The sequence below is a fragment of the Blautia sp. KLE_1732_HM_1032 genome, assembly GCF_025147905.1.
Classification (GTDB): domain Bacteria; phylum Bacillota; class Clostridia; order Lachnospirales; family Lachnospiraceae; genus Blautia_A; species Blautia_A fusiformis.
The window spans coordinates 380,633-493,474 of the sequence record NZ_CP102266.1 but is presented as its reverse complement, the minus strand read 5'-3'; the positions used below and the strand labels follow the sequence as shown (position 1 = coordinate 493,474).

General features: G+C 43.0%; 130 protein-coding genes and 3 pseudogenes (2 of these 133 only partly in view). 43 read left to right on the top strand and 90 right to left on the bottom strand.

Features of this window, described 5'->3' with window-relative positions; all coding sequences use genetic code 11:
- The 35 genes and pseudogenes from NQ489_RS02490 to NQ489_RS02320 form a co-directional block, all read right to left on the bottom strand.
- A protein-coding gene (locus NQ489_RS02490) for a VirB4-like conjugal transfer ATPase, CD1110 family (protein WP_195956097.1) crosses the window boundary here: on the bottom strand, positions 1-1,282 show its 5' portion. Its footprint begins 1,085 nt before the window's first position; only the first 1,282 of its 2,367 coding nucleotides appear in the window; it begins with the start codon at positions 1,280-1,282; its stop codon lies off the left edge, out of view.
- Between the two features lie 130 nt (positions 1,283-1,412).
- Positions 1,413-1,913, bottom strand: a complete 501-nt coding sequence (locus tag NQ489_RS02485) for a PrgI family protein (RefSeq protein ID WP_021651665.1) — start codon at positions 1,911-1,913, stop codon at positions 1,413-1,415.
- Positions 1,914-2,522, bottom strand: a complete 609-nt coding sequence (locus tag NQ489_RS02480; protein WP_021652487.1) for an MT-A70 family methyltransferase — start codon at positions 2,520-2,522, stop codon at positions 1,914-1,916.
- Between the two features lie 56 nt (positions 2,523-2,578).
- Positions 2,579-3,415, bottom strand: coding sequence for a hypothetical protein (locus NQ489_RS02475; RefSeq protein WP_025577460.1), 837 nt, complete (start codon positions 3,413-3,415; stop codon positions 2,579-2,581).
- A 47-nt stretch (positions 3,416-3,462) separates the two neighbouring features.
- Positions 3,463-3,801, bottom strand: coding sequence for a hypothetical protein (locus tag NQ489_RS02470; protein WP_021651237.1), 339 nt, complete (start codon positions 3,799-3,801; stop codon positions 3,463-3,465).
- Positions 3,802-3,912: 111 nt separating this feature from the next.
- Positions 3,913-4,650, bottom strand: a pseudogene (locus NQ489_RS02465) (type IV secretory system conjugative DNA transfer family protein); the annotation flags it as partial.
- Between the two features lie 107 nt (positions 4,651-4,757).
- Complete coding sequence (locus tag NQ489_RS02460) at positions 4,758-6,578, bottom strand: reverse transcriptase/maturase family protein (RefSeq protein ID WP_044960591.1); 1,821 nt, start codon at positions 6,576-6,578, stop codon at positions 4,758-4,760.
- A 582-nt stretch (positions 6,579-7,160) separates the two neighbouring features.
- Positions 7,161-8,504: pseudogene (locus NQ489_RS02455) on the bottom strand (VirD4-like conjugal transfer protein, CD1115 family); the annotation flags it as partial.
- A gap of 42 nt (positions 8,505-8,546) precedes the next feature.
- A complete protein-coding gene (locus NQ489_RS02450; protein ID WP_021650613.1) occupies positions 8,547-9,710 on the bottom strand; it encodes a PcfB family protein in 1,164 nt (387 codons plus the stop codon).
- A 10-nt stretch (positions 9,711-9,720) separates the two neighbouring features.
- Entirely contained in the window at positions 9,721-10,140 is a 420-nt protein-coding gene (locus NQ489_RS02445; RefSeq protein WP_021650614.1) for a hypothetical protein, read from the bottom strand.
- Positions 10,141-11,094: a hypothetical protein gene (locus tag NQ489_RS02440; RefSeq protein WP_072448027.1), complete on the bottom strand. Its 954-nt coding sequence runs from the start codon at positions 11,092-11,094 to the stop codon at positions 10,141-10,143.
- A complete protein-coding gene (locus tag NQ489_RS02435; protein ID WP_072448025.1) occupies positions 11,095-12,510 on the bottom strand; it encodes a relaxase/mobilization nuclease domain-containing protein in 1,416 nt (471 codons plus the stop codon). It lies immediately after the preceding gene.
- A 3-nt stretch (positions 12,511-12,513) separates the two neighbouring features.
- Positions 12,514-12,837 carry a plasmid mobilization protein gene (locus NQ489_RS02430; RefSeq protein WP_072448023.1) on the bottom strand — a complete coding sequence of 108 codons (324 nt, stop codon included), beginning with the start codon at positions 12,835-12,837 and terminating at the stop codon, positions 12,514-12,516.
- Between the two features lie 511 nt (positions 12,838-13,348).
- A complete protein-coding gene (gene dcm, locus NQ489_RS02425) occupies positions 13,349-14,872 on the bottom strand; it encodes a DNA (cytosine-5-)-methyltransferase (protein WP_072448019.1) in 1,524 nt (507 codons plus the stop codon).
- Positions 14,873-15,102: 230 nt separating this feature from the next.
- Positions 15,103-16,020: a DUF5688 family protein gene (locus tag NQ489_RS02420; protein WP_139148846.1), complete on the bottom strand. Its 918-nt coding sequence runs from the start codon at positions 16,018-16,020 to the stop codon at positions 15,103-15,105.
- Complete coding sequence (locus NQ489_RS02415) at positions 16,010-16,258, bottom strand: hypothetical protein (protein WP_072448017.1); 249 nt, start codon at positions 16,256-16,258, stop codon at positions 16,010-16,012. The genes NQ489_RS02420 and NQ489_RS02415 overlap by 11 nt, the downstream gene beginning before the upstream one ends.
- A gap of 12 nt (positions 16,259-16,270) precedes the next feature.
- Positions 16,271-17,332 (bottom strand): DUF3991 domain-containing protein, encoded by a 1,062-nt coding sequence (locus tag NQ489_RS02410; RefSeq protein ID WP_072448015.1) that lies wholly within the window; start codon positions 17,330-17,332, stop codon positions 16,271-16,273.
- Positions 17,313-18,437: a hypothetical protein gene (locus tag NQ489_RS02405; protein ID WP_049947025.1), complete on the bottom strand. Its 1,125-nt coding sequence runs from the start codon at positions 18,435-18,437 to the stop codon at positions 17,313-17,315. Before NQ489_RS02405 ends, NQ489_RS02410 begins: the two co-directional genes overlap by 20 nt.
- A complete protein-coding gene (locus tag NQ489_RS02400) occupies positions 18,434-18,748 on the bottom strand; it encodes a hypothetical protein (protein WP_173900157.1) in 315 nt (104 codons plus the stop codon). The genes NQ489_RS02405 and NQ489_RS02400 overlap by 4 nt, the downstream gene beginning before the upstream one ends.
- A gap of 76 nt (positions 18,749-18,824) precedes the next feature.
- Positions 18,825-24,263, bottom strand: a complete 5,439-nt coding sequence (locus NQ489_RS02395; protein ID WP_227945575.1) for a SpaA isopeptide-forming pilin-related protein — start codon at positions 24,261-24,263, stop codon at positions 18,825-18,827.
- A 130-nt stretch (positions 24,264-24,393) separates the two neighbouring features.
- Positions 24,394-24,546, bottom strand: coding sequence for a hypothetical protein (locus NQ489_RS02390; protein ID WP_155512673.1), 153 nt, complete (start codon positions 24,544-24,546; stop codon positions 24,394-24,396).
- Positions 24,547-24,559: 13 nt separating this feature from the next.
- Positions 24,560-24,976, bottom strand: a complete 417-nt coding sequence (locus tag NQ489_RS02385; RefSeq protein WP_021650339.1) for a hypothetical protein — start codon at positions 24,974-24,976, stop codon at positions 24,560-24,562.
- A 16-nt stretch (positions 24,977-24,992) separates the two neighbouring features.
- A complete protein-coding gene (locus tag NQ489_RS02380; RefSeq protein ID WP_117688059.1) occupies positions 24,993-25,919 on the bottom strand; it encodes a ParM/StbA family protein in 927 nt (308 codons plus the stop codon).
- Between the two features lie 33 nt (positions 25,920-25,952).
- Entirely contained in the window at positions 25,953-26,489 is a 537-nt protein-coding gene (locus tag NQ489_RS02375; protein WP_227945574.1) for a hypothetical protein, read from the bottom strand.
- The gene (locus NQ489_RS17795) at positions 26,486-26,617 is read right to left on the bottom strand and encodes a helix-turn-helix domain-containing protein (RefSeq protein WP_021650209.1); all 132 of its coding nucleotides are present in this window, start codon (positions 26,615-26,617) and stop codon (positions 26,486-26,488) included. Before NQ489_RS17795 ends, NQ489_RS02375 begins: the two co-directional genes overlap by 4 nt.
- 78 nt (positions 26,618-26,695) lie before the next feature.
- The gene (locus NQ489_RS02365) at positions 26,696-27,811 is read right to left on the bottom strand and encodes a DUF6017 domain-containing protein (protein WP_101870313.1); all 1,116 of its coding nucleotides are present in this window, start codon (positions 27,809-27,811) and stop codon (positions 26,696-26,698) included.
- Between the two features lie 4 nt (positions 27,812-27,815).
- On the bottom strand, positions 27,816-27,953 hold the full coding sequence (locus NQ489_RS02360) for a hypothetical protein (RefSeq protein WP_159430634.1): 138 nt from the start codon (positions 27,951-27,953) through the stop codon (positions 27,816-27,818).
- Between the two features lie 299 nt (positions 27,954-28,252).
- The gene (locus tag NQ489_RS02355; RefSeq protein WP_330364160.1) at positions 28,253-28,417 is read right to left on the bottom strand and encodes a hypothetical protein; all 165 of its coding nucleotides are present in this window, start codon (positions 28,415-28,417) and stop codon (positions 28,253-28,255) included.
- 95 nt (positions 28,418-28,512) lie between these two features.
- A complete protein-coding gene (locus NQ489_RS02350) occupies positions 28,513-29,766 on the bottom strand; it encodes a sensor histidine kinase (protein ID WP_005333534.1) in 1,254 nt (417 codons plus the stop codon).
- Entirely contained in the window at positions 29,739-30,413 is a 675-nt protein-coding gene (locus tag NQ489_RS02345) for a response regulator transcription factor (RefSeq protein WP_005333533.1), read from the bottom strand. The genes NQ489_RS02350 and NQ489_RS02345 overlap by 28 nt, the downstream gene beginning before the upstream one ends.
- Positions 30,414-30,638: 225 nt before the next feature.
- Complete coding sequence (locus tag NQ489_RS02340) at positions 30,639-31,022, bottom strand: hypothetical protein (RefSeq protein ID WP_226850873.1); 384 nt, start codon at positions 31,020-31,022, stop codon at positions 30,639-30,641.
- 55 nt (positions 31,023-31,077) lie between these two features.
- Positions 31,078-31,311 carry an LPXTG cell wall anchor domain-containing protein gene (locus NQ489_RS02335; protein ID WP_005333531.1) on the bottom strand — a complete coding sequence of 78 codons (234 nt, stop codon included), beginning with the start codon at positions 31,309-31,311 and terminating at the stop codon, positions 31,078-31,080.
- Between the two features lie 61 nt (positions 31,312-31,372).
- Positions 31,373-31,702 (bottom strand): DUF1648 domain-containing protein, encoded by a 330-nt coding sequence (locus tag NQ489_RS02330; protein WP_022415592.1) that lies wholly within the window; start codon positions 31,700-31,702, stop codon positions 31,373-31,375.
- 85 nt (positions 31,703-31,787) lie between these two features.
- The gene (locus NQ489_RS02325; RefSeq protein WP_005333529.1) at positions 31,788-32,501 is read right to left on the bottom strand and encodes a hypothetical protein; all 714 of its coding nucleotides are present in this window, start codon (positions 32,499-32,501) and stop codon (positions 31,788-31,790) included.
- Between the two features lie 155 nt (positions 32,502-32,656).
- Positions 32,657-32,968, bottom strand: a complete 312-nt coding sequence (locus tag NQ489_RS02320; RefSeq protein WP_179960461.1) for a helix-turn-helix domain-containing protein — start codon at positions 32,966-32,968, stop codon at positions 32,657-32,659.
- A 448-nt stretch (positions 32,969-33,416) separates the two neighbouring features.
- Here NQ489_RS02320 and NQ489_RS02315 point away from each other — a divergent pair, with 448 nt between their 5' ends.
- The 15 genes from NQ489_RS02315 to NQ489_RS02245 all read left to right on the top strand — a co-directional run bounded on the left by NQ489_RS02315 (position 33,417) and on the right by NQ489_RS02245 (position 49,432).
- Positions 33,417-33,794 (top strand): hypothetical protein, encoded by a 378-nt coding sequence (locus NQ489_RS02315; RefSeq protein ID WP_005333524.1) that lies wholly within the window; start codon positions 33,417-33,419, stop codon positions 33,792-33,794.
- Between the two features lie 18 nt (positions 33,795-33,812).
- Positions 33,813-34,523, top strand: a complete 711-nt coding sequence (locus NQ489_RS02310) for a hypothetical protein (RefSeq protein ID WP_005333522.1) — start codon at positions 33,813-33,815, stop codon at positions 34,521-34,523.
- Between the two features lie 15 nt (positions 34,524-34,538).
- On the top strand, positions 34,539-35,447 hold the full coding sequence (locus tag NQ489_RS02305; protein ID WP_005333520.1) for a hypothetical protein: 909 nt from the start codon (positions 34,539-34,541) through the stop codon (positions 35,445-35,447).
- A 1-nt stretch (position 35,448) separates the two neighbouring features.
- Complete coding sequence (locus NQ489_RS02300; protein WP_005333517.1) at positions 35,449-37,140, top strand: lysozyme family protein; 1,692 nt, start codon at positions 35,449-35,451, stop codon at positions 37,138-37,140.
- 10 nt (positions 37,141-37,150) lie between these two features.
- Positions 37,151-37,771 (top strand): DUF5038 domain-containing protein, encoded by a 621-nt coding sequence (locus NQ489_RS02295; RefSeq protein WP_023921583.1) that lies wholly within the window; start codon positions 37,151-37,153, stop codon positions 37,769-37,771.
- Entirely contained in the window at positions 37,768-40,965 is a 3,198-nt protein-coding gene (locus NQ489_RS02290) for a TraG/VirB4 family ATPase (protein ID WP_021651850.1), read from the top strand. Before NQ489_RS02295 ends, NQ489_RS02290 begins: the two co-directional genes overlap by 4 nt.
- Before the next feature lie 56 nt (positions 40,966-41,021).
- The gene (locus NQ489_RS02285; RefSeq protein ID WP_023921579.1) at positions 41,022-44,654 is read left to right on the top strand and encodes a VaFE repeat-containing surface-anchored protein; all 3,633 of its coding nucleotides are present in this window, start codon (positions 41,022-41,024) and stop codon (positions 44,652-44,654) included.
- A 67-nt stretch (positions 44,655-44,721) separates the two neighbouring features.
- Positions 44,722-45,084, top strand: a complete 363-nt coding sequence (locus tag NQ489_RS02280) for a hypothetical protein (RefSeq protein ID WP_040015509.1) — start codon at positions 44,722-44,724, stop codon at positions 45,082-45,084.
- Positions 45,074-45,331 (top strand): hypothetical protein, encoded by a 258-nt coding sequence (locus NQ489_RS02275; protein WP_005333506.1) that lies wholly within the window; start codon positions 45,074-45,076, stop codon positions 45,329-45,331. The genes NQ489_RS02280 and NQ489_RS02275 overlap by 11 nt, the downstream gene beginning before the upstream one ends.
- 251 nt (positions 45,332-45,582) lie before the next feature.
- On the top strand, positions 45,583-46,002 hold the full coding sequence (locus NQ489_RS02270; protein ID WP_005333505.1) for a DUF3268 family zinc-finger domain-containing protein: 420 nt from the start codon (positions 45,583-45,585) through the stop codon (positions 46,000-46,002).
- A 13-nt stretch (positions 46,003-46,015) separates the two neighbouring features.
- Positions 46,016-46,603: a sigma-70 family RNA polymerase sigma factor gene (locus tag NQ489_RS02265; RefSeq protein ID WP_005333504.1), complete on the top strand. Its 588-nt coding sequence runs from the start codon at positions 46,016-46,018 to the stop codon at positions 46,601-46,603.
- A gap of 20 nt (positions 46,604-46,623) precedes the next feature.
- Entirely contained in the window at positions 46,624-47,310 is a 687-nt protein-coding gene (locus NQ489_RS02260; protein WP_005333502.1) for a hypothetical protein, read from the top strand.
- Between the two features lie 13 nt (positions 47,311-47,323).
- Entirely contained in the window at positions 47,324-47,770 is a 447-nt protein-coding gene (locus tag NQ489_RS02255) for a hypothetical protein (RefSeq protein ID WP_005333500.1), read from the top strand.
- Positions 47,771-47,853: 83 nt separating this feature from the next.
- On the top strand, positions 47,854-48,561 hold the full coding sequence (locus NQ489_RS02250; RefSeq protein ID WP_259852636.1) for a helix-turn-helix domain-containing protein: 708 nt from the start codon (positions 47,854-47,856) through the stop codon (positions 48,559-48,561).
- Entirely contained in the window at positions 48,539-49,432 is an 894-nt protein-coding gene (locus tag NQ489_RS02245) for an IS3 family transposase (protein WP_226851847.1), read from the top strand. The genes NQ489_RS02250 and NQ489_RS02245 overlap by 23 nt, the downstream gene beginning before the upstream one ends.
- A 244-nt stretch (positions 49,433-49,676) precedes the next feature.
- On the opposite strand, the gene NQ489_RS02240 is transcribed toward NQ489_RS02245, so the two are convergent.
- The 10 genes from NQ489_RS02240 to NQ489_RS02195 form a co-directional block, all read right to left on the bottom strand.
- Complete coding sequence (locus tag NQ489_RS02240; RefSeq protein ID WP_005333498.1) at positions 49,677-50,009, bottom strand: DUF5301 domain-containing protein; 333 nt, start codon at positions 50,007-50,009, stop codon at positions 49,677-49,679.
- Positions 49,966-50,802: an EcsC family protein gene (locus NQ489_RS02235; protein ID WP_005333496.1), complete on the bottom strand. Its 837-nt coding sequence runs from the start codon at positions 50,800-50,802 to the stop codon at positions 49,966-49,968. The genes NQ489_RS02240 and NQ489_RS02235 overlap by 44 nt, the downstream gene beginning before the upstream one ends.
- Before the next feature lies 1 nt (position 50,803).
- Complete coding sequence (locus NQ489_RS02230; protein WP_005333494.1) at positions 50,804-51,163, bottom strand: YccF domain-containing protein; 360 nt, start codon at positions 51,161-51,163, stop codon at positions 50,804-50,806.
- A 3-nt stretch (positions 51,164-51,166) separates the two neighbouring features.
- Positions 51,167-51,601, bottom strand: a complete 435-nt coding sequence (locus NQ489_RS02225) for a hypothetical protein (RefSeq protein WP_005333491.1) — start codon at positions 51,599-51,601, stop codon at positions 51,167-51,169.
- 229 nt (positions 51,602-51,830) lie between these two features.
- On the bottom strand, positions 51,831-52,163 hold the full coding sequence (locus NQ489_RS02220; protein ID WP_005333489.1) for a hypothetical protein: 333 nt from the start codon (positions 52,161-52,163) through the stop codon (positions 51,831-51,833).
- A 3-nt stretch (positions 52,164-52,166) separates the two neighbouring features.
- Positions 52,167-52,457, bottom strand: a complete 291-nt coding sequence (locus NQ489_RS02215) for a hypothetical protein (protein ID WP_022415108.1) — start codon at positions 52,455-52,457, stop codon at positions 52,167-52,169.
- Between the two features lie 121 nt (positions 52,458-52,578).
- Complete coding sequence (locus NQ489_RS02210; protein ID WP_005333486.1) at positions 52,579-53,475, bottom strand: sensor histidine kinase; 897 nt, start codon at positions 53,473-53,475, stop codon at positions 52,579-52,581.
- A complete protein-coding gene (locus NQ489_RS02205) occupies positions 53,476-54,327 on the bottom strand; it encodes an ABC transporter permease (RefSeq protein ID WP_005333484.1) in 852 nt (283 codons plus the stop codon).
- Positions 54,320-55,246 (bottom strand): ABC transporter ATP-binding protein, encoded by a 927-nt coding sequence (locus NQ489_RS02200; protein ID WP_008373911.1) that lies wholly within the window; start codon positions 55,244-55,246, stop codon positions 54,320-54,322. The genes NQ489_RS02205 and NQ489_RS02200 overlap by 8 nt, the downstream gene beginning before the upstream one ends.
- Before the next feature lie 77 nt (positions 55,247-55,323).
- Positions 55,324-56,022: a response regulator transcription factor gene (locus NQ489_RS02195; protein WP_005333481.1), complete on the bottom strand. Its 699-nt coding sequence runs from the start codon at positions 56,020-56,022 to the stop codon at positions 55,324-55,326.
- 325 nt (positions 56,023-56,347) lie between these two features.
- Here NQ489_RS02195 and NQ489_RS02190 point away from each other — a divergent pair, with 325 nt between their 5' ends.
- The 12 genes from NQ489_RS02190 to NQ489_RS02135 all read left to right on the top strand — a co-directional run bounded on the left by NQ489_RS02190 (position 56,348) and on the right by NQ489_RS02135 (position 65,627).
- Positions 56,348-57,049: a single-stranded DNA-binding protein gene (locus tag NQ489_RS02190; protein ID WP_005333477.1), complete on the top strand. Its 702-nt coding sequence runs from the start codon at positions 56,348-56,350 to the stop codon at positions 57,047-57,049.
- A 141-nt stretch (positions 57,050-57,190) separates the two neighbouring features.
- Complete coding sequence (locus NQ489_RS02185) at positions 57,191-57,967, top strand: hypothetical protein (RefSeq protein WP_022415111.1); 777 nt, start codon at positions 57,191-57,193, stop codon at positions 57,965-57,967.
- Positions 57,968-57,983: 16 nt separating this feature from the next.
- A complete protein-coding gene (locus tag NQ489_RS02180; protein ID WP_005333473.1) occupies positions 57,984-59,795 on the top strand; it encodes an AAA family ATPase in 1,812 nt (603 codons plus the stop codon).
- 9 nt (positions 59,796-59,804) lie between these two features.
- Positions 59,805-60,071 (top strand): helix-turn-helix domain-containing protein, encoded by a 267-nt coding sequence (locus NQ489_RS02175; RefSeq protein WP_005333471.1) that lies wholly within the window; start codon positions 59,805-59,807, stop codon positions 60,069-60,071.
- On the top strand, positions 60,068-62,185 hold the full coding sequence (locus tag NQ489_RS02170) for a vWA domain-containing protein (RefSeq protein WP_005333469.1): 2,118 nt from the start codon (positions 60,068-60,070) through the stop codon (positions 62,183-62,185). The genes NQ489_RS02175 and NQ489_RS02170 overlap by 4 nt, the downstream gene beginning before the upstream one ends.
- Before the next feature lie 16 nt (positions 62,186-62,201).
- Positions 62,202-62,888: a hypothetical protein gene (locus NQ489_RS02165; RefSeq protein ID WP_005333468.1), complete on the top strand. Its 687-nt coding sequence runs from the start codon at positions 62,202-62,204 to the stop codon at positions 62,886-62,888.
- A gap of 62 nt (positions 62,889-62,950) precedes the next feature.
- Complete coding sequence (locus NQ489_RS02160; protein WP_005333466.1) at positions 62,951-63,469, top strand: AbrB/MazE/SpoVT family DNA-binding domain-containing protein; 519 nt, start codon at positions 62,951-62,953, stop codon at positions 63,467-63,469.
- A gap of 19 nt (positions 63,470-63,488) precedes the next feature.
- Complete coding sequence (locus NQ489_RS02155; protein ID WP_005333464.1) at positions 63,489-63,737, top strand: hypothetical protein; 249 nt, start codon at positions 63,489-63,491, stop codon at positions 63,735-63,737.
- 5 nt (positions 63,738-63,742) lie between these two features.
- The gene (locus NQ489_RS02150) at positions 63,743-64,321 is read left to right on the top strand and encodes a hypothetical protein (protein WP_005333462.1); all 579 of its coding nucleotides are present in this window, start codon (positions 63,743-63,745) and stop codon (positions 64,319-64,321) included.
- The gene (locus NQ489_RS02145; RefSeq protein WP_021650933.1) at positions 64,302-64,679 is read left to right on the top strand and encodes a hypothetical protein; all 378 of its coding nucleotides are present in this window, start codon (positions 64,302-64,304) and stop codon (positions 64,677-64,679) included. Before NQ489_RS02150 ends, NQ489_RS02145 begins: the two co-directional genes overlap by 20 nt.
- Positions 64,680-64,744: 65 nt before the next feature.
- Positions 64,745-65,287, top strand: coding sequence for a hypothetical protein (locus tag NQ489_RS02140; protein WP_242827001.1), 543 nt, complete (start codon positions 64,745-64,747; stop codon positions 65,285-65,287).
- A gap of 55 nt (positions 65,288-65,342) precedes the next feature.
- Positions 65,343-65,627 carry a hypothetical protein gene (locus NQ489_RS02135; RefSeq protein ID WP_005333456.1) on the top strand — a complete coding sequence of 95 codons (285 nt, stop codon included), beginning with the start codon at positions 65,343-65,345 and terminating at the stop codon, positions 65,625-65,627.
- A gap of 32 nt (positions 65,628-65,659) precedes the next feature.
- Here NQ489_RS02135 and NQ489_RS02130 read toward each other — a convergent pair whose 3' ends face one another.
- The 8 genes from NQ489_RS02130 to NQ489_RS02095 form a co-directional block, all read right to left on the bottom strand.
- The gene (locus tag NQ489_RS02130; RefSeq protein ID WP_005333454.1) at positions 65,660-66,061 is read right to left on the bottom strand and encodes a winged helix-turn-helix domain-containing protein; all 402 of its coding nucleotides are present in this window, start codon (positions 66,059-66,061) and stop codon (positions 65,660-65,662) included.
- Between the two features lie 62 nt (positions 66,062-66,123).
- Positions 66,124-66,996 (bottom strand): ABC transporter ATP-binding protein, encoded by an 873-nt coding sequence (locus NQ489_RS02125; RefSeq protein ID WP_005333452.1) that lies wholly within the window; start codon positions 66,994-66,996, stop codon positions 66,124-66,126.
- A 4-nt stretch (positions 66,997-67,000) separates the two neighbouring features.
- Entirely contained in the window at positions 67,001-67,657 is a 657-nt protein-coding gene (locus tag NQ489_RS02120; RefSeq protein ID WP_022415113.1) for a hypothetical protein, read from the bottom strand.
- Complete coding sequence (locus tag NQ489_RS02115) at positions 67,654-68,718, bottom strand: ABC transporter permease (protein WP_005333443.1); 1,065 nt, start codon at positions 68,716-68,718, stop codon at positions 67,654-67,656. Before NQ489_RS02115 ends, NQ489_RS02120 begins: the two co-directional genes overlap by 4 nt.
- A 70-nt stretch (positions 68,719-68,788) precedes the next feature.
- Complete coding sequence (locus NQ489_RS02110; protein WP_005333442.1) at positions 68,789-69,991, bottom strand: HAMP domain-containing sensor histidine kinase; 1,203 nt, start codon at positions 69,989-69,991, stop codon at positions 68,789-68,791.
- Positions 69,979-70,653 carry a response regulator transcription factor gene (locus NQ489_RS02105; RefSeq protein ID WP_023921570.1) on the bottom strand — a complete coding sequence of 225 codons (675 nt, stop codon included), beginning with the start codon at positions 70,651-70,653 and terminating at the stop codon, positions 69,979-69,981. Before NQ489_RS02105 ends, NQ489_RS02110 begins: the two co-directional genes overlap by 13 nt.
- Before the next feature lie 94 nt (positions 70,654-70,747).
- Positions 70,748-70,996, bottom strand: coding sequence for a winged helix-turn-helix domain-containing protein (locus NQ489_RS02100; protein WP_005333437.1), 249 nt, complete (start codon positions 70,994-70,996; stop codon positions 70,748-70,750).
- A 73-nt stretch (positions 70,997-71,069) separates the two neighbouring features.
- A complete protein-coding gene (locus NQ489_RS02095) occupies positions 71,070-71,324 on the bottom strand; it encodes a hypothetical protein (protein ID WP_005333435.1) in 255 nt (84 codons plus the stop codon).
- Between the two features lie 277 nt (positions 71,325-71,601).
- Between NQ489_RS02095 and ligA the strand changes: the two genes are divergently transcribed.
- From ligA to NQ489_RS02070, 5 genes are all read left to right on the top strand, one after another.
- Positions 71,602-73,596 (top strand): NAD-dependent DNA ligase LigA, encoded by a 1,995-nt coding sequence (ligA, locus tag NQ489_RS02090; protein WP_040015507.1) that lies wholly within the window; start codon positions 71,602-71,604, stop codon positions 73,594-73,596.
- Positions 73,597-73,673: 77 nt separating this feature from the next.
- Entirely contained in the window at positions 73,674-73,925 is a 252-nt protein-coding gene (locus NQ489_RS02085; RefSeq protein WP_227945573.1) for an NADAR family protein, read from the top strand.
- A 21-nt stretch (positions 73,926-73,946) separates the two neighbouring features.
- On the top strand, positions 73,947-74,177 hold the full coding sequence (locus NQ489_RS02080) for an NADAR family protein (RefSeq protein ID WP_021650055.1): 231 nt from the start codon (positions 73,947-73,949) through the stop codon (positions 74,175-74,177).
- A 21-nt stretch (positions 74,178-74,198) separates the two neighbouring features.
- On the top strand, positions 74,199-74,672 hold the full coding sequence (locus NQ489_RS02075) for an LPD11 domain-containing protein (protein WP_005333427.1): 474 nt from the start codon (positions 74,199-74,201) through the stop codon (positions 74,670-74,672).
- Between the two features lie 89 nt (positions 74,673-74,761).
- The gene (locus tag NQ489_RS02070) at positions 74,762-76,126 is read left to right on the top strand and encodes an ATP-binding protein (RefSeq protein ID WP_005333425.1); all 1,365 of its coding nucleotides are present in this window, start codon (positions 74,762-74,764) and stop codon (positions 76,124-76,126) included.
- 63 nt (positions 76,127-76,189) lie between these two features.
- On the opposite strand, the gene NQ489_RS02065 is transcribed toward NQ489_RS02070, so the two are convergent.
- From NQ489_RS02065 to NQ489_RS02040, 6 genes are all read right to left on the bottom strand, one after another.
- Positions 76,190-76,552: a type II toxin-antitoxin system HicB family antitoxin gene (locus NQ489_RS02065; protein ID WP_005333424.1), complete on the bottom strand. Its 363-nt coding sequence runs from the start codon at positions 76,550-76,552 to the stop codon at positions 76,190-76,192.
- On the bottom strand, positions 76,536-76,793 hold the full coding sequence (locus NQ489_RS02060) for a type II toxin-antitoxin system HicA family toxin (protein WP_005333422.1): 258 nt from the start codon (positions 76,791-76,793) through the stop codon (positions 76,536-76,538). The genes NQ489_RS02065 and NQ489_RS02060 overlap by 17 nt, the downstream gene beginning before the upstream one ends.
- A gap of 2 nt (positions 76,794-76,795) precedes the next feature.
- Positions 76,796-77,152, bottom strand: coding sequence for a hypothetical protein (locus tag NQ489_RS02055; protein ID WP_005333420.1), 357 nt, complete (start codon positions 77,150-77,152; stop codon positions 76,796-76,798).
- Between the two features lie 9 nt (positions 77,153-77,161).
- Positions 77,162-77,383 (bottom strand): DUF5348 domain-containing protein, encoded by a 222-nt coding sequence (locus NQ489_RS02050; protein ID WP_005333419.1) that lies wholly within the window; start codon positions 77,381-77,383, stop codon positions 77,162-77,164.
- A 46-nt stretch (positions 77,384-77,429) separates the two neighbouring features.
- Positions 77,430-78,089 (bottom strand): recombinase family protein, encoded by a 660-nt coding sequence (locus NQ489_RS02045; RefSeq protein ID WP_040015506.1) that lies wholly within the window; start codon positions 78,087-78,089, stop codon positions 77,430-77,432.
- 205 nt (positions 78,090-78,294) lie between these two features.
- Positions 78,295-78,606: a winged helix-turn-helix domain-containing protein gene (locus NQ489_RS02040; RefSeq protein ID WP_023921561.1), complete on the bottom strand. Its 312-nt coding sequence runs from the start codon at positions 78,604-78,606 to the stop codon at positions 78,295-78,297.
- 400 nt (positions 78,607-79,006) lie between these two features.
- Here NQ489_RS02040 and NQ489_RS17790 point away from each other — a divergent pair, with 400 nt between their 5' ends.
- Positions 79,007-79,201 (top strand): winged helix-turn-helix domain-containing protein, encoded by a 195-nt coding sequence (locus NQ489_RS17790; protein ID WP_233417854.1) that lies wholly within the window; start codon positions 79,007-79,009, stop codon positions 79,199-79,201.
- Positions 79,202-79,354: 153 nt separating this feature from the next.
- On the opposite strand, the gene NQ489_RS02030 is transcribed toward NQ489_RS17790, so the two are convergent.
- Positions 79,355-79,879, bottom strand: coding sequence for a PadR family transcriptional regulator (locus NQ489_RS02030; RefSeq protein WP_005333410.1), 525 nt, complete (start codon positions 79,877-79,879; stop codon positions 79,355-79,357).
- Between the two features lie 210 nt (positions 79,880-80,089).
- On the opposite strand from NQ489_RS02030, the gene NQ489_RS02025 reads away from it, so the two are divergent.
- Entirely contained in the window at positions 80,090-81,445 is a 1,356-nt protein-coding gene (locus NQ489_RS02025; RefSeq protein ID WP_005333407.1) for an MATE family efflux transporter, read from the top strand.
- 130 nt (positions 81,446-81,575) lie between these two features.
- On the opposite strand, the gene NQ489_RS02020 is transcribed toward NQ489_RS02025, so the two are convergent.
- Entirely contained in the window at positions 81,576-81,764 is a 189-nt protein-coding gene (locus NQ489_RS02020) for a helix-turn-helix domain-containing protein (protein ID WP_005333406.1), read from the bottom strand.
- A complete protein-coding gene (locus NQ489_RS02015; protein ID WP_023921559.1) occupies positions 81,764-82,204 on the bottom strand; it encodes a sigma factor-like helix-turn-helix DNA-binding protein in 441 nt (146 codons plus the stop codon). Before NQ489_RS02015 ends, NQ489_RS02020 begins: the two co-directional genes overlap by 1 nt.
- A 413-nt stretch (positions 82,205-82,617) precedes the next feature.
- Between NQ489_RS02015 and NQ489_RS02010 the strand changes: the two genes are divergently transcribed.
- Positions 82,618-82,947, top strand: coding sequence for a helix-turn-helix transcriptional regulator (locus NQ489_RS02010; RefSeq protein ID WP_005333402.1), 330 nt, complete (start codon positions 82,618-82,620; stop codon positions 82,945-82,947).
- Positions 82,948-83,097: 150 nt separating this feature from the next.
- On the opposite strand, the gene NQ489_RS02005 is transcribed toward NQ489_RS02010, so the two are convergent.
- Positions 83,098-83,469: a hypothetical protein gene (locus tag NQ489_RS02005; protein WP_005333400.1), complete on the bottom strand. Its 372-nt coding sequence runs from the start codon at positions 83,467-83,469 to the stop codon at positions 83,098-83,100.
- A 4-nt stretch (positions 83,470-83,473) separates the two neighbouring features.
- Positions 83,474-84,412, bottom strand: a complete 939-nt coding sequence (locus NQ489_RS02000) for a ParM/StbA family protein (protein WP_020436706.1) — start codon at positions 84,410-84,412, stop codon at positions 83,474-83,476.
- 217 nt (positions 84,413-84,629) lie between these two features.
- Between NQ489_RS02000 and NQ489_RS01995 the strand changes: the two genes are divergently transcribed.
- The 3 genes from NQ489_RS01995 to NQ489_RS01985 all read left to right on the top strand — a co-directional run bounded on the left by NQ489_RS01995 (position 84,630) and on the right by NQ489_RS01985 (position 86,651).
- Complete coding sequence (locus NQ489_RS01995; protein WP_021650057.1) at positions 84,630-85,130, top strand: hypothetical protein; 501 nt, start codon at positions 84,630-84,632, stop codon at positions 85,128-85,130.
- A gap of 149 nt (positions 85,131-85,279) precedes the next feature.
- Positions 85,280-85,873: an RNA polymerase sigma factor gene (locus NQ489_RS01990; RefSeq protein ID WP_005333389.1), complete on the top strand. Its 594-nt coding sequence runs from the start codon at positions 85,280-85,282 to the stop codon at positions 85,871-85,873.
- Positions 85,845-86,651, top strand: a complete 807-nt coding sequence (locus NQ489_RS01985) for a hypothetical protein (protein WP_021650058.1) — start codon at positions 85,845-85,847, stop codon at positions 86,649-86,651. The genes NQ489_RS01990 and NQ489_RS01985 overlap by 29 nt, the downstream gene beginning before the upstream one ends.
- A gap of 577 nt (positions 86,652-87,228) precedes the next feature.
- Here the strand turns inward: NQ489_RS01985 and NQ489_RS01980 are convergent.
- The 8 genes from NQ489_RS01980 to NQ489_RS01945 all read right to left on the bottom strand — a co-directional run bounded on the left by NQ489_RS01980 (position 87,229) and on the right by NQ489_RS01945 (position 95,860).
- On the bottom strand, positions 87,229-87,645 hold the full coding sequence (locus NQ489_RS01980; protein WP_020436703.1) for a hypothetical protein: 417 nt from the start codon (positions 87,643-87,645) through the stop codon (positions 87,229-87,231).
- Positions 87,646-87,707: 62 nt separating this feature from the next.
- Positions 87,708-88,490 (bottom strand): class B sortase, encoded by a 783-nt coding sequence (gene srtB / locus NQ489_RS01975; RefSeq protein ID WP_005333383.1) that lies wholly within the window; start codon positions 88,488-88,490, stop codon positions 87,708-87,710.
- The gene (locus tag NQ489_RS01970) at positions 88,487-89,707 is read right to left on the bottom strand and encodes a CHC2 zinc finger domain-containing protein (protein ID WP_005333381.1); all 1,221 of its coding nucleotides are present in this window, start codon (positions 89,705-89,707) and stop codon (positions 88,487-88,489) included. Before NQ489_RS01970 ends, srtB begins: the two co-directional genes overlap by 4 nt.
- A 54-nt stretch (positions 89,708-89,761) precedes the next feature.
- Positions 89,762-90,709, bottom strand: coding sequence for a hypothetical protein (locus NQ489_RS01965; RefSeq protein WP_005333375.1), 948 nt, complete (start codon positions 90,707-90,709; stop codon positions 89,762-89,764).
- Positions 90,710-90,792: 83 nt separating this feature from the next.
- A complete protein-coding gene (gene recD2, locus NQ489_RS01960) occupies positions 90,793-93,030 on the bottom strand; it encodes an SF1B family DNA helicase RecD2 (protein ID WP_021650060.1) in 2,238 nt (745 codons plus the stop codon).
- Between the two features lie 51 nt (positions 93,031-93,081).
- On the bottom strand, positions 93,082-94,140 hold the full coding sequence (locus NQ489_RS01955; protein ID WP_005333354.1) for a YqaJ viral recombinase family nuclease: 1,059 nt from the start codon (positions 94,138-94,140) through the stop codon (positions 93,082-93,084).
- Positions 94,134-95,273 (bottom strand): hypothetical protein, encoded by a 1,140-nt coding sequence (locus NQ489_RS01950; RefSeq protein WP_005333353.1) that lies wholly within the window; start codon positions 95,271-95,273, stop codon positions 94,134-94,136. The genes NQ489_RS01955 and NQ489_RS01950 overlap by 7 nt, the downstream gene beginning before the upstream one ends.
- 398 nt (positions 95,274-95,671) lie before the next feature.
- Positions 95,672-95,860 carry a 2-ketoisovalerate ferredoxin oxidoreductase gene (locus NQ489_RS01945; protein ID WP_425458801.1) on the bottom strand — a complete coding sequence of 63 codons (189 nt, stop codon included), beginning with the start codon at positions 95,858-95,860 and terminating at the stop codon, positions 95,672-95,674.
- Positions 95,861-96,052: 192 nt separating this feature from the next.
- Here NQ489_RS01945 and NQ489_RS01940 point away from each other — a divergent pair, with 192 nt between their 5' ends.
- The 3 genes from NQ489_RS01940 to NQ489_RS01930 all read left to right on the top strand — a co-directional run bounded on the left by NQ489_RS01940 (position 96,053) and on the right by NQ489_RS01930 (position 98,162).
- A complete protein-coding gene (locus tag NQ489_RS01940; RefSeq protein ID WP_005333350.1) occupies positions 96,053-96,370 on the top strand; it encodes a helix-turn-helix domain-containing protein in 318 nt (105 codons plus the stop codon).
- 381 nt (positions 96,371-96,751) lie between these two features.
- Positions 96,752-96,946: a DUF3173 domain-containing protein gene (locus NQ489_RS01935; RefSeq protein WP_005333349.1), complete on the top strand. Its 195-nt coding sequence runs from the start codon at positions 96,752-96,754 to the stop codon at positions 96,944-96,946.
- Positions 96,947-96,980: 34 nt separating this feature from the next.
- A complete protein-coding gene (locus tag NQ489_RS01930; RefSeq protein ID WP_005333347.1) occupies positions 96,981-98,162 on the top strand; it encodes a site-specific integrase in 1,182 nt (393 codons plus the stop codon).
- Between the two features lie 244 nt (positions 98,163-98,406).
- Here the strand turns inward: NQ489_RS01930 and NQ489_RS01925 are convergent, their stop codons facing one another.
- Together NQ489_RS01925 and NQ489_RS01920 are read right to left on the bottom strand one after the other, a co-directional pair.
- Complete coding sequence (locus tag NQ489_RS01925) at positions 98,407-98,562, bottom strand: helix-turn-helix domain-containing protein (RefSeq protein ID WP_326929003.1); 156 nt, start codon at positions 98,560-98,562, stop codon at positions 98,407-98,409.
- 155 nt (positions 98,563-98,717) lie between these two features.
- The gene (locus NQ489_RS01920; protein WP_021650062.1) at positions 98,718-98,855 is read right to left on the bottom strand and encodes a hypothetical protein; all 138 of its coding nucleotides are present in this window, start codon (positions 98,853-98,855) and stop codon (positions 98,718-98,720) included.
- A gap of 210 nt (positions 98,856-99,065) precedes the next feature.
- On the opposite strand from NQ489_RS01920, the gene NQ489_RS01915 reads away from it, so the two are divergent.
- Together NQ489_RS01915 and NQ489_RS01910 are read left to right on the top strand one after the other, a co-directional pair.
- Positions 99,066-99,992 carry an amidoligase family protein gene (locus tag NQ489_RS01915; protein ID WP_021650063.1) on the top strand — a complete coding sequence of 309 codons (927 nt, stop codon included), beginning with the start codon at positions 99,066-99,068 and terminating at the stop codon, positions 99,990-99,992.
- 47 nt (positions 99,993-100,039) lie between these two features.
- Positions 100,040-100,483 carry a gamma-glutamylcyclotransferase family protein gene (locus NQ489_RS01910; protein WP_021650064.1) on the top strand — a complete coding sequence of 148 codons (444 nt, stop codon included), beginning with the start codon at positions 100,040-100,042 and terminating at the stop codon, positions 100,481-100,483.
- Positions 100,484-100,527: 44 nt separating this feature from the next.
- Here NQ489_RS01910 and NQ489_RS01905 read toward each other — a convergent pair whose 3' ends face one another.
- The 16 genes and pseudogenes from NQ489_RS01905 to NQ489_RS01830 all read right to left on the bottom strand — a co-directional run.
- On the bottom strand, positions 100,528-100,788 hold the full coding sequence (locus NQ489_RS01905; protein ID WP_021650065.1) for a helix-turn-helix domain-containing protein: 261 nt from the start codon (positions 100,786-100,788) through the stop codon (positions 100,528-100,530).
- Positions 100,789-100,944: 156 nt separating this feature from the next.
- Complete coding sequence (locus tag NQ489_RS17940) at positions 100,945-101,859, bottom strand: peptidoglycan recognition protein family protein (protein ID WP_227945636.1); 915 nt, start codon at positions 101,857-101,859, stop codon at positions 100,945-100,947.
- Positions 101,860-101,892: 33 nt separating this feature from the next.
- Positions 101,893-102,387, bottom strand: a pseudogene (locus tag NQ489_RS17935) (glucosaminidase domain-containing protein); the annotation flags it as partial.
- 32 nt (positions 102,388-102,419) lie between these two features.
- Positions 102,420-102,779: a hypothetical protein gene (locus tag NQ489_RS01890; protein ID WP_021650067.1), complete on the bottom strand. Its 360-nt coding sequence runs from the start codon at positions 102,777-102,779 to the stop codon at positions 102,420-102,422.
- Positions 102,780-102,791: 12 nt separating this feature from the next.
- Positions 102,792-103,115, bottom strand: coding sequence for a hypothetical protein (locus NQ489_RS01885; RefSeq protein ID WP_021650068.1), 324 nt, complete (start codon positions 103,113-103,115; stop codon positions 102,792-102,794).
- Between the two features lie 173 nt (positions 103,116-103,288).
- On the bottom strand, positions 103,289-103,510 hold the full coding sequence (locus NQ489_RS01880) for a hypothetical protein (RefSeq protein WP_021650069.1): 222 nt from the start codon (positions 103,508-103,510) through the stop codon (positions 103,289-103,291).
- 5 nt (positions 103,511-103,515) lie between these two features.
- Positions 103,516-103,941 carry a putative ABC transporter permease gene (locus tag NQ489_RS01875; protein ID WP_021650070.1) on the bottom strand — a complete coding sequence of 142 codons (426 nt, stop codon included), beginning with the start codon at positions 103,939-103,941 and terminating at the stop codon, positions 103,516-103,518.
- Complete coding sequence (locus tag NQ489_RS01870; protein ID WP_021650071.1) at positions 103,938-104,627, bottom strand: hypothetical protein; 690 nt, start codon at positions 104,625-104,627, stop codon at positions 103,938-103,940. The genes NQ489_RS01875 and NQ489_RS01870 overlap by 4 nt, the downstream gene beginning before the upstream one ends.
- A complete protein-coding gene (locus NQ489_RS01865; RefSeq protein ID WP_044960329.1) occupies positions 104,620-105,975 on the bottom strand; it encodes a reverse transcriptase domain-containing protein in 1,356 nt (451 codons plus the stop codon). The genes NQ489_RS01870 and NQ489_RS01865 overlap by 8 nt, the downstream gene beginning before the upstream one ends.
- 402 nt (positions 105,976-106,377) lie before the next feature.
- Positions 106,378-108,054, bottom strand: a complete 1,677-nt coding sequence (locus NQ489_RS01860; protein ID WP_227945572.1) for a hypothetical protein — start codon at positions 108,052-108,054, stop codon at positions 106,378-106,380.
- Positions 108,055-108,122: 68 nt separating this feature from the next.
- Positions 108,123-108,503: a phage tail-collar fiber domain-containing protein gene (locus NQ489_RS01855; protein ID WP_021652461.1), complete on the bottom strand. Its 381-nt coding sequence runs from the start codon at positions 108,501-108,503 to the stop codon at positions 108,123-108,125.
- Positions 108,504-109,712, bottom strand: coding sequence for a putative phage tail protein (locus NQ489_RS01850; RefSeq protein ID WP_021652460.1), 1,209 nt, complete (start codon positions 109,710-109,712; stop codon positions 108,504-108,506).
- The gene (locus NQ489_RS01845; protein ID WP_021652459.1) at positions 109,709-110,848 is read right to left on the bottom strand and encodes a baseplate J/gp47 family protein; all 1,140 of its coding nucleotides are present in this window, start codon (positions 110,846-110,848) and stop codon (positions 109,709-109,711) included. The genes NQ489_RS01850 and NQ489_RS01845 overlap by 4 nt, the downstream gene beginning before the upstream one ends.
- Positions 110,849-110,862: 14 nt before the next feature.
- Positions 110,863-111,324, bottom strand: coding sequence for a DUF2634 domain-containing protein (locus NQ489_RS01840; protein ID WP_021652458.1), 462 nt, complete (start codon positions 111,322-111,324; stop codon positions 110,863-110,865).
- A gap of 8 nt (positions 111,325-111,332) precedes the next feature.
- Positions 111,333-111,692, bottom strand: a complete 360-nt coding sequence (locus NQ489_RS01835) for a hypothetical protein (RefSeq protein WP_044962057.1) — start codon at positions 111,690-111,692, stop codon at positions 111,333-111,335.
- Between the two features lie 13 nt (positions 111,693-111,705).
- On the bottom strand, positions 111,706-112,842 hold the 3' portion of the coding sequence (locus NQ489_RS01830) for an XkdQ/YqbQ family protein (RefSeq protein WP_044962055.1). 120 nt of this gene lie beyond the right edge of the window; the window shows 1,137 of its 1,257 coding nt (coding positions 121-1,257); its start codon lies beyond the right edge, outside the window; the stop codon is at positions 111,706-111,708.

Below are 112,842 nucleotides of genomic sequence, written 5' to 3'. Positions count from 1 at the left end.
AAAGGTTATGAGAAACCTGGTTAATGCCATAGCAGACGCCGGACTTTTCGTTTAATTCCTGTACATTAAAGGGAAGAAGGGCTGCAATATCCCTTGTGAGCATGGTCCGCATTGTGCTGATCTGCCGGTTTCCCACTGGAAGTATGGTATTCATAGCTTCCCTCTGCTGATAATAGTGGGTTTCAATCTGGCACATGCGTCCATTGCCGATATTTTTAATGGTTTCGGTTACACTGTCTAGCTCCTTCTTGTCCTCTGCCATGATCAGGAAATTAACCCCTGTATAAAACAGGTTCTGGTCATTTTCCCGCACGTCGTCCATAAGATTTACAATCTTCTCCTTCTGGACTTTCTTGATATGAGAAATGTCACTGGAAAAGTCGTTATTTTTATTACGGACTCTCTGCTGCTTTAAAATATCATTTTCAATGCCCAGATATTTCTTCTGAAGAACCTTATTTGCCAGTTCTTTTGGTACTGGTACAATGCAGATTGTAGTGATGCTATGAACCGGAAGACTGGTAATCTCATTTAAAAAGGTATCCGATAAAGAAGACGGATATTTTTTAATGAATAATGCCCTGCATTTTTTCCGTTCCGTTTCAAAATAACCTGGGTAAAACTGCATATACCCTGGTGAAATATCATTTTTAGGATCACCGCCCTTTTTTAACGCCTGTCTGAAATCAAAGGAGAATTGTTCTTCTTCCCCTATACGGTAAAAATTGAAAAGCACCCGCAGCCGCTCTTCTGCATTTAATTCTTCAATGCAGGAACCAAGTTCTCCAAAGTTCTGTTTTAAGGTAGCTTCAAAAGTGGCAAAAAATGCTTTTGCCTGTTCGTAGGATTTCCGTTCTACACATACAGTCAGCAGTTTTTCCTGCTCAATCCCCTGCCTTCCATCTACAATGCGCTTTTCAATAATCTGGTTATAACTTCCACGCAGCCAGTTAAAACCATCTCCTTTTTCCTGGAAAAGTACATGCTCCCGGAAATCCTGCATATTTTTATTCCGATTAAAAATGGTAATAAGAAAATATACATCAATGGCATTTACCGTCTTACAATACTGCTTTAAAATCCGCATCTGTTCTTCTGCACCTGCGGTTACATAGTTAATATCCAAAAAACGATATGTCTTGGAATATATCCCCTTCCCTACTTCAAAAATGCCATTTTCTGCAATTCTCCCAATCCCCATGACTTCCTGAAGATATTTCGGGGATTTTACTGCTTTATCTGCTTTTTTTAACTGGTCAAACTTATCTGAAAAAATTGACAATCTCTAATTTCCTCCTTTCAGGCAGATGGGACCACAAACACAGCAGCTTCCATCTGCCGCTACATGTCTGTGTATCCCTCTCCTGAAATGGAGAGCAGGCGCTATTTCACGCCTTGATTGCATATTCTGGTCAACGGTACATCTTATACCACACCGCTGCTGCCGTACCAAGTACAATCATCACTACCGTTACGATCCCCATACGGATTGCCTTCTTTTTCACCACGTTGACATCACCACCTTTCTTCTCTTTTTTCTGTTCCTTTTTCCTTTGCTGTACTTCCCGTTCTTCTTCCTGACGGGTTTCCATATAAATCTGTTTCAGTTCCTGCACCGATTCCGTAGAGCCATACACCAAAGGGCGGTTAAAAAAGGAAAAATAAATCATCTTCCCTGCAAACTGCCAGAATGTCAGCCCATGATAGTTATAAAACCCAGTCAGTGCCAGAGGTACAACAAAAGGGGTTGCCACATAACAGCTCAAAGTAATCCCGATTTTTTCATACAAAAGCAGGACAATCCCAGTTCCTACGCCCAATGCCAATGCCGAAAACAAAAACTGTTTTGCTGTAAGTCCTAGAACCAGGGATTCTTTATAATGCTGTAGGTCCTCACTTAATTCAATCTCCATTTACATGTCCTCCCTTCTTACCGGCTCCTGTCCTTTGCAGATAGAAGCCGTTTCATGCTGCAAAACTTCTGTTCCCGGCGAACACACGACTTCATTCCCCCATACGTCCCAGCCAGGTGCTTCTCTACGCGCAAATAGCTCAACTCGTGGGACATCTCCCATTAACTGTTCAATTCTGTTTCTTGCCTCCTCTGGCTTTTTACTATGTTCTTCGATATGTGTGATAAGGACTTGATGCACACGCCTGGAATAACGCTTTGGGCTTCCTTTTGTTGCAAGAATACAGATTTCAGCATTTGCTCTTGTCCAGTATCCCATGCCCCAAAATAAAGAATCCGCTTTCTTATTCTGCTTAATCCAAACAAATGCTACCGTTTTATAGGTAAATCCCCACGCTTTTACAACTCTCCATATTTCTTTCAAAAGTGGAAATGTAATCCAAAGAAATAATGCACAATTTTCATCTGCCAGTTTCCCTACCGGCAACTTTTCTATTTCTTCCATGCTCATGGTTGGATAATGGCTTTCTGCGGAACGCCCACTGCCCTTTTTACTCCACACCCGGTATGCCCAGGGGGGATCTGCATAGATAACCTGATATTTTTTCATAATCCTCCTTTTTATGAGCTTCTATCTTCCAAACAGAAGCTATTTTTTGCCTTACACTACAATCCCAGTGCCCTGGAAGTCAGGTTCTGCGCCCCTTTTACAGTGCCTACCGTCAGCGCAACCGTAAAGGTCATTTCCCCCAAATAAATCAGGGTTTTGGCCCAGTCCTCATAATCTCCGGTAAAGGTCGGAAGACCGGAAGAAATAAACTGGTTACACAAAAGGATTGCCAGTGCCATCGTGACTGCCTCAAAAACAACACTGATAAAATATTTCATATAGGCTACAAAGGTATTGCTAAGCCCCCGGTTTCCAGCCAGGGTACTGCTGGCAATCGCCCCAAAAGGTACAATTACCATGATTTTCAAAAAGCGGAAATAAACATTGTACAGCAGGAAGAAACCACAGATAATAACGATTAAAGACAGGAAAACAGCAAGTATCAAAAATACGATACTGGTTCCAAATCCCAAATCTTTAATCACTTCTGCCTGCGCCGGGTCAATGGATAACTCCACACTCTGGTTTTGCCCCAAATGCCCCACCAGGTTTCCACAGGAAGTAAACAGGGCTTTCATAATGGTAATGTTATAAGATACCAGCCACTGTGCAATGGCAACCCGGATAAACATACGGAGAATTGCTTCAAACCGGATTTCTTCCCGGATATCTACCGACTCTGCACAAAACCCTATGACGAAAAAAAGGACTACCAGGGCAGAGCCTATCCCAACAAAAAGGGGTTCAATCCCTTCAATGATCCCCCAGGGCCCGCCTCCTTTGAATCCGGTAGGGGACTGTCCTAAAAGTTCAAATACGAGGCTGACCTGGTTATTCCAAAATCCAAACACGATTTCCAAAAGTGCAAGGATCGCCTCTCCTAAATTAAACATCACTTCACCTCTCTTCTTATCTGCTTATCTCAAAAAGAAGAATGGTTTTAGCTAATTCCCAGGAAAGTAAGAACGGAGGAAATGGCTGCCATAATAAGCCCTGCAACAATTCCTTTAATGGCACTGTTCATAGAAGAACTGTCCTGCTGTTGGTAAGCCTGTGCAAATTCCATCACGTTTTTTGCCAGGATAATCACACCCACCGCACCGATAATACTGATCACCAGTGTCTTTAAATTCATAAGCGGCTGTGTTACGTCACTTACCCCGGAAGCCATGACAGTCTGGGGGAACAGGGAAACAGTGGCAGCGCTTACTGCCAGGACTCCCAGTAGAGATTTTTTCAAGCGGTTCTGTTTCTTTCTGATAACCTCTTTGATTTTCATATCTTTTTACTCCTTTTCATGTGATTGATACCGCATTACGCAAAAAGACAGATTTTTAAAAACCTGCCCTGCGTAATGCAAAAACTACAGGTTTCCAAAAATCTGCCTTCTTTAATCCGAGGCTGTTTCTTTTGTAAATTTTTTACGGATTTCCTTCATCTTTTCAGCACTGTTTTTTGTATCTGCCATTTGAAGGATTTTATCATACGAAATTCCAGCACCAATGGCAAGCATGATTTCTCCCAACTGTTCCTCATTATAAACATGGCTTTCCAATAATTCAGAAAGTTTTTCTTCCTCTGTCTGTACCGGTTTTTCCGTTTTCTTCGGCGGCCTCACCTCCTCTACCGTTCTCTTCTTCTGGTTCTCTTTCAGCTCTTCCTCCGAAAAAATCTTCTTAGGAATAGGCTCATAAGAAAAAATTTCATCAAAAGACAGTTCCACAATCTGAACATCTTCTCCCTGTTCCTTTTTCTTCTTATAATAATCCAGGGATTCTTCGTTTAAAATCTGTACCGCCTGTTTTTTTGCAGCCATTCTGTCATGGATATAAGGCGCTGCCCCGCCATCTTCTGTTTCCGAAAATCTGGAGTGTGCAAACGTATTGTATTTCTTATCAATAATGGGATCACAACCCCTGATTAACAAAATACACTCTGAGTTATCCAGCTTTCGGGTTTCGTCCGGTGTCAAAAGCTCACGCCCCAGCACATCATAATTCCGGGAACTGCTCCCCTGCCGGCCTTTGGTTTCCCCACTGCTTTTTTTATCAATGGTTCCTTTTCCCAGGGACTCACTGATATACTTATGCGTGGACTGTTCATTCCCACCAAGATATACCAGGGAATCATGAGGTAAGCTTCAGCTCATCCTTCGAAAAGGACTTGCATCCACTCCCTCCCAAACCGCACGTACACCTCTCGATGTATACGGCTTTCCGCTTATCATTTGCGGTGTTACGAATGAATTAAATTATGGCATTCGGGGCATACCACGAGTGTTTTCCGTCTCCTTTTTCGCATGAGTAATACCCACTCTGTATTTCCCTTTAAATCTTTGAGTTTCTTAACTTGGTGTATTACCAGATTTCTACAGTCTTTTTGGCATAATTCACAAGTATGACGTTCCACTCTCTGTTTGAGAGTGTTAGTTTTGGCATATCTTGAAAACTGCGGAAGCTCGCTTACATTATCAAACTTTGTAGCACATTCCTTCCGTTTATAACCATCCCTGTAGAATGTTGTTGTTTTCATTCCCTGCCTTGTTTCATACGCAACTGTAAATAATTCGTTTCTGCAATATCTCCGCTTAATCTCATGAACATTCGTCTTATACTTGCACGCAAATGTTTTATACATGCTGTATTTCATTACATTGGCAAATCTCCCTATTTTAAAGGAGTCATTCGCTATGGTGTAATAATTATATAGTCCACGGACTTCTGCATTGTATCTTGCGAGAATTTCAATATCGCTCTGGTTTACCAGTTTTCCCCTATGAAGGGCTACAAATCTCTCTTTTCCGTTTTCGTTGATTTTGATTTTCATTGCTTTGTATTCAATTAACTTACCTACCCATTTTTCGCGTGGAACGTACAGTTTAACAACTCCTGTCTGACATCTCTGAACCCTTCCGTTAGAAGCCTTCTGTAGCGTCTGCACTCTTGATACCGTAATGTCGTAACCTAGAAATCTTGCTCTGTCTCCAGTGTGCGTAACCTTTGTCTTAGTGTCTGACATTTCTAATTTCAATGCTTTTTGCAGGAATATTTTCACGTCTTTCTTGATAGCTTCTGCGTCTGCTTTGCTACCAATAACCCCGATGATAAAATCATCCGCATATCTCGTATACTGCACCCTTTTATAATTACTGTCGTTATAGACGTAAGGTGTTGTAGATTTTTCAATCATTTTCAGTTCCTTAAGATTTTTGCATCTGATTTTCTTTTCTTCGTCAGACAGACTATCCCATATCTCTCTGCCCTTTTTCCTATATCTGTATGCCTTACCGACACTGGACTTATATGCAGTAGAAAAATGTTTCTTCTTAGCTTCTGTATTGAAGTTTTCTGCATAATTTCCCATAAATTTGTCCAATTCATGAAGGTAAATATTTGCCAGCACTGGACTGACTCCCGACCCCTGCGACACTCCGCTATAGGTTCTGTTGAATGTCCATTGTTCCATATATCCTGCTTTTAGGAATTTCCATATAAGCTGGATAAACGCTTCGTCATCAATCCTCTTTTTCAAGAGGTCGATAACTACATGGTGGTCGAAACTGTCAAAACAAGCGTGTATATCTCCTTCCACAAACCAGTTCGCACCAGTAAAGGTGTTCTGTATCTGTTTCAGTGCTGTCTGACAGCTTCTGTTTGGTCTGAACCCATGTGATTTATTACTGAACACAGGCTCATAAATACTCTCCAAAATCATCTTAACGACTTCCTGCACGAGTTTATCATCCCCCGACTGAATACCCAGAGGACGTTTTTTACTGCTGTTTTTCTTTGCAATATATTCTCTTCTTGCAGGCTTAGGTTGGTAACTTCGGTCTTTTAAGGATAAAATAATCCTCTCAATTCTCTTGTTACCCATGCCATCAATCGTTGTTCCATCAGCTCCGGCAGTCATACTGCCATCATTTGCGTAGATATTTTTATACACAAGCCAATAAAACTCCGGATTGTACAGATTTCTGTATAATCTCTGAAATCTGTAAGTTTCATTCTTTGACTTTTCCATCAAATTTTTCAATACCTCAGTTGGATTTCTCAATGCCTCTCGCACCTTCCTTCATTTTAGTATTTTCTGATAAGCTGCTCCCCTTCGCCATGTGAACGTCATTAACGTCTCGGACTACTATGGGAGCTGTGTGACCATGCCTGTTACCAGGTTTAGGTCATCCCCAGTTAGTAAATACAGGATTAGCATTCAGTGTTGTCGGCACCGACTTTCGCCATTTATCCGCTGTCTTGCGGTTGCTCTTTCATGAGTATCGCTTGCTTTCATAACTGCGAAATGAAACCAACATGAAAAGCATACGTTTCAATCCTTTTCGTATGCGGGGCACAGGTTCCCCCACTCTGGCTATCGTTTAGGCAGTTTAGCTTTGTACCTCATACACTGATTTTTATTCTTAAATATTCTGACGCATAGGATTAGCGCCTTTCCTATTTACGTTCCAACTGGAACAACAACATGCTACACTCCCCTTCGGGTTTCCCCTCTCGGATAAGTTGTAGAATAATAGGTTGTGATTTTTCATCACCTGATACTTTTACCTACCGCTTGCTAAAGGCGGTATCCTGTAAATACCACGTCGCCAATTTATATTGCGCTGGCGACTTCTGGGCGCACACAATTACCCGGTATGGTTTCCCAGGTTTTCTCAAACAAAGCCTTGATCTGGGCAAGGTTTTGGATAAAAATGGTACATGAAATATTCCTGGAACGCATGGTACTAAGGAGGCTGCAGTAGTCATCTGGCAATGGCACGTTGGCAAATTCGTCCAGCATAAAATTGACGTTAATGGGAAGTTTTCCATTGTAATGGAAGTCTGCCTGGTAATACAATTCCTGGAAAATCTGGGAATAAAGCATACCAATTAAAAAGGCATAACTCTTATCCGAATCCGGCGTTACACAAAAAAGTGCAGTCTTCCGGTTTCTGTCCCCGTCAACACCAAGCCCAATCTCCTCAATCTCCATTTCATCATGATCCAGAATCCGCAAAATTTGTGGGTTCTGTAACAATCCCAGCCTTGCATTTGCGGAAATGATGATACTCCTTACCGTATCTCCGGCACCCCGGATCACTTTATTATACTGGATTAAAGCAGGGTGATTGCTTCCCTTTTTTCTCTCCAGTCTGCGGAAACGCCGGTCTAAATCAGAAGGGGAACCGTCTGCATGGACTTCCGCCTCATTCAAAAGCTGCAGAACCATACGGAAATTCCTTTTCTCCATTTCACACTCCTGCCACACATAAAGAAAAATGGCCTGCAAGTACAAAGACTCGGCTTTCTCCCAGAATGGATCACTGGGCTGTGCGTTTTTCGGTGTGGTATTATTGATCAGGTTGGTAACCAGTTTTACAATATCTGTTTCAGAGCGGATATAGCGGAATGGATTATATCCGTTAGACTGCTCCATTTCCACCAGGTTCAGCACCCGTATCCGGTATCCATGCGCTTTCAGCATACCTCCGCAGCATCTTAAAATCTCCCCTTTGGGATCTGTAATGATCTGGGAAGCCCTGCTTAACTGAAGGAGATTGGGTTTCACCATGAACAAGGTTTTTCCAGCGCCGCTTCCTCCGATTACCAGGACATTTAGGTTTCTCCTGGTCTTTCTGGTATTCATGGACAGCCTGACATTCTGGGATAAGATCAGGTTATTGTGTTCATCTTTATCCGCAAACTGCTTTGCCACTTTTTTCGGATCTGCAAAAACAGCGGTACCAAATTCCTGTCCCGGCATATAGTTTTTCCGGCTGGTGACATACATGACCATACCGATCACATATACAAAAATCCCCAAAATGATTGCTTTTAAGGAAGTTTCGTTCCAATAATTGGCAAACGGGGCTACCATCACCTGATCCAGACGGTTTAAAAAATAATTGATATCCTTTCCGGGCTGATAACACACGTTCAAGAGATAACCTCCATAGCCGGAAGCTATGCCACCAATAAGATACATGCCCCAGGACTGTTTCTTCTTTTTCTGAATTGCTCCGGTTCTCTACCTCCTTCGCCCCTGTATGGTTCTTCTCCCTGCTTCCAGGTTCTGTTGTGCCTTCCTGTAATTCTGCTCCCTTCTTCTGCGTATCTTTTCCTGCTCCTGTCTGGCACGTTCCCTGTGTACCGGGTCATAGCTTTCCCTATATAAATCTTCCCCCGAAGTTTTTCTAAGAAAACGGTCCTCCAGGTCTAAAATTGCATACTCCTTCTTCTTTTCCAATCCTGCAAAAATCGTCTTATGGTCATTAATCCAGCTAATTTCCGATTTATCCAGCCAGATAAATTCATTCTTACGGTACGGAATCCTGGTTTTGATATGATGCTCTGTTTCTTCATATACCAGCTTCTGGTCTATGGTAATGGCATTCACACCTGGATTGTTCCGTTTCTCCTTTTGGATACGCTGAATGACCTGCATCTTTTCTTCTGTTTCCTGGCTGCTTCCAGTGCTGCGTCTTTGGGCTTCCTCTTCCCCAAACAACTGTTTCCACTGCTGGGAATCTACCAATTCTTCCATCTGTTCCGGTGTCCTGGTCAGTGTTACCGTACCTTCCTTCCCTTTCTCCAAAATCCCCTGTTCTTCCATGTAGCAGATAATCGGCCAGATCTGAAGCCAGGTCATATTCAGACGGGAACGGACATCACTGATCTTCTCCACCTGGTTTTTCGCCAGCTCCCGCGCAACCAGTTCACACTCCTTCGGCTCCGGCAGGGCAGGCTTTTTTACTTCTTCTACCAACTGCTCCACCTTATCCGGCTCTGCATTTTCATAGTATTCATCTAACGTCCCAATATTGGAATGTTCAATTTTTGCCATCATGGACTGAATACGGGGTGCTGCCTGGGAATGGAACAAAATTTCACTCATACCGTCCTTCTCATTCAAATCCGGCAAAATGGAATATAAAATCCCATACTTATTTGCCAGGGCTTTTACCCGCTCCAGGTCTTTTGTTTCAAAACGGAAAACCTGTAAATCGCCTCCCATTTTCAGGAGCTTTTGTACAGAAGTTTTCCCTGACAGTTTTTCCTGGTCCAGAACTTTTTTAAATACCGCACAAATATCTTTTACAAACTGCCAGCCTGTATTTCCCATTTTCAGAATGATTTCTGCGCCTTCAAAGGAAACTTTAATGATCTGCGCCGCATCTTGTATTTCACTCATGCTCTCCCTCCTATCCCATTGCCCTGTCCTTTTTTACTGGAACAGCCGCCTTTATTTTTCCTTCTGTAAGCATGGCTTCCAGGTCATACTGGATATTTTCCTGTTTTAAGAGAGCCGCCAGCATGTGGTTTGCTTTTTCCTTTTCATAGGTCATATATTGAAGCTGAAAAATATAATTCTCAATCTGCAAAATATTTTCCGGAACCTGAAAAAACGGTTCAAGGTAATGAGAAAGGATACGCTCTTTTTCTTCCTTTCCTGCATGAGGCGCCTGTAACTGCAAAATAATTTTTTCTACCTCTTCCATAGACTCCTTATGAAAAGCAATACGGTACAAATCCTGTTTCTGCTCCCTGGTAAGAAAGGGCTGTTCCTTTTCGGCAGCTTCCAAAAGGGAAAATGTTTTTACCACATGTTCAAGTTCTGCCATTTACACACCCGCCTTCCGTTTCCGCATCAAAAGGATAATTTCCCTCATTTTTTTCATTCTCTCCGGTGAAGGGCTGTTCTCCATCACCTGAAGGATTTCTGCATCTGCCAGCCCACTTTCTACGCACTGGCGGATTTCTTCCAACTGCTCTGCGGACAGGTTATATTCCAGGATCTTCTCCACAACACTTTTGGGTACTTTTTTCCCAAGCATGGCAATCCCAAGCAGCCGGCGCTTACTTTTTTGCAGCCCTTCTGCTGTTTGTATGCTTTTTTCTTCCAATACCACTTTTGTTTCCCTGGAAACAGCTTCTGTTTTTTCCCTGTATTTTTCTGCTTCTTTTTTCAGATCCTGAATTTCCTGCTCTTTCTTTGCCAGCTTTTCCCTTAATTCCTGTATATTTTTATCTTTGTATTGCAGGTTCTCATACAGGTCTTTAATCTCCTGATTTTTCTCTTCAACAACATGCTCCTTTACCAGAGAGGACAAAGCTGTAAAACGGTCATTGCTTTCCCGGAACTGCTGAATGGATTGTTCCATGATCCCCATAAGATTTTTCATATAAGAACGCATTTCTTCATCTTTCGGAACTTCTTTTTTTACCTTTGACTCTTCCAGTTGTATCCGCATGGTCCGCATACGACTGGCCGGCAGTTCATTTCCGGCATAGGTTTTCACCTCTTCCAGATCCAGCCCGTTTTTTAAGCCTTCTACGATTTCCCGTACCTGGAACTGGTTATAATTTCCTTCACATAAAAAGTCGATTTCCCCAATCCCTTCCATAAGCCCTATGATGATTGCTTTCATCACCGGGGCTTCCTGGTTACTCTTAACTACCTTCTGGATATCCGAAACAGGAAGACCAAAATCCAGCCCCATAGAAACTGCGTCCATCTGTTCTTCTTTTAAAACTTTCCGGCATTCTTCCAGATACCGTTGTCCTTCTACTGTCATTTACCCTCCTTTTCTTCTGCCCCTTGCAGACGTTTCCCTATTCTTTTCCTTCTGTTGTGCTTCCAAGTTTTCTTTTTCTTCTGCTTTTTCACGCAGACGCTCTGCAATCCTTTTTTCTTTTAAGATTTTTTTCCGTTCGATCCGCAAACGCTCCTCTTTCTCAAAGAAATAAGCGTCTGTCTGTTCTGCCTCAGACAAGGAATATCCCATTTCTTTTAACTGCCCAAGAAGGTTTTGGTATGTCTGGTGGTCTTGAAAAAATTCCTGATACCCTTCCTGATAAAGTTCTGCTTCCATCTGTTTTTCCTGCAGCTTATTGAGAAGCAGAAGCATTTCCTCATAAGGAACCATTTCTTTTCGTAGCTGCTTTCTTGCCCTGCTGTTTTCCCAAAGCTGTTCCTTTGTTGCATCAGAAATGGCTTTCAACTGCGCCTTATCCTGTATGCGATAAGCTGCCAGAAAATCAAATTCCTCCTGCAATTTTTTCAATTCATGGATTGCTACCCTGTATTTCCAGGTTTTAGAGTCTGCCATTGGTTTCCCCTGCCGGTACCTGCGAAGAAAACGTTCCTTCTGGTATCTGGTCAAATGCCGCTCCCGGTATGGGATAAACACATACGTCCATTCTATCGGTATCTCCTCTCCGGTCATTTCCGGGATTGGAAGGCGTCCAAAACGCTGCCGAAGCCTTTCCTCTGTATATTCTTCCCCTAGCTGGTCAAGCCGTCTTGCCCTTCCTGCTCCGGGTTCCCGAACAGAAAGGTGCTTTCTCCCCCGCAACTCATATCCCATGCTGGAAAGATTTTCAAGAAATTCCTCATAAGAACCTGCGTCCTGTAATGCCTGGTCCACATCTCTTCTGATCCGCCTGTCCCGTTCAGAAAGAGATTTTTCTTCCTGTCCTTTTTGTTTGCGTTTTTCCTTTACTTCTTCCAGCTCCAGCACAGATAAACCATGCTCCCTGCATATCCGGTTGGTCAGAGGCTGGATACTGTTTTCCCAATCCCCGTTTTTATAATCGTATTTATATCCCGTAGTACAGCGTACTGAATTAAAAATAATGTGCCCATGAATATGGTCCGTATCATTATGGACTGCATAAACCGCTTCAAAATCCTTCCCAAGAAATTCTGCCACAAACTCTCCTACCACTTGGAAGGCTTCTTCTTCCGAAACCTCATCTTCCTCAAACGAAAGAATGAAATGGTAGCCCTGCCTTTTATCCAGCTTTCCAAAATGACGTTTAGTATCTACCATCTGGGATAATGCCTGTTCAGGAATACAGTTATGTCCACAGACATAGCGGCCATGTTCTGTTTTCTCCGGGTTCATAATATAGCGAAGACCGTTTGCCAGATGTTTTGCCGGATAACCCGTTTTTGCCTGTTTCATGTGCAGGCACTTTGTAATTGCCATAACCTACAGCCTTTCCTGCACCTGGCTTACCAGTGTTTTTATCTGCTTCAAAAACACATACAGACGGTGTTTATCTTCCCTGGAATAAAGGGCGCTGTTATTGTTATGGGTAATCTGGTTGATGTTTACACCAATCCGGTTGATTTCCTGGTTCATGCGTTCCAGTTCCTTGCGGATTTCCGGGTAATCCCTGGGGCGGTTGGTAATCAGCATACGAAGATACTGGGAATCAGAAAGCCCCATCTTTTCTGCCTGTTTTTGTAACTCTTCCAGCTCCCACCGATACAGCCGGATTTCTTTTCTACATTTCATTGTTTCTTTTTTCATGCTCCCCCTTTCCTTATCTTTATCACAGATTTCATCTACCGATTTCTACTTCAACGCTATCTGCTGTCAACTCCTAAGACCTGCTATCGGTCACTGTATAACTTCCCGGCGTCCGGACTGGCTATGCCAGTCCTCTGCAAGATACGGATTTTACCGTACAAAATCCCATCTTGTTAGGGGGCACCCCCTAATACCCCGGATAAAATAGATAGCAAAACGCAGATACTGATAGCAGACCTGCGTTCTATATAGAGAAAAACCGATAGCAGTTCTAAACATCTGCTATCGGTTTTTCCGCTTCCTACTTCTGTTTCTGCTAACAAAACCCCAGTTCTGTTAGCAAATCTGTCAGCCTCCTGTGTCTGATGTGACAGCAGTTCTTCCATTCTGCTATCAACGCTTTTGCACAGACTCCCTGCAGGCTGCTTCTTCTTCCGCAATTTCTCTCTTTCCACCAAGTATGGGAAGACTCTCTATGGACCATTTGCCGCTTTGGGTTTCTCTTATGAAATTATTGGTTTACCTGTTCTTCCAAACGCTCCAATGCCTTTTCAAAAGCTCCAATCCCACTGAAAAAGGAAGAAAGCCGGATATTCTCAAACAGATATGGCATGGCTTTGTATAGTTCCAGAAAAATATAGTACAGCACATCAACAACAATGGAATTTCCTGCCTGTTTGTAAAGCTGGCTGTTGCTTATGCCTGCTTCTTTTGCTTTCCAAAAATCCGCATCGGAAAAGCCCATAAGCCGGAAGCACTCTAAAGGTGTCAGCCTCCGGATACGGATCAAAGACTCTAAACGGTGTATTCCATTTGATGTTGTAAGCGTAGGGCAGAGTTCCCCATGCTCCTGTACCCTTCCCCGTTTTTCCACAGACGGATAACTAAGATTTACAACACCATTTTCTAAACATTCCTCATAACCTTTCTGTGTCTTTTGACGTACCAGAATGATATTATCTTTTTGTACAGAAGTAAGGGTATGGCAGACTTCTTTTTCTCCCAGTTCCAAAGTCTGCACAATCCGACCTTCCGAATCATACCTGCCCCGGATTGCTCCAGGGTATTTTTCTACAATCTTTGGCTGGTCATGTCCTGCTAAAACCGCACCGCTGCTTCCTAAAGGGGAATAAATAACCCCGCTTGAACCATAACCGGTATGAATATCTCCTACTTGAAGAATTTTGGGCTGCTGCCCGCCACCACCACAGGCAGTTACCGTAGGGCAGCACCCGTCTGGCAGATAGACCCGTCCAGTCTGTTCAAACACCCCTTTGATATTTCCGGCTCGCTTTACCCGATTTTCCCGAAAAGCCTTCAGGCTTTTTTCGTCCGGCTCAAACAAAAGCGCTTTTCTCTCTTCCATATCTTCAATCAAGCGGCGTACTTTTTCCTGGGATAAGTAGTATCTTTCCTCTACCGTATCCTCCAGAATATCCATAAGGCACTGGAAGGACTCCAGCGGTTCTGGAAACTGGAATGTTCCATTATCCATTTCCTTCTGTATCAAAATCAGATATACCCGTTCCCTGTTCTGGGGTATTCCATAATGCTTTGCATTAAGAACACTCCAATAGGTGTGGTATCCGTATTCATGCAGTTCTTCTTCAAACAACCGGAATGTGGTATCCCGGAATTTTTTTCCTACAATATTTTTCACATTTTCATAAATCCCCCATACTGGTTTTACTCCCCGTATCATACGGAGCCATTCCACCAGAAGGGAAGAACGTGTTTTATCAATATCATGAGAACCACACATGCTGCAGGTGTCCCTTTTAGAATAATGTACCTGCAGAGGGTTATACTCATGCCCGCAGCTTCGGCATTTCCAAACCGCCCCTGCCTGCTTACCTGCCAGGGAAAAATCCTGACAGGGGCTTCCGCCGCAGATCATGTTAAACGGTTCAATCTCCTTTTCGTCCACTTTTGTAATATCTCCCAGATTCAATGTTTCACTTGTACCATGAATCGCACAATAACTCTTTGCTGCATATTTATCAAACTCACAAAAATTCACCAAACTATATTTCATTCCTCATGTTTCATGAGGTGTAGCTACACATTTTACCTAGGATTACTCACTTATTTCCTCCTGTCTCCTAAATTTTTTTATAGTCTTCATGAGAAATCCACAGCTACAAACGAAATATCCATCTGGCATTACCTTACAATCATAGAATCACCCCTTCCCGTATCCAGAGTTTACCCTTCTGTCAAAAATTCTGTTGGTCTGCATCACCTCCTTCACATTCTTCTGTTTTCTTATCTCTTAATAGGCTCCTGCTTTTCAGGATTTTGTATTTCCTTTGTTCTTTGTTCTCCTGCCAATTTTAGTTCTCTTGTATAACTATCATAAACATATACCTCATTTGATAAAAAATCTGCCCCTACCAAATCTGGTTTACTGTTTATATCCCGAACCATTGTTTTAAGTTCTTCAACCGTATACACATGTGTATCTACTGCCAAACACTCATGGATACTAGAAGGAAGGATATAGGTTTTCCCACCAAAAAAATCCGCAACTTCATCCATGATATCCTTATTCAGAATAGAAGCAGCTCCCCAGTTTTTATTTTGGTTTGTAACACAATACATCTCCTGTTCCTTCGGTATCTCTGTATCCCCTGTTTCAAAAAGTCTGCTAATTGAAAATACTTCTGTTTGATCTTTAAAAGAAGGATCATTGATAAGTTCCTCCAAAAATTGTTTCGGTTCTATCTGATGGTGGTTGAAATATTCTTCCGGCAATTTTACGCTATACTCTGTACCAGGGATATTCCATCGAAAGATAATTTCCAGGTTTTCAAATGGAACATGTGCCAACTCAGGTTTAATCTCCAAACTTTCTTTAGGAACAAAAGCAGGTATAATATCTTCTTTCTTTGCCTCAAAAATCTGGATATTTTTTGCAAACTGCATTTCTCCTTTTGCTTCATCAATCATTTCTTTATATCTTTCAATAATAGAAGGAAAACTTATTCCTTCTTTATACATACGATAAAAATCTTCTGCATAAGTAGTGATTCCTACATTACTTCCTTCCGGAAAAAATACAATTCCCTGGTTCTGTTGCCCATTTTTATATACCATCCGAAAATCTATGTTTCCTTCTAATTCTTCTGAGGCGATCTCCAAAATCTGCTTTTTCAATTTTTCATAAAAGATATCAAACTCCATGTTTCCCACCCTTTCTAACCTCTTCTTTCCTGATGTTTGCCAGCACCCTGGACACATACACCTGCCTGGGTATCCCCATGCGGTATCCCTGCCGCTCATAGCTCTCTTCGATAAACGCAACCCGTACACGTCCATGCAGTTTCCTCTTTCCTATCCACTGCACTACTTTTTCCATCTCCGCTTCGCATTCGTCGATCTCCCATTTTTTGAAACATTCCTCATCATAGCTATTTTCCAAAAGAATACCCTCCTATCTTGCCTGTGCTATCTGGTATGGTACTATGTTCCTGTGTCCTACCATTTTTTCTATCTTTTGTATTTTTGTCCCTTTTGTTTCGGTAAGAAGCGCCCTTTCCTTTTCTACCAGGCTGGAAAGCTCCTGGTTTTCCTTTTTATACTGCAAAAAAGCGTTATAGTCTTTTCCCATAGGTGGAAGACGTACAAAAACCTCATAATTCATAAGGGTATATTTTCTTGCCAGTTTTTTTACCGCTTGTCTGCCCGGCGGGTCATTATCCAGACAGAACTGTATATTCCTGATATGGGAATAGTCTTTTAAAAACTTTTCCAAAGGACCATCGGAAAGCATTCCAAGTACCAGGATATTGTTCCGGTAATCTCCCCGCAGTTCCATATCGGACATGGCATCAATCGCCGCCTCATATACATAGAGCGTATCACTGTTTCGGTCTACCAGATTAACTCCATACGTTTTGTCATTCCCAGTAACATCTCCTTTAAAGGGTTTTCCGTATTTATCCAGGGTTCCTCTCTGGCTGGCAAAACGTGGGACACCTTCCGGGTCTTTTCCTACAAAAACCAGATTGTGATATTTTCCGCTTTCATATAAAAGTCCCTTTTTTATCCAGAAGTCGATCACCTGCTTTGACAGTCTCCTCTGCTTCATAAGGTATCCATATAACCGGCGGCTGGTTTCTGATTTTGGAGGCAGCACAAAAGGTTCTTTCGGTATCTCTTTTTTCTTCTTTGTATCTTTTGTCATTCCAATCTGTCTTTCCGGTTGAAATTTTTGCATGGTTTCAGTACGGATATATCCGGCAAACTCCAGCAGATATTTGACTGCCTCCACAAAATCCATATTTCTGAAATATTCCAGAAAATCAATGGTACTACCTCCTACCCCCTGGCTAAACCGGCACCAGGAAGACCGGTTGAAGATCATCACAGAGTCCATACCCACTGCCTGATAAAACCTGCCTTTTCTTTTCAGCGGAATCCCTATCTGCTCCGCCAAATCCACTAGATCCACTGCCTTTGCAATCTGAATTTCTTCAGCCGTAAATTTTCCCATACTGCACCTCTTCATATTTCATATCCAGATAATGCGCCATTTCCGGGTGCAGAGCTCCAAAAGCAGTCAGGTAGCGGAAGCAGGAACTATGCTCCCCCTGTCCGATACAAAATTCCCGCAGGCTCTTTTTTGAATACTGGGCCGGCTGGTTACACCAACGACTTAGGTTGATATACATTCCCTTATAAACCTCCGGTGCCCGTTCCCATGCGGCATAGCGCATCAAGTAAGCCAGGCACTTATACCGCATCAAAATCTCAATCCGTATGAAAACGTCCCGAATATCCTTTGCCCAAAAATCTGCTTTCCAGGTTCCTTCCCAGTCATAGCCGCACAGTACATACAGCTTAATTTTCTGGTAAGGAACTGGGATTACTTCCCGCAAAAGTTCCAGTTTTCTTACAATAAGTTCCTGATCTTTGATATGGTCAAAGGCAAAAATCATGCCATTATCCAATTTTCCTGATGCTAGAAGTTCCATCTGCCTTTTCTGCATAATCCGCAGATCCAACCCTTGCCGGAACTGAAAACGCCTGCCTGTTTCCAGGACACTGGAAAAGATTTTTTCCCACCCTGCACAGGCAAAAAAGTTATCGTCCAGAAAACATAACTTCTTTCTGGACGGATCATAAAATTCTTCCAATGGGCTTGCTGGTGCTGCACCGGTGCTGTTTTTGTTTACACAGAAACTACACTTCCGAAAACACCCCCTGGTGAGGAAGCCAATGGAATAGTCCGTATAAAATTGGAACTCCTTCTTCTTTTTCTCTCCTGCACTGTTTTCTTTTACCATCTGGTCATACAAATGATAGTCCGGTGTATGGTGTTCAACCGCTTCTGGAAGTACCGGTGCTTTATCGTAAAAAAATCCAGTCCCTCCATAAATGGTTGTTTCCCTCGTCAAAATATGTTCCGGCACAAAGGTATCCGTAAACACTTTTGATACATAGAGCCGGTCATATTCTCCAGCCTGGCTGTAATCCAAAAGAAGCTCTGTTTCAAATCCCCGCTCCTTCCAATAAGCGGAGAGTTTCATACATGCCAAGTTGGGAAAACGGTGTCTTTTCCGGTATAAAAGGTCTGCATCTATAATTCCAATCCTCAACGCCTGCTCCTTTCCATACGGATATTTCCGGTTTTCTGTTTCTGGTGGGCGGCTTCCTTTCTTTCTTCCACTTCTTTTTCCCTGCTTCTTGCAGGACAATAGGATTTTCCATTTGCTTCCATGATTTCTGCAAATTCACAAATATGAAACACCCTTGCCCCTACCTGTGTGTGGTATTCATCAATATAGGTACAAACCCGTTCTTCCCTTTTTCCATCTGGATATACAATCTCTATGGAGTCCCCGTCTGCTATGTTGAACAGGGTATGATAATGACTGTCAATAAACCGTATTCTTTTTTTCTCTTCCATGCTTCTCACCTCATATTGCCAAAGAAAGGACAGCCGCAGCCGCCCTTTCCCAAGTTTAAAAACTGATTTTTATTTCCTATGCCTTTTTCTGTCTTTTTCTGTAATAAAGTAAACCTGCTACCATACCTGCGCTTACACCAAGAGCCAGCAAAGGCAGGAACCAGTTTGTATCATCACCGGTTTTTGGTCCCGGTTTGACGGTACCTGGTGCTTCCGGTATTTTTTTATTCTGGATTTCTTTTACCACTTCAATGACTGGTGTTTTATCATTCTGGTAGCTGAATACAATCTCCCACTCTTCTTCTGTCTTCTCATATCCTTCTAAGGCTGCGGTTTCTTTCAGCACATAGGTAATCGGTTCTTTGAAAGTACCATTTTCATAAGTTCCAATCGGAAGCAGGCTGGAAACTGCTTTTCCATCTTTCCCAGTCTTCAGGCGTTCTACTTCTTTACCGGTTTCCTTTTCCATGAGGACAAATTCTACTCCTTCCAGAGCCGCTTTACTGTCTGCATCGGTCTTTACAATAACCAGTTGTCCCATAGCACGCTCATCTTCCATCTTCACCTTCTGAATTTCTCCCGTTTCTTCTACTGTAAACTCCACGTCATTAGCCACAATATATCCATCAACTGCCGCTTCTTCATGCAGAGTATAAGTACCTACCGGAAGGTACTCAATCAGGTGTTCCTCTCCTGTGGTCCAGGACTCTACCACTTCCCCGTCCTGATCCAGAATCTGCAGCTTCGCTCCCTCAATTTCTTTTCCATCTGTAATATCTGTTTTGGAAATCGAAACTTTGGTATGGTCGTCCTCCATTTTCACTTTTTGTACGTCCCCTGTTTCTTCCACAACAAATTTCACATCTTCTGCCCGGACATATCCCTGTTCCGTAGGCGCCTGTTCTTCATGCAGTACATATTCTCCTGGTTCCAGTGCATAGACTACATGAGGTTCTTTCTTAGATACCCACTCTTCTACCACCTTTCCGTCCTGATCTAAAATCTGCATTTTTGCACCTTCAATTTCCTGTCCGCCAGTCAAATCTACTTTTGTAAATTCTGTAATGGTAGGCTGATTAGAAATTTCTTCTGAAAAAGCGAGAAGTTCAAGCGTCTGGTCTGTATAAGACGCATCAAAGGAATACACCTCATCATTTGGCAGGTATCCCGGCTTATGCTCTACTTCCTGAATATAATATTTTCCATGAGGAAGATCTGCCTGAAATACCAGCTTGCCCTCTTCATCTGTTGTTCCCAGTTCAATCAGGGCATCTTTTTCTACAACTACTTCCCCGGCAGCATTTTTGATATCCTCCTGCGCATACATCCCGAATACCACTCCTTCCAGCGGTTTTCCGGTTTCTGCGTCTTTCTTCAGAATACTCAGGGAAACTTTCTGTCGCTGATTGGTAAGTTCCATTGTTACATAATCCACTGCTACTTCCTGTCCCTTATATGCAATTTCAAATTCTTTTGCTTCCGGGTCAAGCACACAGTTCTGACCTGCCTTTTCTTCCACTACATAGTATTTTCCGATAGGAAGATTATTCAGGACTGCCTTTCCTTCTTTATCTGTTACCATACGGGCTACCAGGGCATCTTTTTCATATTTTACAATGCGGTTTCCTGCTTCGTCTTTCTGTCCGTCCGGGGTATAAATGGTTTCCTTTGCATGAATGGCAAATTCTGCACCTTCCATATTCCCTTCTTCATAGTCAAATTTATAACCTTTCTCTTTTTCCATGACTTCTTCCCCGGTGAAGAAACTGCTTACCTGATTTACGAAACCTGCTACACCGTTTTTCATCTTCGTCAGGAACTTTTCTTCTACTTTAGAAGCACCAGAAAGTTTTTCTCCCTTTTTATGGATTGTAAGGCTTCCTACTGCTTCATCATTATACTGTTCAATGACAACAATAAATTTACCGGTTTCCTCTTCTACCTGGTGTACAGTATCAGAATCTACGGTAATAGTGATCGGCGCTTTCTTTGCCTCCTGGTATGTGCCTCCGTCTGCAACTTCATTCAGTGGAACTTCCTTTCCGTCTTTTAAGAGGGCATTTTCAAATCCTACCTGTACATAATTTTCCGGCGCTTCCACTTCTTCAATCCGGTAAGTGCCACATTTTAACTGCTCCGGTGTAATCAGGTATCCCTCTTCGTTGGTCCTGAACACAGATACCACTTCTTTTTTCGGATATCTTACGATCATTTCCACATATTTTTCTGCTTCCACATCATAAATCTTATAAGCTGCACTGTTATCCAGCACCGGCTTCTGCGTCTGGGCATCTTTTTTCACAATCTTGAAGTAATACTGCAAAGGACGGTCATCAAACACACGCCATACCTGGGGTTCCCGGCTGTCTTCTGAAATCTGTACGATAAATGGACGAATCCCTTTTAAATTTTCCGGAACTGTAGACTCAAACACCACATAGGTTCCATAAGGAAGTTCTGGACTCTTTAAATATCCTTTCTTATCTGTAAACAGCTCTGGTACCGTAATCTTTTTACCATTCTCCCAATAAGAAGCGGTTTCGTCTTTGCTGTAATCATAGGTGATAAAATCTTCCGGGGTATAATAAGAACCATTTCCCGGCTTCAAACTTCCATCTTTTACACCAGACAGCTCACTGATGAGGAATACCTTAAATCCAGCTCCTTCTACCAGTTCTGTTTCTGTCTGCTCCCCGTCTTCTGAGATCTTGATAAGCTGAAAGGCCTGTTTCTTTACAGTTTCCTTTACAGTTACTTCCCGGTGTACAATCTGTACCTCCTGTCCTTCATACGAAACCTCTACGGGATACTCTGTTTCATCTAACAGATACCCTTCTGCCGGCTCTATTTCTTTCACGAAATAATTTCCAAGATACAGGTTTTTGAAATCTACAGTTCCTTCACTGGAAATCGTACCCTGCGCTACAAGTTCCCCTTTTTTATGGACAATCCCATCTTTCTTATTGGGGTGTTCAATATCTTCTGCAGCATATAATCCGTATTTTGCCCCTACTAAGGTTGCGTCACCCTGGGAAATAAATCCCTGGGAATCCTGATCAATCTTACTTACATGAACTTCTCCCCGTACTTCCTCATTTTTAAAATCATGAGAAAAAGTATATGTGTAGGTGCTGTCGTCTTTATATTCATAGAAGAAACGATACACCTCATCTGTCATATAATACTTATCCGGTGCCTGGATTTCTTTTACGCTGTAATGGAAATTCAAAGGAATATCCGCATGGAACACAGCCATTCCTTCCCTGTCGGAAACAGCACGTTCCACCAGGCTTCCCTTTTCTACAAGAACCTTTCCGTCTGCCGCTGTCAGGTCTTCTTCTGCATACAATCCAAACGTCGCACCCTCCAGGGTAACGTCATCATGTTTCGATTTTTTCACTACATTTACGGAAATCTCCGGTCTTGCATTGGTAAAAGTGGTTTCCCCCTGGGATAACTCTACATTCTGTCCTGCATAGGACAAGGTTACAAACTGGGTACGTTCCTGTTCTGTTTTTCCAATCACCAGATTTTCCGGTGCTTTCTGTTCTACAACCTTATATTTTCCAAGATACAATTCTTTGGAAACAGCACTTCCATCTTCCCCGGTTGTCAGACTTTCTACCAGATTCCCTGCTTTATGCACCTTCGTCACTTTATCCTGGCTGTAAATATCCTCTGCCGCATAAATGTTATATTCTGCCCCTGCAAAGTCCGCATTTCCATATACAAAAGTCAGGTTCCCCTCTTCTCCGGTTACTCCAGTCAGAACCTCACCTTTTTTACGGATTGTGATTTTTCCTTTCTGTTCCTCATTCGTCACTGCAACAGAAGTTGTTTTTCCTGTTTCCAGCTTCACATTAAAAGACTCTGTATTTAGCTTATAGCCTTCTGGAACAGAAATTTCTTTTAAATATACCGTATCCTGGGTTTTCGGAAGCTCCACCTCAGAAGTACCGTTGCTGTCTGTGGCCGGCATCTGCACAAGAAGATTTTTACATGCACTGTCTGAATAAATACCAAAAACAGCGCCGGACAGATTTACTTTACTGTTCTTATCTTTTTTTGTTACCTTTACCCTTGCCAGGTCCAGCCACTTCACCGTAAATTCCACAGAAGCACTTTCTTCTTCAAAAAATGCCCCATACCCAATGTCCTGGGAACCAGAACCCGTAGACAATACTAAGGTCTTCCACTGGGTTCCCATTTGTCCTTTCAGCTTACCGCTGTTCCATGTACCCGTTACAGTTTTGGGAGCGCTGAAATAGAATGTGGTATTCCCATTGATCTTTACGGTTCCTGTCTGTTTTGTACTTCCACTGTGATAAGTCACATTCTCTGGCATTTTTAAAGTAATATAGTTTCTATGGTCACCTTTTAAAGTAAACTCCCCGGTACGCTGTTCCTTTCCACTTTCATAAGCCTTTGCTTCCTTTGGGGACAACGTGATTGCTGCTGTCGGAGGTGCTTCCAGGCTGTAAATATGCTGGATATATCCCCACACACCGCTTGCCTTAATATCTTCAAAGGTACAGCCATAAAAACCGTCCATGCCACAATAAGAATAAGCGGCAGCTAAATGCGTAAAAATATACTTTGTCTTCCAGTCAAAAGAGGGCATATACTCCCCGGTAATGTCCCCAGGACCGCCATATCCATAATAAAGGACTTTCTGCAATTCCGGGTTGCTTTCAAATTCATTTGCTACATAATCCGAGGTCGGCGGGGAAGCCTTCATAGACTCCAGACAATATGCTACATGGCCATTTACAGTGAAATAGGAAGTAGAATAGTTCCCCACGTTAGAAGGGTATGGGATTTTTTCTCCCTGTACCAGATGTACATTGCTTCCTTTTTGCTGCTCCATTGCTGCCGGAACAACCGATAAGAACATTCCCTTATCCTCTTTTGGTGTCAGATCAATCAACTCTGCCCCTGCATCTGGCATTTCCGGTTCTTCCGTCAGTACCTCCGGTATCTCCGGGTCAGGGTCCGCCTCACCGTCCTCACCGGAGCCATCTTCGGTATGCTGGCTTACTTCTCCCTGGGGTTCCTGTGTACTGTTTTCCCTTGCTTCTACCACAATTCTTCTCATAATCTGATAGGAAGGGTTTCCGCTTAACGGATCAACACGATAAAACGCCTGGTAAGAACCTGGGGTATTGAAATCAAAAGAATTGCCGGAGTCCCCTTCTGCTTTCAGAAACGTCACCTTTACTTTTTCATCATTTTTCTGAAAACCCCTGTAATCTGTTTCCAAGTCAAAGGACTCTCCTGCTTTTATGGTAAGGTCCTCTGCATACACCAGTTCTTCTTCTGTTAGTTGCTCCTTTACCTCTTCCAACTCCGGTAATGTTTCTGAAGCAGCCTCCTCCTGTTTTACTTCCTGTATCTGTGCATGTTCCTCAGACTGTTCAGAAGCCAGTGCGGTGATCCCTGTATTGAGTAACGTAGAACAACTAAGAAGAAGTGCCAGCGTCCCAGCCAGCAGCCTTTTCTTTTTTCCTTTCATCATAGCTTTGCTCCTTTTCATTTTTTCGTCAAAAAAAGCAGGCCACACAAGCCTGCTTTCCATTTTCTATCTTCTTTTTTCTATCTTTTGTATACGGTCTGTCCCGTATCCAATGCACCTGTCAATCCCCTTTCTATTCCCTGCTTCCTGCATGGAACACTGCCAAAACAAGCTGCAGAACCAGCAGAAACAAACATATCACCAGTTTCCCTGTCAGATACAGCAGTTTCCCCACTGCAATGAAAATCCCTTTTACAACTTCCCATACACTTCTTCCTACTGCCATATCTTTTTCCTCCTTATTCTTCAAATGCCCCATAAAATTCCGCAAACCGTAAATCTTTTTCCATACAGGCTTCTTCCTTTTCCCTGTTCTCTGCTATCGTTCCACCGTCAGAAAGTTCTCCCTGAACGGTCTTTTCCAGCACACCCCGCTTCTCAAAGGCTTCTTCCTGTGCCTTTGAAACCGCTTCTTTTACGATTTTACAAAATTGTTCTTTCTGGTTCTCCAGAAGGGTATTTAATAGTTTCATCTGCTGTACTTCTTCTTCCTGCTGTAGATACTTGGCAAAATAAACGATTGCTTCTGCTATAAAATCGTCTTTTGTCTTGAAAATATCTTTGTTATACTCCTTCAGATACCGATAAGCCTGATGATGTACCGGTCTGCTTTTATACAGCCGCAGTGAAGTTGTATATACTTTTTCCGTATCCATAAATTTTCACTTCCTATCACGCTGTCCGCATTTTCCTCTGTTTTGCCCGGATAATACTTTTCACTGCTTCTTCACAGCCCCTTGCATTGGCATGTATATCCGTTACAAACTGTACATCTTTTCCCTCATTGGCTCCAAAATGCTCCACAATGGAAGAACCACCGCCCATAAACACCATTTTGGTCAGATCCAGATTATAATGGTTTGCCTGTATGATACCATAAATTTCCTCTGCGTAGGACTTCAAACAGTTTTTTATGACGTCCTGATACTGCTTCGGGCAGTCATAGCTTCCTGTCCTCATAAATGCTTCTGTAATATATGCCGGTACCCCTGCCCCTGTTTTGGCAATGGCTTCCTCATTGACTTTTCCGATACAGTACAAAGCTGCCTTATCCGAAATCGAATACTTCCCGTCCGGCATTCCGTCAACAAACTCTACCAGATCGGTAGTCCCTCCACCAATATCTACTAAAAGGCAATAACCGGGAACCGCTTCTAAAAGCGTATGGATCACCACATGCCCCTGCATAAAAACAAACACATTTTCCAACGACACATGATAATGTACTCCTTCATAGCGGAAATGAAGTTCCTTTGTCTTTAACAGATATTTCTTGAAACTTTCTTTCTGCTGCTGAAATCTTCTGGGCGGAAGGGCAGCTCCCATTTTTACGGAAGCGTCTGTCAGGCCCCGGAAACGCATTTCCTGCGCCAGTGCTGCAAGGGTAAGAAGATAATAATTTTCATTCTCTGTCTTATCCACACACTCCTTTTCCGGCACTTTCCCTCCCACATAATAAAACTGGTTCTGGTATTCCAAAATGTGCTCCAGGCTGTCCGGCCTTGCCTGCAAAGGCTGGATTGCTGCTGAAAATACCGTATTTGCAGTTTTCATGTTACGGTTTCCATGATCAATTCCAATAATCATTTTAGTTTCCACGTTCTTATCCTCCTGAAAGTTATAGTTTATATTTTATCTTGTCCTCTTTGGTTCTTGACCTGTTTCTTTCTTTTCTTTGTCTATCACAGGAAGTTTTTCAAACAGTTCCTCCATCACAGCTTCCATTTCCTGAAACTTCATTTCATCTGGCATACACAGAAAAACAATCACTGCGTCAGTCAGACGTTCCCCATTCTCTTTCCGGTAAAGTTCCGTATAGGAACCCCAACAACCGTCCTCACCTGCATAAAACTTTTTTGTCTTCTCATTTACTTTTATGAGGTATTCTTCGGTATCAACAAAAATTTTCCGAATGGATACTTTTTGTAGGTCGTATTTCATGCTGTCCATATAAACCGGAAGGTGTTCCTCCGGGGCAAAATAGACATACATTGTGCAATAGGTATCTCCCTCCGTCCCCATCTCCTGTAAGACAATCCCGGCTTCAAACATTTCCGGCGGAGCATAATCTACTACAAAATCCTTATCCTGTGAAGATTTTTCAAAATGCCCTGAATCTCCAACCAGAAAATGTTCGGGGCACTGAATACGAAACCTTTCTTCCCTCATTCTGTATATTTCTCCATAATCTCACTAATATCTTTTTGAAATAACCGCTGAAGCCGGACAACTACATGGACATTGGGCTTTTGCTGTCCGTATTCAATCCTCTGATACGTCCGAAGACTGATACCCAAGACAGCCGCAAGTTCTATCTGTGTATATCCATGAGCTGTCCTGAATTTTCTTAATTTTGTTACTTTCTATCACGCTCCTTACGTCTGAGGGATAGCTTCCTGATAAGCAAACAGATTGGATATATAGCTGTTTGCTGTCAATGTGGCATTGTATAAAGCGGTAAGCAGCACTGCCCGGATATTATTGGCTTTCCTTGTACACTGCTTAATTGAGTCTATCACATACTCTACGGTAAACTTATCCAGCTTTTTATACATTCCCTGTACAATGCCAAGAGGTCGTTCTTCCTGATTTACCCTTATGGTCTTTGCATTGGACGTCAAAACATCTACTGCAAGCCCTACAATCTCATTAAGCAGTTTTCTGTCAAAAGGTCTGTCTATCCATATCGCATCATAATCAATCTGATCTTTGAACTGTTCTTCTGCTGCCTGATAGGATAAGATAGGATTATCTCTATACCCATTCACCATTTCTGTTGTATTCTTTTGGGTACTTTCTGCTGTAGTCTTTGTAGTAATCTCTGTATTTGTCTGCCCGCTATCGGTCTGAGGTACCTCTTTGGGTATCCAGGGCTCTGTTTCCCTGTGGGGGTATGCTCCCTCTTTGAATGGTGACACCCTCTCCCTTTGGAAAGGGACAGCCCTCTCTTCTACAAAATGTATCTCTTCCTCTATGACTGTATGGGGACTGATTTTCTCTGCTTTGGATTTCTCTCTTCTTTTTTCAAAGGAAACCGGATCTGCTCCTGTTTCTTCTGGATAAGTCAATTCTTTTAACCGGTCTACGATCAATTCCAGATACAGAACATTATTTACAACAATCCCATTCATGGAAATGGTTCTAAATACCCGTTTTACCACACCCAGCTTCTCTAAAAATACTACTGCATTTGTCGCTTCTTTTTTGGAAATCCCAAACTGTTCGCTGATCTGCTGGTAACTTCTCTGAAGAAGATCTGACTTAAATTTCTTTCTCACCCCAATGACCTGTCCGGTTCCTTCATCTCTGATTTCTGTAGGCTTATACCAATACACAATATCTGCCAGTATAATAATGGCTGTCAGATTTGGCTTTCCACTTTCTCTGATGATTGTCCGATACCACACCTGCGGAATGATATTTCCAGATATATTCAGTTTTGCATTTTCATCTACAATTTCATTTCCAGTGCTATAAATACCTCCATTCATACGTTTATTCCTCACTCCTCTGCTTCTTTTCTTTTTCAAATAAAGCACTTATTTCTTCATCTGCTCTTTTGCCTGCCACCAGACACGCATACAACGAAACGAGGAAAAAAATTATTCCAACAATCATAATCACCTTTATCATTGCTCCGTCCTCCCAAGAAAAAAGGACTAAGCCAGCTAACAGAATCTTTTAACTAACCTAGTCCTTAACATATTTTTTTACAATGTATTGCAACCGAATGGTTTTTCACAAACTTGACCGCCTGTGAGAATGGATATAATTTTGACAGGACCAGTAGCAATAGGTTTCTATCTTTAAGAGCCCCTGCCATTTGATTTTTACTATGAAAAATTCATTCCCGGTCTATGAATTTTCTACCTTTTATGGTATAATAGAAAAAAGACTAAATTGGCGTGAGCCCTTATTTTATAAGGAATCTGCTAACTTAGTCTTATTTTAACATAATCACCGGAGCCGGAACGTCCTACGATAGCTGTAAACTTGCCTCTCTCTATCTGTAAACTTGTATGATCCACGGCTCTCACCTGATTCTCGCCTTCTCCATAATACTTTACTAGATCTTCTACTTTTAAAATACTACTCATATCTTCAAGTCCCCTTTCCATTTCATACCCCTACTATAACATTCCTGCATTACAAAACCCTTACAACAACCATAACAGTTTTGTAAGGGTTCCGACTATTCTCCTATTATGAGCGGCAGTGTCACTTTAAATATCATACCTTTCTCAGCCTTTCTTTTGGCTGCTATTGTCCCCCCCTGTTCTTCTATGATCTTTCTGGCAAGATACAGACCGACACCCGCTCCGTCTTTTACCTGTTCCTTTGCTTTCCTTCCCCGGTAAAATCTCTGATAGATCTTATGCAGTTCCTCCGCAGGAATGCCCATTCCTTCATCTTCTACTTCAATAAGCACATTGCTTGCTAGCTCCTGCGTCCTCACTGTAATCGTTGTATGTTCCGGTGAATATTTGACTGCATTCTCAAGGATATTCGTTAATGCTTCTACCGTCCATTTTGAATCATGGTTCACAACTATATCATCATCCATCTCCACCTGAATGGAAATATCTTTTCCTCTTGCCTTCATATAAATCTGACTGACAGCCTCTGTTAGCGTTTTCTTCAGGCTTTCATGAAGCGAATGTATCTGGATCATATGTGTTTCCAGCCTTGAAAGATTTACCAGTTCATTCAAGAGCTGTTCCAGTTTGGTAAGTTCCTGTGATTCCTGCTCCAGAAACTCCCTCTGTTCTTCTCCTGTAACCCGATTTTCTGCCACCAGCTCATGACTCATCCGGAGTGATGCAAGCGGAGTCTTCAACTGATGGGAAATATCTGTAATCAGACTCTTCGTACCATTTTCTTCCTGCTCCAGACGTTCCTTCAAATCTTCGAAATATTGCCCCAGCTCCTTTACAGATTCCCACACCTTTAACCATTGTTCCGATTCTGATGTTTCTTCAGGATATGTTTGGAATTTTCCTTTTCTGAATTCCTGCAGACATTCATATAATTGCTGTAATTGTTCCTCATCACCGTATCTGCTCCAGTTTTTTCTTCGGTCCAGGTACAAGAACAGGCTACATACTATGACTCCCACTAGTAATCCAATTCCCCAGATAATCCTTATAACCACATCTGAAGATCCACTCCCTGAGTGATAACCATAAGTTTCTTCCAGCATCTGTACGACTCTTTCTATCTTCTGATCGTCCCGGTCTCTTATAAAATCTACTGTTCCTGACTTTTCCCAGATTGCAACTATTTCCCCTTCCAGTTCAGGATGTTCTGCAAGGAGCAGTGCTATCTGCGTTGCTTTCGCATTTTCCTCATACTTTGTTATCAGATACATTCCTACTGTAAAAAATACTGCAAAGATTACATATACGATAAAATACCGTTTTAATTTTTGTTTACCTTTCCGGTCCATATATATCCCAGTCCTCTCACATTCGCTATCTCTTCTGTTCCAAGTTTATTCTTCAGTCTGCTTATATTGACAGTAACCGTATTATCATCGACAAATTGACCGTCTATATCCCATACATGCTCCAGGATACTTTCTTTTGAAACAATCTGTCCTGCATTCTCCCAGAGATACAGCAACAGAGAGAATTCTTTCTTACTTAAAGTAACTGGTTCATCCCCTTTATACACCTGCATCGTTTTCATATGCACCGTAATCTCTCCGGAAGACATAATCTGTGCCTGTACCTTAGAAAGCCGTCTCATCAATGCGTTCACCTTCGACACCAAAGCCATCAGTGAAAATGGTTTGGTAATATAATCATCTGCCCCTGTATCATAACCATTTACAATATCTATTTCCTGATCCAAAGCCGTAAGATAGATAAGATATGTATCTCCACCTGCACGTACCATCCTTCCAAAATCCAGTCCTGTACCATCCGGCAATGTAATATCGCTGATAACAAGAGCATAATCTCCTTTTTGAAATGCTTCTTTTGCTTCCTTTATTGTATAAACCTGACGAACCTCATACCCTTCCCGTGAAAGTAACAGGGCAATTCCCCGATTTAGATTCAAGTCATCCTCCAGTAATAATATTTTCTGCATCAAATACTCCACCTCTATTTGTAATAACCTGTTCTTTTATCATATCAGTCCTATCTTTTGTCTACAATAAAAATAAAATTAACATACATACTTTTCCTTCATATGTTCAAGGATTTCACCGGATACTGCTTCAGAAATCGATCAATCCATTTCTGATTGCTTCTCTGTAACATCCGAAGTCTGGATAAAAGCTGTAGACAACTGCAGCTCTATGTTACTAAAGTCCTATCCATCAATACAGGAGTTATAGAATGCCGTGAAGATACCGTCAAATTCCATTTCAATAATATGTAGGCTGTCCATTGTGTGCTCCAGATAAGTCAGTGTTCCTCTATCCAAATCTATACTCGGCTTTCCTAGTGAGTTTGCTATTACATCTGGATTTGTAATTCCAAACATCTCCTTTATATCCGGCATAAGATAATCCACGATATCCGGCAGCCTTTTCTCATACGCCTGTGCCAGTTCAACTGCATGCTTCTCATAATCGGAATGTATACTGTCACAGACAAATTCAATCCCGTTTATTTCCATCTTATAGTAATCATTATTCTCATCATAGACAAACGCTGTACCCTTACTTTTTTTATTTTTTTCCAAAATCCCCATGATATATCTACACTTTCCCGGTTCTTCCGCCATACACAGTCTAAAAAACTGTAACTTAATGCTTACGTTTGTAAAAAATAACTCCTGCCAAAATCAATAAAATAATTCCAACTACAATCATAAAAATAAAATTATCACCATTTAACTTCCCTGCTATGAAAATAGAAGTCGGGCCATCCGCACCACCAATAACAGAAACGGCTGTGTTTTCTTTCTGCTTCAGTACAATGCCAATGACTGCCAATACAATTCCTAAAATTCCGGCTATGATTCCCAATCGCTTTTTCATTGCTACCACCTCAAATCATTTTTATCTGCTCAATCAAATGTAAATTGTTATGCAAGTATTTCTATGCAAATGAAGCATAGATAACCCATATTTCTGCAAACATTACCAATAAAAGTACACCATCTATCATCCAATTAAACTGAATGTCCGTTAAGAAAGTTTTTGAATGTGTCAGGCAATATTTTACTTTTTCTCGTCCAGTCAAAAAAGTGATAAGCACTTGTAATATAGGAAATAAAAATATTTGTATTTTTCTTCCATAATCATCCGCAATCCCATTTGCAAAATGTACTGGAATAATACTCGGTAAGAAAAATATACTTACAAGAGCAAGCAAAAATCCTATTATACAAATTATCCATGTGAATTTTCTAGTATTGATAAATTTCATAACAATCCTTCTTTCTGCTAAATTCAAGTTTTTCCAATACATAACACGTACTTACATTATACTCCTCACCAATGCAAACCTCAATTTATTCTCCATCCTTTTTCCCGTTATTAAGCTTCGGGCAGTAAAATGCCTTTACTTCCACCCCATCTTCCTCCGACTCAATTTCCACATAATAATCCCGGATAAAGTATCCCGCATTATGCTCCTGAATGGCGTACAGCTCCAATGTCTGAAAATCCACCAGTACCAGATCACGGGGCTTGGGTTTTTGCGTTTCCTCACAGAATACCTCCATGCTTTCCACCAGCTTATCCAGGCATTCCTGACACAGATGGTTCTGTACTTTTTTCACATCGAAGATACTATCTTCCCCGTAATCCACCGATACTTCGGAAATCCCGTAATCCGACATCTGCTCCGTATGGAAAAAGCAGCCGCCTTCTCCTGTCCCGGTATAACCCATATGCCCGTTTCCCTGCGGGCCGGTAAGATTCCCGTCCTCATCATGATTCCGGATATGCATATCCATCACATACCAGTGATTGGTACAGATCACTCCCAGATCGTCAAACTTCCGGAAATAATCCATCATACTCCGTTCATCGCTTCCACACAGCCAGCACTGTTTTGGATCTTTCAGCTTGCTTTCTACTGATTCAGGCACCTTTCTTTCTACCGGGTGATATTCCTGCTCCTGTGTTTTTTCAAGATAACCTGTCAGATCCAGCCGGCTGATTCCCAGTCCGATCAGAATTCCTGACGCACATGCCAATAATCCCACATATCCCTTTTTCATATTATAGTCATCCTTTAAGAATTAGTTTTATAATGCTTTTAGGATTACTATATCAAATCTTGCAATCACTTTCATCATAAATCGCATATTTTTATGTGTTTTATTGCATATACAGCTTTCAAAAAAACTGCCTGCGGCAATTTCGCAGACAGCTTCTATTTCATCATCTCTTCAATTATCACATCCAGCATCCGAAGCACGCTTTCCTGCTTCTTCGGTGTGAGCCTTTCCAGCTTTCCTTCCACTACAGAAGTATGTTCCATTCTGGTAAGAGGAATCACTTCCTTCAGCACTTCATTCGGTTCCGCACCTAATACATTCAACAGCTTTACAAATGTTTCCATCGTAGGTGTTTTCACTTCCCGCTCAATCGCACCCAGATGGTTGGTACTGATATCCACCAGTTCAGCCAGTCTCTCCTGCGTAATTCCTGCCTCTTCCCTGTACCTGCGGATTGCCTTTCCCATTCCTTTCACACGCACACCTCCTCCTTCCAGTATTCACTAACGCTTAAAGCATTAGTCATGTAAATCCAGTATAATTGGTTGCAAATCACGCTTACAGTATCCATAAGGATTGCATTTATAACGCTTTTAGCGTTGGTCACATTTTTGGCACTCCATCGTCTGTAACTGGCACAGTCCTGCGATTGTAGCGGTAATTTACCCATGTTAAAATTGATATTGTCAAAATTATATGCAGAACGAAACGCAGCACTGCCGTATGGGAAGCCTCTCCTGCGGCAAATAAGCTGCGTTTTTTCTGTAAGATAGGAGGATCTTTACAATTTCATACTTTGATTTAGGACGCAGCCTGCATTGACCGGGCTGCGTCCTTTCTTGAGGCAGGAAAACCATAAGCAAAGGCAGGGGAGGTAATTCTCCTGCCGCTCTTATAAAAAGGAGGTACTTTTACGTGAAACACAAACTGAAAAACGCTCCGCCGGACACAAAACGGCATGTCAATTATGGCAGATGCCTGTATGCTGCATTTCTGGCTGTCACAGTCCTCTGCGGATACACACAGCCGGTTTTTGCCGCTACCATCTGGACCAAAGCCAATGAGATCATGAAGGATGTCTATAACCAGATTATCCTCATTTCCACCATTGCTGCAGTCGTAACGGCATCGGTTGCCCTTCTGATGATGAATTTTTCCAAAAGCGGAAAAACCGTGGACGAATCACGTGCATGGCTCAAGCGTATCGTCATTACCTGGGCGATCTTAAACGGGCTTGGCTTTATCATGGCTTACATCACCCCGTTCTTTGCAGGCGGAAAATGGAACGGATAGACGAAAGGAGATGCCACTATGGGAATACTTGACGGAATCGTGGAATGGATTGCCGAACAGGTCATGAACATTCTGGATCTGATCACCACTTCAGTCCTCGGTGCTCTGGGCTGTTCCATGGATACGTTTCTTCGCTACTTTCCTGCTGCCGAGACCATGTATCAGGTCTTTCTGGCACTGGGCATCGGGCTGATCCTCTTAAACTGGGTATGGCAGCTCTTTAAAAATTACTTTATGGGAGCCGGTATCGAAGCGGAAGATCCCATTAAGCTGTCCATCCGTTCCTTCCTCTTTATCTTTCTCACCTTCTATGCGAAAGATATTGTGGATCTGCTCCTGAAGATTTCAGGAACACCGTACAACTGGATTCTGACGGAAGACCTGCCGCCTTTAAAATTTGCGGATTTTAACTCCGTAGTCACAGTCATCCTGGGAGTCTGTGCAAATGGGGCGGTAGCCATCATTGCACTGATTCTGGTACTGATTCTGGCGTGGAACTACATCAAACTGCTCTTTGAAGCGGCAGAACGCTATATTCTTCTGGGGGTACTGGTCTACACAGCCCCGGCAGCTTTTTCCATGGGTGCCAGCCAGTCAACCGGAAATATCTTCAAAAGCTGGTGCCGGATGCTTGGCGGCCAGTTCTTTTTGCTTCTGATGAATGCGTGGTGCCTGCGGCTGTTTACTTCTATGGTCGGCACCTTCCTTGCCAATCCGTTATCCCTATAAGAAAGGAGGACCAAAATGAAACTTAGAAAGAAACTCATACCATTCCTGGTACTAACTGCCTGTCTGGTACTGTTTTGCTCCATGCCGGTCTTTGCAGCGGAGCTTACGGAAGCAGACGTGGAAGCGGCAGTTGCCAGTCAGGGAAAGGAAGCGGTAACCGGAAATGTCTTCGTCTGGTTCCTGTGTGCCATTGCCTTTTTAAAGGTATCCCAGAAAATTGATTCTTTTCTGGCATCGCTTGGCATCAATGTCGGCAATACCGGAGGAAACATGATGGCTGAACTTCTGATTGCAGGACGGAGCCTGACCGGTTCCATGCGTTCCCATGGTGGTGGCGGCTACCACAAAGCCTCTTCTCCCGGAAGTGCGGCTGTCGCAGGAAGCTTCCTATCCGGCGGGCTTGCCGGGGCAGTGGGAAGACAGGTACAAAGAGAAGCGGTCAATTCCGCAACCGGTTATACCGAACACAGCAGTATCGGAAACATGCTCTACCAGTCATCCCTGAACAAAGGCGGAGACTTTGCCAATCAGGTCATCAGCAACATTGCACAGGGAAATTACGGTCAGGTAGGTTCCATCAAGGGAGCAGACGCACAGAAAGCCTTTACTTCCTATATGGGCATCAATCCGGGCGGCGGTTCTTCCTATGATAATGTAGAAATCGGTGGCGGAAGGATCACCGGTACCGAAACCGGAAGCTCCGGAAACCGGGATTTTGCCCTGTACCATGCCGACCAGTATGCAGCTCCTACTCAGGGCTCCTACTCTACGGTACAGTCCGTGGATGGTTCCACCTGGTACAAGCAGTATGCACAGGATACGGTCGAAAAAACACCATATACTTCCGGCAGCGGCAAAGTAGCCTACAATGAATCCATTGTCCAGAAACTGCCGCCAGCCCCACAGCGAAAGGAGCGTATGTAACATGCCAAAAACAGCCTTGATGGGCAGTCCTCTTGCTGTCATCGGTACAGTATTCCGGCACAGGCGCACCCTTGCGAAAACTGGAGCAGCCGTCGGCGGTGTACTGATGCTTCCCATTCTGTTCCTTGTCATGCTTCCGGGACTCGTCTTCGGAGACCTCTCTGAAAATACCGGAGCACTGACCAGCAACACGGTAATCAGTGAAAATATCCGGGCTTCCAATCAGGCAATCGTGGAGGTGCTTCAGGAAAGCCATGATGCACTGCTTGCTAAGATCAATGCGGAAATTGCCAGACTCCCGGAAGGAGATACTGCCTCTATCAGCGATCCTTACGCTTCCAGTATCATCGTAAATGCGAACCAGCTCATCGCACAGTTTTGTGCCAGCCAGGATGACTATAAAAATATAAATATCAGCAAACTCAAAAGCCTGATCCGGGAAAACGAGGACGGGCTTTTTTCTTATGACGTTACTTCAGAAACGGCCACGGTGGAAGTTCCGGCGGAAGAGGAAAATGCACCACCCAGAAAGGTTACTTTTACCCGCCATACCTACACGGTCAGCTATGCCGGAGATGCCTACTTTGCAGATCACGTCTTTCATCTGACCGATAAGCAGAAAAAAACGGCAGACAGTTATGTGGAAAACCTGACCATGTTCTTTGGCGGCTCCGCTTCCGGTCTTGCCATGGCGGTAGGTGTCAGCGATGAGGTGCTGGCTTACCGGGCTACCATCCAGCAGGTCGCACAGAAATACGGCATGGAAGCTTATGTGGAACTCCTCATGGCAGTCATGATGCAGGAAAGCGGCGGGCGTGGAAGCGATCCCATGCAGGCGGCAGAAGGCGGCTTTAATAAGAAATACCCCCATGTCCCCAACGGCATCACCGATCCTGCTTATTCCATCGAATGTGGGATTCAGGAATTAAAGTATGCACTGGATAAAGCAGGATGTACCGGACCTACCGACCTGGACCGCATCAAGCTGGCGCTTCAGGGTTACAATTACGGCTCCGGCTATATCGACTGGGCAATGGAACGTGACGGCGGTTATACCAAAGAAAACGCCATTGCTTATTCGGATATGATGTGTGCCCGTCCGAACTGGCATTATGACCGGTATGGGGACAAGGAATATGTGGAGCATGTTCTCCGGTATTATCAGATTACCAATACCGGCGGAAGCTATCCGGCAAACGGAATGCAGATTCCGCACTATCTCCAGACCGATTACGGGAACATTCCTTATGGCGGCGGCTCCATCGCATCTTCCGGCTGCGGGCCTACCAGCTTTGCCATGATCGCCAGCTACCTGACCGGGAATACCATTACCCCTCCGGATGCGGTGGCATGGTGCGGGAATTCCTATTACAAGCCGGGAGTTGGAACCTACTGGAGCTACTTTCAGGCTGCAGCCAGTCATTTCGGCTGTGGCAGCGTCACACAGACCAGCAATGCCAATACGGTACTTCAGGCACTCTCCGAAGGCTGTCCGGTCATCTCCTCTCAGCGGGCAGGACTTTTCACCAGCGGCGGACACTTCATCGTACTCCGAGGTGTTACGGCAAACGGCAAGGTACTGGTCAATGATCCCAATGACAGTGACGCAAAGAACTATATTAACCGTGAATTTGATATGATGTCGGAAATCCATGCTACGGCAAATGCCTACTGGATCTTCGACAAAAAATAAAGGAGCCATTATGAACAGAACAAAAGTGATTCTTTCCATTTTTCTGATGCTGTTTCTGCTGCTTGCCGGACTGGTTCTCCCCAGTTTCTGGAAAAGCCAGAAAAAAGAAGCTTCCGGAAACAAAGGCAGGGAACCGGCAAAGGAAACAACAGAAACAAATTCTGATACCCCCATGCCGGAATATCTGGATTTTGATGCTTTAAAAGCATTTTTCTCCGACAGCCAGATTGCTTCTCTCAAAGGGCAGTTTCCTGTCTACCTAAAAGAGTATGTCAAAAAAGAACAGACAAGCATCACCTTCCTGCCGGAAAAAACCAGCTACCCTACCGAAACAACCGTCTGCCTGATGTTTTCACTTTCCGATCAGGATACGCTTCCGGTTACCTATCACACCCCGACGGGTGTGTTTTTATTTGGAGAAGACGGGGTACAGGTCTCTGCAGATACGACTGTTTACGAAAAGCAAACCGATGATTCCCTGCCGTCCCTGACTTCGCAGGACATTGAACACCTGCAGGAAGGCGGGTATCCGGATACTTCTGACAGCCCGGAAGCTCCGGACACAGAATCCGGCAGTGCCTCTGTGCCTTCCGAAGATGCGAAAGATACGAAAAAGGAGGTGCAGCCATGACACAGCCAGAAGAAACACCGGTTTCCTTTATCCCTTCCAACTTCATTGAGAAAGGCAAGATCCTAAACGGAACTTTTGACATCCGCAATGCCATAGAAAGCATTGTTCTTTCCCTGGCAATCGGTATCCCTGTTTTCCACCTGCCGCTGTCCCTGACTGCCCGCATCATCATTCTCTGCATGACCGCACTTCCAGCGGCAATGGTAGCCCTGATTGGAATCGGCGGGGAGAGCATCACTGCCTTTTTGATGAATGCCCTGCGTTTTGTAGTGAACCGCAGGGTAATCTGGAGGTCCGACAGTCTTCCGGAAGGAAAGCCACGCAGGAAACCACGTTTCAAAGAGCCAAAGACAAAGGAACACCGGAAAGCAGAAAAAATGGCAGAGCCTTCCAAAGTAATGGCATCGGCTCCCCCACAGTCTGAACCGGACGCACCAGCTCCGCCAAAAAGTAAAAAAAAAGAACACCGGCAGTTTGATACCTCCACCAAGCGGGGCATCAAAAAACAGGCAAAGGAAGATATCCGTTATCTGAAGTGGGAGCAGAAAGAAGCCAGCCGACAGAAAAAAGAGGCGGCGAAACAGATAAAAATACAGAAAAAAACGGAAGCCCGGAGACGAAAGGAGGAAGAAAAACGGGCAGTTTCCGAAAAGCGGGCTGCAAAAAAAGAGCAGAAAAAAAAGGTGGTTTCCAAGGAGGACACCTCATCTGCCACGTCAAAACCCGTTTCCCGGAAAAAGCGAAAGAAAGACCAGACCTTGGAGGATTATCTTCCGGTGGAAAAAATCGCAAACGGAATCGTCTATACCACAGACGGACGGTACGTGAAGATCCTGGAGATTGAACCAATCAACTTTCTGCTTCGAAGTGCCAGGGAACAGCAGGGCATTATCTACAGCTTTATCAGTTACTTAAAGATCAGCCCTGTCAAACTCCAGATCAAGATGATCTCCAAAAAAGCAGACATCAATAAGCATCTGGAGCAGTCCCAGCTGGAGCTGGAGCGGGAAACCGATCCCCACTGTCAGGAACTGCAGCGTGACTACATCCAGTTTGTCCAGAACTTAAGTTCCAGAGAAGCAGTATCCAGACGGTTCTTTCTGATCTTTGAATATGAACCATTCAACGCAAACCGAAAGGAAGAGGAACGGGAAATCCTTGCTGCTCTTGAGACAGCCTCCCAGACCGCCAAAACCTTTCTATACCAGTGCGGGAATGAAGTGGTCTCCCATGACAATGAGGATGAATTTACTACGGATGTTCTCTACACCCTTTTAAACCGTACCCTTTGTACGGAGGTTCCGCTTTCGAACCGGATCAGCACTGTACTGTCCGCCTATACAAAGGAAAATCGCATGGAGGAACTGGATCACATCCGGATCAACGAGTTTCTCGCACCGGAAAGTGTGGATTTCAAGCACTCCCATTATGTGCAGATCAATGGGCTTTACCATTCCTACCTGCTTGTGCCGTCTGACGGCTACAAAAACCGGGTAACTCCCGGATGGCTGTCACTCCTTGTCAATGCCGGGGAAGGGATTGATATTGATTTCTTTCTCCAGAAACAGCCAAAGGACAAGATTCAGCAGCGTCTCGGTCAGCAGATCCGTATCAACCGTTCCAAATTAAAGGATGCGTCCGATACCAACACTGATTATGACGATCTGGATTCTGCCATCCGCTCCGGATATTTTCTGAAGCAGGGACTTGCCAACAACGAAGATTTCTATTACATGAATCTTCTCATCACCATTACTGCTTCCACGTTGGAAGAACTGCAGTGGCGGATTCAGGAAATGAAAAAGCTCCTGATCTCGCAGGATATGAACTTACACTCCTGCTACTTTTTACAGGAGCAGGGATTTTTATCCTCTCTGCCGCTGGCAAATCTGGACAAGAAGCTTTTTAAGCTGTCCAAGCGGAACGTACTGACTTCCGGGGCGGCAAGCTGCTATCCCTTCGTCAGCTACAGTATCTGCGATGATAACGGAATCCTCTTTGGGGTAAACAAGCATAACAATTCCCTGGTCATTGCGGATATCTTTGATTCCAGGCAGTACAAGAACAGCAACATCTGTATCTTAGGCTGTTCGGGAGCAGGAAAGACCTTCACCATGCAGACCATGGCACTAAGGATGCGAAGAAAAGGCATCCAGGTGTTCATCATCGCTCCGCTAAAGGGACACGAATTTTACCGGGCTGCAAGGAATGTCGGCGGAGAATTTATCCAGATCTCTCCTGCCAGTAAGAACTGTATCAACATCATGGAAATCCGGAAGGTAGACAATTCTGTAAATGAACTGCTGGACGGACCGACACTGGATGCCTCCGCACTGGCAGGCAAGATCCAAAGGCTTCACATCTTCTTCAGTCTGCTGATCCCGGATATGTCCCATGAGGAGAAGCAGCTTCTGGATGAAGCCCTAATCAAAACCTATGCCAGAAAAGGGATTACACATAAAAATGAATCCCTGACAGATCCGCAGCATCCGGAGCAGTACAAAAAGATGCCCATTCTGGAGGATGTCTACAATGTCCTGCTGGAAAGCGAGGATACCAAACGTCTGGCTCATATCCTGAACCGCCTGGTTCACGGTTCTGCTTCTTCCTTTAACCAGCAGACCAATGTGGACCTGACCAATAAATATACGGTACTGGATATCTCCGAACTGACCGGTTCCAGCGATCTTTTAACGGTCGGCATGTTCGTTGCCCTGGATTATGTCTGGGATAAAGCGAAGGAAAACCGTACCGAAGAGAAAGCCATCTTTGTCGATGAGGTCTGGCAGCTCATCGGTGCATCCAGCAACCGGCTTGCAGCGGAATTCGTACTGGAGATTGCCAAGATCATCCGTGCTTACTCCGGAGCCGGCATCTTTGCCACACAGGATTTAAACGACTTCTTTGCTCTGGATGACGGGAAGTACGGCAAGGGTATCATCAATAACTGCAAGACCAAGATTATCCTGAACATGGAGGATGAAGAGGCACAGCGGGTGAAGACTATCCTGCATCTATCGGAAACAGAAGTAATGAACATCACCCATTTCCAGCGGGGCAACGGTCTGATCTCAACCAACAACAATAACATCACTGTGGAATTTAAGGCTTCCAATCTGGAAAAGGAGCTGATTACCACAGATCGGCAGGAGCTTCTGGAAATCCTTGCGAAACAGAAGAAACAGGCTGTGTAACTTTTGGCAGCACTGACGCTGCCCTTTTCATTTGAACTTCAAGAAGGAGGAGACTTATGTTACAGACATACAAATCCTATACCAGACGGACGCTGGCTATGCTGCTGGCAGTCCTTGTCGCAGTCGGCGCATTGTTTTCCGGCAGTTTTCCGGTTCATGCAGCCGACGGCACCATCAGCTATAAGGCAGGTGCCAATATCCCTTACGGCAGCTATTTTACCTCCCGCATGAGCTTTGACGGGAGCAATACTGCCTACTGCGTGGAACCACTGAAGAAAACACCTTCCTCTGGTTCCTATTCCTATGACCTTTTAAGCCAGAACTCCCCGCTCAGAAAAGCGCTCTACTACTTAAACGGCGGTTACGGCTACGATAAAGTCGTCAAGGATAAATATTTCAGTGGCTGGAGTGATGATAACAGCTATGTCATCGGACATCTGGTTGTCGCTTACATCTATGCCGGTAATTCCGCTGACACCGGAGCTTTCCATGGCGCCCCGCAGTCCTATATTGATAAAGCACTGGAAGTAGCCAGTGCCATTCAGGGACTTCCGAACCCGCCGGAAGGCTTCCGGGCATTCATCGTTCCGGGACAGGGCAGCCAGACCATTGCCGGAAGCTGGTATCAGGTTCCAAACGGCTGGATCGAACTGAAAAAATCTTCTGCCAACGGAAGCGTATCGGACGGGAATCCGAATTACAGCTTAAAGGGTGCTGTGTATGGGATCTATCAGGGTGAGAAGCTCATCCAGAAACTGACCACTGATGAAAACGGGTATGCCAGATCCGGCGAACTGGAGGAAGGCGATTATACCATAAAAGAGCTCTCTGCTTCCAAAGGCTACATTGTAGACACCAAAGCTCACAAAGTCACCGTAAAAGCAGAACAGACTTCTGCTGCAAACGTAACAGATATTCCGCAGAATAATCCCATGAATCTGGTGCTTGAAAAGCTGGATGCCGAAACAAAGAAAGCCTCCCCACAGGGAGCAGCTTCCCTTGCAAACGCAGAATTTACAGTCAAGTTCTATACCGAGCAGTCTGACAGTGATCCTGCGGAAGCTGGAAAGAAACCGGCACGTACCTGGGTATTAAAAACAGATGTTTCCGGAAAGATGCATTTTACCAAAGATTCCTTTGTAAGCGGCGATGCCTTTTACTATACCAGTGATGGCAAGACCGTCTGTCTTCCGCTCGGTACCATAACGGTACAGGAAAGCAAAGCCCCTGCCGGATACCAGCTCAATCCAACTGTCTTCGTACAGAAAATTACAGGTGACGGTAAGCAGGAAATGGTTTCGGTATACCAGTCTTCTACCATAGAAGAATCTGTCATCCGTGGCGGAGTGAAGATCCAGAAACGTGACAGCGAGACCGGAGAAGCAAAACCGCAGGGTTCTGCCACTTTGGAAGGTACTGTCTTTGCGATCACTACGTTAAATGAAAATCCGGTATTAGTAGACGGAACATCCTACACGAAAGATCAGGTTGTCCTTACACTTACTGCCGATAAATCCGGTTCTGCTGCAACTGCAAAAGATGCTCTCCCATTCGGACATTACCGTGTGGATGAAACAACTGCACCTTCCGGTTATCTGAACAGCGGAAAGATCTCTGTAGAATTTGACATCACAGAACAGGGAAAAATCGTGGAACTGACTGCAAAAGACAATTCCATCTCCAATCAGGTCATCCGCGGGGATCTGGAATTTGTCAAGATTGCTGACGGCAGCCAGAACCGTCTGGCAAATGTGCCATTTAAGATCACTTCCAAAACAACAGGCGAAAGCCATGTGATTGTGACAGATGCCAACGGTTATGCCAGCACTTCCTCCAAATGGAACAAACATACCGCAAATACCAACCGGGGTGAGTCTTCGGAAGACGGCATCTGGTTCGGCACCTCCAAACCGGATGATTCCAAAGGCGCTCTCATTTACGATACTTACACTCTGGCGGAACAGCGTTGTGATTCCAACAAAGGCATGGATCTTTTAACCTTTGAAGTCAAGGTTTATAAGGATTCTGTTCTGATACAGGTTGGAACTCTGACCGATGATGCCATTGAGATCGGCACGACTGCTCTGGATGCCGAGACCGGTACACACATGAGCCAGCCGGCAAAAGAAGTGACCATTGAAGACGTTGTGGAATACGAAGGACTGAAAAAGGGCCAGAAATACAAACTGACTGGAACCTTAATGGATAAAAAAACCGGGGAACCAATCCTTGTGGATGAAAAACCGGTGATTTCTGAAACTGAATTTACTGCAAAGAAATCCTCCGGCTCCGTCAAAGTAACCTTTACCTTTGATGCAACTTCCTTAAAGGGAAAAACAACCGTTGTCTTCGAGGAATTATATCAGGATGAGATGCAGCTTGCAGTCCATACCGACATCAACGATGAAGACCAGACCATCTATTTCCCGGAAATCAAGACTACTGCGAAAGATGCGGACACGAACTCCAATATTTCCTGTGCAAAGGAAGAAATCACGCTGGTGGATACGGTTTCCTTTAAGGGGCTGGTTCCTAACCAGAAATATGAAGTGACTGGAACTCTGATAGATAAAGAAACAAAGAAACCAGTCGAAGCAGACGGAAAACCGGTGACAGCAAAAGCATCCTTCAAGCCAAAAGAATCCGCTGGTACGGTAGATGTTACCTTTACCTTTGATGCCAGCTCCTTAAAAGGGAAAACAGTAGTTGTCTTTGAATCCCTGGCTTACAAAGACAAGGAAGTTGCCGTACACACAGACATTGCGGATGAAGGACAGACTATTTACTTCCCGGAAATCAAAACCACTGCAACAGATGCTGCTTCCGGCACACACTATGCAAAACCGGAAAAAGAACTGACGCTTACAGACCTTGTGGAATACAAAAACCTGATCCCAGGCAAAGAGTACAAGCTGACAGGAACACTCATGGATGCGGAAACCGAAAAACCTTTCGATGTGGATGGCAAAGCTGTGACTGCAGAAACAAGTTTCACTCCGGAAGAAGCTAACGGCAGCGTAGAGCTTTCCTTTACCTTTGATGCCTCTGCACTTTCCGGAAAAACGCTCGTGGCATTTGAAACAATGACTTTTGAAGATCACGAAGTAGCGGTACATGCGGACATCAAAGATGCCAACCAGACCATCTACTTCCCGGAAATCAAAACCACAGCCAAAGACGGCAGTGACGGGGATCAGGATGTCTCTGCTTCCAAGGAAGCGACTATCGTAGATACGGTCACTTATCATGGTCTGATGCCTGGATCTGAGTACAAAGTCATCGGAACCCTGATGAATAAGGAAACCGGAGAGGCTTTGTTAAAAGACGGAAAACCAGTTACCGCTCAGGCAGAATTTAAAGCAGAAAAAGCTGGCGGCTCTGTGGAAGTTACCTTTACCTTCGACGCTTCTGCTCTTGCCGGACAGGATGTGGTTGTCTTTGAAAAGCTCTACTATACAGACGGAAAAACCGAGCATGAGATTGCTTCCCATGAGGATCTGAAGGATGAAGGTCAGACCGTACACATGACGGAGCTTCCGAAAGAACCGGAGACGCCTCCGGTAGCTCCGCCTGTAAAGACCGGCGATGAGACGCCGCTTCTCCTGTATGCCGGAATCGCCATAGCTGCACTTGCAGGTGCAAGTGTCCTGGGCATCGTTTACTTCAAACGCAAAAAGAAACATCAGTAACTCATAACGAAGACTCCTGCAGGCAGCTCCCACATGGAACTGCCTGCTTCTTTAGTAGGTGATGAATATGAAACACCCCCACTGCAAGACAGATGCCAAGCACATCCGTCATTTTCTGAACCTCTGTGAAGGGAACTGGCACTCCTGTATCTACGTCTGGTGCCGCACTTGTAACGCACAGGAAAGCTGTGAGAACTCTGGCTTTTTATTCCATCCGGATGAAACGGGAAGCCCCTGCATCCTCCCTCTTTCAGATGCAGCGCTTTTGTTTCCCCGGATACCGGAGCCAACCGAATGTACCGGAAGCATGAGCATTGCTGCTTTTACAGAGCTTTATCTGCCCTATCTGGCCGCTCAGAAGCTGCCTTTAAAGCCATGTCCCATTCCGGCACTGCTCCGGCTTCAGGAGAACCAGCAATATGACTGGTAACAAAAAGTTGCACTTTCAGGCTCTTATACGTACAGGATATGTAAAGAAAGGAGGCACTGCCTATGTTAAACGTAATTTCAATCATCCAATGTATCGATCAGGTCTTTACGAACCTGATATTTATTCCCATGATTTTTGTCCTGTATGTGAAATTCCGTCCGAAAAAGCCATGGACCAGAAGGCGCAGGAACACTTACCTGCTCTGTCTGGTACTGATCAGCTTATTCCTGCTACGGATTTTCTGTGAGAAGTTCATCTTTACACCGGTTAATTATCCACGTTTCACAGACAGCGGCTTATTCCCGCTCATCCGAGCAATTTTCTATCCCGGCATCTGAAAAATGGGGATTCGTGCCATTTAGTCCGAATCTGGGATCAGTATCCGCTTGCGTCCTATGGGAATTCATCACCTGCTTACTTACAATATAAGTATACAGTACGTACTGGTTATTCACGTACACGTTACGTATCGTGTATGTACAAGCGAGGTGAAAACAGATGAAGAAACCAAAAATCATCCGCTGCCCTTACTGCGGCGGAACAGCAATATTAAGAGATGCATCCTTTGTATATGGAACGCATTCTCATGGCGGACAGGTTTATGTCTGCTCCCACTATCCATCCTGCAATTCCTATGTCGGGGTACATCCGGGAACCAAGATACCAAAAGGAACGCTCGCCAACCGGGAGCTTCGTCAAAAGCGGATTCAGGCACATCGAATTTTCGATCAGATCTGGCAACAGGGCATCCTTTCCAAACCGGAAGCATATCGCTGGGTGGCAGATAAGTTCTGTCTGACAGATAAGCAGGCTCACATCGGACAGTTCAGCAACTATATGTGCGACCAGCTCATTCGGGAATCCGCAGATGTTTTAAAGAACAACCATATTCCCTTCCGCCTCCGGGCAGCCAGCTGAAAGGCGGTGATTGATGATGACCTTACCACTAAATAAAAAGCAAAAACAACTGGTGGAAAAATCCATGGATCTGGTTCCGATCATGATTCGTTCCATGACCCGCACCGCTGCCTATGTAACTGAGGAAGAACAACAGGAATTATGTCAGATTGGATATCTGGCTTTGTGCCGGTCGGCTGTCGGATTTGAGGAAGGAAGATCATTCCAGCCTTATGCCAAAACTATCATCCGTCATGCCATCTTTGACTACTGGCGGAAAATTGCCCGTGACCGCTCCATGCTCTGTTCTCTGGACGAAGCATCATCTGAAGATGAACATCTCCATTATCGTGATTTGTTTTCCTACGAGGATACACAAACAACTCACCCGGAAAAGGACACAAACCAGACCTTGCTTCTTGAGCATTTAACCCAGCTTGGCACCGGACAGTCCTCAACTATTCAGAAGGGAATTGTAGCCCTCTATCTGCAACAGCAGGGATATACCAGCTTTGACTTGGCAAAACACTACCAAGTACCAGCCAATCGTGTACGGGCATGGCAGAGCAAAGCACGGAAACTATTACAGCAGGATGATGCACTCTATGCACTTCTGACTTAACCTTGAAGGAGGGAACTTTTATGCTGACACTTTATACTGCTGTCGGAACCTTAAAATTTCAAAAAACGACAGGCGGAAAATCCATTCCTCTTGTAATCAACGATGGACAAGAATATGGACTATCGGATGACGAGCTGCTGCTCTGGAGCTGTCTTGCCTTCCAGATTCTGACGCTCCATGAACTCCAGGATGCCTATACCCTGCGCCAGATACAGAAAGAAGGTCCGAAAGGCTTATCCTTCCAACACTATCTGAACCGACTTTCCTTACGCGGTCTGGTTGTAAGCGGAATTGGACTGACAGGGGTGGATGCCTTATATCGCCTTCTCGGCAGTCTGACCATTATTCCCTTGAAGGATACCTTTCCCATCCGGCTCTTTGGCTGCGTTCAGCTTTATCTGGAAGGAACTATTGGTGCAAAAGAGTTTGGCAGATATTTAAAGAAGAAACCCTCTTCACCGATGGAAGATACCATTCTGAAGCTGGCTGATAAGGTATCCCTCACGACCGCTGAGCTTGTCACAAGTATGGAGCAGGAAAAAGTAATCCACAACGAATCGGATATTATGGATGAGTTATACACAGAACCGGAGACAACTTACCAAACACTTGTGGATGATGTCCAGATTCACCATACCCAGTATCCAGTGCTGCAGGCTATTGCTAATTTGTACCTGAATAAACAAATCACATTTCATACATGTTAAAGGAAGGAACCTTATGCCAAAACCATTTTTCACAAAGCTGGTTGCCATCAGTGCAATCGGCTTTTTCTGTGTACTTTTTGGGTGCATCTTCGGGATCGCCACCCATGACCGGCTCTTTATCCTCATGAGCCTCCTCATCGGAATCTGCAGCATCTTGCGTGCACTCAGTTTCTACCACCTGATCCATACACATGCTTATCTGTCACTGGACGTAAGCTGCACGAAACGGGAACAGACACTCTTCGGGAAAAACCAGCAATATTGGTTTGCCAGTGATAACGGAAAGGAATACGCCTTCTCACTGGAAAAGAATATCAAACTCCTAGAGGGACATCGGTATCGGCTGTACTTCCGGAAACCACAGCAGGGAACAGGGCAATCGATGCCATGTGCCGGAGATATTCTCGGATATGAAGAACTCACCGATCAACTGCCGGAACTTCCGGATACATCCGTTTAGATAGAAAATGAGCCGCCCGTACTGTGGTATGCTACCCTCATATAGGACAATGAAATATAAAAGTCCTATATGGGGGTATTTTCATGTTCAGAAAGAGTAAGATAGAACCAGTAGAAAAAGTAAAAATAGTCGAACGCTACCTTGCAGGAGAAATTGGCATACAGCAAGCAGGAAAAGAATTGGGAGTTGACCGTCATAGTATTCGAAATTGGATTTCTATTTATCAGTATGATGGACCAACTGGATTACTCAATCAACCGAAAAACAAATCTTATTCAAAAGATTTAAAAATATCTGCTATAAATGATTATCTTAACGGAGAAGGATCTCTTCAGGATATTTGCACAAAATACGGAATTCGTTCACACAGACAGCTTTCCGATTGGATTAAGGTGTATAATTCTGGTGGAATATTAAAAACATCCACTGGAGGTGCTTACATGAAAAAGGCAAAGAACACTACACTTGATGAGAGATTAAAAATAGTAACAGATTGTCTTGCAAATGATAAGAATTATGGTGCAATGGCACTCAAATATGATTGTTCCTATCAACAAGTTCGCAATTGGGTAATACGATACGAAAAGATGGGTCAAGCGGGTCTGGAAGACAGACGTGGACGTCGTATAGCTTCTCTTCCAAGCAGAACACCTGAAGAAGAGCTACGTGACAAGATAGCTGAACTGGAAAGAAGAAATCTAGACTTACAAATGGAGAATGATCTGTTAAAAAAGTCAGAGAACTGGAAAGGAGGGGTCGCTATCTTTAATCCATCGGTTAGCCGAATATGAAGCCATCCAAAAACTATCGTCTACTAAGCATTATCCCATAGATAGACTTTGTAAATATCTTAATGTTACACGTTCTGCGTATTACCGCTGGGGAAAATATCCGAAAAGTAATAATGAACTTCGAAACGAAAGACTATCCACTGAAATCCAAAGGATTCATCACCAGCATCCAGATATGGGATACCGAAGGATTCGTGATGAATTAGATGGACATAAAGGAATTCATGTGAATGATAAACGAGTACTTCGTATTTGTAGGAAATACGATATAAAATCAAATATTAAATGGAAACCTAAGAGTTGTACCAGAGGAGACAGAAATCCTGATCACATAGCAAAAAACTATTTACACCGTGAATTTCACGCCGAAAAACCGAATGAAAAGTGGCTTACAGATGTTTCTGAATTTAAATACTACAACGGAATAGAAGTTCATAAAGTTTATCTGAGTGCTATTTTAGATTTATATGATAGAAGGATTGTTTCCTTTAAAATCAGCGATCATAATGATAATCCATTAGTTATGGACACGTTTGATGAGGCTGTTCGTCAGGAGCCAGATGCACACCCATTAGTTCATTCTGATCGAGGCTTTCAATATACAAGCGCACAGTTTTATACTAGATTAAAAAAACATCATATGAAGCAGAGTATGTCTAGAGTTGCCCACTGTATTGACAATGGACCAATGGAAGGGTTTTGGGGAATTCTAAAACGAGAAATGTATTATAAACAGCGTTTTAATGACAGAAGCTCTTTGATTACTGCGATAGCTAATTACATAGATTACTACAACAACCAACGACTTCAAAGGAAACTGCATGTAATGACACCAATGAAATATCATGAGCAATATACAAAAGCAGCATAAAATATCGCCAGCCATAGCATGGCTGACGATACAAAAATTTATTATTTTTTATTGTCCTCTTGACGGGGAGCATACCACTGCATCACCCCTACAGTTCTGGCGGCTCATTTTATTATAAATAACCTCTCTTATTTCTATCAAACAATAGTGTTTGTATCCGCTTCAATGCCATGAGCATTTGCTCCGGGAATGTCTTAGTTAAACTTGAAAGAATTAGATTTTCATTCTCATTACACAAATATTATTAGATAACCAATTCAGAAATATCAATGCTCGTTTTATAGTTTTGTTTTACTCCGCCAGGAGAAGTAATAAAAATCGTAGCATATTCCCCATTTTCATAAAGGGTAATTTCTTTTATATCTTTTTCTTCATCTTGGTTCGTAGTATCGCAATAAAATTTTATGGTATATTTAGGGTTCATACCTATGCTTTTTTCTGTCTCTTTCCATGATTTTATATTTAAAGCAGAAATAACCTTGTCTATATTATGCTTATCATCATACTTTACCAGCAATTCCTTATTTGCGGCATCATATATCTCTATAACTTTTACACCTTTTACATAATTGTCCATTCTCTGCCTTTTTCCGCCCCGCCAGATACCTGTGCCGGTATTTCAGCTCTGCATACTCTGTGATCCGTTTCATGTAGACTGCATCATAAGCTCCGCCTACAGCACCAACCACCGGAATTCCCTGTAAGAACTTCATATACAGAAGCTCTTTTGACAAAGCTCCCGCCGTTTGTTCGATCTGCTCCTTATCCTGATACTCTTCCGGCAGTATTCCGTTTCTGATAAATTCATTTACTTTCCCGTCAATCTCACAAAGTGTATCCCCATAGGATACTGCTCCCCGGATCAATAATAAGATAAAATATTTTTCTTCCCTGCTTTCATAGCTGTATCCATACTGCAGAGCAGTCTCATAAATATTCTTTAAAATCATCCCTGTAAATACCGGAATATCCGGCAGACCGATTCCCAATACGCCCATCCCGATTCCAGACACACCGGATAGCAGTAAATTCTTTGTTCCCGTATCTCTTGCCTTTTTAGAAAAAGAGCGGAGGGATTTGGAATTCTGCTTTACATCCGCCATATACTGCCGCACCTGATAATCCTGCTCCAGTTTTGTCCGCTGATACGTCTTTTCAATAACCCCGGTTCCTTTCTCGAAAATCAGAGCAAATGCCTTCGCAAAAGCGGTATCCAATGTTTTCTGAAGTTTCGGCGGTATCTTTTCCTCCAGTTTCTGATTCAGAATGCTCTCCCTTTTCTCTGAACGCTTCTGAAGGAATCTCTGCTCCTGTACTTCCAGCTTTTCCCACTCCTTCTGAAGCGGTGTCCTTTTATCAAATAATCGCATCTTAATACACCTCCGCACCAAACGGCATCAATGCCAGTTTCGCCAGTTTAAACTGCTGTAAACCAAACGGGATTCCGATAATCGTCACACATAAAGCTGTACCCAACGCCAGATGCTCCAGTGCAAGAGGCAGACCGGATACAATCAGCCAGATGATATTCAAAAGGAACGAACCAGCTCCGCCACCATACTGCACCTCTTTTCCAAAGGGGAAAAAACTAAGCGCCGCAAATTTAAAACACTGCATCCCCACCGGAATCCCCACAACGGTAATACACCAGAGACAACCTGCCAGACACCAGCTCAGCCCACTGACTGCGCCGCCAAACACAAACCACAACACATTTCCCAGGCATCCCATATGCTACACCTCCCCATTCATCCGATTTTTCACATCAGCAAGTATCTTTTCTATCCGGTTGATGGCATCATCCACCTGTTCTCTTGCATCTGCAATCTTGCTCTGCACCATATAATCTGCCACCAGCCCGTCCAGAAAGAAATCCGCAAAGGAAAGGAAGCTGCCGATTTCCATGCGCAGATCCAAGGAAACCTGCACATCTCTTAATTCTCTCTGAAAACGCTGAATATCGCTTTTCGCCTGTTCCATCAACGCAGCTGCGTCATTCATTTTAGAATGCTTCACAAAGTCACTGATAAAGCCTCCTCCAAGCATATCAAAAATGCCCCAGTTTCTCGCACTTCCCAACTTATCCCTTGCTGCGTAAAGGCTCTGAAGCGCCCGCTCCCCTGCCTGTACTGCTTCCTGCATTTCCCGTTTCATCATTTCGTTACTCATCGTTTATCCTCTCTTTCTTTTTAGCAGACTATTGCGGCAGATTTTCTATATTTCATAATAAAAAAAGACTCCTATCATGACCTCTGCCACAATAAAAGTCTTGCTATCTCATTTGCTACGGGTATCTCTCGATACCGGTTGTCGGTTACAAAACCACCTCTTTCAAGGCGTTCAGCTACTCCCTTTTTTGCTTGAGATGAATATAACATATTGGAAATAATTTGTCAAATCATGCATTTTTCTTTTCCAACCGTTCCGCTTCTCTGGCAAATACATGCGAGATATCAAACAGTTCCGGTACATCTGATATGGTACACACATTCACACAATAATTGAGCCATGGAAATTCTTTTGTCATCTGATAAATAACTGCCATGGCTTTTGCTTCTGACATTGCTTCCACCGAATGATATCCCGATCCCTGAATATGCTCAAATCCGTTTGCTTCAAAAAAGTCCCTTACATCCGCATATGCATTATGCCAGTCACCTTTCGGATAATATTCCTTTAGTGCTTGTGTATTCAGGTCAAAATTGATGCCTTTCCTCTGTAAGCTGTCCATCTGTTAGTTCCTTATAAAGTCTGTAATCAGGTTCTCCTTTTCTGTTCCGTTATACCAGAAACACTCTAACAAATTCTCTGCAATTCCTACGGAGTTTTTCAACTGAAAGATTGCTGCCCAGAATCTTCCATAGTCCTGCTTGCGTCCCCGGTCAAGATAAATCCTGCTTCCAAGGGCTTTGACTGCACAGCTTAAATCCTCCTGCTCAAAAATCTGATCTGCCTGTTCACACATCTGATTTACCGTTTCCGGAGCGAGCTTGCTTGTATCAAATTTAAGTTCTACTTTATACATTATACTCATCCTTTCATACAACAAATGACTGAGTGACTCTTCTCTTTCTACTGTAATTCTACCATGAAACCTATATAAAGTCATTCCCCATTTTCACTTGCTTTAATATAAATTTTTCCTTTTATTTTGGAAACACAATCTCCACACAGAACTCATTCCCTTCTATCCGGGCGCTGATTTTCCCATCCATACGAAGTACCAGCTCTTTCGCAATTGATAAGCCGAGACCGCTGGAAGTCTTACTGCGTGCTTCATCCGCTTTATAAAACCGTTCAAACACCTGATCTACATTTATTTTTTCCACATGACATACTTGATTTTTTATCTGTATCCGGATGTTGTTTTCAACTTCTTCCAGTGAAATACTGATTTTCTTCTCCCCGTGATCCAGTCCGTTTTTTATGATATTCTGAAAAATTCTCTGGATTCCCTGTTCATTTCCGTTCATAAACAGCAGTTTATCTGTAATCTGTATCTCCGGTTCAATTCCTCTGCCCGTCCATTCATCGTAGTAGGAAAATATGGTATCTTTCAAAATCTTGTTGATACAGCAGGATGACATTTCCAGATGAAAAGAATCGTTTTTAAGTTTTGTAAAAGTAAATAATTCTTCCAGCATTTCTTTCAGGCTGCCGATTCTCTCCTGTATGATCTTCATATACCGTCTCTGCTCTTCCTGGTCTTCACAGGTTTCCATTAACTGAAAATATCCGTCAAGGGATGTCAAAGGAGTACGGATATCATGTGAGAGATTTGTATATGTATCCGAAATCATCTCCTCTTTCTTCAAGTATTCCTTCTTTTCCCTTCGCTTCAGTTCCAGCCATTCGTTTAAAACATCTGCCAACTCACCAATGCCTCCAAAATCCATTTCTCTGGTAATCAGCATGTTGCTGTCGTGCTTCATCAGAAACGACAACTGGCGGCAGATGTCTTTCACCTGCCGCTGGTATTTCCAAAATAACATTCCTTGTACCAGTATCACTGCTATCAATAGCACGAACCCTAGTTTTATCATTTAGATATCTCTCTTTCTGAATACCCATGCTGTCAGTAATGTAACCACGATTCCGAACGCCGCCGCAATCACAACTGCCGTCAGGCATTCCTTATTGGTCGGTGACATGGATAAAAGTGCAATCTTTCCTGTCACTGTATATTTCAAAATCTGGAAATTCTCCACACCTGCCTTCTGGATCAAATGATTGATCACTCCGTATAAGACAATCATGGTATTCATGCACAGGCAGATAACAATCGTCATGCTGAACACGTTGCTGTTCAAAACCACCGCAATCGCCATACTGATTAGTACCAGTGCATAATGAAGCAAAATCTGAATACCAAAGTATCTCAGCAACTCGCTTCCATTCCCCCACTCCAGATATCCGAAGTACATCTGCTGTGCAATAATCTGAATGATGAAATAAAGCAGCATGGTAACAGTCGTATACACAAACAACACGGAAGCTTTGGAAAAGATCAGGTTTCTCCGGCTCCTTACCTGCCCGCCGATATTTTTAATATAACCGCTTCCTATATCTGCACTGGAAAACAGCACTGTAAAAATCACCAGAAACAACGCCACAAACTTCGCCTGCAGGTTTGCATATACCTGATCAAAGACCGTTACTTTTTCTCCCGGCTGTGTCGGCAGGAATACGGACATTCCCATATTGATGGTTTCTGGTTTCACTGTTTCTGCAATGTTTTCTGTCTGCTGTTGTTCCGCTTCCTTGTTCATCGTATCAATATCCAGTTTCGACATGGATGTGGAGAAGAATATAGCTGCCGCCATCACAATCCATACCACATACATACTTTTTGTCCGGACCATCCGGTACAGATCCATTTTTATCATATTAAGCATTTTGATTCCCTCCTGTCAGATTCAAGAAATAGGTTTCCAGTTCTTCACTGGTAATGGAAATTCCATTGACCAAAATTCCTGCTTTTGCCAGTTCCATATTGACATTGGCGCTTTCATTCAATCGTTCAAATATATGGATATGGCTCTTATCTGTAACCTGATAGTTGGTAAATCCCATTCTGTCCAGAATCGGGACTGCCTGCTCCGGATGGATTAACTCTATTTCAATCCGTTCACTGCAGCGTTTCATCAGTTCTTCGCTTGTCAGCTCCTGCAGAAGACTTCCATTATGGATAATTCCATAATCCGTTGCAATCTTAGATAATTCCTCTAAAATATGACTGGATATCAAAATCGTCATATTCCGTTCATCTCGCAGTCTCTGTATGGTATCACGCACCTCTGCAATTCCCTGGGGATCAAGCCCATTGATCGGTTCATCAAGGACCAGGAGATCCGGCTCCCCGACCAGTGCCAGCCCGATTCCGAGACGCTGCTTCATTCCAAGGGAAAAATGTTTCGTTTTTTTCTTTCCGACACCTTCCAGTCCGACCGTCTCTAAGATATCTTCGATGTATCCCTTTTTCCGAATACCAAACAATTCACATTTTATTTTCAGGTTTGTATATGCATTCATGTTGCCATACAGCCCCGGTGCTTCAATCAGACACCCCACACGAGAACGAATCCTCTCCAGTTCTTTTCCTTTACACCCGAACATCTCAATCTCTCCGGCTGTCGGTCTTGCAAGTCCACTGATCATCTTCAGGCAAGTCGTCTTTCCCGCACCGTTCCGTCCGATAAATCCATAGATAGCACCCTTTTTTATGTGAAGGTTTACTTTATCCACTGCCTTATGATGACCATACTGCTTCGTCAATCCATTTGTACTTAATAACAATTCACTCAATGCTTTCATCTCCTTTTCTTATCTGCTGTTATCATATCGGATAAATCCTAATCAAACGCAAATAAATAGTAAAAAAAGAGTAAAGATTAAGAATGCAGACGGTAGCCGATTCCCCATACGGTATCAATATATTCCTCCTGCGTTACTGCTTTTATCTTTTTCCGGATATTGCTGATATGTACATCCAGTGTCTTTGTCTCTCCCATATAGTGTTCATCCCACGCATATTCAAAAATCTCTTCTTTGCTGAAGACCTGTTTCGGATGCTCCAGTAAAAGCTCCAGAATTGCAAATTCCTGCTTTGTAATTTTGGGAAGCAGCACTCCGGCAATCCGGACTTCAAAGCGCTCACGGTCCAGTTCCAGGTTTTTATATGACACGCTTTTATGTTCCGGCTCCTGCTGCATATGGCGGAGCTGAACCTGAATCCGGGCAAGCACCTCCTGTATCTCAAACGGTTTTGTAATGTAATCATCTGCCCCACTGGTAAGAAGCCCGATTTTTTCATCCAATCCGTCTTTGGCTGTCAGGACAATAACCGGCGTATTGCCCTGTTTCCGAATCTGGGCAAGCACCTCTTCTCCTGAAATTCCCGGAAGCATCAGATCCAATAGAATCAAAGAAAAGCCCGCCTTATCCATCTGGAACAGCATCCTCGCTTCCGTCCCGGAAAAAGCCTGTACCGTCTCATACCCTGCTTTCTGTAATGCCGTATATAAAAGATTATTGATATCCGTATCGTCTTCTACAATCAGAATTCTGTTTTTCTGCTCCATTTTTCTCATCCTTCCATTTTCCGATTTAAACAATATTATATTGCACTTTTATAACTATGTCCAAAATTCTTTTGATATTATCCTTCCACCTCGTCTACATATGCTATATATAGTTCTAATTCTTTTGACATATGCTATATCTTGTGTTAATATAATCTTGTATTTAAGTTTTTGTGCTGTCCCGTCATGGGAGTCTGGACCATTCATCCAGAAGCATATGCAGTTTAAGTTTGGAAAATCGTGTCATTATACTGCCGTTTTATACGGTGCTATAATGGCACTTTTTTTATTTTAATCTATTTTAACGCCCAAAGAGGCAGAAAGGAGAATTTTTATGTCAGCAATTTTAACAATTTTAGGGAGGGCCACAAGAGATCCTGAGATGCAGCAAGGAAAAAATTCCGGTACGGAATATGTTTCTCTGGACATTGCAGTTTCACAGCGAGGCCAGGATGGAAAGGAAGAAACCATTTACTATCAGTGCTATTTTAACAAGTTCCTTGCAGAACGCTTAGCAAAAGCAGGCGTAAAGAAAGGAACCGGGCTGATGATCTATGGTGATCTGGAGCTTCATCCGTTCATTTATCAGAAAGGAAAGAATGCGGGGCAGGCAAATGCCGGTCCGAGGATCAATGTCAAGGACTGGCACTTTGTACCATCCAACCGTTCTGACAGCAATACCGGACATCCGGGTGCAAACCAGAACAGCCAGCCGAATGGTGGTGCGGCAACGCCCGGTGCAGCCGGCAATGGCAGCTACCCAATGCAGGGAAATCCCAATGGCAGCTACCAGAATCAGGCAATGCCTGGCGGCTATCCACAGCAGGGAATGGCTCCTGCTAACGGTGCCTACACGCCTCCTGCAAATGGCGGACAGTATCAGGCTCCGCCAAACGGAACCGGTCAGCCACAGAGCAGCTACCCGCCGCAGGGCAGTTATACCGGAATGCCAAATTACGGAGGTATGCCGGGCAGTCAGCCAACTGACGGCTTTCAAAATGTGCCGGAACAGATGGCATCCCAGTTGCCCTATTAACTCTCAAGGAACCCTATGTTGAGGAATTGCATTTATCATCTTTGTGATGATGCAGTTCCTCTTTTTCATGTCCGGAAGCGGCGATTTCCCATCCAGCTTCCGGGCTTGTCTAAGAATCATGAATCAGAAAGGAATCAGCTCATGAAAAAATCAAATCGAAAAAAATTCTTACAGTTTGTCGTGCTTGTACTGTTTCTTGCAGCACTTTTCGTACCACAGGATGCCAACCGGCTTCTGATTGCAGGCATTGCCCTGATCGGTATCGGAGTCACGCTGTTCAGTTATCTTCTCCCGCTTTTCACGGAACGCCTGAAAAACAGGGAGCATAAGCTACGAAAACGCCCAGAAAGAACTCGTCATCTGGAAGGAACACCTGATCTGGAAACCATTCTCTGGAGACAGATCAAATTCCAGATTACCGGAAAGCTCAAGGAAGCCTTCCCGGATGCCACATGGGATTTTGTGAAAGAACCACCGCTCTCCCAGATACTGGATGGGGAACCATTACGGATTCGCACACGGAATACCGGAAGTTATAATTTTGCGGAAATTCTCATGGACGCCCGTGGCAGTCTGACGCTTCAGATGATGACCATTGAATCCTTACATAAAAAGGAACCGTCAGAAGGAAATCCGGATTCCAGACCAGCCGTTAATCCCAAATCATGGTATTCCCTGATTGGGAAACCGCTACTGATGGAATTGGTCGGTGACTTACAGGCAAGGGGCTATGAAAAGCTGTTTATCAACGAGCAGGGAGATGTCTATATTCTGAACGGCACTGAACCGGAAGTCCGGGGAAAGCTGGAACATTTCCCGCCCAAAGATTACTGGGGCGAATTGACGGAGATTTTTACTGAAGATGAATTGACCACAGAAGAGACCGAGCAGGCACTGGAACTGTCCTGGATCTCATAAGAAGGAGGAACGAATCATGGCAAATAACATCGTAGCAACCTGGGGGTTCAAACGCAAACTCCCGGAACCATTTGAGGATTATACGGACCATGCAATCTTTGATGACATTGCATCCAAATACTGTACTCAGCCACGGAAAAAATCCACGCTTCATGCAGCTACCCTGCGGGCAGTCCTTGCTTATCTGGAGCTGGAAAACCCGGTTGGCAGTACCCCGCCGGAAAAGCTTGGGGCGGTCGGTACCCAATCCAACAATTTTGTTGTGGCGGAATATCCGAGCAAAACCGGTGATCTTCAGGTGGTTGTCTACAACCAGCTAAACGGAAAGTTTTACGGAGGCTGCTATACTCCTCCGCCGGATGTGGAAAGCACACCGGAAAAATACGAATTTAAAGACTCCAAACAGTCCGGTGCGGCTCTGCTGTTCGCACTGATGCCGGTTTTTCTGGCAGATGAAGAGTGTAATGAAAAGTATCAGGAATTAAAAGCGCACCGGGACAACGGTTATCCCGATCTGGACGCCGCTGCGGAAACAGCAGCCGTTCTCTGCGACAACATTTACCGGAGAACCCGCTATGCATCAGGTCTCCCGACCGGTGGTGTTAAGATTGACCTTCCGGCAAACGGCGTATTGTCGCTGATCAAACCGTTAAATATCCAGAAGGGGGTCTATGCACCAACCGAAGTGCTCCATGGAGACTTTCAGGTGTTACGTCCAGGAAGTGGATTTAAGAAAGCACAGGCAGCCATTTCCAGAGATGATTTTGTTGGGAAATTTATCCTGACCGCATCCCGAAGGCTGTCTCCGGAAGAGGAGGTATCTGTTCCGACATTGGCAGAGTGGTACATCATCCCTCCGGAAATCAAACGGATCTGCGAACACGCAAAACTGACAACGGATACCACACAGCCGATGCGGAATTTTCTTTTACGGGGACCGGCAGGTACCGGAAAGACCGAAGGAGCCAAAGCCATTGCTTCCGCACTTCACCTTCCTTACCGCTGCATTACCTGTTCCGCAAATACAGAGGTATTCGACCTTTTAGGTCAGATTCTTCCGGATGTGGACGGAAAACGCACCCGGCTTCAGCGGCAGTACCCGTCTTTTCAGGAAATCCAGTTAGATCCCTCCGGTGCCTATCAGAAGCTGACCGGAAACTATGATGAAGAAATTTCTGCCGAGGACACCTACCAGAAGCTGATCGATACGATTTTTGATGAAATGCACAGCTATTATAAGGAACACACCTCCGGACAGAACTTCCAGTATGTGGATACGCCTCTAGTCGAAGCCATCCGCTATGGGTATATTCTTGAGATACAGGAGCCTACGGTCATTGCTAATCCCGGTGTACTGGTTGGACTTAACTCCCTTTTAGACCGCTGTAACAGCGTATATCTTCCAAACGGAGAAACCATCCACCGTCATCCGGATACGACCATCGTAATCACCACAAACAATGACTATGCAGGCTGTAAACAGATGAACCAGTCTGTCATTTCCCGAATGAACCTTGTGATTGATCTGGATGAACCGGATGAGGATACACAGGTAGAACGTGCCATGGCTGTTACCGGATGCAAGGATGCAAAAACGGTACGTCTGATGACACGCATTGTCAAATCCATGGCTGTCTACTGCCGGGAAAATCTCATTACAGATGGCTGCTGTGGCATGAGGGAGCTGATTTCCTGGGTGCAGTCCTACATGGTCTGCGGGGATATCCGGGAAGCGGCCCGTTACACGGTGCTTGCCTCTGCCTCTGCCGATGCTGAGAACCGTACGGAAGTGGAAGAAAGCTGTCTGGATACTGTGCTTGCTGCGTAGGACACGCCTATGAGAAAAGCAGCACTCACAGAAGCCCAGATCCGAAAGCATCTGGCAGATAATCTGTCTTATCTCCGGCAAGCCAAAACACCGAAGTTATCACAAAAGGCAGTTGCCAGAATCTTAAATCTTCCCCCGAAAACCATTATGAATTATGAAAATGCAAACTCCTCCCCGATGGCTTATGCCGTCCTTCGCCTTGCTGTGTATTACGGCTGCACGATGGAGGAACTGCTGACAAAAAATCTAAGAAAAGAAAGGAAGAATATCACGTGAATCACAGCCAAAGAAATTTAAAGAAACTAATCCGGGCAAAAGAGGATTCCATTGCGGATGAGGAGTTATTCCTCTCCGCTGCCTATCAGAAGTACCAGACCTCCCTTGCCAGAGCCGTTACCGGACGTTACCGGTATGGACTGCAGGTACTGCTGGACTGGGACATTTCCGAACAGGCAGGCGTTGCATATACCGACAATTATAAGGTACATCTCAACGCAGCGAACCCGATCACCCAGTCTTTCCCCACCCGTTTCTTACGTTCCCAGAGCCTGACAGGGCTCACCGGGCATGAAGTGGGGCACTTACTCTATTCTGATTTCACAGCCCACGCTGTTCATCTGAGGAGTCTGGAAAACGGTTCCTTCTATCCGAAGGAGCCGGAGCTATCCCTTCCAGCTTATCAGACAGCACTGGAGGAGATCAAAGAAGTGTTAGAAGAAAAGGACAAAGCCGGATGCCTGACACTGGCACGATGCGCCGCAACTTTTCAAAACATTCTGGAAGACATCCATATTGAAGACCGTATGTGTGAGGAATTCCACGGCACCTTCCGACAGGGGATTGAACTCAATAACCTGCGTATGTCCGAACAGATTCCTTCCATACAGGAACAAATTGACAAAGAATACCAGCCATTTTCCATCATTGCCAACCTGATCCTTTCCTATTGCCGGACCGGAAACATCAACAATCCCACCGGCTATCAGGGGGATTATCTGGATACCATTTCCGATTGTACCGATCTTCTGGATACGGCAATGGAATCGGAAAAAGGCACTGACCGGATGCTGGTTTCCAATGCGCTCTTAGCCCTGACCTGGAACTATATCCAGCCGCTCATCGAAAAAACACGGGAGGAATTGGAAATGCATGGCGAGGATTCCGCTGCCGATGCTCTGGAAGATCTTCTAGGGGATGAAGTCAGCAGCGGCGCTCCTCTTCCGACCGGAAAAAGCGGTGCCATTCCAAAGAATATCAAACCAGCTTCCCCAAAAGGAAGCGGGAATGATGAGGGCAATGCTCCTTCCGGTCCACGTACCAAAGAGGATGCTATAGAGGAAGCCAAACAGGTGCTTTCGGAAGAAGGCGGGCGCATCGCTCTTACAAAGACCAATACCATTCTGGATGAAAACAACCCCGGCGTCACTTATGTCAGTCAGTATCAGGGCAGCGGCTATGAGCATGCTGCAGAGGATCTGTTCCGGATCTTGAACGATGTGGCTGCAGAAAAGGTGCAGGAAGACTGTCAGACGGAACTGACCGAGGAACTGCAGAAAACAGCCAATGATATTCATTACGGCAATGCCCATGCAGGCATCCATGTTACCATCCATCGCCTGACCAGTGTTTCCGATTACCTGAAGAATGAATACCAGACAGTTGCTCCCCCGCTCCTGCGGGCTTCCAAAAAGCTGCAAAGCACCATCCTGCCGCTTTTGAAAGAAGAACAGCAAGGCGGAAAGCAGAAGAATCTCCTGTTTGGAAAACGTCTGGACTCCCATGCTCTCTATAAGACAGACGGAACCATCTTTACCAGAACCAGACTTCCAGGAGAGGAAAAACGTCTGGCTGTTGCCCTCCTGATTGACGAGAGTGGTTCGATGGGTTGGGGTGACCGGATGACACATGCAAGAAAGACTGCCATTGTCCTTTATGATTTCTGTAAAAGCCTCGGTATCCCTATCACCATTTACGGGCATTCCACGGATGCAGGCGGCGTTGCTCTTTACTCCTATGCAGAATTTGATTCTGTGGACAATGAGGACTGTTACCGGCTGATGGATATGTGCGACCGCAACGGGAACCGGGACGGCGCAGCTCTCCGCTTCGTAGCAGAGCATTTGTGCACACGCCCGGAGCTTCAGAAGCTGCTGATCCTGATTTCTGACGGTCAGCCAGCCGATTACGGCTACAGCGGAACGGAAGCAGAGGCAGATCTGCGGGGCATCAAGAAAGAATACGAAAAACGGGATGTCATCCTGTTTGCGGCTGCCATTGGTGACGATAAGGAAAATATCCGCAGGATTTACAAGGACGGATTCCTGGATATCACGAAACTGGAAGAGCTTCCAAAGAATATGGCACAGCTTGTCAAACAGCATCTCAAATAAAGGAAGGTGAATACTCATGAATGAAACTTATCAAAACCGGATTACCGACCAGATCTGCAAGATCCAGAATGACCGGGCACTCATTGCCTTTTATGACCGGCTCCGCTACGCACCACTCGGCAACTATGCACAGCTACATGCCAAAGGGGAATATCAGGAAAACGGGCATAAAGTACATTCTTTAATCTGCATCACCATTCAGGATTATTCCAACGGTACCGGAGACCGGAATATCATCACCCGTTTCAACCTGGCACCGGAACAGATCCAGTTCCTCTTAACCCGGATCACTTCCGGTTTTCAGGAATTTGAATGGAGCCAGAGCAAGATCTACGGCAATCCCGATCAGAACGGTTATTCCACAGCCCAGATGTTTTATATCTCCAGACATCCCTATGATTCCAAAGGGCAGCCTATGAAAAGCCCATGGAAAATCCAGATTGTAAATGGGAAAGGCATCAAAGCACAGAATAAGAACGGTGGTTCCTACATGCAGCCACGCAGCTTCCAGTCCGAAAAGACGACAGCCATCCAGCTTACCGACATGGATCTGTTCACGCTTCTGAAGCGGACGGATTCCTATATTTCCAACTGGGAAACGGTGATTGCTGCATCACTGATCAATAACGGAAAACGGATGCTGGCAGACCAGCAGAACAGTCAAATGCAACAGACAGCACAGGCTCCGCCTTACGCTGCCTAAATTTTCAGAAGAGAAGCGGTACTTTACTGCTTCTCCTCTTTTTAAGAAAGGAGACTTTAGTTATGAATATTGCACTCATCCGGACCATGGACTCTCAGGGGCGTATCGTCATCCCTGCAGAAATCCGGAAACAAATGAAGCTCTCAGACGGAGATGCACTGGAACTGGAAAATGTGGGAATGGAGCTGCTTTTACGCAAATGCCCTACCCACTTAAACGGAAAAGAGGAAATGGCTTCCTATCTTTCCGTCCTCTACAGTGTCATCCACTGTGGTATCGCAATTTGCAGTGAGGCTCACATACTCGTATCTGCGGGCATCTATCTTCCGGAAGGCACTCCCGTTACAGAAGAACTCGCCGAATTGGTTGCGGACGGCCAGGAACTGATCTCTGCTGAGAACTGCCCTGTCTACCCGGTATCCAACACCCGTCAACCGGTTTGTGCTTTTTTCCCGATTTTAAGGGAAGACAGAGAGCCGCTGGCACTTCTTCTCTGTTCCAGAACCGGACAGCATTTATCCGAGATGGAATTGGGATGCGCTAAACTGGTCGCTGCCGTAATTGCAAACAAAATTAAGTAAGGAAAGGAGCGTGAAATCAATGAAGAATACAAATATAACCTTACACACCACCCAAAAGAAAGAATATGTCCTCACCGGAATCCTGTCCCTGCCCCTCCATCTGGGAGAACGGGCGTGGATCTATAGTTATAACCAGACCTTTGCTACCAGTCCGGTGCAGAGTATTCTGGAAGTATCCGAAAACGGTGTGGTATTTGAGACCTGCAACAGTATTTACCGTCTCAGCTACACCCGTGTTCCGATGGAGCTGGAGGCGATGTGTGCTTGACAAGAATGGAAGAACTGGAGAGCTGCCTTTCGGGGCTCCTCTCCACCTTAAAGAAGAACCGGGAACATGTGCCTCTGGAAGTGCTGAAGACACAGTATAAGCAGCCGTATGAAGAACTGGTCAGAAACATCAACCTGACCGCTTCTGCCTATGCAAAATCTGTGCTGCTCCACCGGCTGGTCCTGAATCCGGATGCAGATGTGGAGGAACAATGTACCGTCATCAACCAGATGATACAAACTTCCGGGATGCTGAAGAAAATCAGCTCCTGCATGTCCAAAACCTATGATGTAGGACAGATATATCCTCTGATACTGGAACTACGCCATATGGTCGAACAGGCACTCTGGCCCTATGTGAATCAGGCAACTTGTCTGGTCGCAGATCTGGATGATATAGAAAAAGAACCGACAATTTACAATTTTTTGACACATGAAGTTTATGAAAATGATACCTGGATTCACCGAGAAATCGACCTGCGCTGGAAACTACTGGTACATCTTACTCCCGAACAAAGAGAATCCGTACCACCAGCCAATCATAGTATGAATGGAGGAATTTACCATGAAAGAACAACCATCTAATTCTTGCGAGAAAGTCTCATTTATTTTGACCTATGACCAGCTTGAAGCTGCTTATAACATCTACCGGGAACAATTTATTTCCTGCGACTTCATCCGCCGCTCCATGGAACGTCTGGAGGAAAGAATCGGACTCTGCAACCTTCCATATGAAACGCTGCGTGATGATCCAAGCCTTCTTCATGAAGCATACCTGCAGTTTCTCCGACTGGAAGACTGCAATGTGGCTTATAACGACACGCTGGAGCAGGTAATTGATGCAATCGAACAATGGCTTGCCTCTGGCACCTTATCCCCTGTAAACCTTACGGTTTCCAACCAGAATATGGGTGAAACTTTTGGAACGGAGGTGGATGTGTAATGGCAAATATCTGCTGTGATGATGTGATCTTTTATACAGAAGGAAATCCGGAAGGACTATATGACTTGTGGGAGGACCTGGAAACCTACATCATTCTGAACCAGAATCCTGATTTATGCTGGATTGGCAATTTATTTTCCCACAAGAAAATAGATTCCACCGGAATATCTCTTCGTGGAAATGTCAGCTACATGGAATGGAATGATACGTATATTCTACTTTCTTTAGAGACAGCATGGACTCCACTTTATGAAGCATATCAGGCGATAGCCGCTGCATATCATGTTCCCTTTGTGATGCAAAGCATAGAACCTGGAGAACGAATTTATTATAACACGGATGAAGCACACCTATTTTTCCCTGACCGATATTGTGTCCGCTTATATGAAGAAAGCCTATTGACTCCATGTGGCTTAATAATCGGAGAAAAGCTGGAAGACGGTGAACCATTTGAAACGGAAACAGACGTATTAGAACGATTCAGAGATTGCGGATATCCAGCAGCTACACTAAAAGAGTTGGAGCTCATGTTCGATGCGGATGAACTTATTATTTTTGAATTTACAAATCCATATTTGGATCTGGAGCAGAAAAATGCTTGTGCATGAAACTTCTCCCCTCCACACCAAAGACGATTATCATCAGATTTAAAGGAGGAACACCATGACTGATTTGGAACTGGATGTCTGGGATGCATGGCTCAGGGAACGTCAGGAACATCTGGAAGAAACCCTGTCCAATATCTCACCATCGGAAGAACCCTGCAGATATTACCTGCTAACCGGATATATTCAGGGAATGCTAGAAGCTCTTACCATGCTTACGACTGTTGAGGATGGGAAACGCTTCAAGATCAAACTGGAGCAATTTCGCCAGAATCTGCTCCTCTCTGGAGATTACGATGCTACCGGTAACTATAAACAGGCAGTGAAGAAAACTGCTGTTTAAATACTTCGAGCCGCCCAATCGGACGGCTCTTTTTATGCCCGAAAACGGTAGCCTACACCACGTATCGTTTCTATGTAGTGCGGTTCTTCCGGATTTTCTTCTATTTTCTTTCTCAGATTCTTGACTAACCCATAGACACGGTTATCCACTTCTGACTCCACATCCTCATAAATATGCTGGTAAATCTGTTCTTTTGTAAATACCCGATTGGGGGATAAGGCCAGATAAAAAAGCAGGTCATATTCATGTCTGGTAAGTTCCACAACCTTACCATCTTTGATTACGCTCCGCTGAAGCTGGTCTATTTCCAAACCTTGGAATGTCAACTTTTCAGAATTTGTAATCTCCATAACTTCTAACGTACTTTCGCAGGCTAGAACTGATTTAATTTTATTCAGGATTCCCTCTTCGGAATCAGAAATGGTAAGAATCATCACTTTCCCATAACATCACCTGCTTTTCTTAGCATTTAGCTTTCACTCCTCATTAACAATGTTTATCGATTGGTTACATAGATATATGCATCTTCCAAAGTTACGTCACAAGCTATACATCCACTTTCTGACGGCATATTCTCCCCTAACAGTCTTAATCTAATTCCTTCCTCCGTATACTGCTTACTGGAAATATGATATTTTCTTTCTAATTCTCTTGCAAGGCTTTCGTCCTCTGTACAGCATTCCCATACATGCCCTCTTGCCTTATTCAATAATTCCCTCATTGTTCCTGTATAAAGGAATCTACCTTTTTTCATAACCGCAAGCTGATTACAGGTTGCCATCAGATCCTCCACCACATGCGTTGAAAATAATACGGTGCGTTCTTCTGCAAAATCTACCAGTAAATTACGGATACGGATGCGTTCCTCCGGATCGAGCCCTGTTGTTGGTTCATCCACAATTAAAAAATCCGGCTCATGGAGTAATGCCTGCACTAATCCAACTCTTCGCTTCATTCCACCTGAAAGCTGCCGCATTTTCTTTTTCTGATGGTCTGCAAGACTGGTCTTCTCCAGATAGTAATCAATCCTTTTCTTGCTTTCTCTTTTCTCAATTCCAGCCAGATCTCCCATATACTCCAGACATTCTCGAACAGTCAAAGACGGATACAGATCAATTTCCTGTGGCAGATACCCAATCTTTTTCTGTATCTTTTCGTAATTTGCTTCGCAATATAGCGTACCATCTAACAGAACTTTTCCACTTGTGGGTGCAAGCACCGTTGTAAGCACCCGCATCAACGTTGTTTTTCCTGCACCATTTTCACCTAACAGACCAAATATCCCATGTGGGATTTCCAGATCCACATGATCTACCGCTGTCACTCCATTTTTAAATGTTACTGTTAAATCGTCTATTCTTATACTCATAATCTTACCCTCTCTTCTTTAATATCTTAGGAACAAATGCAAGCATCATCCCCGCAAATACCACGCACAGCACCTTCCCGCCAAGCCATCTCCACTCTGTCAGCTTACCGAAATCACAAGTTCCGTAGGAAAATGGTCCCCAGTTTTTCAAAAACTGAGTTGCCTTTCCGGAAATAGAGAAAAACCAGAAAAGCAGCACGACACCCATACCAATCCATCTGTTTCGAACCAGATTGCTGACAGTTACGGAAAGCACACTCCAAAACAAAACAGTTCCGGGAATCGCAATACAATAAATTCCAAACAAGGCACCGCCATCTAATTCTTCTGTCAGATTCACCGGTTTCTGCCAATAAAAGAGTCCATATGCCAACAAACTGATTCCAATCAGATAAGCTACCTGCACAAATAGTCTTTTATAAACTACCCCTGCCTGCTTTTTTAGATTATAAAGGCAGAATACTTCCGAGCGTTTGCTCTGCACTTCTACCAGATAAGTATCTGCACAGAAAACGACTGCCAGAAGCGAAACAGCTCTTTCTACTGCCTGCCCGATTTCATTCGCATATACAACAGGCTGGATTGCACTCAATATCACAACAAAAGCGATTGAATATGCAATTTTATAATATGGCATACATATTTTTACTTCTTTCTTCAATATACTCTCCTCCTTTTCCACATCCACACCGCTATAAACATGAGCAGTATGGATGCTGCCACAAGAAGCAGTTGATTGAGATATACCTGATGTGGCAATTCCGTTTCAAAAAAATTCCCCGGAAATCGAACCATAATAGAGAATGGTCTTGCATGACACTGTCCTTTGCTATCCCATGTCAGCATATTAGAATAAATGATATAAAGAACCAGCGCCGGAACCGCTGGAAGCGGATTCTTAAACAGCAGCGCTGTAACCGCATACACACAGCAGATCATCAGGATGTTCGGCAGGACATACAGGATCGAATTCTGAACAAAATCCAGTATGTTCATAGCAAATCCTGATTTTACTGCCGTGGCGTAACACAAAATGATAAATACGATATTCATAATGACCAGTGCCGCCGTCATAATGAGAAATCCACTGCTTATTTTCCCGGCAATATATTGAAAAGCCGTCATCGGTTTGGTGTGCAGCAATTCATAAGTATTTTTCCTCATATCCTGGAAAAATAAAAACGCCAGCAGAACCGTTGCAAAGAATGCCATATGCAGGCTTGCAAAATCTGTAAATTTTCTTCCGAAATAATAGGAGAATGGATGTTTCTCAAGATTTTCTCTGATATACCGGTTGACTTCCTCCGGGCTTCCCTGATACCATGAAACGTCCTCATACACATAATTGGCACCATTAAAGTGGTATTCCGTTTTCAGATACTGACACGCCTCCGTAATCTTCATCTGTTTCATCTCAGATATCACTGCCTCCGCCTCTACTTCCGACATGCCAAACCCATTCTCTGTGTCCTGAAGTATCTTTACAATCTCTTTCTCCCACAGTTCTCTCTCCTTATCCGGTGTTGCCGGAATACATCCCTCCATAACATCCCCATCGGAGGCCATTTTTACCTTCCTGAAGGTTTCATCCGACTTCACGTAATGAATGGACAGATAGGGTGCAAGTGTCTGGTACATACTGATTAAAACAACAATCAAACCGATCCAGAATATCGGATTTTTAAGATAATTTTTCAGATTCCTTTTTATGATTGCTTTCATAAGTCATCCCGCCTTTCTTTTTTCTACAAACAGCATAGCCTACAAATCACAACAAAAAAACAACAGCCATTTATTTCTGCTGTTGTTCTTCTAATACATAATTTTTAAACACTGCCTCAACTTCCGCACCGCCATCTGCTACATTTTTTATCAGCAGTTTCCCACCATGCCGTTCGCAGTAGATACGGCTGATATACATACCCATTCCAAAATGCTTTAAGTCATCCTGTGGATTCTCATGATAAAACGCCTGTGTCACCCTGTCGATATTTTCCTGAAATCCAATTCCGTCATCCCTGATACTCATTTTCAGATATTGGGGTGTCACTGTCAGCTTCAGCCTAACTTCCTGATTGGCATAGCGGAATGCGTTAGCCAACAGATTATCCGCTACTTCCATGATGATTTCCTCATCCGCAGTCAGTATTTCAGATTCTCTCACTGTCGTCACTGTAAAATTCTTTTCTGATTTTTCCACCACGACTTCTGCCAGAGCTTCTATCTGGTTTATCAACTGCCGGATATCTACCACGGAACAGTTTAATTCCCGTTCTTCCAATTTCGTCATCTTCCTCATACTATCAATAAAATGGTTCATCCGTTCAATCTGAAGCATACCGCCCCTTAACATCTCCATCATTTTCTCTTGATCAAGCATATCTTCCGGAACAAATTCCAAAAGCATTTCCTGATATCCCCGCATGATTGCAAGCGGCGAGCGGATATCATGGGCAATCGCTGCACGCAGTACCCGCTCATCTTCGATCATCTGCCAAAGTCTACGGTTATTTTCTTCCAACTGCCCACGCATCCTTTCAAATTCCCTGCACAGCATCCCCATCTCGTCCTCGTTCTCATAAGCCATATGAAAATCCAGATCTTCCTCCGCAATCATCTGTGATGCCATCTTCAGTTCCTGAATCGGTCTCTTTAATTTATTTTTGTAAAACAGGCTGACCGCAATTCCACATCCGGCAAAAGAAAAAAGCAATACTCCGTACGTCCGAAGGAAATCACAGGTTTCTGAAATATGCCAGTCCATTCTGCTCATTTTACTCTGATTCGGTCTCGGTACCACTACCTCAAAATTTTCATTGCGGTCATTCATTGCCTGATAATACTCGTCCTGATCCACGTACTTCCACCAGACCTCCTCCTGTATCTGCCCGGCAATCTCAATAATTGACACAGAAAGAAAAAAAGTGACAATCAAGCTGAGTATCGTATATAAAACCATTGTCTTTTTCAAGGATAAATTTCTTATCTTTTCCATCGATACCCCATCCCCCATACTGTCTCAATGTATTCTGTCTGCGTATATTCCGCCAGTTTCTTTCTCACTCTCCGGATCAGTTCCGTAACAACACGGCTGTCACCTTCCGCATCATAACCACACACCTTTTCGTATATCCGCTCCCTGTCAAAAACCTGTCCTGGATTCATGGACAAAAACTCAATGATTGCATATTCCAGCTTCGTAAGCTCCAAATCATTTTCACCGATCTGAACCCTCTTTGCTCCATAATCAATACTGAGGTCTCCGTGGAATCTGTATTCAGACTTCCCTTTATGACGCTCCTCACGCTTCAAATGTGCAATAATACGAGCATCCAGTTCTTTCAGACTAAACGGCTTCAGTATATAGTCATCCCCACCGGATAAAAGCCCGTTTACCCTGTCCTGCTCCTCCACTTTTGCCGTCAGGAAGATAATGGGACAAGTTACTTTGCCCCGGATACGTCTGCATACTTCTAATCCGTCTATTTTAGGCATATTGATGTCCAGCAAGATAATATCCGGTTTCTTATGGATTTTTTCCAAAGCATCTGTGCCATCTTCTGCCATCATTACATCATATCGTTTGATTTCAAAATAGTTCTTTAACATCTTTAATAATTCGATGTCATCATCCACGATCAAAATTCTATATGCCACTTTTATCACCTCGTTTTATCAGTATACAACGAAAAAAACAATAAATAAACAACAAGAGAAACACTTCGAGCCGCCCATTGCCGGACGGCTCCTTTTATGCCCGAAAGCGATAACCAACACCACGTATCGTTTCTATGTAGTGCGGTGTTTCCGGATTTTCTTCTATTTTCTTTCTCAAGTTCTTAATCAGACCGTAAATTCGGTTATTCACTTCTGACTCCGCTTCCTCATAGATATGCTGATAGATCTGTTCTTTCGTGAATACCCGATTAGGAGATAAAGCAACCACAGCGATTTGCTTCAAAAGTCTCTTTCGCCTGGTATACCGTTTATAACTTCTCATGTTTATCACCTTCAATCTGCTTTCAAATTTAATAATCTATATTTTATGACAATTCAGCATATAGAAAAGTTAGTTATTCGTGAAAATTATTTTTAAATTTAGAACTTGCATAACCACTACGATGTAAAAACAGTTTAGAGGCATTTATGACAGAGATTGATTTTATCTGGTTTTCGACTTTCTCCACGAAAGTGGCAAAAAATACCTGGCTACGAATTCCTTCGCTTAGGGCAAATCTGAAATCCTGAACGCTTTTATTCCTGTAGCCGACAAATTTGTCATCAACATAAGGCAAAAGCTTCATTGAGGAATCTATTTCATTTGACATATACTACATCTAGTGTTATACTATTCTTATATCAATTATTTGTGTCAATCCGGAAAGGATTTATCACACGCAGTTTAGGTTTGAAACGTAGTCAGGAGTTTTCCTATGCCCAACAAGCAGCAGGGACTTCTGGCTTTTTTTATTTTGCAGGAAACTGCATCTATTTTGAGAATGAACATAAGCGTCATTCTCTTTTTTTATGCCTGAACGCAGGGAAAGGAGGATTACGGAAACAAATGATTCCGGAACTGGCACGCCACAAAAGAAAGGAGACTCTATGTCAGTCAAAAGAATTAAGAATCTTGTAAAACAACTCAATGAATACCGTCATGCCTACTACAATCAGGATGCCCCTCTGGTATCTGATGCCGAGTATGACCGACTCTTTGACGAACTGAAGGAACTGGAGGAACAGACTGGTTTCATCCTGTCAAATTCTCCGACACAGACGGTTGGATATTATCCGGTCAGTGAACTTGCCAAAGTCACCCATCCGATTCCACTGCTCTCGCTTGAGAAAACAAAACTGATTTCAGAGCTTTTAGATTTCATGAAAGGACAGGAAGTTCTCTTTATGCTGAAACTGGACGGTTTGACTACCAAACTCATTTACGAAGATGGCAGACTGATTCAGGCTTCTACCCGTGGAGATGGTGAAGTGGGGGAAGATATTACACACAATATCCCGGCATTTTTAAATGTACCGCTTACCATTCCACACAAAGAACGTCTGGTCATTACCGGTGAGTCTTTTATACCAACCAATGATTTTGAACGTCTGAAAGATACTCTGCGTGATGGAAATGGAAAACCTTATAAAAACGGACGTAATTTTGCTTCCGGATCAGTACGAAGTCTTGATCCGAAGAACTGTATCGGACGTTGTGTTCGCTTTCTTCCGTTCAATGTATTAGAAGGAATGGAGGATGTTCCCTTCCCGGACAGCAGAGCCTGCAAATTAGAAGGTTTAACACACCTGGGCTTTGGTTACTGCCCGTTTTTCTCAATTTCAGGAACCGGACTTTCAAAAGAATATGCGGAGAAATTCATTCAGGAATTGGTATCCACAGCAGCAAATTTACATCTTCCTATCGATGGCATTGTCATGATTTTTGACAGTCTCAGCTACTCCAAAAGCTGCGGAAAAACCGGACACCACTATAAGGACGGCCTCGCCTATAAGTTTGAGGATGATACCTACGAAACTTTCTTGCGTGAAATTGAATGGACACCGACCAGATTCGGAGAGATTGCTCCGGTCGGCATCTTCGATACCGTGGAGATTGACGGCTGTGATGTTTCCAGAGCTTCCCTTCATAATCTGACCTTTATCAAAAATCTGGAGCTTGTACCCGGATGCCGGATTCTTGTTTCCAAACGAAACATGATCATCCCACATATAGAGGATAATCTGGATCGTGGAAGGTATACCGACATCACGCCTCCGGTCTGCCCTTGCTGTGGTTCCAAAACCAGAACCTACAGCCGTAAGACCAGCGACGGTCGCACCGTAGAAACTCTGCATTGTGATAATCCGCAGTGCGACAGCCAGATCACAAGAAGGTTTGTCCATTTTGCCAGCAAGAAGGCAATGAACATCGAAGGACTGTCAGAAGCCACTTTAGAAAAATTCCTGAATCTGGGCTATCTGCACTCTTTTCAGGACATCTATCATCTGGAGGAACACCGGGAAGATATTGTGGCACTGGACGGATATGGTGAGAAATCTTTCGACCGCTTGTGGGAATCCATCAACGCCAGCCGGAGGACCAGCTTTGTCCGCTATCTGGTTTCCATGGATATTCCTATGATCGGCAGAACCAAAAGCCGGATTCTGGACACCGTATTTTCCGGAAATTTAACTGCATTTGAACAGGCGGCTGTCGGAGATTACGACTTCACTCAGTTAGAGGATTTTGGCGAAATCTTAAATCACAACATCCATTCCTGGTTTGCAGATGAAGCAAATCTTGATTTATGGAAAAACTTACAGAACGAATTCACATTTGAACAAAGAAAGGAAGAGACCATTATGACAAAAGAAAACAAATTTACAGGATGTACCATCGTAGCAACAGGGAAACTGGAGCATTTTACCAGAGACGGTATCAACGATAAGATTCTGGAGCTTGGTGCCAAACCTGGCAGCTCTGTAACAAAGAAAACCGATTACCTGATCTGCGGGGAAAAAGCCGGCAGCAAACTGGCAAAAGCCCAGAGCCTTGGTATTCCAATTCTTACAGAAGCTGAATTTTTGGAGATGATTGCATAACCATCTCTGCAATAGATGAGAATTATTTTGAGGTGTGGCTGAAAGGCCGCACCTCTTTTACAAAGGAGGAATTTATAATGAATCAAACAAATACAAGCAAGCGCATACCTACACAGATCAATGAATTTCGGGGAGATTATGCTTTTCTAAGCAATTTCTATCCGGCACCGGTCTCTTACATGGGACAAACCTATGCAAATAATGAAGCTGCTTTTCAAGCGCAGAAAACACTCTCTGCGAGAGAGCAACGCAAATTCTGTATTTTTCGGATGCATAATCCTTCTGATGCAAAGAAACTCGGCAGAGATCTTACATTACGCCCGGACTAGGAAAAAGTGAAAGTCCGGCTCATGTATGAAATCTGCATGTGCAAATTCATGCAGAACCCGGAACTCCGGGATAAACTTCTTGCAACCGGAGAGTCCACACTTATTGAAGGAAACAACTGGGGTGACTATTTCTGGGGCAAAGTCAATAACTGCGGAGAAAACCAGTTAGGAATCATCCTGATGGATGTACGTGCGAAGCTGCAGTGGAATGCAGAAACAGCGCCCAATAATATACCTCAATGTCTGCAATAAAGGAAAGGATGGTCTAATAGAATGAATGAAAATGCAAAAACAAAATTAGTGCTTGAGTATACTGGCATGGATGATTTTTCCTGTCCGGTATATAAGGACCAATTCGGAAAGTTGTGGAAGGATATTGACCTTGGCAAAGAGCCTGAACCGAATCTTTATTCTTTATCTTTTAACCATATTGATGGAGAACCTTCCCATCCCATACAGCAGGAGTACACATTTCATCCGGCTCCGTATCAAAGAAGTTCCTATGAATTCGAGTACCGGATGTTAAGTAAATTACAGTCTGACTGTGAATACTATCTGGGCTACGGAAATCGCAGTCCGTCTATCCTATGCAATCATAGCGTTCAAAACCATATTGCCCGTATGAAAGAATTATGGAATGGTTTTCCCACAGATCAGAAACCGGAATGGCTGACCTGGGAACAGCTTCTTCAGTACGAAAAAGTAATGACAGAAACCGGAATACCCGTGAAGAACTGCTCAGACTAGACAATTCATCATTTATCAGAAATTACCCTCTATATTATCCATTCATATTTTGATATAATAGGAACAGTTGAAAGAAAGGAGCATTTCCCATGTATCTGAAAAGAAAAGTTTACGATCAGCTTCTGGATTGGAAAAACGATACCGTCCACAGCACCTTGGAAGTGAATGGTGCCAGACAGGTCGGAAAAACATATATTATCAATAAATTTGCGGATGAGAACTTCAGGCACAAGATCTACATTAACCTGTTTGATTTGTCCGGCAAACAATTTATGGAATGTTACAAAAAAGCCACAGACTGGACTCCCGGTACAAAACGACCGGAGCAGCCGCTTCACGATGCTTTTAAACTCTTCGATCCGGATTTTGAAGATACCAACGATACAGTCATCATTATTGATGAAATTCAGGAATCCTCAGAGATATTCAACCGTATCCGAGAATTTACCCGCTATTTTCAAGCGCATTTCATTGTAACTGGAAGTTATCTGGGACGTGTACTGGAACCAGAATTCAAATTCTCCAGTGGAGATATTACCAGTATCCGTATTTATACCCTTTCCTTTAAAGAGTTTTTGGAAGCATTGGATGACCAGCTTTTTCAGAAGTATCTATCACTTCCACTGGATCATGCAGATGACACCGTACCGGAACTATATGACGAATTAAAGAATGTTTACGACATCTATAGACAGATTGGCGGCTATCCAAAGGTTGTGGAAACATACCTTAACACAAAAGACGTGGAAGCAGCTCAAAAAGAGCTTGTTAGAATCATCCGCATTTTCTTAAACGAATCTATGCGGTACTTTGATGACATCACAGATATTAGTGTTTTTACCAACATCTTTTTAAGCATCTGCCGTATTCTGCTTCGTGAAAAGAAAGGATTAGATGAGGACAGTATAAGTGAAGAACTGCAAAAGCTCGTTACAAAGAATTACTCCAGTAATCTTTCTAAAGCAACCTGCTATCGTGCTATCAACTGGCTTTACCATTCTGGAATCATCGGTTTCTGTGGCAAAATCACAGAACTGGACATCTTGAATTTCAAACCGGGAAGCCGCTGCTTCTTCATGGATCTTGGAGTTGCATATTATTATCTCTCCAGAACTGGTGCTACTGTATCAACTATGGATGGCTCATTGAACGAAAACTATGTTTACATTAACTTGTCCAAACGCCAGGAATTCCCGGAAGAAATTATCTTTGAGACACCGGCTTTTGCTACTTATAAAGGTGGTGAAATTGATTTTGTAGCTCAGACATTGAAAACTCACATCCGCTATCTGATTGAAGTTAAAGCCGGTAAGGGAACTGCATCTACTGCCTTGAAGGCATTGGAACAGGGGAAGGCCAATAAACTACTATATCTGAAAGGTGATACCAAAGGCGGAACCGTTGGAAACGTACAAACACTTCCTATCTATCTGCTAGAACAATATCATTTTTAATCAAAGAAAGAATACTTCGAGCCGCCCATCCGGACGGCTCTTTTCATCTATATTCTTGTATATTTATTTTACTAACAGCGCATCATTCTTTGAAAGAAGATATATACAGTATTGATTCATACTGATGCCTTCTTTTTTTGAGTGTTCCGCCAGATCCCGGTGTAAGCTGCGTGGCATCCTTATTTTAAACTGTCCCGAATACTCTTCCAGGCTTCCCGGTTCGTGAATCTCAATCCCTTCTTCCAGTGCAGCTTCTAACCATGCTTTTTTTGCATCCGCTGCATTTTCAACTGCCCTTTCTATCGTCTCTCCACAGGTGATGCATCCCGGCAGTTCCGGATAAGAAACCACAAATCCACCTTCATCCTTATCTTCCACAATTTCCATGCGATAGGACATTGCCAAATAATCATTCAGTGTCTTCATCGTTTTTCGCCTCACTTTCTACAATCTGCTTTACCATTTCAACATAAATTTTCTTGATTGGTTCGTGTTTCGGTATTGTTATCGGCTGGCATCCCGCTTTACGGAATGTATAATGGCTGCTCCCACTTCTCGGAGCATTTATCTCATATCCATAACTTTCTAATACTTTTCTTAGTTCATCAAAACGAAGGTCTTTCGATAATGAGCAAATTCTTGTCAATAGTTTATCCCATTTCGACATCTTTAATGCCTCCTATCTATAGTATATGTGGTGTCATATGTGGTGTCAATCTGTTTTTCATCTTTCTTGGTCAAATAAGGCTGCAGCTCTTTCTTAGCAGCCGTCACAAATTCTTCTTTTCTCGAACTTACCATATAAATCTTCCAGAGCATCAGATTCAGCTTTTCCGCATCCACTGCTTTGCATTTCTTTTTAATCATGCGGATAAACGGATAGATTACCGTATCCGATAACTTGTTCCCAGCAATCAACATCGTTCCATCCGTTCCATATACCTCATACAGACATTCCAAAATACTCCCCAAATCTGTCACCAATCGGAATGCCGGCTTTTCATATTTCTTTTTAGCTTCCATCATATGCTCCTCCTACATTCGAACCGTCAGTCCACTGAGACTCGTCTTAGGAAGCCCTACCAGATACCAGTCTTCATCCATTTCAATCCGAACCGGAATCCATGCATCCTTTACCTTCACATCAAAACATTCTCCGCAATGAAGACCTCCATAATAAGATTCAATCCCAAACCGGATATCAAATCTTCCCATTGATGGATCATAAATTAAAGTACCTATTCTCTTTTCACTCATATTTCTTTCCTCCTGAAATTCTTTGGTCTATATAAGTAATAGGACTTTAATTTGCAGAATTTGAAAGTTCCGGGTATTTTTCATAAAAAGTTTTTCGATAGCGATAAAAAGTTGAGTGCGTCATTCCCAAATTTTTACGAAGCTGTGTAGGTGTCGTTTCTCCAGAAACTACGCTTTGAAAGTTCTCATCAAAAGTTTCCTGCTTCATCACACTTGGTCTTCCATAATCATCCCATTCGCCCCGCAATTTCTTCGCTTCTATCCCTTCCCGCTGTCGCTTCTCCTTTTTCTCCAGCTCTGCCTGCGCCATAGAAGCATAAAGCTCCAGCATCATGTTATTGATTGTTTCCAGCATCATCCTTGCCATCGCATTATCCATCACAGATAAATCCATAAGCGTAGTCGGCAGTTCCAGAACCATAAGCCGCACTCCCATGTTCTTAATCCGCTGGATCTGTTGCATGGTGTCATACTTGTTTCTTCCCAGTCTGTCCAATTCTGTAACAATCAAAATATCTCCCGGCCGCAGGACATCCTCCACTAAAACGGTATATCTCGGACGATTAAAATTCTTCCCTGTCTCCTGATCCGTAAAAATATTCGTAAGTGCCATCTCATGCTCGTTACAGTACCGCTCAATTTCCTGTATGCCACGGTCAAGATGCTGCTCCTTTGTACTGGTACGGTGATATCCATATATCTGCATCCACATTTCTCCTTTCCATGTCCCAAAATATCCACACTTTTATTGGTATATTTCAAAACTGTGTGTGTAACCTTTTTGAAATATAATCCCTCTTTCCGGAACGTACTTCTAAAATGTATACATTTTGGGATATGTTTCTTTTCTATTTCTGTACGTACCAGAGCCGAAAAGTGCAACAAATATGACAAAAAACTCCCAGAGGATGTTACTCCCCTGAGAGTGGTTGAAACTTATAGCCCACACCTCGGACGGTGCGGATGTAATTCCAGTTCCGTGAATCTACTTTTAACTTTTTACGAAGCTGGCTAATGCAGCACATAACCGCATTAGCACAGTCAATCGGTTCTTCCTTCCAGACATTACGATAAATCTCCTCGTGAGAGAATACCCAGCCAGGATGTTCTGTTAGATATTTTAGTACCGTAAATTCTTTCAGACTCAATTCAATCTTTTGATCATTCATAAAAACAGTATGACAGCGAATATCTATCTGTAGGTTTTTGTCTTTGTAATGCAATTTACTTTCCTCCTAATCTGTTTCACCTTATCACAGCTAATCTAAAATGCTATTATTAGACTGCCAAAACTCAAATTCAAAACCAGAGCAATGCTTTACCTGCAAATAGTCTGGTAATAGACCAGTAGAATCGCAATAGCTGCAAGAGCCAGAAACGGCAAACACATAATTACCGGGGCAGAGTGAAGTGATAAATAAGAACCACTGATTTTTTAGCATTTCAGCCGGATATACAAGCCATCCCCATAGATTGGTGACCGTTACTGTTAAAATTACAGCACTGCCTATATATGTGGCAGCTCCTTTCCGGGTAAAGTTAAAGTCGCAGACCTTTACGACCTACGGCTTAATAGTACGAAAAGACATTAACTTTTCTGTAAAAGAATTTGATGTACTTTATATGCTATATTCTAATCCAGGGATGGCTTTTACTAAACAACAGATTTATGAAGCAGTTTGGCATGAAAAAGCAAATGGTTATTTCCACGCCGTGGAAAACACTATTTTTCAAATACGCAAGAAGATAAAAAAGTATTCCAGCGACAAGAATTACATAAAAACAGTAGTTGGATATGGGTATAAATTTGAAGTTTAATCTGCAGGATATAAGGAGCACCGGGTTTGAGGGAGATTCCCCACTAAGAAAATTTCTATGTTCTGGCTACAAAGCCGGAACATAGGTCGGCATCCATCCCTGTTTCTTCCCAATCCTGCAGACCTAATAAGAAATCAGCTAGTGACTTCTTCATCAAAAGTCTTTTTTTAGAGAAATAATCCATTTTTCAATAGCATCCGCCAAAACTATCTGCTGTTGCAATACTGCCATACCAGTCTTAGGGATTTCCGGATCATTCTCTTTCTCTCGAAGATTTTCCTCCAGATAAGTTTTTAATATTTCAATATTTTCCTCAATACTGGCAATACATGATTGTTGACTTTCAGGCGGTAACTTATCCAAATTTACAATTACTGCATTAAAATCTAAAAAAAAGTGAATGGGTTTAGAGGCTGTTTCCATCATAAGCTTTACAAATTCTTTTTCGCCTTCATCTGTTAATGAATAAACTGCTTTTTCAGGCATCTTACCTTCTTTCACAATTTCTCCTTTAATGAAGCCTTTTTCCTCCAACTGAATTGCTTTTTTGTAAATGGATGGTGTACTGATTTTTACCCATTTTGATATATTACGATATTCCACTAATTTTTGAATATCATAGGCTCCCATCGGTTCCTTTTTCAATATTCCTAACACAATTAAATCTATTGTAGCCATAGTTCACCCACTTTCTATATCCACGAAAGCTATAAAATACTTACGGTTATATATACTGTAATTTATAGTATTTGATTTTATACCTCTTGTCAAGGAAATTGCAGGATACACGCTTGACAACTACTATAAATTATAGTAGTATTCTCTCACGTAGTATACTATAATTTATACTACTATAATTTATATTCTTAATTGAAAGGAGTATTTGAAATGAACAAGAATAACAACAAAATGGATTTATTAGGAAATGCACCTGTTCCCCAAGCACTAATGGCTCTTGGTATACCGATAATGATTGGTATGCTTATTAACGCTCTCTACAATTTGGTGGATGCTTATTTCATAGGAGGACTTGGCGAGAGTCAAATGGGTGCAATTTCCATTGCGTTTCCTTTAGGACAAGTAGTTGTTGGTTTAGGTCTGATGTTTGGCAATGGTGCCGCCTCCTACTTATCAAGACTTTTAGGGCGAGGAGATAGGGAAGCTGCAAGTAAAGTCGCCAGTACTGCATTATACAGCAGTGTTTGTATTGGCGCAGTTATTATTATCGGAACTGCAATTTTTTTGAAACCTATTTTAACCATGTTAGGTGCAACAGACACGATTATGCCATACGCCCTTTCTTATGGAAGAATCTATGTTATTTCATGTATTTTCAATGTATTTAATGTAACGATGAACAATATCGTTGCAAGTGAAGGCGCCGCAAAAACAACTATGTGTGCATTATTATTAGGAGCTGTATTGAATATTGGTTTAGATCCTATTTTCATCTATACTCTCGACATGGGGGTTGCTGGTGCGGCAATCGCTACAGCAATTTCTCAAATGGCTTCTACTCTTGTATATTTAATTTATGCATTACAGAAAAAAAGCGCTTTTACATTTTCCATTAAGGAATTTTGTCCTTCTAAGCAGATCATAACTGAAATTCTGAAAATCGGTATACCCACATTGACTTTCCAGCTTCTTACAAGCCTTTCTATCGCATTCATAAACCGGGAAGCTAATATCTATGGAGATGCTGTTATCGCCGGAATGGGCGCTGTTACAAGAATCACTTCAATGGGAACTCTGGTTGTGTTCGGCTTCTTAAAAGGTTTCCAACCAATTGCCGGCTTTAGCTATGGTGCCAAAAAGTTTGATCGGCTCAGGGAAGCAATTAAAACTTCTATCTTATGGTCAACAATATTTTGTGTAGTTGTGGGATTGACAATAGCCCTATTTTCCACACAGATTATTTCGCAATTTACAGAAGGCAATACAGAGATGATTTCTGTAGGTCAAAAATCGCTAATGGCAAATGGATTTTCCTTCTTCGTATTTGGATTTTACACAGTGTATTCTTCTCTGTTTCTTGCACTTGGAAAAGGCACCGCCGGATTCGTTCTTGGGGCTTGCCGACAAGGTATTTGCTTTGTTCCGATCATTCTGTTGCTCCCATCATTCTGGGGCATAAATGGAATACTATATGCACAACCGATTGCCGATGTAATTTCTGCTATTGTTACTGTGTTTATGGCTCTACATCTTCATAAAGAACTGGCAACAACAAAAGAGCATTAAAGCATCAGGCAACATAATAGATCAACACCGTCTGCCGCTTCGAACTGAGGCAATATCACCCTTCAAAAAACAATCACTCCCAGAGGATGTTACTCCCCTGAGAGTGATTGCAGCCTTTGTTTAAGATAACTTACTCAATTATCTGGAATCTCTGGATACACTGAAGCAATGTACTTACCAGTTCCTGATACAGATCTTCATCAAATCTGCCATTCACAATCGCATTCTTAATTAAAAGCGGCTTATATATCTCTAAAATCTTCAGTACCGCATCTGCATTTCCTTCTTTTGCCTTTAAAAGTAATCGTTCAAAATTCATTAGTTTTCACCTCCCATCACCTTGCGGATCTTCCGGATTGCATAATAATAAATACCCTTGCATCGCTCCTCTGATAACCCGTTTAGCCTGCTCATTTCCTCAAAAGTACGTTCTTCAAACACATGCTGGTAAATCAGCTTCCGTTCTTCATCCCGCAGCGTATGAAGCGCTTTCATCAGTCTTTCATCTGACATCTTATTCCATTCTGGATATTTCCCCTGTGCCTCCTGCAATAAAAGCTGCTCCCTCGTTTGGTTCTCCAGCAATTCTTCGATTACAATTCTTGCCTCCATCTGTCCAATATCCTCCAACAGTTCTTCTGCATCAGCCATCTGGATTTTCTTCTCCAGATAATCATGTCGTTTTCCACGGACAAACTGTATCAGATATGCTGTAAAGTGATTTTGTATCTTTGATCCTGTATATGTTTTTTTGTTCATTTGTTTTATCCTCCGAAATTTTTTATCACGTTCCAAAAAATTCCGAGGATGGCGGTGAGCGGCAACAAAACGTGACACTGCCTTCATTTTTTCGAAAAAAAGAAAGGCTGGACCACTCTATTCGTAGTCCAGCCGATACTTCTCTTTCTATGTAATTGTGTAGGATATGCGATGATAGTATCTCATATACTGCATATTCTAACTTCTCTCCGACACATTGTATGGATAAGATTTTTTTAACAGATTCAGTTCCTCTTTGGCTTTTATCTTATGCTGTCCATTCATGTCTGTCGTACTTACTTCCATGTTTCTCTATTTGTGCATGTGTTATCCTGCTTATCATAACGCACTTTAACGCATTTCGTATAGTGTTAATCTACGATAAAATATATGCATTAAGTGAGGTGATATAGATGGTGAAAAAATTATTGGGAGATGCAGTCAGGGAAGAACGTCTCCGCCGCAATCTTTCGCAAAACAGCCTTGCGGAACAGGCAAAGATTTCTTTACGGACTGTCTCTGATATTGAAAACTATATTGGCAATCCACAGTTGGAAACACTTTATGCCTTGGCAACTTACTTACATATTTCCATAGATGCTATATTTTCTAACCAGAAAACGAACCCGGATTCTACCATGCAGCAAATCATGGCAGAACTAAATTCCTGCCCGGAGGAGCAGAAACAGCTTGCCCTTTCTACACTGCGTGGACTTCTGGATGGATTCAAGAACCTAAGTTAAGGCTCTCCCGTATCCTTCATCATCTACACATTATACAAAGACAATCTGTGAGTAATCTGTGAATAGTCTGTGAGTTTTCTGTCTATTCCCATTCTGATACAAAGAACAGGAGAGTACACTGCCATAAGCATGTGTATCTCTCCTGCTTTTTTATGCCCTGCGAAATGCACTGATAGCATCCACTACATTCTGTCTCATAGTCTGATCCATCCGCAGCGGTTCTTCTTCCATCAAATCAACTTCTGTGGGCATTTCTCTATTTATCTTAGAAACGTCCTGCCCTTCCAATACCTTTCTTACTTCTTCCCGGATGATTTGCTGCATCATTGGCCGGAGCATATCCGGTTCCATGCTTATACTGCCATTACCTGTCTCATCCGTTCTTCCCGTATATGCCAGAATTGCCGCAACGATCAGTTTTGCTTTTTTCTCTGTCGTATTCAGAAGTTCTGTCACATACACGTGATCTGGATCCGACTTATCAAAACCAATAGTGAATACAAACGGATTTTTCTTTCCCATAAAATCACACTCCAGCCTGTGTCATGCGATACAAAAGATCATATCCATCGGCATTTGCTTTCATATCCCGGATAAAGGTATGTTTTCCCAACCGGTCTGCCTGCTCCAGAAATCGTTCCAGAAGCACTGCTCCGCCGCCGATAAACACCGTATAAGTAGATTTTGTATCAATGCCCCGCTCTCGGATGCTGTTCAGAAGATCGGTAACAAAATTCTGAACCATGGTTTCTACTGCCTGTACAACAGCTTCCTCATAATACTGCGTTTTTCCCTTGATGATACTGTCGATATCTGCCTCCTCCAGAAGCATGTCATATTCACTGTTAATACTGGAAATGATATCGTTATACATGGTAATCACACCTTTTTCCAGAGAATCACAATAATCCATATCCGGTCTGCCACTTCTCATCAGAAGATAATCAGAAGTAAATCCGCCAATATCAATCCCTACGACTTTCGGAATCTCACGGATTTCCATCATCCTCGTCATCATGGCTGCATAATCCTGCGGAAACGCCATTACATTCTGTATACAGAGGTGATAGACTTTATCGTTGAAGCACAGTTCCTGCACCTTCCCGTCCCCTTTGAAATAGCGTTCATATCTCTCACAAAGCTCTGCAAAATGCTTCGGCGGAAGCCCAATCGGAAGTTCCACCTGAATGACATCCTCCGGCTGGATCTGGCTTTTCTGCTCCAGCTCCATTGCAATGGCAAATAAAGTCAGAATCCAGAATCGGTTCCGGCTGTCCTGCGTCTTGTCCCTCTGGTACGGAATCCGCTTCTCACTAAGGGTATAATACTTTCCCTGATATTTCAGATACTTCTCTCCCCTGGCAGGCTTTTTATCCTGTTCCGTCAGTCCTGTGGTAAAGATAAAATGACAGGTTTTCATGTTCCGGTTCCCGTGATCCACGGCTACTCTTAATTTTTTAATCATAATGATTTCACTCCTTTGTATTTGATACTTATTCTGTACGTAGGAGGTACCTAGAGTGCAACTCTTTATAATCCATTTTCTTATTTTACCAATCAAAAAATTCAAAAAACAAAAATTAAAAATTATCTTTTTTAATTTTTTAAATAAATGCAACCGTTACAATATTTACTGTGTATCTTATTACAAAGGGAACCTTGGAAAGGAGTCGTGTACATATATGAAGGCTTATAAAAAAATAATCAGTTTTATCCTAACACTCGTTATGATGCTGTCGCTAAGTGTTAATGTTTTTGCAGCAGAGCCGCTTACAGATGACCCTAATATGATTGAATGGAAGTACACTGTGTTTGCTAACGAAAGCCTGCAGAAAGTTGTTGAAGAAGGTGTTATTCCAAATGCATATGCCCGATATACTTGGCGCGGAATCACATTGAAAAATGGCGAAGTCGCCATATTAACACCATCAAATAACAGTATGGGACTTTATTGTAATAGCGGCAGATACATAACTATAAATTACACTTTGAGCCGTTCTGCTTTTCATCGTTCAAGAGTACGCGCATACGTAGCTGGACCTTCATCAGAATTTGTGCGTGAGATTACAGCAAGTGGTTTGCGTTCAGGATTTACGACACAGGCAACTGATTACTATTACGGCATGGTAACTAATCTGTCCTCTGATGCCTTTACAATCAAATCATTTTCTATTACATTTTAATAGTGGAAAATATTTCAAGTGCTGGTGAGTACTTATCCTGATTTTAATTGAAGCTTTTTAACTTGGTTTCTCGGTTCCCTTTTTTGAAAATACACATTCCCATTATTAAACCACTGCTATAGTATTCACTGAATTTATGAGGTAGAAGCATGTTATTTAACATAGATGAGAAACAACTGATGCTCGAACTAAAAAATAAAGATGAGCGCGCTTTAAAAATATGTATGAACAAATACTACAGATATGTTGTATACATAGTCGAGAATATTATTGGAAGTGCTTTGCCATATGAAGACAAGGAGGCGGTCGTGTCTAATGTTTTTGTAGCTCTATGGAATTACAGTGCAGATTTAGATACAGATAACTACAGCACATTCAAACCCTATTTAGGAACAATCGCAAGAAACATGGCAAAAAACGCATTACGAAAAACCTCTAAGATGCATTTTGAAAATTACGAAGATGCGTTTCAGGTTGGAACGAACGAACATATTGAATACGGGCCGTTAAAAGAAGAAGTAATCAAATGCTTAAAAGAAAGCATATATGAACTATCAGTTGACGAAAGAAAATGTTTTATCTCGTACTACTATTACACTAAGACAATCGCTGTAATAGCAGAAGAAACCGGATTAAAAGAATCTACAGTAAAATCCAAACTGTTACGCGGACGTAAAAAATTAAAACTAAAAATGGAAAAGAAGGGATTTAGATATGAAGACTGTAAAATTTTCTTTGAATGAGTTAATGAGTGAAATTGATGAATCTTTTATTGAGGAAGTGTATTTTCATGATTGCAATAAAATACTGAAAAAATATTCCAAACAAAAGATACGTCAAAATGTATTTTGTAAAACAGCTTCAAAACATAAGCCTTTAAAGTTCACTTATAGAACTGCAATTATTGTAACTGTGGTTTCAGTGTTTTTGTGTATGCCTGTATATGCTGCAATCAGTCATCTGTTAACATCGGCTTTAATTGATGACAGCAATCGACATTTAATCGGGACAGAAACCAATGATAGAAGCTACATCATATTAAAAGACGGTGTATATACCAATGAAAAGGGGAAAGTTGTTGATATTGAGGAATTAGCCAAATCTTCATCAGAATTTCCTGAAAGCAGAATTGTTAAAAGCAGTCTGATGCCTAATTTCATACCATCATCAATAGTAGAGATTCCTACTGATAAATCAGATGAAATATATATCATTCCAGAAATAATTCTAATCAACAATTCACTTTGTGTACTTACACAAGACAATGGAAAGGGATGGGAACTAACTGATAAAGATAATATAGTCATTTCGTTTGATAAATATAAATCAGACATTACAGTATCCCAAGATTTGATTATCGGTTATGTAAAAGACGGGATAATGTATGAAGGAGAAGTGTTCGATGAACTGAGTGGAAAATATAGTTTCTCACCAGATGAAAAAGGGGAATATTTTTTCTATCTGCTTAGCGGAAGTTCCGATTATCTATCTCTTAAAAGCGGTAATCTGGAGGTAAATTAAATGTTGCTTTTGCGGGACTTCAGCATACCAATTAACTTTAGTATAAGGACAGGAAGACCTCTTCCGTACAGGAATAGGTCTTCTTGCTGTCTCCGTGCATGCTTTAAAGTATAAATAGGCTTTAATCTGGATACAATTTCAACTGCATCGTTGATACACGCTGTGTTTATCTCGTTTACTGTATCATTCATAAGAATTTAATTGGTTATGTTTATTGTGATGATAGAGTAGCCTTTGTTTTGAACATCTTCCTTGAAAGATTTGTAAACGATACTGTAGATTATCATATTCATTATGTCGGCGTAGATTCTTTAGATGAAGAATGTATTGAATGCAGAAAATACTCTGATTATTGTGAACATATTTTACCTGCTTTCTGGATAGATGACGATTTTTGTGAATAATGAAACACTGGTGTTTGGTTATTCAAAATTTAAGCTGATAGATACTGGTGTTAAGTATATTAATCCGAAGCATTTTTCCGTAAAAAACTTTGTAAAGTATTGCAGATTCAATAAAGAGTGAAATTACAGTAAAATAAAAGATAGTTTTTTCGTTCCTTTGTTATGCCATTGTTCTACGCCGGAATCTTTTCTGCCATCTCCGGCAGGCACTTCTCAAATAATTCCCGATATCTTCGATACCCTTCATCCCGGAGTGGACCTTGCAGTGATGTCAGAGACCAAAGGAGAAGCTCTTCCTCTTCCACAGCATACGGAGAGGTATAGACAAATTTTTTCCCGTCAAAATGCGGTTTTGATAACTTCAGTATTTCCGTAATCTCTCCTTTTGTTTCCGCCTGCATAATCATTTCCACTTTCTTCCGATGGAACTCGCAGACGATGCTCTCCAGAAATCCCTGCTTCAGATAAAATTCCGCCCTTCTATAAAGTTTTACAAGAGCCTCCACTCTTTCATCAAATAACTTGTCCTTTTCACTGACTATCATCTGTGCCAGTGCGTTTGCATGTTCCATAACCAATGCTGTTCCCATTACATTTCCTCCCATAATAAAAGCTGGCATAAGAAATTTCTTCTCACACCAGCACGATTCTTTTATTCCTCTGTGATGATCTCACTGCTTAATTTTCCATGTACCAGATAGCGATAATTCCGTCTGGAATTGACACAGGTAGACAGCGTAACTATCCGATCCGTTGCCGACAGCTCGGTGCCGGTATCATAATCCCTATAAGAAGACACCGTATCCAGAAACGTCTGAAAATCTTCCGCTTCCGGGAAATGATACCTATATCCCTCACTTCCGGTTCTTCCCGCATAGCAGGAAAAGATACGATACTTGAGGATCTTGTCCGGCAAATAGAGATAAAACTCCGGATGTTGTTCAAATAGCTCTTTGTCTTGGTACTTATCCAGAGTTCCGAACATGCTCCCGTTTTTCATATTATGCCCGTACACGATCGTATTCTGATCCGTAAAGTCCGGCTGATTATGGCAGTCCACAAAGATGCTCCCGTTGATATTGGATTCTCCCGAAAAAAGGTGATGAAGATAATATGCATTATCTTTCCCCTGTACCACCGGATAACTAATATCCAGTGCCGGAATCTGAATCCACGCTATGACATCCGGATTAACCGCTTTTAAACCTGCAAAATCAATTTCTAGATACCTATTCTTAGGTTCCTCCTTTTCTTTCTCAGACTCCGGTGATTCTTCTTCCTCTGGTTCCTGAACATATTCCTGCAGTTTCTCGTAACTTACGTCCCCTTTCTGATACTTCAGATAAGCACCAAAGAGTTTTCCTGCCGCTGCGAGAAAAACAAGCAACAGGCAGATAATGAGTCCTGCAAGAACCGTATTTCCTTTTTTTCTCATGATTGTTCTCCTTTCGGAAGAGCCGAAGTCTGTGCCCCGGTTCCTTCCTTCTGTTTGATGGCGGCTAAATAGTCATCAATCCCCTTGTGTTTCCCGTTCCACTCCCCGCTCTCGTCCATATCCCAGACCATCCGGTTCATCGGCAGGGAAAGCTCCCGGCAGATTTCATAGACCTTATTGCAGCCGTTCTGGATAATCCTCCGTTTCTCCGCCTTATGCTGGCAGATAACAGGGGAACGCTCAAAACAGACCGCACACTTACTGTCATGCTTATTGCAGGCTACTTTCATCTTCTTATCCATGTCATACGCCTCCAAAAGCTGTTTCATCCCATATCCTTTCATCCGCTCCAGCACCGGTTTCAGATTCCGGTACTGGTTCACTCCGGCAACGCACACAAAGGTAGCGCCGGACAGATAATGGGCTATGGTCCCTTTTAAGGCTCCTTCGGTCAGATAGACACGTTCTGCGGCAAGATCACCGATCACATGTACCGGACTTCCGGAGGAAACTCCCTGGTCATAATTGACACTGGACAGCCAGATATATTTTTTCGTGTCAGTCACATGATCTACCCGGATCTGAAAACCCTGGATGAACCCGTCCAAAGAAACTATGGGAATCAGGATTCCTGAGTTTTCTGCTTTGAAGTTAATCGTCCAGTTTCCGTCTGTATCCCGGTAGAATCCCGGCACGCCTTTCACCATATATCCTTCTTCTGCCAGCCTTTTGACCAGCTTCTTCATTCCAAACAGCGGGACACTCCGGTAACGCTGTGCTTCGATCTGTTCCGGTTTTAATCCTCGTCTTTGCAGATCCTCCTGATGCTTCCTGTTAAGCGTGAGCATGGACAGCATTCTCTGATACGTCCGGTGGATTTCCTCTATGGGTGCAAGCTCTGCCGTTGCCTTTTCTTCCTGTACCGGCGTTGCTTTGATATAATCCGTCCGGTATTCTCCTTTTCCTAATGCTTCCCGGATCTGCTGATTTGCTTCGGAGAGTGTAACATTGTGCAAATCCGCATAAAGCTTCAGCATCCCCCCGGACGCATCACAGCGGTTGCACCGGAATACATTCTTTTCCACATTGATATTCAGTTTTCCATGCGTCTCTCCACAAAACGGGCAGTCATAATAGTTTCCCCGCCGCTTTCTGAGATGCAGCACCTGCACCACATCCAGTATTCCATAATCAAACCCAGACATATCATAATACATCCCGGTCTCTTCCTCCTTTCCCCCGCAGAAAAAAGCTCTCTGCGGGGTTCTTCCTTAACCAGCCATCGGCATTGCTTTTTGTAAAATTACCTTTGCTGCCGCCGGAACCAGATTGTTCGGTCCGGAATATTGCTCGGCAAACCACTGGATCGTTGACGGGCTTTCAACTGCCACCTGTCCCATGGTCTTTCCGCCGTATTTTCCCTTTCCCGGAATCACAGTCCCGACTGCCATTTCATAGTTCATGTGTTTCATCAGTTCTTCTACCGGAAGGGACGTATCCAGATTCTGTAATGCTCCCTGCAGCATCTGTCCGGTCTTTGGCGGCGTAGAGGCAGCCGGAGCGGAACCGTAGCCAGGCATTTGTCCACTGCCATGGTAAATGGTGCTTCCCGCCGCCTGTGCCTGCTGATAGAACTGATTCATCATCTGCTGGCCTGCATATTCCGGCTGACCTGGCATCTCTCCATAAGTTGGCATAGGGGCATTTGGCATGACACCCGAATCCGGCATGGCTGCATTTTCCATGGCACCTGAATCCGGCATCTGTGGATTCTGATATGGAATTCCGGCATCTACCTGTGCAGGATCATTTTCCTCTCCCACATCCGCAAACTGCACACCATATCCGGCATCCGATAATGCCCTTCCTACGGCTGCTGTTTCTGCCATTTCCAGAAATTTGTCTCCAAACTTCGGGTCATCGCTCCGGAATTTCTGCGAAAAGGAATTGGCTACATAATTGTCTTCCTGATCACATTTATCCAGATAGATACGTGCTTCCACAACTGCCATGTTCTCTGTGAAAGTGATAATCCGGCTGATGATCTTTCCTGCCGGATTGACCAGACGAAACCATAGCTTCCGGTATTTCACATCCAGATAAAGCTGCTCCTCCTGCCCTTCTTCTCCAATCTTTCTTGCCAGTTCCATCGGATGGAAGCCATCCACACGGTTCAAAGCGGCAACTGCCTCTGATTTCTTATACAATAATTCTTTCATTCTCTGCTCCTTTCATTTAGAAAAGCAGACGTTCCCCTATATAAGAGTAATAGTCCGCTTATTTCAAAAATTGAAAAATATTTTTAAACAACAAGTTTTAACTGCTCCATTTCCGGTTTCTGTTCACTCTGATACTGATCGTAATACTGTACGATCCGCTCACTCAGAATGGTGTTCCTTGTCCCGCTGTCATCCGTATGGATTGCCTGACAGACTGCAGCCCATTCCCCTACCAGATAAACCTTGCTTTTCGCTCTGGTCACTCCGGTATAGAGAATATTGCGCTTCAGCATCATATAAAAGGCTTTTACCCAAGGGATGATGACAACCGGACATTCGGAACCCTGTGCCTTATGGATGGTTGTTGCGTTAGCATGTTCGATCATTTCCATCTGGTCAGCTTCATATTGCACCTGCCGCCCATCCGGGAATCCGATCACTGCCCTGGCATTTCCATCCTCATCCGTGATACAGTCCAGTATCCTGCCCAGATCGCCGTTACTCGCCATCTCGGTATTTTTATTCTGTAAAATCTTATCGCCAACCCGGAACACCTGACTGCCGATATGCAGTTCCTTCTTCCCTGCGATTGGCGGATTTACAAAATCCTCCAGAGATTTGTTCAATTCATCCACTCCGGCAGCACTGCGTTTCCGATACGGAGTCAGGATCTGTACCTGATCCATGCCGTTTTTTGCAATCTCGTCCAGATAAATCCTCCGGACAATCTCTGCCGCTTCATCTGCTCCTTTACAGGCAATGAACTGAAAATCCTCCCCAAAGCTCAGATTAGTCTTATTCTCCTGCATCAGTTTTGCATTATAAGGTATGCTGCTCAAAGCGCCCTGCCGGTAAACCAGATCCAGTACCGTGACCGGAATCAGCCCGCAGGCAATCAGTTGCCGGAACACATCCCCGGCTCCTACGGATGGAAGCTGGTTCTTATCCCCGACTAAAAGGACTCTGGCATGTCTGCTAACCCGCCGGAAAAATTCATAGGCAAGATGCATGTCCACCATGGACACCTCATCTACATTTAGAAATCCGGCAGACAGGTACTCAAAATCCGGTTCAAAATCCGTATCATCTCCCAAAAGCCCCAGGGCCAGATGCATCGTGGATGCATTTTCACAGCCGGTACTCTCCACCATACGTCTTGCCGCACGTCCGGTCGGAGCCATAAGCTGTACCTCTGACCTGCATAACGCCTGATGGATATAGAGAATCACCTTGAGAACCGTTGTCTTTCCGGTTCCGGGACCTCCGGTAATAATACTGATGGGATGTGCAAACACCATCCGCACTGCCTGTTTCTGTGTTTCTGACAGCGTGATCCCCAGTGTCTTCTGTGCCTTTTCCAGCTCCGGTTCAATGGACAGCAAAACCGGCTTCTCCAAAAGCCGTCTGGCTATCATGGAAGCGGTCTGTGTTTCTTCTTCATACTGCCGGATAGAATAGATCCGTTCTTCCTCCACAACAATGCTTTTTTGCAGCACCAGCCGGTAAAGCACCTGACTGACATCCTGCTCCGATACTGCCATGACCTGCAGATCCCGGTTCAGCATTTCCAGTGCTTCCCTGATAACCTCCTGACGCTGCTTAAACAGATGTCCTTCTTTCATTGCCTGATTCATGATATGTCCGATGCACCCGGATATCCGCATGGGATCATTGAGTGCACAGCAGCACTGTCTTCCGATCGCATCCACAGTCAGAAACCCGAAGCCTTTGACTGCACTCAGCATGTAAGGGCGGTGCCGGATAATATCCACCGATTCATTTCCGAATTTCTTCAGAATCATATTCACTTTTTTGGGTGTTACCTTAAAAGGCGCCAGAAACGTCATCAGTTCCCGGAACACCTGGTTTTTTCCATAGGACTCCACAATAGCAGCCAGCTTCTTCTCGGAAATTCCACGGATCTTCAAGAGTTCCTGCGGGTTGTTTTCCATGATTTCCAGTGTCTGAAGCCCAAACTTCCGGAAAATAGTATCTGCCATCTTGGGACCGATACCTTTGATTGCACCGGAAGAAAGGTATCCTAAGATACCCTCCTTTGTCCGTGGTACAACCTCCATGAAATTTTCCACCTGATACTGAGTTCCATGCTCTCCGCTCTCCCATCTGCCTTCCATCTCAAGCTCAATCTCGTCTGTAAGCGGAAGACCGAATCCAATCGCTGAGAAGCCGATGATATTCCGGGATGCCAGATATTTGTCTCTGGCTGACAGGGGGACAGACGTCTCCTGTGTGGTGAATATGGCAATCGTATACCCATTCTCCTCATTCTGGAAAATCTTATGTTTAAATCTGCACCTCATTGTTTATATCCCTCCAGCTTTTTATCCGCATCCGTTCATTTGGTTTTCTCATTACGCCGCCTCCTTCTTAATTCGGAAAGTACGGCTCTCCGTTGTTTTTGTATATTCCTCATAGATATCCGGATGCTGGTTTTTCAGCTTCTCCATCTGGTCTTTCCCAACCGAAGTACGTCTGGTCGGATTATAGGTAATACGGTAACGGTTCGTACCGTCCTCCAGCACTGCCTTGCAGCCCTGCCCCAGCTGTTCCACAAAAGGAACACTGATTGCCCGCTGTTCTGCTTCGATTTCCTTTTTCCGTTTTTCCAACTGTGACTTTTCCTCCGAAAGGGTAAGATACTTCTCAAGATTTTTTGATTCCAGACCGGAAAGCACAATTTCCGGAATAGATTTGTCTGCAAAACCACCATAATTACGGATATTTGCCAGAACCAGATCGGAATTCCCGTTATGCGGCGGTACTACATTTTTCAATACATGTTCCTGCCAGAAATACGTTTCCTGATCAATGATGTCTTCTTCCTCAATCAGATCACGCTCAATGGTGCGATACACAAACTCATTCTCGTTATTTCCATACAGGCATGCGATAAAGGCTTTCTGCATATTCATCACAGACAGATAATGCCTTACCTGCAGCACATAATGAGCTGGAATACCCTCATCAGCCCACTTATCTTTCGCATTATAATTGCAGGTTTTACATTCCAGAATCGCAAATGTCCCATCCGGCATACGAACAAAAAAATCCACATCTGCAAGCATGAACGGATATAATGGATGCCGGAACATGACACGTACCGGAAATACTTCCAGTCCGGTCTTTTTGGAAAAGATTTCTGCCACCAGATCTTCCAGCCGGTGTCCGACTTCCTTGGCAACCCAGTTGCTTTCCTCTTCCTCCTGAATGACCGGCTGCACACCTGTTTTGTTGTAAAACAGATCCCGGATAGTGGCAAATGGAGAGATCCCCATGATTGCCGCTACATCACTGCCGCCGATTCCTTTTTTGCGGTATTCCAACCAGTCTTCTCTTGACAGGTTACTGATATCCACAACCTTTTCCGGTGTATACTCTGCTTTGTTATTCATTCCAATTCCTCCTAACATTTGACTGCTCCATAAACGTCATATTTTTTCCAGTCTTTTATAAGCGCCTTCGTAATATCCTCCTCCAGCTTCAGGATGCCCTGTCCGGACATTCCTTCACAGGCTGCAAAAAAGGAGGCTTCATTCATGGCATAATAAAGATCATGTGCCGTACAGGCACCTTCCCCGTTCTGGGATACAAATAGCTCCACCACCTCATTCCGGATCTTCTGTTTAATGCCAAGTTCCTTCATCAGCAGCTTCAGGCAGTTCACCGGATTACGGATCTCAATGTCCATAAGCTGAGTAAGATTCTTCATCGCATCCACATAGCGGGCGCATACCTGCTCCAGATTTTTCCGGAAGTCCAGAATCGTTGCCCCTTTATCGTGAGCCAGCTTGATTGGACTTCCCAGACTGATAACGCCGTTTGGTCCGTCTGTCAAAAGCATCGGATACAGATTTGCACCGCTCGCTGCCACGTCAGATGTGGTAAAACGAAGTGCCGGTGACAGGATCTTCTCATCCATTCCGTGTGCATCCAGTGCTTTTCGGTAAGTATCCAGAAGTTCCTGACTTCCTCCGAGCTTCCACATGGCAGATACAATGGAATGGTCATAGATACCAGAGCCCTCCATGTAAACACTGCCTTTGAAATTCAGATTCAGATATTCGCAGGTTGTCTCAAACATGGCTTTCATATCAAGGATGCAATAATCATGTTTATCCCCGCCATGTACTGCGGAAACCTTTCCGTCCGCAATCTTAATCAGGGCATCCCCTTTTGCAACCCGCAGGCAGTAATTGACTACCTTCGCATATGTTGCCTTATCCAGCTTGCGAAGCCCGTCTCCATTGACACCTGCGCGGCTTAAAATGGTGCGGATGGCACAGTCACGTACCGGATAGGATTCTCCTCTCATTTTCAGTACAAGCTGCGTATTCTTCTCTGTATCCTCCAAAATTTCTTCCATGGATGCATCTGCCGCATCCAGATTTTGAGCCTCCTTTTCCAGTGGTGCCAGCCGTAACGTATTCGTTGGCTTTCTGATCCATTTGGCATTTCTTCCTCTCTCTGCCAGAAACTCCAGCAGATCTTTTACTTCTGCAAAGGATCTCTCAAATCCATCTGCATACACTCTTGCTTCATTCATGTTCTTATTCCACCTTTCTTAAAATAATATTTATCCATCAACAGCCGAAGCTGGTTGTGGCATGCAACTATGCCGAAACCTAAATGTAAGCACAAAAAAAGAATGAAAAGAGAGTCTTTTCTCTGTTCATTCTTAAAAGTCTGGTTTCTTCCTGAAAAAACAAAAGTGCCACGCAGCCAAAAAAGGCATACCGTGACACTCACTACAAACATAAACTACTTATGCCAGGAATCAGCTCCTGCTGTTTCCTGTAAGTTTGGAGATTCTTATGAATCCCGAAACTCCCCAAAAAGGGTGTGCATAAAATAAACTATATCAGTATACTAGCACAAGATATTCCTCATGTCAATTCAGGCTTATACTATATATGGTGTTTATATTTGTTCAAAATACTACATCTATTTTTCTACTACGAATTCAATCTTCTCTTTCAGATACTCCCGGCAGCCAAACCGAACCGTTCCACACTGCTTTGACTCCTCTTTCGCCTTTTCATTACAGCAGTCCAAGTAGGGACAATCGTTACATTGATTCCGCAGTGCTTCCTTCGCCCATTCAATTTCCTGCTCATTTCCTATAATCCGCACAGACATCCACTTCCTTTGCTATCATCATACCCCAAAATCCATTTTCTATCATCCATAATTTCTTTTTTTGTATCATTTTAGTAAATTACGGTTATATTACGGAATAATCACTATATTTCAAATATATCTCTATTTTATTCCGTAATTTGCTGTAAGTAAATAGTTTAAAATGTGGAAGAGAGGTGTAAATGTATGGATAAAAACTTTATTGGAGAACGCATCAGCGAACTGCGTTTAAAGAAAAATGTATCTGAATATCAGATGAGTCTGGATCTTGGCAAAAATAAAAGCTACATCCAGTCCCTCACTTCCGGACGTTCTCTGCCTACCATGCAGAGCTTTCTGGATATCTGTGACTATCTGGAAGTCACTCCTCAACAGTTCTTCGATTCAGAGCTGCACAATCTTCCTCTGATTGACAAAGCAACTGATCTGATGAAACAACTCGATGACGAGGATATGCTTGCGCTCATTTCCATGCTGAATCGTCTGGCTCTAAAACGCAAATAGATTTCCGTGGCTGCCAAATCAAGGCAGCTTTTATTTTTATCATTTTTTCTTAAAATTTTTCAATCTTAAAGAAAAGCCCCCTATTCCTTAATTGAATGGGTAATATATCCATTCGCCGTACCTTGAAAACAAAAGAAATCTTTCGGGAGATTGATATAGGTGACTGCAGATAGTTTGCATCTTCGCACGCCTGCAGCTTAATAGTTACAAAGTAACACCGTTTTACGTGGCCGGAACGGGCATAGGAACTGGCTTCTGAAAGAATAACATAGACTTTTGGGATTTTAGCTTATAGCGCTTTTATTAGAGAACTTTTACTCAAAATTTGATATAATAATAGACAGGTATCAAGTTGATTCCCTGTCTGTGGAAAGGAGATTCATGATAACTGTAACAAAAAGGGATTTGATTGAATTAGGCTACGGTCCTTCCTTTGCTGCTGATATTATCAAAAAAGCAAAGGAACTTATGGTAGAAAAGGGGCATACCTATTATCAATCCAGAAAATTAGACAGGGTTCCAAAAGAAGCCGTTGAAGAATTATTAGGGATTACTTTGCCCGATAAGCAAGAATGATCGTGCTTTTTGCATTTTAGTAAGGAGTGAAATCATGGCAAAAGATCCAATTAAAAAAGCAGAAAACGGCACTTATTATTTTCGAGCCAACCTCGGATATCATCCTGTAACCGGAAAACAGATTCAAAAATACCGCAGCGGATTCTCAACAAAAAAAGAAGCCCGTGCCGAGTATTCCAAATTGATTCTTGCATCAACGGAAGAATTAGCTGATAAGAAGGAAGACATTACCTTCAAAAAGTTTATTGAAGAAATCTATCTTCCGTGGTACAAAACTCAGGTGAAAGAAAGTACCTACAAGAATCGTTACTCGACCATTCAAAAACACTTTGCCTATTTCTACAAGAAGAAAGTGTCCGAAATAGAAGCGATAAATGTACAGACCTGGCAGCTCAAGTTGGCAAAACAATTCAGTCCAAACTATGTACGCATTGTTCAGGGAATGTTATGTTTAGCTTTTGACCGGGCGATTATCCTCGGACTTGCAAAGAAGAATCCTGCCCGCATGATCGGCAATATCAAATCTAAAAAAGTAAAGATCGACTTCTGGACTTTGGAGGAGTTTCAGAAGGTAATATCCCTGCTGTACAAAGGTGACTACTACGAGCACTATCTCTTCATCTCGTTCTGGCTTTTATTTATGACTGGAATGCGTATTGGAGAGGCTGCCGCCTTACAGTGGGATGATATTGATTTTGAAACAGGTATGCTGATTATTAGTAAAACACTGTACTATAAAACAATGAATGACTACAAATTCGTTGAACCTAAGACGCAGGCAAGCAACCGTACCATTTATATTGATGCTGATACCATCAAGGAATTACAAGAATGGAAGGCGGTCCAGGCAAAGGTTTTACCAAATTGTGGATTCGTACTGAGTTATAACAGTACACCCACCAGCAAAACAACGCTTCCAAGAGCATTAGAGAAATTGGCAAATTTAGCTGGTGTCCACAGAATCAAAATTCATGCCCTGAGACATTCGCATGCTTCCCTGCTTATCAGCATGGGCGAAAATCCACTGCTGATTAAAGAGCGTCTTGGACATGAAAAAATACAGACGACACTAGGAACTTATGGTCATCTGTATCCAAACACCAATATTGAGATTGCAAAGAAGCTGACCGGGGTTCTCAGCTACCAGTCAGCTTCTCAAAGTATTGCTAATTATACCAGTAATCAGCATACTGCAATGTATCACAAAGAAATATAAAAATGCAATGATAATGCAATTTCAAACACCCAAAGCCGCAAAGCCCCGTGGTTACGGGCTTTGTAGCCCAGCGTCAACTATTCAAACTCAATAACACTAGGCCGCTTTTTTGTGTTACCGTGTATTAAATAAAATAAGAGAGGCGGGCTTTTATTAAATATACCACGTTGTATTATTATTTGCAATAGTTCCAAACATCACTCTAACATCACGGGAATAAATCGTATTATTTATTGCAGTGATGTTAATCAGGTATATACTCTATCACATCACTGATGCCGCAGTTAAGAGCTTTACAGATTCTATCAATCTGTTTCAGATTGACTGGCTCGTTCTTTCCCATAGAAGCCATAGTCCCATAACTTAATCCGGTTGCGTCTTTTAGATCTCCCTTATTCATACCTCTATCAAGAAGCGTGTGCCAAAGCGGATTGTACGATATCATAATACACCAACTTTCTGTTGACTTATTTTTTTCTTCCTGCTATTATTTTCTTAGGTACCGAGCGGAAGCAGGAAGTTTCGGAGTCCGCTCGGTGTCTATTCGCTTAGTTCTTAATTATTTTCTTTTAAAATGGAGAGGTTCTTGATTTTTTCAAGTGCCTCTTCTTTATTTTTACTGCTCTCGATGATCAACACGACCATTTCCATAACGGTTTTAAATTCTAATGTAGTCATTATGTCTTTTTCCATTTCTCTAACTCCTTTCCTGCTATCTCCTTGCTACAATTATAGTTTATCACTATATCTTCATTTTGTCAACATTTTTCTTCATTATTTTAGAGATTTTCTTCAATAAACTATTGACATGTACGGTACATATGGTAATATACAAACATAAACAACAGAACAAACATTCGTATAGACGGTGCGAGGTTTGAGAGATAATAGGAGGAAAATGATATGTCAGAACTTTTAAAGAAACAGAACTACGGTGTTGAGGTTGAATTTACAGGAATCACAAGAGCTATGGCAGCTAAAGCTGTTGCCGAAGTTATCGGGAGTACGGTAACAGGTCCTGATCACACCTGCTATCACACCAGAATCATTCGTGATTCACAGGGACGGAAATGGAAAATAATGAGAGACAGTTCCATTATTCCAGTACGCAAAACAGGAAATGAAAACATGGACGAATACAGGGTTGAATTTGTAACTCCTATTCTCAAATATGATGATCTTGAAACATTGCAGGCAATCATTCGCAAATTCAGAGAAATTGGTGGAGTACCTCATGCTTCATGTGGTATCCATATCCATGTTGATGGAGCGAACCATACAGCAACCTCTCTGCGCAGATTGGTAAACTTCATGTATAGTCGGCAGGAAATTATTTATGATGCCCTTGCAGTCGGAAGCAGAAAAAATCGTTGGTGTTTGCCAGTTTGTAAAAACCTGCTCGATACCATGAAAAAAGATAAGAACATCACAACCGATTCTGTCGAAAAGATCTGGTATAGCCCAGCAAACGATGGATATTGTGGTGGTATCGATCATCAGCATTATAACTCCACAAGATATCATGCGCTGAATCTCCATAGCTTCTTCCAGAAAGGTACTGTTGAATTTAGACTTTTCAATAGCACGCTTCATGCAGGAAAAATTAAAGCATATGTTCAGTTTTGCCTTGCGCTCTCTGCTTGGGCTATTGAATCCGATGATAAAGTCGTATTTAGAACCATGAACGGATACACAGCAAAGAAAAAAGTCACTTTAATGTATAATATCCTCACAAACAGACTTGGACTTTATGGTGATGAGTTCAAAACATGTAGACTTCACATGATGAAACAGCTTCGTGAGAATGCAAATGCAGAACATGCAGCTTAATCATAAATCAGCTGACCTAACGGCTTTACGGGGAGAAAGGGAATGCCATGAGTTTATATGTAGCATACGGAAGCAATCTTAATGTACAGCAAATGTCATACCGTTGTCCTGGAGCAACGGTCGCATTTACCGGATATCTGATAAATTGGAAATTACTTTACAGAGGAAGCCACACAGGATCTTATGCAACCGTCAAAAGGCAAAAAGGAAGTAGGGTTCCTGTTGCTGTTTGGAATATCGATAGCAAAAATGAGAAGGCTCTTGATCTGTACGAGGGATATCCGAGATTTTATAAAAAGAGAAATGTATTTGTACAATTAAAAAACGGCACTAGAAAAAAGGCTATTATATACCTCTTGCCTGACTCAGCCACTGTGGGAAGGCCATCTAGCCGTTATGTTGGAACTGTATTGCAAGGTTACAAAGATATGGGATTTGATACAGATTATTTGTACGATTCATTGGATTATAATTTAAAAGAAGTAAAATAAAGAGGGGAAATCCCCTCTTTAATAAGAGGTAACCGTTGCAGCGGTTACCTCTTTCTGCCGGGTTTTTGAGTTCCCTGGCGAGTGTGGGTTATGGCTGATTCCTTGTTCGGTACCCTAACAATCAATTCATCCAGCTCACAATCCAGGGCTTCGCAAATCAAGTCGAGGTGTTCCAGATTCACCCTATCTGCAAGCTCGTGGTACAACTCGTTGATGGTGTTGGGTCTTATTCCGGTTGCCCTCGCCAAATCTGCCTGAGTAAGTCTCATCTCCCCAAGCTTTTTTGACAGTAAAATTTTAATCATGCCATTGCTCCTTCCGTTATAATTTAGCACCTCTTGATATATCGGAAGGACTTTTGTTAGATTATATCAAATACTGTTATAAACTGCGTGATATATTTTATACCCTGTAAGGCAAATTTTGAAGCAAACATATTATAAAAAGCACCTATTTTGTTATTATTTGAATGTATTTGCATTCATGTGGTCAGCTATCTTTTTCCATGTATTCTGACCACAGCAACCATCATCATCAATACCAACATTCCGCTGAAATGTTTTAAGTGCTGACTTTGTATTTTTTCCAAAATCTCCGTCAACAGAAACTCCAAGAATGGACTGTAAGCATCGCACCGCTACGCCCTCAGTTCCAGACTGTAATACAGGAAGCTGAATATCCAGTTTTACTGTTAAGTCAGCTTTCTCTTTGCGTGATGAGGTATCTTTTTTCTGTTCCGGATATACAGCTTTTCCATTCCAATCATAGATGGTGTAGCCTTCTTTCCAGTCTTTTTTAGCATTCTCAAGATTCTTGTATGCCCCAAGCTGGCTCTTACTGTCTCCCCAGGTTTTCCGGATTCTGTAATATTTATCTACAGTTGTAGTTGCCGTCTTTGCACCGATCAGCTGCTTGAAACGGTTCCAGTCACCTTTTGCCCGGATTGCAGAAGGGCAATTCTTCGCACACACATCATAGTGGGATACCACATGATTTGCGTCAATTCCAAACTTCTTCATCAGCATCTTGCAGATCTCAACAGTGTTCTGGAACGCTTTTTCGTAATTATACCCTGCCTGCACACACATCTCAATGCCAATGGAATTGTGGTTGTTGCAAATTCCGAAAAGACCACCTCCGTAGTTAACGCCGACATGCCAAGCGCCTCTGTCGAATGGAGTTGCCTGATAAGCCTCGGTATCATCAACGTATACATGAGCAGAGTAGCCGGAGAAATTTCCGTCATGCTGGGCCTTTGCATGTGCCTTTGCATTTGCTCCTTTGGCAAAGTTATCTGTATTATGGATAACGATGTATTTAGGTACCTGATTTGCATAGCTGTTGTTATTGCTGATTAAACTTGTGTTAAGATTCATTGTAACATCCTCCTTATTCACTTCTGGCATCGCGATTATCTTCGCCAGAATTTCCAATATCTTTGAGCCATAATTCTTCCCGGCAGCCCAGCCTCCGCCCTGTGGATTTTCCTGTATCCCAAGCCATTCAACATATGGGGCTATTCCTCTTTTCACATAACAGAAACGAGGATCCACGCATACACCGTACAGTTTTTCGTTAGATGCATATGCTTTAAGATGCTGGATCTGTGCCCGGATGCCGATCCATGGATGAGAGAACGAATTCCCTTTCATACCATTTTTTGTAACGCCGATTCCGGCAAAATTGTTCTGGTCCAATGTTACGGCAGAACCATTGAATGTGAAATTACCTGTTTCGAGGCAACTTTGTGCAAAGGCGATATCTCCCCTTACTCCTTCCGTTTTTCCTTCTGATATATAATATTCAACCATATCGATTACGGATTTAGGTACTGCCGGATTAACTTTCTGTATATATGACTGCATCTGCTGGACCGTAGCAACTGCAGTTCCCATTATATTCGTTTTCATAATATCCCCCTAAAAAAGGAAAGGGCTTAAGCCCCTTCCTTCTGTGAACCATTTATTTTTCCATCGTCCAAAAGATCTTTCACGCCGCAAAACCACACATCAATTATCTTAAGCAGCGCATCTTCCGACACAATAACCTGCAGCCACTTTGGCAGTAATCCTCTCGCCTGCTGAACAACCCATTTCAATTTCTGCTGTCCCGTTCCCGATTCTTTATACATATGTTCCGCTTTCAGGATCAGCTGGTATACCTGTTCACGGATACCTTCCAATCCTTTATGCTTGGCATACTGAAACGCAATAACCAAAGTCACTACAAGCAAAATTAACACCGCAACCAGTAATACTGGGAACGGAATCTGTTTTAAAAAGTTAAGTAATTCCATAAATAATTCCTCCTAATCAATGCTGTATTTGGCCAGAACTTCTCTGTCCATTTCTTTTTTGTGTGCTTCTGCACGCTGAAGATTTTCAAATGCTTCTTCGAGCTCGCCATTATGCTCTCCTTTTACAATTGCATGATGTAGCCAAAAGAGTACGCGCCCCGTAGCATGTGTAATTTCTTCATCCGCTTTTCTCTGTTCAATTTTATACTTAATGCGTTCCTGCTCTCGTGCCTCCACTTCCATGAGCCTTCGCTCAATATAGTGACGAATCAGAGCAAAAAAAATGCCGGCAACACCTCCGCTGCCAAGCACAGATAGACAAAATGTTTCGAGCATTACTCTTCCCCTCCGAGTGCTTTTAAGAGCCGATCCAGATTACCTCCGATTAACCAATCCACCAGTTTTCGCATAAGAACCTCCTTTCGCCATTAATAGATGCCAATGTGTTGCGCCTAAAAGGTCTATCTCTCGCATGCACCATACCTTACCTCCATGAAAAAAGGGAACCTCTACGGTTCCCTCATGCTTACATACTCTTCCTTTACTTCTTCAATAATCCCTGCGTCAAGTCTTTCATCTTCGCTTGCTTCTACATTCAGCATATTTCGCAAATGAGAAAGTTCGGTTGCCAGGCTCTTGATGAACCTGCTCTGCCTCACTATGATTTCATCCTGCTTTTCAATCATATCTTCATAGAATTCCACAAGTTCTAAAACCTGGTTTTCATCCATCGTCGTTACCTCCACTTGTATCTTGGTTTTTCTTCACCAAATATCCAATACCTCAGATGATCATCCAATACAATAGCTAATAGAGATAGGATATACCATGCCACAGTAAAAGGAAGACATATCTGTCCAATTATATTAAAAGGCATATTGCTGTAATCCCATATTCCAAGCCCCAATACAATATTCAAAATGTATCCGGAAAGGAACTCAATTGCAGTTATCCCGACAGCACAGATAAACATCTGTTTCCATATGAGCATATCCCATCTTAGAAATTCATTTATCGAACCGCAAAACAAGAAGCAAAGTCCGCCAACCAGTACCATAGGCAGTGAGCTGTACCCTCGCCATATCAGTTCGATCATGTAGTAAATCGTACCTCCTATAGCGAAAAGCACAGCGTTTCTGCCTATGGTCTTCAGAGTAATCATTTAACCTCCTTGTCGGCTGCCATTTCGGCCAGATAGTCCTTTAAAACTTCTGACTGATATTCTTCCGGGATCGGCGCTCCGTATTCAATCTTGGCGATTTCCGAAGCTTTCGCACATCCTTTAATCCACATATTTACAGAGTTTCCATATGTTGTGTGATAACTCTTGAATTCCATTGCACCATTAATAATCTTCTGCATATCCTCAGCAGAATAATACCGGCACGGATTGCCGTCTTCATGGTATTCCAGTTTTTTGATGCCAGCGGTCAGCTGAGCCTGTTTTCCAAAGAGATTTAGCTGATCTTCATCTTTAAGGCTAAAGTGTTCCTTTCCAGACGAAATATCAATGTCCGTTCCTGCAAAAACTGTGCTCTGGCAGATCTGAGATATCTCCTTTTTCTTTTCTGCTCGGTATGTTTCAATAGAAAGATAATCAGCATTGCAGCCTTCTTCTTTGTCTTTCAACTGATCGAACCAAAAATCAAGATCTGCAACTATCTCTTCCTTAGGAACAACACCTGCAGATACTTTAAAATAGATTTCATCAGCTTCCATACCCTGTGGTCCTTCATCTTTTTCCGGAAGCTGGACTTCGTTCTTACGAATCCATACATCAGCGGAACCATCTGGAAGAACAGCATATGTAATGTTTCCTTGTGATTCCGGGCTATTCGTTTTATGCATAATTCAATTTCCTCCACTTCTTATAATATTTTTCCATAGCATAGCTTTTCTGTTTCGCATAACGACTGATTATATTTTTAGCCATCGAAATAAGTTGATCCCAACATTCTGCAACCCTCACAAGAAAGGAGTCTGTTGTTACAAACCAACCGTTATATGCTATGGTACTCATGGCGAATTTACTACCTATAATCTTTTTGTTCTTTATTTTTTTCGCAAATCTATGAATTTTCCTGCGAGCCTTTAGGAATATTGATGCTCTTATTCTTGTTGACACATTCCGTATTGTCACTGTTTTTCCGGAATAACATCTTTTGATTAAATTCTGTCCATGGAACACAAGCCCCATATAGTCTAAATCCCTTCCTTTTTGTTTTCCGTTTCTGTCAACATAACCTGTACGAAATAACGACCAGGAATCTTTGATCTTTAGACAGAGTGTAGATTTTACGAATTCAATAACAAGCAGCATTGCCTTATGAAGATCTTTCTTATTAGAGCCAAAAAGAATGATATCATCCATCTGAATCATGATATGATAAATCAATCTTTTTCTTGTTGTCTTCCCTCGTCTGGTCTTCATTTCATAAAGTTCATTTGTGCAATAATGGTACAAATAAGATAGATAATAATTGCACAGATCTTTCGACACCGGAGAGCCTATAAAAATCCCATGTTTGCAATCTTTCTCTTTGTTCTGCACCTTTGCTTCAGAATACAATCCAATCAAAGTCTCAAACAAGTACAACAACATATCTGACTTTCCTAAATCTCTTCGAAGAAATTCTAATATTTTATCATGTGACATAGAGGGATAGCATTTTTTAATGTCTGACTGAACGCAATATTTGGTTCCTTCCGGATCACGCGACATCCATCGTTCGATGTATTTTTTGCCGTAAGCTTGTCCTCTTCCAGGTATTGATGCAACTTGAAAAAGTCCGACTTTTGCCGTCCACAACTCGCCTGCCGCTTCCTTGGCCAACACCTCATATAGCTGCATGATCATCTTTTCAAGTCCTAGCGTTCTAATTTTTCCGCTCATTCCATCTACTATATCAACATTTTTCACAAGTTTCTCTTCCGGAACTACCATATAGATATGTTCCCTTACAGTTCTGGTCTTCAAATGCCACGACATTTCATACGCAATCTGATCGATCACAGATGCTACAAATTCCGGTGAATTCTCCAACCGCCTTCTAGCCTCATTTTTACTTATGCTTCCATAGTAAGCAAAAATACTCGGCATATTACCATTTTCTAGCTTGTCATATATAAATGCAGCTATGTATTTCCTGATGAAATTTTCGTCAGAAATATCCATTCTTCGGCAATATGTCTTCATTACCAGTCCTCTTTCTTTCTGTGTTCAAGAGCTTTCGGTTTTACTACTAACCCCCACCTGTGTCCACTTCCGCCACAGGGTCAGCAGTCAGTTTCCTGACCGCCGATGCTGGTGCTTGAATTTCGGGCATTCCGCCCCCGCCATTTTAGGACTGTCTCAAAGGACAGCGAAACACGCTACACATCAAAATTCTCACAGAAATTCGCGCGGCATAGTTCCACCAGCTGTTACCGAGCCCGTTGTTCAGGTTCGCATACCACCGGCCCGCGTTAGACCAGTTGTTCAGGTTGCCGCCGGAAAGCCACTGCCAAACGTAGCGTGAGTCCGTATGATTTTAAAACGCCCCGGCTACGCCGGGAAATAAAAGGGGAGTTCCCCTCTTGCCATTCGGCAATTCACCCCCTACGCTGCTGCTTTCGCACAGCGTCCAGAAGCAGAAAGACGCGCGGCACAGACCCACCAGCTGAGACCGAGCCCGGTGCCCAGGTACGCACACCACCGGCCCGCGTTAGACCAGTCGTTCAGGGCGCCGCCGGAAAGCCACTCTCTTAACCCGTCAGAAGTCTGATCAAGCTTATTTGTATACTGTCCATCTGCATACCCTGTGCTGGAGGAAGCTGCTACTTTCGTTCCATGTCTTACAGACGGATTTTCTGGATCATATCCAAGTTCACTGATATATTTCCAACTTTCCTGTGTATCTGCAATACTATATCCACACTCAACATAATCCGATGTCACGCTTGTTGCTAACTTTGTGCAGTCATAACAAATGCAAGCCGTCATTACATGATTAGATATCTTAAGAATTACGTTGCTGATAACTTCGTAAAATCCCAGGAACATTTCTACACCGAACAGAATGTATGGGTCTTTTCCAGATGTATTACTGTTCGGAGAACCGCAAGAACCAAGGACATTATCGCATGCACCTGTGTGCCATGGCATTGTAACGATAGTAGTCTTTACTTCTGTGGAGCCTACCATTGTAGAACCGGTAGAAAATTTAGTTCCTCCATTATCTACATAAACTGCCGAATTATTGCTGTCATAATCTTCAATTTTTGTAATGATGACACGATTTGCTTTTGCATGAAGTCCTGCATTTCCTCTATCATCCGTCGGATTGCTACCACTTAAAGCTGTGGCATTTCCAATGGATACCGTGCTTCCGACCACCAAAGAGTTTGCATCACTTTTGCTGATAATGATACGTTCCACATTATTTTCAACAACAGTCGCATAGAACCTGTTGTAATATCCTGTGCAACCAGACATGATCGACTGTGAATTCCGTGTTGCGAAAGCGACCTCAAACAGGTTGTCCATATGGTTTTTATCCTGTGCAGTTGTTCCACAATACTGTGTTCCTTTGGCTTTGAATCGTGTAATCATTCCATTGTGAGACTGATCATGCGCAGCGTTTACTCCGCTAATAGATGCAGCCTTTCCATCAGAACCATTTCCAGCCATATATTTAGCCTGTGCAACGAACGGTCTGACAGTCTGATCTGTACGGATTGCTGCTCCTTCCGGAAAGAAGCCTGCGTGATGTTCATCTGAGATAACAAGGCTTTCTCCATTTGCATCAATGGTTATGTTAATCCACTGAGTCAGATACAACATCCATGTATCTCTTTCTGTCCTGGAGAACTCATTGTCGATTCCCTTAATATATTCCACAATGAATTCTCCGGCATCATCTACATGACCATTAACTTCCAATCCATAAAAAACAGATTCGCCTTCAAAATCATTTCTTCCTCTTACTGTGTTCGTAGAAGGCTGTGCTACCATGCCTACAGCATCGAGAGTACGTGTGCCCGCCGACAATGGCGATACATCAAATGCACTATGATGAACCCCATATTTTTTCCCAGTTCTCTTGAGATTAAGAATGAATTCAGCCTGTTTGTTTTTTTCTCCCGCAAACATGCTGGCGGCTTCCATAAGTGCCACGTCATTATTTATCAACTGTCGAAAGACAGCGTTAAACACATCTGCATGAACAGGATCAGAAGTTTCTAATTCGCGGAGCTGATTGTTGAAAACAGCTCCAGAAATATCGAAATACGACATTTTCTACCTCCTTATGATAACATTTATCTATCATTATCCGATTACTTGTTACAAAATATCGAAATACGTTAGAATGTATCATCACACTCGAACACGCATTCCATGTCTGCATCTTTTCCTTTCTTCAGGAATGCTTTCATGGCCACCATATCTCCGTCTGCATCATATAATCCAACCTCAGAAATATAAGTGTTTGCCAGCTCATTTTCCGCCAATGTGCAACGATATCTGATTTTTGTGTCAGAAAGAACCTCGTAACCATCAACATTCTTGCGAAGTAATTCATGATGTAAGGTGTTCTGATCGGCGCTGTGTGATTTTACTGTTCCACCCGAATCTACACCTCCATCACCAAAAGCCATGCCTACAATCTTTGGGAGCGATGAAATCCCCGCTCTTGCTTTTACCATTTTTTTCTTTGCCAGTGTTGTAACTGTAGTCCCTGCCATTTAAAGGACCTCCCTTCCTGAATTTAGTTTTACACTTCCATCTAGCCTACACGTTCCATCCAGTCTTGCGGCCCGTGAAGGAATAACCATTGTGACCTCTACTTCTTCTTCGTGTTTAACAGGCGCACGAATCCGAACTGTCTGCAGATATGGCGGCTCTCCTGCATCAAGCAATAAAGTCCCGTCTAACAAACAGTTGCCGTCCAGGATCTTATTACCATCACGCCAGCCCATAATTACCCTCTGTGTGCCTCTAAAATCAGCTTTCTCAGCATTAATCATATCAGGCAATGAAATACACTGTTTCGTTTCAAAAGCCTCCTGATTGCCGATAAACAGCCTATGCCCGATAAAAGTTTCCATCGGATACCAAGAATTGAGCTTTCTCGTTCCGTTCAGTGAAAAGTTTCCATCAAGAAAACCTTCCCACCATACAAAATCGCTTCGTACGAAAAAGGAAGGCTTAAATATATTTTCATGATATACATCTGGAATCCGGTGAAAAATTCGATCTGCTATAAAATTCTCAGTTAAGACTGTATCAAATGGATAGACTGGGCGAAATTCTGTCGGATACCAATGATTCAGATTGATACTGCCGTCAAGAGCGAAGGAACCATCAAGAGAATACTTCCACCATGAAAAATCTGAATGATACGTCACTCTCTGTTCAAAGCTCTCTGTGCATTCAATAAGCATGAGGATAACAGAAAGAAGATATACTGTGTGTGATTGCTTCAGCTTATCGACTTTACTCTTAACTTCTCCTAGTTCTACCTCTGTTTCACCTTCCAATTGAACGCTGAATATGTTAGGGTGAGAAAAATAATGTCCCGGCTCATTACAATCATGAACCTGGACATCATAATCCGTCACGCCTTTTAAAATCTGTTCCATTCGCCATGGGGTCATTGGTGCTTTTGTGTTTTTCTTTTCACGGAGCAACCGTCGTCTTTCTTCATATGACAGGTCTTCTCTTACGGGCAGTCCATACTTGATCTCATGATATTTAAGTCCCCATGTAGCTGTATCGATAAACATCTGGTATGGAAGTTCTTCAATATGCACAGTGGCCAGATCAAGCTCTCTGCCCATAACTTCGTATATCCATTTTCCGACATAGGATTTATCATACCAGCCTTTAGTTACATATGTCAGCATTCTGTTGGCCGAATCGCTCCACGGGAATCTTTCCAGATCTATACTCATGTCTCAGCCCCCTCTAATGTAAATGTCACATTACCGGTATCTGCATACTCGCTTGATGAAAGGTGAATGTTTTCTCTCTTTCCATCCATCGTAAAATCTATGAAATCGCTTACTCCGGTTATGGTTGACAGTACTGTTCGAGCCGAATTGTACCGGAGGATATTTGTTTCTTTCGCCGCGGAATAGACTGCCATCATTTCAGTTTTGAATGTCGAGATTACATCATCCAATCCAACGCCATCCAGAACAAGTCCTGTACAGGCAAAATCTACAGTTTTTACTGTAGCTGACTTGACGATCAGCTTAGACGATCCAGTAGGCAACAGTCTTTTGCTCCTGTCGTCCGGAGAAACGATATGGTTGTAAACTGCTGTGACCAGTGTACTTGATGCGGGCTGTCCGTTGCTATCAACTAAGATCAATCCCACTGTTCCTGGTCCTTCAACAGCTGGTTCTACAATACAATCTCCAATCCCGGGGACTTCTTTGGCCCACTTAATATAGTCAGCATCATTCGCTACATAGAACTGCGAATCTTGGAATTCTGCATGGATTCGTTCATAATAATCTTCATCATTTTCTTCTTCAGCACCACCCGATGTTTTCTCGCTGTTGGTAATTGCTGTAACGCCATTGATCGGTGATGCCATAATTGTAATCGTATTTGCCGGAACATTCCCGGATACCCCCGGAGTGACCGCTTCAACCGCAAGGTCCATGGTTTCATTCTCTGTGAACGTAACAGTTCGTAAAGTCTGGAACTCAACAGCTTCCATCTGATCTGTTGCAGGAACCGCAAAGACTGTGCCTGCTGCCAATACTGTGCCATAAGCCGCCGTAACAGACACTGTTCCAGTTGCTGCTACAGCTTCTTTCCTTGTCACTCCTGCTTCTGCGCCATGCAGATCCATCCAATCGCCCCAGGAATATTCCGGAAACGCAACCATCAGGCAGCGAACAAGATTGAACTGTACAAGCTGAGATATCTCGATGGCCGTAGGCATGGTAAAATCATATGGGAAATCACCTTCCATATCCGATATATCCGCCGGAAGGTTTCCCATCATCCTCTCCTGTATCTGGTCAGAATCACTTTCTGACACAAATTCCGGAATTTCAAATTCTGGTCTAGCCATATTAACCACCTCCTCTAAACTTCTATGATTGAATCAACGGTAAAGGGTTCTCCATCAACAGAATAAACTATGAATGATACTTTTACCCTCCCAGTACCCCATTCAAAAGAAAACTCTTCTACCGATGATGTCCGCGGATTGACCATCAGAGCTTCCTGGATTGTCCTTTCTAGAGAAAGTTCTACAGTGCTTTGGTCAGATTCTCTTGTTATATCTTCTGTTTCAGTTCCATGATCATCTGAATATCCCAGGCAAGAATATCTTTCTGTAGATACCGTTTTTACACACCATATTTTATATGCTTCATATCCATCGTTCATTGGCACATTATTTGCGGCGGTGCGAACGAAATCTCCTTTTTCAAGATCCCACATTGGCGATGGCTTATAGTCAACGTCATATTCTTCATCTTCCTCTTCATCCACAAAATCTGGAACATCCACAGTCGGCAGTAAATTTTTTGATTCTTCTTCCATATTGCCTCCTATAATCCACTTGCCTTGACTACTACATCTATGACTACAGGTTCTCCCTCAACCCATACGATAAGCACACGATCTCCCGGTTTTAACTTAGGCATAACCACCTTATGGCTATGTGATCCCGTTCCGCTGTTATGCCCTCCGTGTGTTCCTCCAGATACGTTTGTTGATAGATTGGCCAAAAGTCTGCAGACAGAATAATCCTTTTTAGGAATAGGCAAAGGAAAAGTATTGGAAACAAGGGAATAATCTTTCTTGATCACTCCAAAGTCGAACGAAAATCCTCCTCCTGAGTGTTCTTCCATTCTCGAATCCAATACCTTTGCAAGCTTTTCCATTCCATTTTTTTCCATTTTTGACATAATGTTCCTCCTGTCAGTCAAATGATCCATCGTCAACCCAGCCCCAGACATGAGTCTGATTCCAGTTTTGTGTAACCAGATGCCATGGGTGTGCTTTTCCGGAACCACCTTTGATCGTGATTTTTGCTTTTCCGGCTCCTACACTGTATCCTCTGGCATCTGGATAACTGCTGACATAATGCTTACCGCCATGGAAATTAACAATGTCCCCAACATCATATGATTTTGCTTTTGTTTTTTTATTCCCACTGCTCTTTTTTGCTGCCGGTGCTTTTTTCAGTCCCAGTGTCATAAGCATTTTATCTACATCATGCGTAGCAGATATTACGATATAATACCCAGCACTTATTGAAGCTGTTTTTAGATGAATCTTGTCACCCTTCCGAATGATAGGAATATCCGGAAGTTTTATCGTGATTTCTTCCTTTGGTTTGCCATCATCTGCAAGAATCTCTCTCGCTTCTTTTTTTGCCTCATCTAATGTGTCATTAGTTCCTCTGGAAACAATCTTCTGGCGGATTCCGTAGCTTGTCTTTCCATCAACTGTAGCCTCAACAGGTGAGCATCCATCATCATTTGCTTTTCCGATGATTTTTACCCTTGTAACCATCCCGGTAGTGCTGATCTTATGGTTTACTTCTGTAAGATGCTGTGTTTCTTCAAAATGATATACTGTTTTATTTGTTCCAAAACCAACTACGGTCACATTCATTTTCACAGCCCGCAGACATGCCTCAATGCCGCCTTTCTTTTTGGCTTCCTTGAGGATTTTCACAACCACTGTTCCAAGCTTTTCAGACTTATAAGCCAGCTTCCCATGCTTCACATTTGGTCCGCTGTAAGATGTGACCTTTATGCCCCAGCGTTTCAGCACTTGGACTATGGCTGACTTTGTCTTTACGCCGGCTGAAAAATATACATGATCTTGTGATTCCTGCAGATCATATAGAACATCGTATGCCTTTACCTTAAATTTCTCTCCGGATGTTCTCGCTGAAGGATTCCATTCAACTATTTTTCCTCTGGTTGCTTCGGCATTTTTGCCACCATTATAGGAATACAAAAGTGCTGCATAACACCCAGGCTTGGCAAGAGAAGAAATTCTTCCCTTTGAAGTTTTATCGTTCTTGGCCGAAAAACTAATTCTGGC

Excerpts from the sequence above, each read along its gene's own strand:
- NQ489_RS02485 (WP_021651665.1), bottom strand. The coding sequence starts at position 1,913 with ATGGAGATTGAATTAAGTGAGGACCTACAGCATTATAAAGAATCCCTG.
- NQ489_RS02480 (WP_021652487.1), bottom strand. The coding sequence starts at position 2,522 with ATGAAAAAATATCAGGTTATCTATGCAGATCCCCCCTGGGCATACCGG.
- NQ489_RS02475 (WP_025577460.1), bottom strand. The coding sequence starts at position 3,415 with ATGTTTAATTTAGGAGAGGCGATCCTTGCACTTTTGGAAATCGTGTTT.
- NQ489_RS02470 (WP_021651237.1), bottom strand. The coding sequence starts at position 3,801 with ATGAAAATCAAAGAGGTTATCAGAAAGAAACAGAACCGCTTGAAAAAA.
- NQ489_RS02450 (WP_021650613.1), bottom strand. The coding sequence starts at position 9,710 with ATGAGTGAAATACAAGATGCGGCGCAGATCATTAAAGTTTCCTTTGAA.
- NQ489_RS02445 (WP_021650614.1), bottom strand. The coding sequence starts at position 10,140 with ATGGCAGAACTTGAACATGTGGTAAAAACATTTTCCCTTTTGGAAGCT.
- NQ489_RS02440 (WP_072448027.1), bottom strand. The coding sequence starts at position 11,094 with ATGACAGTAGAAGGACAACGGTATCTGGAAGAATGCCGGAAAGTTTTA.
- NQ489_RS02435 (WP_072448025.1), bottom strand. The coding sequence starts at position 12,510 with ATGGCAATTACAAAGTGCCTGCACATGAAACAGGCAAAAACGGGTTAT.
- NQ489_RS02430 (WP_072448023.1), bottom strand. The coding sequence starts at position 12,837 with ATGAAAAAAGAAACAATGAAATGTAGAAAAGAAATCCGGCTGTATCGG.
- dcm (WP_072448019.1), bottom strand. The coding sequence starts at position 14,872 with ATGAAATATAGTTTGGTGAATTTTTGTGAGTTTGATAAATATGCAGCA.
- NQ489_RS02420 (WP_139148846.1), bottom strand. The coding sequence starts at position 16,020 with ATGGAGTTTGATATCTTTTATGAAAAATTGAAAAAGCAGATTTTGGAG.
- NQ489_RS02410 (WP_072448015.1), bottom strand. The coding sequence starts at position 17,332 with ATGGGAAAATTTACGGCTGAAGAAATTCAGATTGCAAAGGCAGTGGAT.
- NQ489_RS02400 (WP_173900157.1), bottom strand. The coding sequence starts at position 18,748 with ATGGAAGAGAAAAAAAGAATACGGTTTATTGACAGTCATTATCATACC.
- NQ489_RS02395 (WP_227945575.1), bottom strand. The coding sequence starts at position 24,263 with ATGATGAAAGGAAAAAAGAAAAGGCTGCTGGCTGGGACGCTGGCACTT.
- NQ489_RS02390 (WP_155512673.1), bottom strand. The coding sequence starts at position 24,546 with ATGGCAGTAGGAAGAAGTGTATGGGAAGTTGTAAAAGGGATTTTCATT.
- NQ489_RS02385 (WP_021650339.1), bottom strand. The coding sequence starts at position 24,976 with ATGGATACGGAAAAAGTATATACAACTTCACTGCGGCTGTATAAAAGC.
- NQ489_RS02375 (WP_227945574.1), bottom strand. The coding sequence starts at position 26,489 with ATGAGGGAAGAAAGGTTTCGTATTCAGTGCCCCGAACATTTTCTGGTT.
- NQ489_RS02365 (WP_101870313.1), bottom strand. The coding sequence starts at position 27,811 with ATGAATGGAGGTATTTATAGCACTGGAAATGAAATTGTAGATGAAAAT.
- NQ489_RS02360 (WP_159430634.1), bottom strand. The coding sequence starts at position 27,953 with ATGATAAAGGTGATTATGATTGTTGGAATAATTTTTTTCCTCGTTTCG.
- NQ489_RS02355 (WP_330364160.1), bottom strand. The coding sequence starts at position 28,417 with ATGAGTAGTATTTTAAAAGTAGAAGATCTAGTAAAGTATTATGGAGAA.
- NQ489_RS02350 (WP_005333534.1), bottom strand. The coding sequence starts at position 29,766 with ATGGACCGGAAAGGTAAACAAAAATTAAAACGGTATTTTATCGTATAT.
- NQ489_RS02345 (WP_005333533.1), bottom strand. The coding sequence starts at position 30,413 with ATGCAGAAAATATTATTACTGGAGGATGACTTGAATCTAAATCGGGGA.
- NQ489_RS02340 (WP_226850873.1), bottom strand. The coding sequence starts at position 31,022 with ATGGGGATTTTGGAAAAAAATAAAAAAAGTAAGGGTACAGCGTTTGTC.
- NQ489_RS02335 (WP_005333531.1), bottom strand. The coding sequence starts at position 31,311 with ATGAAAAAGCGATTGGGAATCATAGCCGGAATTTTAGGAATTGTATTG.
- NQ489_RS02330 (WP_022415592.1), bottom strand. The coding sequence starts at position 31,702 with ATGAAATTTATCAATACTAGAAAATTCACATGGATAATTTGTATAATA.
- NQ489_RS02325 (WP_005333529.1), bottom strand. The coding sequence starts at position 32,501 with ATGAAAAAGGGATATGTGGGATTATTGGCATGTGCGTCAGGAATTCTG.
- NQ489_RS02320 (WP_179960461.1), bottom strand. The coding sequence starts at position 32,968 with ATGGGAAAGGCAATCCGCAGGTACAGGGAAGAGGCAGGAATTACGCAG.
- NQ489_RS02310 (WP_005333522.1), top strand. The coding sequence starts at position 33,813 with ATGGGAATACTTGACGGAATCGTGGAATGGATTGCCGAACAGGTCATG.
- NQ489_RS02305 (WP_005333520.1), top strand. The coding sequence starts at position 34,539 with ATGAAACTTAGAAAGAAACTCATACCATTCCTGGTACTAACTGCCTGT.
- NQ489_RS02300 (WP_005333517.1), top strand. The coding sequence starts at position 35,449 with ATGCCAAAAACAGCCTTGATGGGCAGTCCTCTTGCTGTCATCGGTACA.
- NQ489_RS02295 (WP_023921583.1), top strand. The coding sequence starts at position 37,151 with ATGAACAGAACAAAAGTGATTCTTTCCATTTTTCTGATGCTGTTTCTG.
- NQ489_RS02290 (WP_021651850.1), top strand. The coding sequence starts at position 37,768 with ATGACACAGCCAGAAGAAACACCGGTTTCCTTTATCCCTTCCAACTTC.
- NQ489_RS02285 (WP_023921579.1), top strand. The coding sequence starts at position 41,022 with ATGTTACAGACATACAAATCCTATACCAGACGGACGCTGGCTATGCTG.
- NQ489_RS02280 (WP_040015509.1), top strand. The coding sequence starts at position 44,722 with ATGAAACACCCCCACTGCAAGACAGATGCCAAGCACATCCGTCATTTT.
- NQ489_RS02275 (WP_005333506.1), top strand. The coding sequence starts at position 45,074 with ATGACTGGTAACAAAAAGTTGCACTTTCAGGCTCTTATACGTACAGGA.
- NQ489_RS02270 (WP_005333505.1), top strand. The coding sequence starts at position 45,583 with ATGAAGAAACCAAAAATCATCCGCTGCCCTTACTGCGGCGGAACAGCA.
- NQ489_RS02265 (WP_005333504.1), top strand. The coding sequence starts at position 46,016 with ATGATGACCTTACCACTAAATAAAAAGCAAAAACAACTGGTGGAAAAA.
- NQ489_RS02260 (WP_005333502.1), top strand. The coding sequence starts at position 46,624 with ATGCTGACACTTTATACTGCTGTCGGAACCTTAAAATTTCAAAAAACG.
- NQ489_RS02255 (WP_005333500.1), top strand. The coding sequence starts at position 47,324 with ATGCCAAAACCATTTTTCACAAAGCTGGTTGCCATCAGTGCAATCGGC.
- NQ489_RS02250 (WP_259852636.1), top strand. The coding sequence starts at position 47,854 with ATGTTCAGAAAGAGTAAGATAGAACCAGTAGAAAAAGTAAAAATAGTC.
- NQ489_RS02240 (WP_005333498.1), bottom strand. The coding sequence starts at position 50,009 with ATGGACAATTATGTAAAAGGTGTAAAAGTTATAGAGATATATGATGCC.
- NQ489_RS02235 (WP_005333496.1), bottom strand. The coding sequence starts at position 50,802 with ATGCGATTATTTGATAAAAGGACACCGCTTCAGAAGGAGTGGGAAAAG.
- NQ489_RS02230 (WP_005333494.1), bottom strand. The coding sequence starts at position 51,163 with ATGGGATGCCTGGGAAATGTGTTGTGGTTTGTGTTTGGCGGCGCAGTC.
- NQ489_RS02225 (WP_005333491.1), bottom strand. The coding sequence starts at position 51,601 with ATGAGTAACGAAATGATGAAACGGGAAATGCAGGAAGCAGTACAGGCA.
- NQ489_RS02220 (WP_005333489.1), bottom strand. The coding sequence starts at position 52,163 with ATGGACAGCTTACAGAGGAAAGGCATCAATTTTGACCTGAATACACAA.
- NQ489_RS02215 (WP_022415108.1), bottom strand. The coding sequence starts at position 52,457 with ATGTATAAAGTAGAACTTAAATTTGATACAAGCAAGCTCGCTCCGGAA.
- NQ489_RS02210 (WP_005333486.1), bottom strand. The coding sequence starts at position 53,475 with ATGATAAAACTAGGGTTCGTGCTATTGATAGCAGTGATACTGGTACAA.
- NQ489_RS02205 (WP_005333484.1), bottom strand. The coding sequence starts at position 54,327 with ATGCTTAATATGATAAAAATGGATCTGTACCGGATGGTCCGGACAAAA.
- NQ489_RS02200 (WP_008373911.1), bottom strand. The coding sequence starts at position 55,246 with ATGAAAGCATTGAGTGAATTGTTATTAAGTACAAATGGATTGACGAAG.
- NQ489_RS02195 (WP_005333481.1), bottom strand. The coding sequence starts at position 56,022 with ATGAGAAAAATGGAGCAGAAAAACAGAATTCTGATTGTAGAAGACGAT.
- NQ489_RS02190 (WP_005333477.1), top strand. The coding sequence starts at position 56,348 with ATGTCAGCAATTTTAACAATTTTAGGGAGGGCCACAAGAGATCCTGAG.
- NQ489_RS02185 (WP_022415111.1), top strand. The coding sequence starts at position 57,191 with ATGAAAAAATCAAATCGAAAAAAATTCTTACAGTTTGTCGTGCTTGTA.
- NQ489_RS02180 (WP_005333473.1), top strand. The coding sequence starts at position 57,984 with ATGGCAAATAACATCGTAGCAACCTGGGGGTTCAAACGCAAACTCCCG.
- NQ489_RS02175 (WP_005333471.1), top strand. The coding sequence starts at position 59,805 with ATGAGAAAAGCAGCACTCACAGAAGCCCAGATCCGAAAGCATCTGGCA.
- NQ489_RS02165 (WP_005333468.1), top strand. The coding sequence starts at position 62,202 with ATGAATGAAACTTATCAAAACCGGATTACCGACCAGATCTGCAAGATC.
- NQ489_RS02160 (WP_005333466.1), top strand. The coding sequence starts at position 62,951 with ATGAATATTGCACTCATCCGGACCATGGACTCTCAGGGGCGTATCGTC.
- NQ489_RS02155 (WP_005333464.1), top strand. The coding sequence starts at position 63,489 with ATGAAGAATACAAATATAACCTTACACACCACCCAAAAGAAAGAATAT.
- NQ489_RS02150 (WP_005333462.1), top strand. The coding sequence starts at position 63,743 with ATGGAAGAACTGGAGAGCTGCCTTTCGGGGCTCCTCTCCACCTTAAAG.
- NQ489_RS02145 (WP_021650933.1), top strand. The coding sequence starts at position 64,302 with ATGAAAGAACAACCATCTAATTCTTGCGAGAAAGTCTCATTTATTTTG.
- NQ489_RS02135 (WP_005333456.1), top strand. The coding sequence starts at position 65,343 with ATGACTGATTTGGAACTGGATGTCTGGGATGCATGGCTCAGGGAACGT.
- NQ489_RS02130 (WP_005333454.1), bottom strand. The coding sequence starts at position 66,061 with ATGATTCTTACCATTTCTGATTCCGAAGAGGGAATCCTGAATAAAATT.
- NQ489_RS02125 (WP_005333452.1), bottom strand. The coding sequence starts at position 66,996 with ATGAGTATAAGAATAGACGATTTAACAGTAACATTTAAAAATGGAGTG.
- NQ489_RS02115 (WP_005333443.1), bottom strand. The coding sequence starts at position 68,718 with ATGAAAGCAATCATAAAAAGGAATCTGAAAAATTATCTTAAAAATCCG.
- NQ489_RS02110 (WP_005333442.1), bottom strand. The coding sequence starts at position 69,991 with ATGGAAAAGATAAGAAATTTATCCTTGAAAAAGACAATGGTTTTATAT.
- NQ489_RS02100 (WP_005333437.1), bottom strand. The coding sequence starts at position 70,996 with ATGAGAAGTTATAAACGGTATACCAGGCGAAAGAGACTTTTGAAGCAA.
- NQ489_RS02095 (WP_005333435.1), bottom strand. The coding sequence starts at position 71,324 with ATGTCAAATGAAATAGATTCCTCAATGAAGCTTTTGCCTTATGTTGAT.
- ligA (WP_040015507.1), top strand. The coding sequence starts at position 71,602 with ATGTCAGTCAAAAGAATTAAGAATCTTGTAAAACAACTCAATGAATAC.
- NQ489_RS02085 (WP_227945573.1), top strand. The coding sequence starts at position 73,674 with ATGAATCAAACAAATACAAGCAAGCGCATACCTACACAGATCAATGAA.
- NQ489_RS02080 (WP_021650055.1), top strand. The coding sequence starts at position 73,947 with ATGTATGAAATCTGCATGTGCAAATTCATGCAGAACCCGGAACTCCGG.
- NQ489_RS02075 (WP_005333427.1), top strand. The coding sequence starts at position 74,199 with ATGAATGAAAATGCAAAAACAAAATTAGTGCTTGAGTATACTGGCATG.
- NQ489_RS02070 (WP_005333425.1), top strand. The coding sequence starts at position 74,762 with ATGTATCTGAAAAGAAAAGTTTACGATCAGCTTCTGGATTGGAAAAAC.
- NQ489_RS02065 (WP_005333424.1), bottom strand. The coding sequence starts at position 76,552 with ATGAAGACACTGAATGATTATTTGGCAATGTCCTATCGCATGGAAATT.
- NQ489_RS02060 (WP_005333422.1), bottom strand. The coding sequence starts at position 76,793 with ATGTCGAAATGGGATAAACTATTGACAAGAATTTGCTCATTATCGAAA.
- NQ489_RS02055 (WP_005333420.1), bottom strand. The coding sequence starts at position 77,152 with ATGATGGAAGCTAAAAAGAAATATGAAAAGCCGGCATTCCGATTGGTG.
- NQ489_RS02050 (WP_005333419.1), bottom strand. The coding sequence starts at position 77,383 with ATGAGTGAAAAGAGAATAGGTACTTTAATTTATGATCCATCAATGGGA.
- NQ489_RS02045 (WP_040015506.1), bottom strand. The coding sequence starts at position 78,089 with ATGCAGATATATGGATATCACCGTACCAGTACAAAGGAGCAGCATCTT.
- NQ489_RS17790 (WP_233417854.1), top strand. The coding sequence starts at position 79,007 with ATGCTATATTCTAATCCAGGGATGGCTTTTACTAAACAACAGATTTAT.
- NQ489_RS02030 (WP_005333410.1), bottom strand. The coding sequence starts at position 79,879 with ATGGCTACAATAGATTTAATTGTGTTAGGAATATTGAAAAAGGAACCG.
- NQ489_RS02025 (WP_005333407.1), top strand. The coding sequence starts at position 80,090 with ATGAACAAGAATAACAACAAAATGGATTTATTAGGAAATGCACCTGTT.
- NQ489_RS02020 (WP_005333406.1), bottom strand. The coding sequence starts at position 81,764 with ATGAATTTTGAACGATTACTTTTAAAGGCAAAAGAAGGAAATGCAGAT.
- NQ489_RS02015 (WP_023921559.1), bottom strand. The coding sequence starts at position 82,204 with ATGAACAAAAAAACATATACAGGATCAAAGATACAAAATCACTTTACA.
- NQ489_RS02010 (WP_005333402.1), top strand. The coding sequence starts at position 82,618 with ATGGTGAAAAAATTATTGGGAGATGCAGTCAGGGAAGAACGTCTCCGC.
- NQ489_RS02005 (WP_005333400.1), bottom strand. The coding sequence starts at position 83,469 with ATGGGAAAGAAAAATCCGTTTGTATTCACTATTGGTTTTGATAAGTCG.
- NQ489_RS02000 (WP_020436706.1), bottom strand. The coding sequence starts at position 84,412 with ATGATTAAAAAATTAAGAGTAGCCGTGGATCACGGGAACCGGAACATG.
- NQ489_RS01995 (WP_021650057.1), top strand. The coding sequence starts at position 84,630 with ATGAAGGCTTATAAAAAAATAATCAGTTTTATCCTAACACTCGTTATG.
- NQ489_RS01990 (WP_005333389.1), top strand. The coding sequence starts at position 85,280 with ATGTTATTTAACATAGATGAGAAACAACTGATGCTCGAACTAAAAAAT.
- NQ489_RS01985 (WP_021650058.1), top strand. The coding sequence starts at position 85,845 with ATGAAGACTGTAAAATTTTCTTTGAATGAGTTAATGAGTGAAATTGAT.
- NQ489_RS01980 (WP_020436703.1), bottom strand. The coding sequence starts at position 87,645 with ATGGGAACAGCATTGGTTATGGAACATGCAAACGCACTGGCACAGATG.
- srtB (WP_005333383.1), bottom strand. The coding sequence starts at position 88,490 with ATGAGAAAAAAAGGAAATACGGTTCTTGCAGGACTCATTATCTGCCTG.
- NQ489_RS01970 (WP_005333381.1), bottom strand. The coding sequence starts at position 89,707 with ATGTATTATGATATGTCTGGGTTTGATTATGGAATACTGGATGTGGTG.
- NQ489_RS01965 (WP_005333375.1), bottom strand. The coding sequence starts at position 90,709 with ATGAAAGAATTATTGTATAAGAAATCAGAGGCAGTTGCCGCTTTGAAC.
- recD2 (WP_021650060.1), bottom strand. The coding sequence starts at position 93,030 with ATGAGGTGCAGATTTAAACATAAGATTTTCCAGAATGAGGAGAATGGG.
- NQ489_RS01955 (WP_005333354.1), bottom strand. The coding sequence starts at position 94,140 with ATGTTAGGAGGAATTGGAATGAATAACAAAGCAGAGTATACACCGGAA.
- NQ489_RS01950 (WP_005333353.1), bottom strand. The coding sequence starts at position 95,273 with ATGAATGAAGCAAGAGTGTATGCAGATGGATTTGAGAGATCCTTTGCA.
- NQ489_RS01940 (WP_005333350.1), top strand. The coding sequence starts at position 96,053 with ATGGATAAAAACTTTATTGGAGAACGCATCAGCGAACTGCGTTTAAAG.
- NQ489_RS01935 (WP_005333349.1), top strand. The coding sequence starts at position 96,752 with ATGATAACTGTAACAAAAAGGGATTTGATTGAATTAGGCTACGGTCCT.
- NQ489_RS01930 (WP_005333347.1), top strand. The coding sequence starts at position 96,981 with ATGGCAAAAGATCCAATTAAAAAAGCAGAAAACGGCACTTATTATTTT.
- NQ489_RS01925 (WP_326929003.1), bottom strand. The coding sequence starts at position 98,562 with ATGAATAAGGGAGATCTAAAAGACGCAACCGGATTAAGTTATGGGACT.
- NQ489_RS01920 (WP_021650062.1), bottom strand. The coding sequence starts at position 98,855 with ATGGAAAAAGACATAATGACTACATTAGAATTTAAAACCGTTATGGAA.
- NQ489_RS01915 (WP_021650063.1), top strand. The coding sequence starts at position 99,066 with ATGTCAGAACTTTTAAAGAAACAGAACTACGGTGTTGAGGTTGAATTT.
- NQ489_RS01910 (WP_021650064.1), top strand. The coding sequence starts at position 100,040 with ATGAGTTTATATGTAGCATACGGAAGCAATCTTAATGTACAGCAAATG.
- NQ489_RS01905 (WP_021650065.1), bottom strand. The coding sequence starts at position 100,788 with ATGATTAAAATTTTACTGTCAAAAAAGCTTGGGGAGATGAGACTTACT.
- NQ489_RS17940 (WP_227945636.1), bottom strand. The coding sequence starts at position 101,859 with ATGAATCTTAACACAAGTTTAATCAGCAATAACAACAGCTATGCAAAT.
- NQ489_RS01890 (WP_021650067.1), bottom strand. The coding sequence starts at position 102,779 with ATGGAATTACTTAACTTTTTAAAACAGATTCCGTTCCCAGTATTACTG.
- NQ489_RS01885 (WP_021650068.1), bottom strand. The coding sequence starts at position 103,115 with ATGCTCGAAACATTTTGTCTATCTGTGCTTGGCAGCGGAGGTGTTGCC.
- NQ489_RS01880 (WP_021650069.1), bottom strand. The coding sequence starts at position 103,510 with ATGGATGAAAACCAGGTTTTAGAACTTGTGGAATTCTATGAAGATATG.
- NQ489_RS01875 (WP_021650070.1), bottom strand. The coding sequence starts at position 103,941 with ATGATTACTCTGAAGACCATAGGCAGAAACGCTGTGCTTTTCGCTATA.
- NQ489_RS01870 (WP_021650071.1), bottom strand. The coding sequence starts at position 104,627 with ATGCATAAAACGAATAGCCCGGAATCACAAGGAAACATTACATATGCT.
- NQ489_RS01865 (WP_044960329.1), bottom strand. The coding sequence starts at position 105,975 with ATGAAGACATATTGCCGAAGAATGGATATTTCTGACGAAAATTTCATC.
- NQ489_RS01860 (WP_227945572.1), bottom strand. The coding sequence starts at position 108,054 with ATGTCGTATTTCGATATTTCTGGAGCTGTTTTCAACAATCAGCTCCGC.
- NQ489_RS01855 (WP_021652461.1), bottom strand. The coding sequence starts at position 108,503 with ATGGCAGGGACTACAGTTACAACACTGGCAAAGAAAAAAATGGTAAAA.
- NQ489_RS01850 (WP_021652460.1), bottom strand. The coding sequence starts at position 109,712 with ATGAGTATAGATCTGGAAAGATTCCCGTGGAGCGATTCGGCCAACAGA.
- NQ489_RS01845 (WP_021652459.1), bottom strand. The coding sequence starts at position 110,848 with ATGGCTAGACCAGAATTTGAAATTCCGGAATTTGTGTCAGAAAGTGAT.
- NQ489_RS01840 (WP_021652458.1), bottom strand. The coding sequence starts at position 111,324 with ATGGAAGAAGAATCAAAAAATTTACTGCCGACTGTGGATGTTCCAGAT.
- NQ489_RS01835 (WP_044962057.1), bottom strand. The coding sequence starts at position 111,692 with ATGTCAAAAATGGAAAAAAATGGAATGGAAAAGCTTGCAAAGGTATTG.